Origin of the sequence: Nocardioides sp., from assembly GCF_036493135.1 — a bacterium.
Classification (GTDB): domain Bacteria; phylum Actinomycetota; class Actinomycetes; order Propionibacteriales; family Nocardioidaceae; genus Nocardioides.
In genome coordinates this window covers 1-83,046 of the sequence record NZ_DASXQG010000051.1, presented here as the reverse complement: position 1 = coordinate 83,046, position 83,046 = coordinate 1, and the positions used below count along the sequence as shown (strand labels likewise).

Sequence of the window (83,046 nt, the reverse complement as noted above, 5' to 3'; positions counted from 1 at the left end):
TCACTGTCTCCCCCACTTTGTCCTAGGGAACCACTGATGACAACGGGCTTGGTCGAGACCGTGAACGCCAGCTCGACGACGGCCTCGTCCATGACCTGGAGCCCGTCGAGCAGAAACTGTGGGTTGAAGCCGGTGGTGATGTCCTCGCCCTGGATCGTGGCCTCGATCGACTCACTCGCCTGGGCCTCGTCGCCGGAGCCGGCGTCCAGGGTGAGCGTGCCGTCGGAGAAGGCGAGCTGGACCGCGGTGTTGCGTTCGGCGACGAGAGCCACCCGCTTGAGCGACTCGATCAGGGCGGCCTTGTCGACCGTCGCGGTTGTCTGGTGCTCGTTGGGGAACAGGCTGCGGACCTTGGGGAACTCGCCGTCGAGCAAGCGGGTCGTCGTACGACGCGTGCCGCCGGGCGCCGAGCCCTCGAAGCCGATGATCCCCTCGCCGGTGCCTCCCGCGGCCAACGCGATGGTCACCTCGCTGCCGGCGGTCAGGGAGCGTGCGGTCTCGCCCAGGACCCGCGCCGGGACCAGGGCCGCCAGGGACTCGTCGGGGCTGTTCGGGTGCCACTCCAGCTCCCGGTGGGACAACCGGAACCGGTCGGTGGCCAGCATCGAGATCGTCGAGCCGGAGATCTCGATGCGCACCCCGGTGAGCACCGGCAGCATGTCGTCACGCCCAGCCGCAGTGACCGCCTGCTGCACGGCGTGGGCGAAGACGTCGCTGGACACCGTGCCGGTGGCGGCCGGCATGTCCGGCAGCGCGGGGTAGTCCTCGACCGGCATCGTCTGCAGGCTGAACCTCGCCGAGCCGCAGGTGAGACTGACGCGGGAGCCTTCGAGGACCATCTCGACCGGCTTGGCCGGCAGGCTCCGACAGATGTCGGACAACAGCCGGCCGCTGACCAGCGCCCTGCCCTCGTCGGAGACCTCGGCGGACAAGGTGGCGCGGGCGGATGTCTCGTAGTCGAACGTCGACAGCACCAGGCCGTCGTCGCTGGCCTGGATCAGCAGCCCGGAGAGCACCGGAACGCTCGGGCGAACGGGCAGGCTGCGTGCCGCCCAGGCGACGGCATCCGCGAGTACGTCGCGGTCGACGCGGAACTTCACTTCACGGGGTCCTTCGCAAGGCTGAGGAGCGGGCGGCTCGGAGGAGAACCGCATCCTGATGACGCTGTGGGAATTCTGGACTGTGCATCCTGCCACGCGGCACCCCCACGCGGGAGTGGCGGTCGCGTTTGTCGGATTTGTCCCCAGGAAGGCCGGCGCGCAGTGGTTCTGGATCGTCGACATCCATCTCTAGGTCCGTGGGAGTAGTAGCAACGGTGGAAACTGTGGACGAACGACATCGGCCGAGGTCAGCCCCCGATTTCGTGTGCACAGGGGGTGTGCAACGAGCGGTGTGAACTCCACAGCCGGTTGTGGTGCCGGCCGGTGCGCACGTCCGCGTCGTACGCCGTTCCACAGCACCTGTGGACGACGCGCCGGGGTCTCCCACACCGCAGCCCACATCTTGCAGCCGTGTAGTTCGCTCAGGCAGACCGCGCCTGCAGCTTGACCCTGTTGGTGAGCTCGCTGACCTGGTTGAACACCGCGCGCCGCTCGGCGAGGAGCTGGTTGATCTTGCGATCGGCATACATCACCGTCGTGTGGTCGCGGTTGCCGAACTGCGCGCCGATCTTGGGCAGCGAGAGGTCGGTGAGCTCGCGGCACAGGTACATCGCGATCTGCCGGGCCATCACCAGGTGCCGGCCGCGGCTCGGGCCGGTGAGCTCGTCGATGGAGAGCCCGAAGTACGCCGCGGTCTGGGCGATGATCAGGGCCGCGGTGATCTCCGGCTCGCCGCCCTCCGGGATCAGGTCCTTCAACACGATCTCGGCCAGAGTCATGTCGACCTCCTGGCGATTCAGGTTGGCGAACGCGGTGACCCGGATCAGCGCACCCTCGAGCTCGCGGATGTTGGTCTGGATCTTGCTGGCGATGAACTCGAGCACATCGGCGGGCGCGGAGAGCCGGTCCATCGCGGCCTTCTTGCGCAGGATCGCGATGCGGGTCTCGAGGTCCGGCGGCTGCACGTCGGTGATCAGGCCCCACTCGAACCGGTTGCGCAGCCGATCCTCGAGCGCCTCGAGGCGCTTGGGCGCCCGGTCGGAGGTGAGGACGATCTGCTTGTTGGCGTTGTGGAGCGTGTTGAAGGTGTGGAAGAACTCCTCCTGGGTCTGGGTCTTGCCCTCCAGGAACTGGATGTCGTCGATCAGGAGTACGTCGACGTCGCGGTAGCGGCGCTTGAACCGGTCCTGCCGGTCGTCACGGATCGCGTTGATGAACTCGTTGGTGAACTCCTCGCTCGACACGTAGCGCACCCGGGCGCCGTTGTAGAGGGATCGGACGTAGTGGCCGATGGCGTGGAGCAGATGGGTCTTGCCCAGCCCCGAGTCGCCGTACACGAGGAGCGGGTTGTAGGCCTTGCCCGGCGCCTCGGCGACGGCCACCGCGGCGGCGTGCGGGAACCGGTTGGACGAGCCGATCACGAACGTCTCGAAGGCGTACTTGGGGTTGAGCCGGGTTTCGCCGGGCGCCGTACGGAGGGGCTCGTGCGGCATCGGCGTGGTCGAAGAGACAAGGCGATCTGTCGACATGTCGACGGATGGACTCATCGATTCATCGAGGGAGGGGGTCGGCCGGGGGCCCTCGGTGAGCGCGGGATTCACGGTGACGGCCAGCCGGATCTCGCGGCCGAACCTCATGGTCAAGGCGTCTTCCAGCTGTCCGCGCAGCCGGCCCTCGAGCTGGGTGCGCGTGAAGTCGTCCCCGACGGCGATGATCGCGGTGTTGCCGTGCCATCCGGCCGGCTCGCTGGCCTTGACCCAGGCCTGCTGGTTGGGCTGCAGCTCCTCGATGACGTGCTGCCAGGCCGCAGCCAGGTCGGCGTCGTTCTCCACAGGAAGTCCCGCTCTCTGCTCGTCGCGCATGCCCGATGGCCCGGCCGTTGGAGGGCCACCGGTTCCACAGGTTTGTCCACACCTTGTGAACGTTGTTGCCTCCTTGTGGAAACAACCCGTCGAGACGCTCACAGTTGACCTACAGATGCAGGATCACCGCAGGTCAGAGACCCATTGGGGTCCGCTGCCGACGGTGCCGACGCAGCTGCGGGGAAGGGCCGAACCGAACGCGGGGAAACTCGACGAGGTCCGAACATAACCCTGGTCGCGACCGCCCGGCAAGGCGCTATCCACAGGTTCTGAGGCGTGCTCGAGCGCCTGATTTGACCTCACCGAGACGCCCCGCGTACCGTTTCTCGGTCACCCGGTGTCGACGGGTGCCGCATGTCCATGCCGCCGGCGGTCCCGTACGGGCGAAACCGCTACGTTGCATGGGTGGGCGGTGCTGGCCGAAACCACGGACTCTTGGGTTCCGATCAGCCCCGTCCGACGCATCGGACGGTCTGGCCGAACGAGCCGGCGTGACCGTCCCTGACCCCATCGGAGAGAACCGTGAGCAAGCGTACGTACCAGCCGAACAACCGCCGCCGTCACAAGGTGCACGGATTCCGGCTGCGCATGCGCACCCGCGCCGGGCGCTCCATCCTGTCTGCGCGTCGCCGCAAGGGCCGCAAGAGCCTCGCGGTCTGAGCCCCCGGCTCGACCGACCTCGTGACCTCGCGTCCGTGCTCCCGGCGCCGCACCGCCTCACCCACGGCGATGACCTGCGCCGTGTCTCACGCGACGGGCAACGCAGCGGGAGCGACACCCTGGTGGTGCACCTGCTCACTCGTGTTGCCGAGTCGCCCGGCACCGCGCGCGCCCCGGCGCGGGTCGGTTTCGTGGTCAGCCGCGCCGTGGGGAACTCCGTCCTCCGTCATCGTGTCCAACGTCGGCTCCGGCACCTGTGCCGCGACCGCCTTGACGAGCTTCCGCTCGGGAGCGAGCTCGTCGTGCGCGCCCTCGCGCCGGCCGGGCGCGCGACGTACCAGGAACTCGGCGCCGACCTGGACCGTTGTCTCCAACGGGCCCTCGACCAGCGGCCCGGGACGGTGAGCTGACCAGATGCGCTACCCCCTCATCGGCTTGCTCCGGCTGTACCGCTTCTTCATCAGTCCCCTCTACGGCCAGGTGTGCCGCTACCACCCGTCCTGCTCGGCGTACGCGCTCGAGGCAGTCACGGAGTACGGCGCTCTCCGCGGTTCCTGGCTGGCCGCCCGCCGACTGCTCCGCTGCCACCCGTGGGCGGCCGGCGGCTACGACCCGGTGCCGTCCCGCACCCCCACTCAAGGAGCCTGACCCGTGTCGCTCGGCGAAATCGGCCACTTCCTCCTGACGCCGCTCTACTACGCGATCTCGGCGGTGTTGATCGCCTGGCACTGGCTGTTCAGCCTGGTCCTGCCCTACGACAGCGGTGCGTCGTGGGTCCTGTCGATCATCGGCCTGACCGTGGTCGTGCGCGCTGCGCTGATCCCCCTGTTCGTCAAGCAGATCAACGCCAGCCGGAACATGCAGCTGATCCAGCCCAAGGTCAAGGAGCTGCAGAAGAAGTACGGCCACGACCGGGAGAAGCTGGCCCAGGAGACGATGGCGCTCTACCGCGAGAGCGGTACCAACCCCTTCGCCTCCTGCCTACCGCTCCTGGTGCAGTCCCCGATCTTCATCGCGCTGTTCCGCCTGATCGACCAGGCGGCGAAGCACGACCAGGCGAACGGCCTCCTCACCTCGCAGGCGGCCTTCAGCCTGGGCCACGCCAAGTTGTTCGGGACCATCCCGATCAGTGCGACGTTCCTCAACAACGACGGACTGTGGCAGGTCAAGCTCCTGGCCGCGCTGCTCGTGGTGGCGATGACGGCGACCACGTTCACCACGCAGCGCCAGCTGATGACCAAGAACATGCCGTCGGATGCCATGACCGGCCCGTACGCACAGCAGCAGAAGATGTTGCTCTACGTGCTGCCGGTGGTCTTCGCGGTCGGTGGCATCGCGTTCCCGATCGGCGTGCTCGTCTACTGGACCACCACCAACGTGTGGACGATGGGTCAGCAGTTCTACGTGATCCGTCGCAATCCTGCACCGGGCACCCCGGCGTTCGAGGCGAAGCAGATGCGTGATCGGGCCAAGGGGGTCGTCGTCGTCGACCCGGCGCCGGACGACACACCGGCGGACGAGGCCCCCAAGCAACCGCGTCCGCCGCGGCAGCAGCCGAAGCGGCAGACGAAGCAGCAGCGCAAGCGCTCCAGCGGCCCCAAGCCCAGGGGCGCGGAGAAGGACGACGGCACGAGCGAGGGGAAGACGGCATGAGCGAGACCGAGCAGAGCGACGACACCCAGCTCCAGGAGGAGGTCAGGGTCGCGGAGGGAGCGGAGGAAGCCGCCGCCACGGACGAGGGTGAGACCTCCACGCTCGAGGACCGGCTCGAGCACGAGGGCGACATCGCGGCCGACTACCTCGAGGAGCTGCTCGACATCGCCGACCTCGACGGCGACCTGGACATGGATGTCGAGGGTGAACGTGCGGTGGTCTCGATCGTCGGCGCCGACCTCCAGCAGCTGGTGGGCGAGAACGGCGCGACGCTCGACGCGCTCCAGGAGCTGACCCGGCTGGCGGTCTATCGCGAGACCGGGGAGCGGTCGCGACTCATGCTGGACATCTCGGGCCATCGTGCGGCGCGTCGGCGGGAGCTCGAAGCGCTGGCCGCCGACACCGCCGCACAGGTGAAGGAGTCCGGGGAGCGCGCGGCATTGCGTCCGATGACGCCGTTCGAACGCAAGGTCGTGCACGACGCCGTGGCCGCCGCCGGCCTGTCCTCGGAGTCCGAGGGCGTGGAGCCTCGGCGATACGTGGTGGTCCTGCCTGCCTGATGGCCGATGTTTCACGTGAAACGGTCCCGGCCCCGGATCCGGCGGTCGCCGCGCAGGTCTTCGCACCCGGTCGGCTGGCCCTGCTCGAGCGCTACGCCGGTCTGCTGGCCACCGAGGGCGTCACCCGCGGCCTGATCGGACCGCGGGAGGTGCCGCGTCTGTGGGACCGACACCTGCTCAACTGCGGTCTGCTCGCTCCCCTCATTCCGGACGGCGCGACGGTCGCCGATCTCGGCTCGGGGGCCGGCCTGCCCGGAGTGGTGCTCGCGATCGCACGGCCGGACCTGACGGTGACCCTGGTCGAGCCGATGGCACGACGGGTGGGCTTCCTGGACGAGGTCCGTGCCGCGCTGCAGCTGCCGAACGTCGAGGTCGTCCGTGCCCGGGCCGAGCGCTGGCCTGAGAGCGGGCGCTTCGATGTCGTCACCGCGCGCGCCCTGGCGGCCCTGCCGAAGCTGCTGGCCTGGTGCCTGCCCCTGGTCGCCGAGCACGGGGAGCTGCTGGCCATGAAAGGGTCGTCGGCACAGGACGAGATCGTGGCGGCCGCCCCAGAGCTCCGGCGTTGGCGAGCCCGCGCCGAGGTGGTGACGTCATCGGTCCCGGGGTCCTCGGTGACCACGGTGGTACGGGTGGTACGGCAGCCCGGGACGGCGATAGGTTGACGAGCGGCGAGCGCTCGCCGGGAGCGAAGGGAACACGCGTGACTCAGGACCCGACCGCGGGGGCGGTGAGCGAGGCCGGAACCGACCTCGGATGGCCGGATGAGGGGCCAGAGGTGAATCGGGATTCAAAGTTTTCCACCGGGCTGGGGTGGCCCGCTGAGCGTGCGCATCCACAGGAAGACCCCAGTTTTCCACAGTCCACGGTGACTAGCCCGATCGGCGGCGAGGGCATCGTCGTTTCACGTGAAACCACCGGGGACGCCATCGGTTCGGCGTACTCGGAGGTCCACGAGGAGGCCCCGCCGGACCCCATACCCAAGGCCGACAGCGCGGTCGCCCGGGCCCGAGTGATTCGGACAGCGGGCGACTTCGCCAGGGTGGCGGCCCGGTTGGACGACGGCAACACCCCGCTGGCACGGATGGCGGAGGACACGGTGCGAGCCCGGCAGGAGGCCGCCAACCGGCCACCGATGCCGCGCCCGGAGGCGACCAGGATCGTCGTGGTCGCCAACCAGAAGGGTGGGGTCGGCAAGACCACGACCACCGTGAACGTCGCGGCCGCACTGGCCCAGCTCGGGCAGCGGGTGCTGGTGATCGACCTGGACCCGCAAGGCAACGCGTCGACGGCGCTCGGCGTCGAGCACCAACGCGGCGTGCCCTCGGCGTACGACGCACTGGTCGACGGGGACGAGCTGGCCGGCCTGGTCTCCCCGGTGCCGGACCTCCCGCGGCTCGAGGTCGTCCCGGCGACGATCGACCTGGCCGGCGCCGAGATCGAGCTGGTCAGCCTCGTCGCCCGCGAGAACCGGTTGCGCAAGGCGGTGATCGGCCACCCGCGCGTCGGCTCCGCCGAGGACGTCGGGGAGGACCGCTACGACTACGTGTTCGTCGACTGCCCGCCGTCGCTGGGCCTGTTGACGCTCAACGCACTGGTCGCCGGCGACGAGATGCTGATCCCGATCCAGGCGGAGTACTACGCGCTGGAAGGCCTCGGGCAGCTGCTCGAGACCGTCGAGATGGTCAAGGCGCATCTCAACCCACGCCTGGTCGTCTCCACCATCATCGTCACGATGTACGACGGGCGCACCCGGCTGGCCGCGGGTGTGGCGCAGGAGGTGCGCGAGCACTTCGGCGACGAGGTGCTGAAGACGGCGATCCCGCGGTCGGTGCGGGTCTCGGAGGCGCCGTCGTACGGCCAGACGGTGATGACCTACGATCCCGCGTCACCGGGCGCGCTCTCCTACCTCGAGGCGGCTCGCGAGATCGCCCGGAAGGGGGCACCCCGATGACACAGGACCGGCAGCGCCGAGGCCTGGGCCGTGGTCTGGGCTCGCTGATCCCGACCGGGCCGGCGCACACGGAGGAGCCCGCCCGGGCCGGGGCGGCCACCGACACCGAGCTCCCACCCGTCCCGGCAGGCGCCTACTTCGCCGAGCTTGCGATCTCCGAGGTCTCCCCGAACCAGGTGCAGCCGCGCCAGGTCTTCGAGGAGGAGGCGATGGCCGAGCTGGTCCACTCGATCAACGAGGTCGGCCTGCTGCAGCCGGTGGTGGTCCGGCGCACCGGCGACACGTCGTACGAGCTGGTGATGGGGGAGCGTCGATGGCGGGCGGCGCAAGAGGCGGGCCTCGACACGATCCCCGCGATCGTCCGCCAGACCGACGACGTCGACATGCTGCGCGACGCCCTCCTGGAGAATCTCCACCGGTCGCAGCTGAACCCGCTGGAGGAAGCGGCCGCCTACCAGCAGCTGCTCGAGGACTTCTCCTGCACCCACGACGAGCTGGCCTCGCGGATCGGCCGATCGCGTCCGCAGATCAGCAACACGATCCGGCTGCTCAAGCTGTCTCCGGCCGTCCAGCGCCGGGTCGCCGCCGGCGTCATCTCGGCCGGCCACGCCCGGTCGCTGCTGGCGGTCGAGGACCCCGATCTCCAGGACCGCCTCGCGGCTCGCGTCGTCTCCGAGGGCATCAGCGTGCGTGGTCTGGAGGAGATCGTCGCGGTCGGCGAGACCGCCAGCAAGGACACGCAGGTACGCCGTCGCAAGCCCACCGCACCCGGCCTCCAGGACCTCGCGGACCGGCTGTCCGACCGGCTCGAGACCCGGGTCAAGGTCGACCTCGGCCAGCGCAAGGGGAGGATCACCGTCGAGTTCGCGTCGCTCGACGACCTGCGCCGGATCGTCGACATCATGGACCCGCGCAACCGGACCGACCGCCCGATCTAACCGGTTGATCGATCTAGCGATATGTCGACAAATCGACGTGTCGACTGATCGAGAAGGACACGTTTACGCAGGTCAGCGCGCCTGCGTGGCTCGTCGTTCGGCCCGGCGCAGGCGCTCGTCTGCGTCCAGTCGGGCCGCCTCCTCGAGGGTCGGCGCCGACCCGCCGTACGACGCGGGGAGCCACCAGGCACCGTCCTCGTGCTGGGGATAGGAGCGGATCGCGTCATCCAGGAGGCCTTGCAGCGCGAGCTTGAGCTCAGCCGTCCGGGCGATCGGGTCGGCCCCATCGGGGACCATCGGCGCACCGACGCGGATCGAGATCGCGGTGCCCCGCGAGAGGTCCCGGTCGTGGTCCTTGGTCATCAGTCGCTGGGTGCCCCAGAGCACGAGCGGCACCAGAGGGACGCCGGCGGACGCCGCGATCCGGACGGCTCCGGTCTTCAGCTCCTTGATCTCCATGGCCCTCGAGATCGTGGCTTCAGGGAAGATCCCGACCAGCTCGCCGTCGGCCAAGAGGCGCTCGGCCACGGCCAGGGACGACTCCCCGTCGGCCCGGTCGACCTCGATGTGGCCACAGGCCCGCATCACCGGGCCGCTGACCCGATGGTCGAACAGCTCGCGCTTGGCCATGAAGCGCACCCGTCGTCCGAGCCGGTCCGGGGCGACGCCGCCGTAGATGAAGTCGACGTACCCGACGTGGTTGACCGCGAGCAGCGCGCCCCCGGTGAGCGGCAGGTGCTCGAGCCCGCAGATGTCGATGCGCTGACCGAGTGCCGCGAAGCCGAGCTTCGCGATCCGGATGATCGAGGAGTACACGAGCTCGGCCACGTCAGGCTCCTGCGCGTCGGGTCGCGAGGAAGTCGGCGATCCGGCCGATCGCCTCGGCCAGCACGTCGACGTCGGGCAACGTCACGAGCCGGAAGTGGTCGGGGTCGAACCAGTTGAACCCGGTGCCGTGGGTGACCAGGATCCGCTTGGCGCGGAGCAGGTCGAGTACGAACGACTCGTCGTCGTCGATCGGGTAGACCTGGGGGTCGAGTCGCGGAAAGCAGTACAGGGCGCCCCGCGGGCGCACGGAGGTGACGCCCGGGATCTCGTTGAGCAGGCGGTCGGCCAGCATCGTCTGCTCGTGGAAGCGGCCGCCGGGCACGATCAGGTCGTGGATCGACTGGTAACCCCCGAGAGCGGTCTGGATCGCGTGCTGGGCGGGCACGTTGGCGCACATCCGCATGTTCGCGATCAGGGTGAGGCCCTCGAGGAAGTCGGTCGCCAGCTCCAGGGGGCCGGAGATCATCACCCAGCCGGCCCGGTAGCCGCAGACGCGGTAGGCCTTGGAGAGGCCGCTGAAGGTCAGGCACAGCACGTCGTCACCGGCGTACGACGCGGCGTGGTGATGCACCGCGTCGTCGTACAGGACCTTCTCGTAGATCTCGTCTGCCATCACGACCAGGTCGTGGCGGCGGGCGATGTCGACCAGGCCCCGGACCGTGTCCGCGCTGTAGACGGCGCCCGTGGGGTTGTTGGGGTTGATGATGACGATGGCGTGCGTGTGCTCGGTGATCTTCGACTCGATATCGGCCAGGTCGGGGTCCCAGCCGTTGCTCTCGTCGCACCGGTAGTGCACCGGGGTGCCGCCGGACAGCGTGACCGCGCCGGTCCACAGCGGGTAGTCGGGAGCCGGCACCAAGATCTCGTTCCCGTCGTCGACGAATGCCTGGAGCACCATCGAGATCAGCTCCGAGACGCCGTTGCCGATGAAGACGTCGTCGACCGTGACGTCGCGCAGGCCGCGCTCCTGGTAGTAGTGGGCGACCGCCGTACGGGCGGGGTAGATGCCCTGGCTGTCGCTGTACCCCTGGGCCTCGGGCAGGTGGTGCACGACGTCGGCGACGATCGCGTCCGGCGCCTCGAACCCGAACGGCGCGGGGTTGCCGATGTTCAGCTTCAGGATCCGATGGCCCTCGGCCTCCAGGCGCTGAGCCTCGACCAGGATCGGTCCACGGACGTCGTACCGCACATGCTGCAGCTTCTGGCTCTGGCGGATCCGACGCACGCATCCATCCTCCCAGCCACCGCCACGCGCCTACGATGGTGTCCGCAGCCGTGCACTCGACACGTGTCCGGGAGGAGCCCATGTCGCGCAAGGTCGTCAGGATGACGCTGGACCACCTGGCCGAGCTCGATGCGCCCTGCCGCGAGTGCGTCTTCTGGGAGCTCGACCCGGTACGCCGCGGCCGCGTGGACGAGCCGGCCGCCGAGAAGGAGGCCTGGATGTCGGCGGTCCTGCGCGACTGGGGCTCGTGCGGCCGCGTGGTGCTCGTGGACGACCGCGCTGTGGGCTACGCGCTCTACGCGCCGCCGGCGTACCTCCCCGGTGCCGGCGCCTTCCCGACCGCTCCGGTCTCCTCCGACTCCGTCCTCCTGTCCGCCGTGTACGTCGAGCCCGACGCCCGCGGCGGAGGGCTGGGGCGGATGCTCGTGCAGGGAATGGCCCGCGACCTGATCGAGCGCGGTGGGATCGGTGCGGTCGAGGCCTTCGGCGACACCCGCGGGCCGGGTCGGCCGGGAGCGCGCAGCTGCGTCAACCCCGTGGACTTCCTGACCAGCGTGGGGTTCAAGACCCAGCGAGCGCACGCGACCACCCCGCGGATGCGGATGGACCTCCGCACGACTGTGACGTGGCGCGAGGAGCTGGAGGGGGCGCTGGAGCGATTGCTCGGGGCCGTGCGCCCGGCGCCCAAGACCACGGCCGACCATCCGCGTACGACGACGCGGGGGTGAGGATCGCCGTCGGTGTCACCGCTGAAGCGGTGAATCCGACGGTTCCGGCGGTGCCACGGCCAGGGAGCATCAGGAAGGGCCAGGAACCCCGGTCATCGGCCGAGCCCGGAGACGGCGAAGGGCGGGCGAGCATCTCTGCTCGCCCGCCCGTCGTACGGATCAGTCTGGCTCGCCGATCAGGCGATGAACTCCTCGAGCTCGCGCAGCAGGGCGGCCTTGGGGCGGGCCCCCACGATCGACTTCACGACCTCACCGCCCTGGTAGACGTTGATGGTCGGGATGCCGTTCACGCGGTAGGACGAGGGGACGACGGGGTTCTCGTCGACGTTCATCTTCACGAACGTGATCTTGTCGCCGTGCTCGTTCGCGAGCTCGTCGAGGATCGGGGACACCTGACGACACGGACCGCACCACTCGGCCCAGAAGTCGACCAGGACCGGTTTGTCGGACTTCAGCACCGTCGTCTCGAAGTCGGCGTCGGTGACGGCAGGCAGGTTCGCCACGGGAGTTCCTTCCATCTAGATGTGGTCGGCACCCCTCGTCGGGGGTGTCAACTCGTACAACATCATGCCGCCGACCGTTGTTCCCCCGGCGGAGGCGCGGCTGGTGGTTGGCCGATCACTCAGACCGAGGCGGTGACCGGCTCGGTCGTGGGCTGGCCAGCGGTCGCCTGGTCGAGGTCGGCGAGGTACCGCTCGGCGTCCAGAGCCGCGGCGCAGCCGGTGCCGGCGGCGGTGACCGCCTGGCGGTAGTGGTGGTCGACCAGGTCGCCGCAGGCGAAGACCCCGGCCAGGTTGGTCGCCGTGGCGGGGTGGTTGACCACGACGTACCCGTCGTCGAGGTCGACCTGGCCCTCCAGCAGCTCCGAGCGCGGGTCGTGGCCGATCGCGATGAACAGCCCGGTGACCGGGAGCTCGCTCTTGGTGCCGTCGACGGTGCTGCGCAGGGTGATCGACTCCAGCTTCTCGTTGCCGTGGATCGCGGCGACCTCGGAATCCCAGATGATCTCCAGCTTCGGGTCCGCGAACGCCCGCTCCTGCATGATCTTCGAGGCCCGCAGCTCGCCACGGCGGTGGATCATCGTGACCTTGCTGCCGAAGCGGGTCAGGAACGTCGCCTCCTCCACGGCCGAGTCGCCCCCGCCGACGACGGCGATGTGCTGGTCGCGGAAGAAGAATCCGTCACACGTGGCACACCACGAGACGCCGCGGCCGGAGAGCTCCTCCTCGCGCGGCAGCCCCAGCTTGCGGTACGCCGAGCCCGTAGCCAGGATCACGGCCTGGGCGGAGTAGGTGTCGGTGGCGGTGCTGACGGTCTTGATCTCGCCGGTGAGATCCATCGACACGATGTCGTCGGAGACCAGCTCCGCGCCGAACCGCTCGGCCTGGGCGCGCATCTCGTCCATCAGCGCCGGGCCCATGATCCCGTCGCGGAAGCCCGGGAAGTTCTCGACCTCGGTGGTGTTCATCAGGGCGCCGCCGGCGGTCACCGAGCCCTCGAAGACCAGGGGGTGCAACGACGCACGCGCGGCGTACACCGCAGCGGTGTAACCGGCCGGGCCGGACCCGACGATGATGACGTTGCGGACGTCCTGCGTGGACTGCGTCATGGATGAACTGCTCCCAGCTGCCGGTCAGGGTCTGGTCGGGCCACCGGCGGGACGTCACGACCAAGATGTAGAACGCATCGTAGGCGAGCCGGATTCCCTGGTCAGCCCGCTCGCTCACGGCGCGGGGAGCGTGGTCGAGCGCACGGGTCGTGGGTTGCCGCAGATGTACAGGTCGACGACCTGGGAGCTGCCCTCCACGTGCCGGTACACCAGCGCTGCTGGCGCCAGCTGGTACTCCGCAGGCACCGTGGACGCACTCTGGGGGACAGCGAGGCAGGAGGTGCCACCGGTGGCCATGTTGGTGCTCGTCTCGTTGAGGAGGCGGCGCCCGGCGAGTGCGTCGGCGGAGAAGTGCTGGGGTCGGACGACCAGCCGACCGTTCCGCAGGTGAGCCTTGCCTCCCTGGATGGCCTGGGGCGTGAGGGCTTGCTTGTTGGAGTTGCCGGTGTCACCGAACTCGCTGGAGGCCCCGGAGTTGTCCTCCGCCGCGGTGGCGGCCGAGGAGCCGCTCGAGCCCACATGCACGTGCGGGGCGATCACCACGCCGCCCACGACGATGGCCGCGGCGGCGACCAGCAGCCCGGCGGCCCTACGCCGGCGGTCGGCGGCGATCGGGATCACCTCGGCGGCGGGCGGGTGCGGTCTCGCGGCGGGCGCCGCGTCCGCGGTGTCGCGAAGACCTGCCAGGACGGCGTCCATCCGGGTCGCGACGTCGTCCGGCATCGGGTCGACGTGCCTGGCGTCGGCGAGCAGGCGGCGTACCTCCGCGATCTCGGCCGAGTCCTCGGACTCGGGAGAGTCGGGACGATCGGTCACGGGGCACCTCCTTCGCCGGCGTTGCTGGATGTCGGGGTGGGTTTCGGGGGAACAGGGATCGGACGGGTGGCGGCGGCGTCCGGTTCCGGGTGAGCCGGGTCACCTGGCGGTCCGGTCGCGGCCAACCGATCACGGAGCAACCTCGCCAGGCGTTCGCGCCCGCGCGCGCAGCGAGACTTCACGGTGCCCTCCGCGCAGTCCAGCATCACCGCCACCTCGGCGACGGCGTACCCCTCCATGTCGACCAGGACCAGCGCGGCCCGCTGCTCGGCGGGCAGGGTCGCGAGTGCAGCGAGCAGGGCGCGACGGCGGTCATCGGCGATGGCGGCCTGCTCGGGGTCCTCGCGGTCGCCGGTGGCCGTGCGCACCGAGCCCCGGCCGCCGGGCTCGTCGAGGTCGTCGGGCAGGGCCTCGGTACGGCGTACCTTCGCGGCCCGGATCCGGTCGAGGCAGGCGTTGACCACTACCCGGTGCAGCCACGTGGTGACGGCCGCGTCGCCGCGGAAGCTCTCCGCGCGGCGGTACGCCGAGATCAGCCCGTCCTGCAGGCCGTCGGCGGCGTCGTGCGGGTTCCCCATGGTGCGCAGCGCGACCGCCCACAGGCGGTCGCGGTGGCGGGTGAACAGGCGTGCGAAGGCGTCGGGGTCGCCGGCGACGTGGGCGGCGAGCAGCTCGGCGTCGGTGGGCTCCTCGTCATTCACCCTTGACCACCGCTTCGGCGATACCGCCCTGGAAGCCTCCGCCGGGCACCGCCGGGAGCTTGGTCAGCCAGACCACGACGTAGCGACCGGTGACCGGCTGGTCGAACGAGACGGTGCCCTTGGTACCGGTGACGACGATGCTGCCCGAGACCTTGAGCCCGTCGAGGTTGGCCGGGTTGGTGGGCGAGACGTAGATGCTGACGGAGGTGGGCGAGCCCACGGTGGTCAGGTCGACCTCGCTCACATCGTGGCTCGCCCCGAGGTCGAGGACGAGCCCCACCCCGGTCTTGAGCCCGGCCGGGCCGAACTGCTGGATGTAGCGCAGCGTCGTCCACGCGGTGCCGGCGTCACCGTCGACGGCGAGCGCGGCCTCCTGGGGGTTCTCGCCGTTGCCGCTCTGTGGGTCGAAGTCGCGCGCCGTGACGCCGGTGATGGACGTGGCCGAGGGAGTTCCCGAGGAGCTGGGCGACTTGCTCGGCCCCTGGGTGGTGTCCTCCTTGGTGGTGCCCAGCGGGGTCTTGCCGCGGCCGAGGTTGAAGGCGATCACGCAGGCCACCAGGACCAGCAGGCAGGCCGCGATGATGCCCGCGAGACGCAGCATGCTGGTGCCGGGCGCGGGCCGGCCGTCCTCCTCGTCCTCGTCGACGTACGCCGGGAGGACGCCGCTGCCGGTGCCCACGCCGGTGCCGGTGCTCTCCCACGGCCAGAACCCACCACCGCCGGCGCCGTGGGTGACCGGCGCGGACCGGGGTCGGCGTACCGGCTCGCCGTCCTCGGGGTCGGGAGCGAAGAGCGGGCGCTCGGGCGGCGGGTCGAAGGCCGGAGGCGGTGCCGGCTTCTCGGTGTGGTGGCGTAGCCACTCCACCTCGTCGGTGTCCTCGTGGAAGATCGGCATCCCGGCCTGGGTGGCCAGGGCGTCCTCGGTCGCCGCCTCATCGGCCGCCTCGGCGCCGTCCGGTACGTCGCTGACCTCGCCCTGGTGGGCCCCGCCCGTCTCGGCGGCCGGAGGCTCGGCCTCCCGCGGAGGCGGATCGGGCAGCGGCGGCAGGACGACGGTCCCTTCGCCACGCTTGGCGTGCTCGATGCGGGCGAGCCAGGCCTCGGCAGCCGCCGCGGACGGGCCGAGGAAGTCGCTCAGCGAGTCGGCGAGCATCGCCGCGGTGACCTCGGTCTCGCCGCCGTGGTTGAGCACGTGGTCGCACAGGGAGTCGAGGGTGCGGGGGATGCCCGCGCGCACCTGGCGAGGTCGCAGCACGTGGCCGTGGGATGACGGGGCAGGGTGCACCGCCGACCGGCTGACCCCGGCCCACTTCCCGGTCATCGCGGCGTACAGGAGCCCGACCAGGTCGGCGATGTCGGTGGAGATGCGGCCGGCCGGCAGGCCGTGCAGGGCGGCGTCGACGGCGAAGCCGATCAGCCTGACCGCGCCGTCGGTGTCGATCAGGACGTTCTCGGGCACCAGGCGCCCGTGGGCGACCTGGGCGTCGTGGGCGAGGGCGAGCGTGTCGGCGACCTCCGCGATGATCCACGCCGCCACCGTGGGGGAGAGCGGGCCGACGTCGGCGAGCAGGATGTCGAGGCTGGTGCCCGAGCCCCACTCGTTGACCACGAAGCAGCGCTCGTCCGCCTCGTCGATGTCCAGCACCCGGAGCATCCGGCGGTCGAGCACGGTGGCCGAGGTGCGGGCCGCCGCGCGGAGCATTGGAGCCCTCTCGTCGTCGCAGGCGATGATGTGGACCGCGACGTCGCGCTGGAGCACCGAGTCGAAGGCGCGCCAGAACCGCCCACCCTCGCTCTCGGTGAGCAGGTCGGTCAGTCGGTATCGGTCGGCGAGCACGTCGCCGGGCCGGGTGTGCCCTTGCACCAATCCCCCTCGCGTCGCTCGCTCCCCCATGTTAGGAGGCACGAGCCCCCGGAATCCGGCGCATCACAGTCTCGAGGACACTCGTGACCTCGGTGATCCGCATCAGCCGGGCCAGGACGACGAACAGGCCGAGGTCGATCCCGCCCAGGACCACCACCCGGACGGCCGCCAGGGCATGGGAGAGGTCGTCGGTGTGGCCGGGCAGCACCCGCCCGACGGCCCCCGCCAACGCGGTCGAGACCCCGGCGGCGATCAGGATCCGGGCCAGGAACCGCACCAGGGCGGGCGTCTGGAGCCCACCGAGTCGTCCGCGGAGCATCACGTAGGAGACCGTGGAGCCCAGCAGGTACGACGCGCCGTAGGCGATCACCAGGGCCGGTGACGTCTGGGCGGCGGTCGCCTCGTTCACCAGCAGGATCGCGACGACGACGTTCGTGGCACCGATCGCGCACTGGATGAAGAACACCGTGCGGTTCAGCTCGAGCGCGTAGAAGCCCCGCAGCATCAGGTAGTGCACGGTGAAGAACACGATGCCCGGCCCGAACAGGATCATCGAGGGCACGTAGTGGTCGAACGTGGACGCGGTCGCGCCGTACCCGAACAGCACCTTCGAGGCGTCGTACGCGAGGAGGGGGAGGGCGAAGGCGAACGGGATGACGACCGCGAGGGCGGTGCGCAGGGTGCCGGCGAGGGTGCCCGCCAAGCCGGGCAGGTCGCCGTCGTCGGCCTTCGCCGAGAGGCGGGGGAGGATCGCGGTGGCCAATGAGACGGTGATGATCGCGTGGGGGACCATCACGAACAGGAACGCCGCGGCGTACACGGTGTAGCCGGTGGCATCCGACGCCGCCTCCTGGTGGTGGCGTCCGACGTGCTCGCAGACCGAGCGGGCGGTGCCGCCGGAGGCCAGCCGGACGACCACGGTGTAGGCGACCTGGTTGACGATGACGAAGAGCACGGTCCAGATGCCGAGGCGCAGGGTGTGCCCGAGACCGGTGCTGCGGAAGTCGTAGCGCGGCCGGAAGCGGACGCCGGAAGCGCGCAGGATGGGCAGCAGGATCACTACCTGGGCGACGATGCCGAGGGTCGCCCCCCCGCCGAGGACCAGCTCCTGCGCCGGGGTGAACGCCGTACAGCCGGCGCCGGCGTCGAGCGCCCCGAACCAGAACAGGTAGAGCACCAGCACCAGGATGCCGATGACGTTGTTGGCGATCGGCGCCCACATCATCGGCCCGAAGCGCCCACGGGCATTGAGCACCTGGCCGAGCAGCACGAACATCCCGTAGAAGAAGACCTGTGGCAGGCAGTAGCGGGCGAACGTGATCGCCGAGTCGCGCTGTGCGGCCAGCGCCGGGTCGTTGTACGAGTCGTTGAGGTAGAGCCTCATCAGCAGCGGAGCGGCGATCACCAGGATCACCGTCACGACTCCGAGGAAGAGGATGGCGAGCGTGATCACCCGGTTGGTGTAGGCCTCGCCGCGGTCCGTGTCGTTCTTCTGCGCCCGCACCAGCTGGGGAACGAGCACCGCGTTGAACACACCGCCCGCCAGGAGGATGAAGAGCATGTTCGGGATCGTGTTGCCGATGTTGAACAGATCGGCGTGCAGCTCGTTGCCGATGGCGGCCGCGAGGAGGACGTTGCGGACGTAGCCGCTCGCCCGCGAGACGACCGTGCCCGAGGCCATCACCGCGGACGAGGCGAGGATGCCGCGGGTCTCTTCGGAGTCGCTCACGCGGAGGGTCCACCCGATCGGGCCCGGACGACGCGTCGGACGAGCCGGACGATGATCGTGGCGAACAGGAGCGCGACTCCGGCTCCGATGATCACCCAGATCAGCCGGCTCACCTGCTCGGCCCGCATGGGGAACGGGTCGGCCGCGCCGATCGGGCGACCGTCGGGCGTGGTGAGCTCGAGCCTCACGGTGTGGACGCCGCGCTGGTGGGTCGTCGCGTTGAGCAGCACCGTGGTGCGGCCGTGGGGCGCCAGCGGAACGACCTCGCCACCGGTGATCGTCAGCTGCGGGTCGGAGACGGCCCGGACCGTGACCGTCACCGGAACGTCGAGCTCGTTGCTGACGATCGCCGAGAAGCGGCCCGACGTACCGGCCAGGGTGACCGACTCCGGCGCGGCCAGGTCGATGGCGTCGAGGTTCGCGCCGACCCAGTGGTCGATGCCCTGCATCCGGTACAGCGCCAGCAGCGGCTCGCGCTCAGCGGAGTACGACGCGTTGCCGGTGACCTCGTCGAACAGCTCCTTGGCCAGCGCGCCGTTCTCGGCCAGCACCGACTCGAGCTTGCTGCCGTTCTCCAGGATGTCCTGCGCCGTCAGATAGAGGTCCGGGTCGAACTGCGGGGTGTCGGACGGAGGCTCCAGCAGGCGGGTGGCGTCGAGCGGGGTCGGGGTCCCCGCGGTGGCGCCGTCGAGTGTGGTCAGCCGAAGCCACGGGACGTCGAGCCCGGAGAAGAAGCCGGGACCCAGCGGCCGCCGCGTGTCCGTCGGCAGCTCCACCACGAGTGGCTGCTGGTCGTCGAGGACCCGGAGGGCGGCCTCGGACAGGATCCGCTGACGCAACGCCAGCGAGCTCTGCGGGTCCACCGGACCGGGCCCGCCTTGCGCGGCCGACGGCGAGGCCAGGATCACCCGGTGCCCGTTCACCCGGTTGATCACGTGCGTCTGGTCCTGGACCCCCGTGTCCGGCAGCAGCACGGTCGTGTCGTGCGGAAGACGGGAGATCGTGTCGCCGGTAGTGCGGCCGTCGGGCGGGGCGTCGACGGTGCTCAACGGCAGCCCCCACGGGCGGAGGGAGTGGCCCGTGCGCTTGAACCCGGCCCGCAGCAGTGGCACGTCGTACGCGGCTGCGCTGTCGACGGCGAGGTCGCCGTAGGGAAGACCCAGGATCTCGCCGGTGTCGGCGCCGAGCAGCGCGTGGAACCGCTGGAGCCAGCGCTTGGCCGCGCGGGCGGTCGCGGGGGTCGGGACCGTCTCCGCGGCGCCGGACGAGCTGGCCGAGCTCGAGGCGGTCGGGGACGCGCTCGGCGACTCGTTGCCCTGGCCGGGCTGCTCGGGAGCGGTGAGTGTCCGGGCCGGGTTGCCCTCCGCCAGACGACGTACGACGTCGGGCACGGCCGGGTCGACCAGCCACGTCAGCGGCCGTTCGCTCGCCGCCTTCCCGATCGCGACGGCGTTGTGAAGTGGTCCGGACCGGAGGCTCTGCGCCCAGAGCCCGGGGTCGACGACGGCGCCGTCCGGTCCGCGGGCGACGCCCGCACGGACCGGGACGACGAGCGCCGCGTCCTCGTGCTCGGCGTTGGCGAGCGCGGACTGCGGCACGTAGGGAAGGAAGGTCCGATCGCGCCCGACCGCCACCCGTGTGCCGCCCGTGCCGTTGTCGCCGAGCACGTGGACGCCGAACCAGTAGACGCCCGGTGACGACACCGGCAGCGTGGACTGCGGCAGCTTGACCTTGAAGGTGGTGCTCTGGCCCGGGGCGAGCGAGGCGATGCTGTCGAAGGTGCCGGGCACGGTGATCCGGTGGCCGACGTCGGCGTTGAGCGGGGTGCTCGCTGCGTCGTTCAGCTCGGCGGTCGTGGTGAGCGGTGTCGAGCCCATGAAGCCATGCACGTTGATCGCGGTCCAGGTCTGGCGCGACACGTTGGTGAGGGTTCCGCGGATGATGATCGGCCCTGTGTCGGGCACGTAGTCCGGGCTGATCGACCTGATCCGGGGTACCAGCGGTTGCTCCGGATCGGTGGGCGCGGACGCGCCTCGAGCGCTCGGCGTCGGCCCGACGAGGCCTGCGCCGAGCACCGCCAGGACCGTGGAGACCACCACCGCCGCCACCACTGCCGCCACCACTGCCAGGGCATGCGGCAGCGAGGACGGGCGGAGCACGCCCCGATGCTAGTGGTGCGCGTCCGCATGCCCCGGGCCCCCGCGCACCCCACTACGCTGTGCCTCCGTGTCCGAAGCAGACGATCGCCGACCGCGGGGGAGCGTTCGTCTCGCCGACGCCCAACGCAGCGTCGCCGCGGAGCTCGACCGGATCGGACCGGTCCTCGACGAGCTGGGCGGACTCTTCGACAAGGCCGGGCACGAGCTGGCCCTGGTCGGCGGCCCGGTCCGCGATGCGATGCTCGGCCGCCGCCACAACGACCTCGACTTCACGACGTCCGCACGCCCGGAGCAGATCGAGCTCCTGCTCGCGGGTTGGGCCGACGCCACCTGGGACATCGGGCGGGCGTTCGGCACGATCGGGAGTCGCAAGGGACCGTTCCAGGTCGAGATCACGACGTACCGCTCGGAGGAGTACGACGCGGCCTCACGCAAGCCGTCGGTCGACTTCGGCGACAGCCTCGACGGTGACCTCGGCCGTCGCGACTTCACCGTGAACGCGATGGCGGTACGGGTGCCGTCCCGCGAGTTCGTCGACCCGTACGGCGGCGTGGTCGACCTCGCGCATGGCGTGCTGCGGACGCCGGGGCGACCCGAGGACTCCTTCTCCGACGACCCGCTGCGGATGATGCGGGCCGCCCGGTTCGCCGCCCAGCTCGGCTTCGAGGTCGACCCGGCGGTGGTCGGGGCGATGACCGAGATGGCCGGCCGGATCGAGATCATCTCGGCGGAGCGGGTCCGCGAGGAGCTGGTGAAGCTCGTGCTTGCGGCGTACCCACGGCTCGGGCTGACGCTGCTGGTCGACACCGGGCTGGCCGCGCTCGTGCTGCCTGAGCTGCCCGCCCTGATCCTGGAGAAGGACGAGCACCATCGGCACAAGGACGTCTACCAGCACACGCTCACGGTGCTCGAGCAGTCGATCGACCTCGAGGACCGCCTCGGAGGACCGGACTTCGTCTCGCGCTTCGCCGCGCTGATGCACGATGTGGGCAAGCCGCGCACGCGCCGTTTCCTGGCGGACGGGTCGGTGACCTTCCACCACCACGACGTCGTCGGTGCGAAGCTCACCCGCACGCGGATGCAGGCTTTGAAGTTCTCCGGCGAGACCACCGATGCGGTCTCGAAGCTGGTCGAGCTGCACCTGCGCTTCCACGGGTACGGCGACGGGCAGTGGACCGACTCGGCCGTGCGGCGCTACGTCCGCGACGCCGGGGACCAGCTCGAGCGGCTGCACGTGCTGACCCGTGCCGACTGCACCACTCGCAACGAGCGCAAGGCCGAGCGGCTGCGGCGTACCTACGACGAGCTCGAGGCGCGGATCGCGCGGTTGTCGGCCGAGGAGGAGCTGGCCTCGATCCGGCCCGACCTCGACGGCACGCAGATCATGGAGATCCTCGACATCCCGCAGGGCCGCGACGTCGGCGCGGCGTACCGCTTCCTGCTGGAGCTCCGCCTCGACGAGGGCCCGCACGCGTACGACGACGCCAAGGCAGCGCTGATCGCCTGGTGGGCCGACCGCGAGTGACGACGCCCGGGAGGTCGAGATCCGGACCGCGGCACGTCATGACCGCGGACTCCGCCGTGCGGCTGCTGGGCGCGCTGAGCGAGCACGGGGTCGATGCGTGCGTCGGAGGTGGCTGGGCCGTCGATGCGCTGCTCGGGGAGCAGACGCGGGAGCATTCGGACCTCGACCTCTGGGTTTCGGCCGCGGAGGTCGAGCCGCTCTTCGTGGCACTCGCGGAAGTCGGAGTCGACCGGTTGTTCCCGTGGCCCGGGGACCGGCCGTGGAACTTCGTGCTCCATGACGGCGCTGAGCTGCGGATCGACCTGCACCTCTACGAGTGGGTCGACGACGGGTCGTGGCACTACGGCAGCGTCGTGGGCGGCGAGCGCGTTCCCGCCGAGGCGCTGGGAGGGCACGGCGCCATCTCCCGTGCGCCGGTGCGGTGCGAGGACGCCACGTGGTCGATCCGGTGGCACTCCGGCTATCCGCTGCGACCCGTGGACCGGCACGACGTACCCCTGCTGTGTGAGCGGTTCGGGATCGAGCTGCCCGAGGAGTACCGGGCTTGAGCCTGGATGCTGAGCCCGCGCCGACCTGTGGAGGGCCCGCCCGCCGGGTCGGCGGTCGCTGCTAGACAGGACACATGACCACCACGACCGACGTGCGGGCCGACGCCGAGCGACATCTGCGCGCCCTGGTCGGGCGCGAGGACGCCGTCCTGCGCGACGACCAGTGGGCCGCGATCGAGGCGCTCGTGGTCGACCGACGTCGCGCCCTCGTGGTCCAGCGCACCGGCTGGGGCAAGTCGGCGGTCTACTTCGTGGCCACGCTCCTGCTGCGCGCCCAAGGCGCCGGCCCGACCGTGATCGTCTCGCCGCTGCTGGCATTGATGCGCAACCAGATCGCCGCCGCCGAGCGGGCCGGCATCCGCGCCGTCACGATCAACTCCACGAACGTCGAGCAGTGGGAGGAGATCCAGACCGCGGTCAACGCCGGTGAGGTCGACGTGCTGCTGGTCAGCCCGGAGCGGCTCAACAACCCCGGCTTCCGCGACGAGGTGCTGCCGCGCCTGGCCGCGACCTGCGGCCTGCTGGTCGTCGACGAGGCGCACTGCATCTCCGACTGGGGACACGACTTCCGGCCCGACTACCGCCGCATCCGCACCCTCCTCGCCGACCTGCCCGCCGGCATCCCGGTGCTGGCGACCACCGCCACCGCGAACGCCCGGGTCAGCGCCGACGTCGCCGAGCAGCTCGCCACCGCCGACGCGTCCAGCGACGCGCTCGTGCTGCGCGGCTCGCTCGACCGTGAGTCGCTCCGGCTCGGTGTCGTCCGGATGACCACTCCCGAGCAGCGCCTGGCCTGGCTGGCCGACCACCTCGACGAGCAGCCGGGGTCGGGCATCGTCTACTGCCTGACCGTCGCCGCGACGCAGCAGGTGGCCGACTACCTCCGCGCTCGCGGCCACGACGTCGCGGCGTACTCCGGTCAGACCGAGCCCACCGAGCGCCTCGGGCTCGAGGAGCGGCTCGCGACCGGTCAGGTCAAGGCGCTGGTGGCGACCAGCGCGCTGGGCATGGGCTTCGACGCGACGCTCGGGTTCGTGGTCAACCTCGGGGCGCCGCAGTCTCCGGTCGCCTACTACCAACAGGTCGGTCGCGCCGGACGTGGCACCGACAGCGCCCCGGTGGTCCTGCTCCCGCAGCAGGAGGACAAGGACATCTGGGCCTACTTCGCCTCGCTCGCCTTCCCCCGCGAGGACCAGGTGCGCCACACGCTGCGCGTTCTCGCGGCGGAGGGAGTGGCGAGCACCGCCACCCTGGAGACCTTGGTCGACCTCGGCCGGAGCCGCCTCGAGCAGATGCTGAAGGTACTCGACGTCGACGGCGCCGTACGCCGGGTCCGGGGCGGCTGGGAGTCGACCGGCGAGGAGTGGACGTACGACGTAGACCGTTACGCGCGGGTGGCCGAGGCGCGTGCTCGCGAGCAGCGGGCGATGCTCGACTACCTCGACACCGACCGGTGCCGCATGTGGTTCCTGCGCGACCAGCTCGACGATCCCGACGTCTCCGAGACCACCCGGTGCGGGCGCTGCGACACCTGCGGCGGGCTCGAGCTCTCGACGTCCGTCTCGGCGCCGGCCGTCGAGGAGGCACGCACGCGACTGGCCCGTCCAGGCGTGGTCGTCGAGCCGCGGGTGATGTGGCCGACCGCGCTGGCCAACCTCGGGCTCGACCTCCGCGGGCGCATCGGCGAGGGGGCGGAGCCCGGTCGGGCCGTGGCCCGGCTGACCGACCTCGGCCACGGCCAGGCGCTCCGCGAGCTCTTCGCCGAGCCCGTCTCCGACCAGCGCGTGCCCGAGGGTCTCGTGCACACCGTCCTCGAGGTTCTCCACGATTGGCGGCCACAGGTCGAGGGCATCGTCGTGGTGGAGTCCGCCGGCCGACCCACCCTCACCGCCGACCTGGCCGCCGGGCTGTCTCGCCACCTGTCGAAGCCGATCATCGGCCGTTGGGCGATCGCCGACCCGACCGTCCATCCGGGTCAGGGAGCGATGAACTCCGCCCAGCGGGTGGCCGCGGTGACGCGGAGGTACCGGCTCGAGGCCGACGTCCCGCCCGGGCCGGTCCTGCTCGTCGACGACCAGGTCGTGACCGGCTGGACGCTGACGCTGGCCGCGAGAGCGCTGCGTCAGGCCGGGACGACCGAGGTGCTGCCCCTCGTGCTCGCGGCGCGCTCCTAGGCGCCCTGCCCGGTCACGGGCCGACCGGCAGTCCCTCCAGGCGCCGATAGGTGTAGGCGGCCCCGAACACCACCACCGGCACGGCGACGAGCAGGCCGACGATGAGCACGATGAACCCGATCGCGACGCAGATGGCGGCCAGGATGAGGAACAGCAGGGCGTGGCCGAAGTTGTGCCAGACCATTTTCACGCTCGCCTGGATCGCCTCTGCGGCCTCGAGCTGCTGGTCGACGATGAAGAACAGGGTGTACGACGTGAAGAAGGCGATCAGGACTCCGGGCAGGTAGCACAGGACGGTGGCGATCGCGGTGGCCAGAGCGATGAAGATGGCCGCGAAGACCACCTGCATCTTGTTGTAGCCCTCGAACAGCTCACCCAGACTGAATCCCTCGCCGTCGATGACCCGCAGGGCTCCGCGGTAGATGCCGGCAAGCATGATCTGCGCGACCAACGAGATGAGCCCGGCACCCAGCCCGGCACCCAGCAACTGCCGCCAGAACGACTGACCGCAGTCCACGGTGGCCTGGCCGCCGATGTTCCCCGTCTCGCAGGACTTCGTCCCGAAGAACCCGCCTCCGGCCACGAACGCGAAGATCAGGCCCACGACCACCAGGACGACGAGGACCACGATCATCGGGACCAGCAGCGTGCTGGGACCGGCCTTGAACTTCCGCCAGCCGTAGGAGATCGCCTCGGTCGCTCGGTACGGCGTGCCGTCCACCGGGCCCCCGAAGGCGGCAGGGTCAGTCGGGTCGCTCATGGCAGGCAATCTAGGGGTGCAGGTGTGCACCTGTCACTGGTCACAGGGACCCAGGGTTGGGTCCGTCAGGCGACCACCGGTTCGTTCTGCAGCCGGCGGTAGGTGTAGGCCAGGCCGACCAGCACCACGGGTGCGGCGACGAGGAGACCCACCAGGCACAGGCAGGCGCCGACGACGATGACCACGGCGGCGAGCAGGTAGAACACGATCGTGCTGCCGAGGTTGTCGGTGACCAGCTTGACGCTCGCCTTGATCGCGTCGACGGCACCCATCTGCTTGTCGACGACGAACAGGATGGTGAACATCGTGAGGAACCCGACGATCAGGCCCGGGATGTAGCACAGGAACGAGCCGATCGCGGTGGCGACCGCGATCAACACGGCTGCCAGCGCGACCTGTCCCTTGTCCCACCCGTCGAACATCTGGCCCAGGCTGAACGGCTTGCCGTCGGTGACGTTGGTCGCGCCCTTGTAGAGGCCCGCGGCCGCGACATTGAAGACCACGATGATGACCGCTGAGATCAGCGCCCCGCCGAACAGCTGGGTGACGAAGCTCGGGCTGCACTGCCCCGACACCGACACTCCGCCGACGACCCGGGTGCAGTCGTGGGTGGACAGCAGGGTCCGGTAGACGAGGATCTCGAGCAGGACCGAGATCACCACGAGCACGACCCAGACCACGATCATCGGGACCAGCAGCGTCGTCGGGCTGGCGGTGAACTTCCGCCAGCCGTAGCCGATCGCCTCGGTGGGGCTGTACCCCGCCGGCTGAGGCTGGCCGTAGGGGCCGGGCGGTGGAGGCGCGCCGTACCCCCCGTCGCCGTACCCGCCACCACCCGCGGCGCCGCCGGCGCCGCCGTACGGGTCGCCACCCGATGGTGGCGGCGGAGGCGGTGGCGCCGGTGCGTCGTACCCGCTCGGGGGCGGCGGGGACGGCGCGTCGTCGGATCCTTCGGGCCGCGGGGGCTCGGTCGGGTCGCTCATGCGGGCGAATCTAGGGGTGCCGACGCCCCCTGTCACGGTCCGATCGGGCCGAGAACGAACCGGACCCCGGTCCGCCGAGCGGCGGGACCGGGGTCCGGTTCGGAACGAGTAGTCGTCAGTACGGCGAGCGGGTCACTCCTCGCCGCGGATGAAGGCCTCCACCCGGGCCCGGCCCTCGTCGTCGGGCAGCTGCACCGGCGGGCTCTTCATCAGGTACGACGACGCCGAGATGATCGGGCCACCCTGGCCGCGGTCCATGGCGATCTTCGCGGCGCGGATCGCGTCGATGATGATGCCGGCCGAGTTGGGGGAGTCCCAGACCTCGAGCTTGTACTCCATGTTCAGCGGGACGTCGCCGAACGCGCGACCCTCGAGGCGGACGTAGGCCCACTTGCGGTCGTCGAGCCACGCCACGTAGTCGGACGGGCCGATGTGGACGTTGCGGTCGGCGATCTTGCCGCCCAGCGAGCCGTGCAGGTTCGAGGTCACCGACTGGGTCTTGGAGACCTTCTTGGACTGCAGGCGGTCGCGCTCGAGCATGTTCTTGAAGTCCATGTTGCCGCCGACATTGAGCTGGTAGGTGCGATCCAGGGCGACACCGCGGTCCTCGAACAGCTTGGCGATGACACGGTGGGTGATGGTCGCGCCGACCTGCGACTTGATGTCGTCGCCGACGATCGGCACGCCGGCCGCCTCGAACTTCGCCGCCCACTCGGGGTCGGAGGCGATGAATACCGGGAGCGCGTTGACGAAGGCCACGCCGGCGTCGATCGCGCACTGGGCGTAGAACTTGTCGGCCTCCTCGGAACCCACCGGGAGGTAGGAGACGAGCACGTCGGCCTTCGCGTCCTTGAGGCTCGCCACGATGTCGACCGGCTCGGCGTCGGACTCCTCGATGGTCTCGAGGTAGTACTTGCCGAGGCCGTCGAGGGTGTGGCCGCGCTGCACGGTCACCCCCAGCGGCGGTACGTCGCAGATGCGGATGGTGTTGTTCTCCGACGCCTGCGTCGCCTCGGAAAGGTCGAAGCCGACCTTCTTTGCGTCGACGTCGAACGCGGCGACGAACTCGACGTCGTGGACGTGGTAGTCACCGAACATGACGTGCATGAGACCCGGGACGTTGCCCGCGGGGTCGGCGTCCTTGTAGTACTCGACGCCCTGGATCAGGGACGTCGCACAGTTGCCGACGCCCACGATTGCTACTCGTACCGAACCCATGGGGGTTGTTCCTTCCCTTGCGGTGTTTCAGGTGGTCGCGTCGGCCGCAGGGGCCGCGCTCGTGATGGTGTCCTCTGTTGCGGGAGCCCCAGGCGGCCCGTCGAGGGACCGGTCGGTGGCACGCTCGGCGTTGATGAGGTCAGTCAGCCAGGTGACCTCGCGCTCGACGGACTCGATGGAGTGGCGGCGCAGCTCGGACAGGTAGCGGTCGTCGCCGCTGCCACCCCGGCCTGAGTGGCGGGCGCGGTCGAGCCGTTCCTGCAAACGGGACAGGCGCCCCTCGAGAATGCGCAGCCGGACCTCGGTGTCGGTGCGGGAGAAGAAGGCGAACCTCATGTTGAAGGAGTCGTCCTCCCACGCGGCCGGACCGGTGTCGGTGATCTGCTCGCCGAAGTACTGCTGGCCGGCGGCGGTGATCTGGTAGACGATCCGCTGGCGACGCGAGACGCCCGGTGTCGTCGCGGTGACCTCGTTGATCAGACCGGCCCGCAACAGCCGCTTCAGAGCGTGGTACAGCGAGCCGTAGGAGAGCAGCCGGCCCCAGCCGAGCAGCAGGTTGAGCCGCTTGCGCAGCTCGTAGCCATGCAGTGGAGACTCGTGGAGCAGGCCGAGCACGGCCAGCTCGAGCGATGCCGCCTTGCGTGCCATGGTCGCCTCCCTCCGTCTGTCTCGTGCCGACCCACCCCGTTGAGGACTCGGGACTCGGGGTGGGCGTTATGCCTCGCAACGTTGTGTCGCTGCGTTCTATCGCGCCAACGTATCAGCACGATATATCGCGGATCAAACTCGCGTCGTTTCGGCCCCCTTCGGGCCCGCCCCGTACCCTCGACCCGACGGCGGGGGCTGCTGTGGCACGACCACGGGTCCGCCCGGGCCCCGCGCCGTCGCTGAGCACTGTTTCCCCGACGCACGTGGAGTGATCCGTGACCGCCAAGCGCAGGGCCGAAGGCCCGGCCGTCAAGCGCAAGCCGAAGCCGTCCGGCCCCGGCAGGAGCCCCGCCAAGCGGCGCGCGCTGAAGATTCTGAAGTGGTTCCTGATCGTTGCGCTGGCCGGCACTCTCATGCTGATCGGCGTCTTCGTCTACCTCTACAAGACGACGTCGATCCCCGACCCGAACAAGGACTTCCAGACCCAGTCGTCGTTCGTCTACTACGGCGACGGCAAGACCGCGATCGGTCAGTACGCCACGCAGAACCGGCAGATCATCCAGCTCGGCGACATGCCCAAGCAGCTGCAGAACGCCGTCGTGGCCGCCGAGGACCGGACGTTCTGGACTAACCACGGCATCGACCCCAAGGGCATCATCCGGGCGGCGTTCAACGACGCGCGCGGTGGTGCGACCCAGGGCGCGTCCACGATCACGCAGCAGTACGTGAAGATCCTCTACCTGACCCAGGAGCGGTCGCTGGACCGCAAGGTGCACGAGGCGATCCTGTCGCTGAAGCTCCAGAAGCAGCTGAGCAAGCAGAAGATCCTCGAGGGCTACCTCAACACGATCTACTTCGGCCGAGGGGCCTACGGCGTCCAGGCTGCGGCCCAGGCGTACTTCGGCGTCGACGCCGACCAGCTCTCACTCCGGCAGAGCGCGGTGCTCGCCAGCGTCCTGAACAACCCGTCGCAGTACGACCCGTCGAACGGCAAGTCCAACAAGGAGGCGCTGCTGGCGCGCTACCGCTACGTGCTGGGCGGGATGGGGTCGATGCACACGATCTCGGAGGCCAAGGCCACCAAGGCGGAGAAGCACCTGCCGAAGTTCCCGGTGTTCAAGGAGTCCAGCAGGTACGCCGGACAGAGGGGCCACATGCTGTCCCTGGTGCGGCAGCAGCTGCACGACCTGGACTTCACCGACGACCAGATCGACGGTGGCGGACTGCGGGTCTACACGACGCTGACGAAGAAGGCGATGGACGCAGCGCTCGCGGGGGTCAAGCAGGTCCGGCCGGACATCAGCGACCGCCAGCTGCACGTCGCCGTGGCGACCGTCCAGCCGGGCACGGGGGCGCTGCTCGGCTTCTTCGCCGGGCAGAACTACCTGCGTTCGCAGATCAACTGGGCCGAGGCCGGCGGCATGGTCGGCTCGACGTTCAAGCCGGTCTCGCTGGCCGCGGCGATCACCGACGGGTACTCGCTGAAGAGCACCTGGGAGGGCAACTCGCCGTACACCTTCCCCGACGGTCTCGAGGTCCACAACGAGGGTGAGGGCACCGGAACCAACTACGGCTCGAGCGTCTCGTCCGTGACGGCGATGGAGGACTCGATCAACACCGCGTTCGTCGACATGTCCGCGAGCATGAAGGACGGTCCGCAGAAGATCCTCACGATGGGCAACAGGATGGGGATCCCGCCCAGCGACCCCGACCCCCACTACCCGGGCATCCCCAACTCCACGCGCGACCTCGACGCGGACGCGCTGATCACGTTGGGCAAGGCCCGGATCAGCGCGATCAACATGGCCAACACCTACGCCACGATCGCCAATGGCGGCCAGCGTGCCGACGTCCACGTCATCAACAAGGTCACCGACAGCACCGGCAAGGTGCTCTACCAGTACAAGCCGCACACCACCGAGGCGATCCGGCCCGACATCGACCGCGACGTCAGCTATGCCATGCAGCAGGTGGTCCTGAACGGCACCGGGACCAACGCCCAGGCGATCAACCGCCCGGCCGCCGGGAAGACCGGCACCGCCACCAACGACAACGGCGACGTCTCGTCGTCCTGGTTCGCCGGATTCACCCCACAGATGGCCACGGCGGTGATGTACGTCCGCGGAGACGGCGACAACGCGCTCAACGACTGGCTCCCGCCGTACAACGGTGCGGCCGGCTACTTCGGCGCCGGCTACCCGACGGCCACCTGGGCAGCGGTCATGGAGCGAGACCTCGTAGGTGTGCCGGTGGAGTCGTTCCCACCGGCGGCCAACGTGCCGGCCAAGCAGACCGACCACCAGCCGGCCCCGCCGCCTCCACCCCCGACCACGCACCACACCTCGTCGGCACCGACGACGTCGAGCGCGCCGACCAGCAAGCCGACCTCCTCGGCCCCGACCTCGTCGGCGCCGACGTCGACCGCGCCGACCAGCAGTGGTACGCCATGCCTGCCGGTGAACTGCCCGTCGAGTTCGACGACCCCGACGACAACGCCCGCGAGCGCGCGGCCGGTGGTCATGTCCTCGCGTGAGCCCTGGTGGTGACCGACTTGTGACGGGTGAGGGTGGCGACCGCGGGCCGGCAGTCCGGCCGACGGCCGACGACCCCTTCGTCGCAGCGCTGAGCCCCGGCATCGGCGGCCCGGCGGGCGAGCACGTCGGGCGACATCCCTGGTGGACGCCGGTGCGGGTCATCCTCGTCCTGACCGCGATCTGCTTCTCGCTGGGCATGGTGCAGAAGGCGCCGTGCTACGACGCGCAGTGGACCAACAGCCAGAGCCGCTACTCGGAGATGTGCTACTCCGACCTCCCCTATCTGTACGTCGGGCGCGGCTTCGCCGAGCTGGACTGGCCCTACTCGAACTCCATCCAGGTGCGCGACCGGTACGACGTGATGGAGTACCCGGTGGGGATCTCCTACTACGCCTACGCCACGGCATACGTGACGCATTGGCTCAAGGGCTCGCCCGACCTCGCCGCACGCGGTGCCATGTCGCAGGGCCAGCTGTACGCCGACCACGAGGTGGTCCGCGAGAGCATGCTCTTCACCGCCGTGAGCTCGGTCGGGTTCGGCATCTGCGCGCTGCTCGCCGCGTGGGCGCTCACCGGCGTCAACCGGCGACGACCATGGGACGCCGCGCTGTTCGCGCTCTCGCCGGTCCTGCTGTTCGAGGGCCTGATCAACTGGGATCTCCTGGCCGTGGCCTGCGTGGCCGGTGCGCTCTGGGCGCAGGCGCGCGACCGCCCGGGTCTCACCGGTCTCCTGATCGGCCTGGGCACCGCCTTCAAGCTCTACCCGTTGTTCCTCCTCGGCGGGTTGCTGGTGATCTGGGGGCGGGAGCGCCGATGGCGGGACCTGGCCGTCGCCACCGGGACCGGCGCGGTCACCTGGGCGCTGGTGAACGCGCCGGCGTACCTGTCGGGCCACCACGAGTGGAGCGTCTTCTGGACCTACAACAAGCACCGCGGTGCCGACCTGGGTTCGGGATGGCTGGTGCTCCAGCAGATGGCCGGCACGACGTTCTCGTCGCCCACGATCAACCTCGCGTCGTGGATCATCTTCGGGGTCTGGTGCGTGGGGGTGGCGGCGCTCGGCGTGTGGGCGCCGCAGACGCCACGGCTGGCGCAGCTCGGCTTCCTGGTCGTGGTCGGCTTCCTGCTGGTGAACAAGGTCTACTCACCCCAGTACGCGCTGTGGCTGCTGCCGCTCGCGGTGATGGCGCGGCCGCGTTGGCGCGACCAGCTCATCTGGCAGGCCGGTGAGATCTACTACTTCGCGTCGGTCTGGTGGTACCTCGGCACCTACCTCAACCCGGGCGGCGGAGGCGATCCCGGGTTCTACTGGCTCGCGGTCGGCATCCGGATGGCCGCACAGCTCTACCTCGCCGTGATCGTGGTGCGCGACATCCTGATGCCGGAGTACGACGTGGTCCGCACCCGCCGGCCGGCCTGGGCCCGGCACTCGTTCTGGCCACCGACCGAGCCGGGGCGGTTGACGCTGGGCCGGGCACCCGGCGGAGGCTAGGTCCACCCGGGGAGGGAGCCCGCCACGTTCACGCCGTACTCGCCGTCGCACCTGGTCGTCCTCGCGCTCTTCGTGGCCGGGACGATCGGGCTGCTGGTGGCCGGTCCGCGGCTGCGCGGCACTCCTCGGGAGCGGCAGGTCTCGGTCGTGCTCGCCTGGGGCAACCTGGTCTTCGGGGTGGTCTCGTCGGTGCTCGGCCTGTTCCCGTTCCGCGTTCATCACTCGCTGCCGCTGCAGATCTGCGACATCGCGTGGGTCTTCGTCGCGTGGGCCTTGCTCACCCGACGTCCGCTGGCGACGGCGCTGACCTACTACTGGGGCCTGACCCTGTCGGTGCAGGCGCTGGTGCAGCCGACCCTGACCCAGGCGTTCCCCGACCCGAACTTCTTCGTGTTCTGGGGCAAGCACGTGCTGATCGTGTGGGGCGCCGTCTACCTGTGCCTGGCGCTCCGGCACGGTCCGGACTGGTCGTCGTACCGGCGGGCGGTGGGGTGGACGTTCGTCTGGCTGGTGGTCGTCCTCTGCCTGAACGCCGTGCTCGGCTCCAACTACGGCTACGTCAACGGCAAGCCGTCGGAGGCGACGGTGCTCGACGTCCTCGGCCCGTGGCCGGTGTACGTCGTGGCCGAGATGGCGATCATCCTGGTCGGCTGGGCGCTGATCACCCTGCCGTGGACCGGGCTCCCGCGACGCGGCGGAGTCAGGCGATGACGACCGCGTCGAAGGTGGTGGCGGTGTAGCGCACCCGGACGTCGATCTCGTCGCCGACGGCCGGGACCCGCGGACCGTGCGGGAGGAACAGCATCGAGGCCTGCATGTGGGGCGGCTCGGCGAACAACCGCTGCTTCCCGTCGACGGTGAACGGAGACCGCACGAAGCCGACCGCGTCGAGTCCGCCGCGGGCCAGGGTCGCCGCCCGGGCACGGATCGAGTGGTCACCGGTGGGCGCCTCGAGGCCGATGCCGTGGGCGGTGCCTCCGGAGACGACCAGGATGTGGCCGGCCTTCGGCGCCGTACGCCCGCGGTAGCCGAACACGTCGCCGCGTTCGACCTCGTGGACATCGAGCACGGTGGCGGTGACCGTCAAGGCGCCGCGGTCGCCGAGCCAGAGGTCGGTGCCGATCCGCGGCCGCACCTCGAAGTCGGCGTACGACGTGCGCAGCGACGCGAGCTCGCGCGGGGTCAGGTGGCTCACCCACAGCCGACGCGTCGACAGTCCGGAGGCGACCACGTCGTTGACCAGCCCGACGACCTCGGTGAGGTGGGCGCCGGCGGCGAGGGGGAGGTGGAAGGCGACGCCCTCGACCGTGGCCGGCCGTCGCTCGAGGAGCTGAGCAGCCGAGCGCAGCTCCTCGGTCGACATCCCGTGCCGGAGCATGCTGGTCATCCGCTCGAGCACGACGCGGGCATCGGGGTCGTGGTCGAGGAGCGCGAGCAGGTCCGCGAGCCGGCTCACGGTGTGGATGACGCGCCGACGCGGGAGGTCGTCCGGGACCGGCGAGGCGGTCGGGCGCCACGGGGTGAGGACCAGGAGATCGCCGCCGAAGCGCTGCGCCACGTCGGGCAGCTCCTCGTAGGTGCCGACCGCGAGGGTGTCGGCGCCGAGCCACTCGGCCTTGCGGGCCAGCCGGCCGAGGCCGAAGCCGTAGCCGTTGCCCTTGGCGACCGGGACCAGGCCCGGCGTCTGGTCGGCGACCGTGCGGAGGTGTCGTCGCCAGCGGTCGCCGTCGACGGTGAAGGTGAGGCTCATCTGCGGCCCGGGATCAGGGAGCGTCGGTTCAGGTAGAGCGCGAATCCCTTGTAGAGAGTGCGGTTGAGCGGAAGATCCCACTCGCCGACCGTCTCGACGGCCTCGCCGCCGGTACCGGTCTTGAACTGGATCAACCCGATGTGGGGGTCGTCGGCATCGAGGGTGTCGGTGATGCCGCGCAGGTCGTAGACCTCGGCGCCCTGGGCGATCGCGTCGCGGATCATCGCCCACTGCACGGCGTTCGAGCCGCGGACCTCGCGCTTGTCGGTCGAGGAGGCGCCATAGGAGTACCACGCGTGTCGTCCGACGCGGACCGCGAGGGTGGCCCCGACGAGGTCGCCCTCGTGGTGGGCCAGCCAGAGGGTGATCCGGCCCGGGTCCTCCGCGACGAGTGCGTCGTACATCGTCTCGAAGTAGGTCAGCGGCCGCGGCGTGAAGTGATCACGCTCTGCGGTGTGCACGTAGAGGTCGTGGAACGCCTTCAGGTCCTCGGCGCTCCCGGTCGAGATCACGACACCGGCCTTGTCGGCCTTGCGGATGTTGCGCCGCCAGAGCTGGTTCATGCCGGCGAGCACGTCGTCCTCGGTACGACGCGCGCCGTCGTCGTCGACCAGGGGGATGACGAACGTGTACTGCGGCTGTCCCGCGGCGAACCCGCCCTCGGCGACCTGTCGTCGCCAGCCGAGCGCCTCGAGCTGCTGGACGACGCGGGCCCCGATCGCCGAGCGGACGAGGGGTGCGACCTCGGTCAGGCTACGGACGCTGTCGTCGGCGATGCCGGCCTTGACCTGGTCGGCGCTCCAGCGGCGGGTGACCACCGGCGGGCCCATCCGCACGCCGAAGGCGCCCTGCTTCTTCAGGTGCTCGGTCATCGGGCTCAGCCAGTCGCCGAGGTCCTCGCTCGCCCAGTCGAGCACGGGACCCTCCGGGAGGTACGCGAGGTAGCGCGCCAGCCTGGGCAGCTTGCGGTAGAGCACGAGTCCCGCGCCGACCAGCCGCTCGCCGTCGTACCAGCCCAGCGACTCGCCCCGCCACTCGGACTTGACCGTCGCCCACGCCGGTGTCTGCAGGAAGCTCGCCCATGGCTGCGCAGCGATGAACGCGCGATGCTCGTCGGCGGAGATCGGGCGGACGGTGGGGACCACGGCGACGAGGCTACCGGGGTGTATCAGGGGAGGACGTCGGCGCTCCTAGGGGTTGAACGGCCGCACAACAGCGCGATACCGCCGGCCCCGCCGGCTCCACAGCAAGGACCGCACGACGGTGAACCTCGCACCGATGACCCAGCCTGCGCCCGCCCGACCCATCGGTCGGCATTGTCGGCGACGGACTGCTCCGCCATGCTCCTGCGAGGATCTTGATCGCCCAGCGACGTCCCCAGGAGGCATCCGATGACCGATCCGCACCTCCAGGACGAGCAACTCTTCGCCGAGGTACGCCGCGCGACCGATGCCATCGACCCCGTCCCTGACGGCATGGTCGAGCGGATGGTGGCCGTGACCCGCGACATCGCCGACCACGACCCGGACCTCGAGCTCCAGATGCTGCTCGTCGTCGAGCGCTTCGCCGAGCTGGTCGGCACGCGCGGTGGCGCGCGGTCCTACACGCTGCGCTTCGGCGGCGAAGGCATCGACCTCCTTGTCCGCGTCGGCGTATCCGAGGAGGAGGGCCGCGCGCGGCTCGACGGCTGGGTCGTCCCGGCCGCGAGCGGTCCGGTGCAGATCCACGAGGTCGGCGGCGATGGCCGCACCTTCGAGGGGATGGCCGCCGACACCGGGCGATTCGAGTTCCCCGACCTGCCCACCGGCTTCTACCGTGTCTCCCTCAAGCTCGCCGACGAGCAGACGTTCGGCACCCCCGCGTTCGAGATCTGACCCCACCCAGCAACGCAGCGAGGACCCACCATGCCTGATTCCCGCAACGTCCCCTTGGCACGCGAGCCCCGGATGCCACGAGGCGCACACCTTGACGCTGCGGACGCGCGCATCCTCGACCCCGATCGCGCCCCGGTCGTCGACGGGGTGAAGGGGAGCCCGACGGCGTACGTCGGCACCCGGCTGATGATCGCCAAGGGGGACCGGCTCCAAGAACATGTCGACCTGCTGACAACCGCCGCCGACAGCCTGGACTGGCGGGTCAAGCTGGAGTCCGAGCCGGCGAAGGCCCGCAAGCTCCCGCTCGGGGTACGTACGGTGCGCATCACTGGGCCTTCCACTCCGGTGACGCAGATCCCGGATGCGTGGGTGCTCCTCCAGACGGCTCGCGCGCTGCACGGACGCAAGGCAATGCGGGGTGTGGACCTCGACCACGTGGTGTCGACCACGCCGTTGACGCCAGATCCCTGGGACGTGCCGCACTCGCCCGACCCGTCGGCGTGGATCCAGCCGCAACCGTGGGACGTGCCTCATCCGTGGGACGTGCCCCACCCCGACGGTTCCACGGGGGCGTCGGCAGGGCTCCTGAGCTACGGCGTCCTCGGCAGCGGCGGCCGCCAGCCGATCGCGTACGCCGGCCCCAAGCCCACCCGGTTCCCCAACTCCGCGATCAACGGACGCCGTCCCGTCGTCGCACTGCTCGACACCGGCTGCTACCCGCACTTCTGGTTCGACGGCGGCGTCGTCAAGACCAATGTGAAGCTCTACGGCCACCACATCGGCGACGCCGATCCGGCAACGGACCCCGAGCGCCACGGCGACCTGAACGGTCCGTTCGACGGCTCGATCGACCGGATCGCCGGTCACGGCACGTTCCTGGCCGGTCTCGTCCACCAGGCCTGTCCGGACGCCCAGATCCTGTCCTGGCGCGGCATCCCGGCGGACCGGCCTCTGGTCGAGTCGGAGTGGCTGACCACGCTGGCGCAGATCACCGAGCTGGTCCGTCTCGAGCGCGATGGCCAGCGCGGCGGTCACCCGATCGACGTACTCAGCCTGTCGATGGGCTACTACCACGAGAACAAGGCGGACGAGCTCCTCGACCCCATCCTGCTGACGATCCTCGAGGAGCTCGCCGCCCTCGGTGTCGTCGTCGTCGCTTCGGCCGGCAACGACGCCACCGACCGCCCGTGCTACCCCGCCGCCTTCGCGCCATGGAGCAACCGCAAGGGCCCCGTGCACCGCCACCGTGATCGTGTGCCGGTCGTCTCCGTGGGGGCCTTGAACCCGAACACGTCGGACGCGCTCTTCAGCAACGCGGGCGCCTGGGTACGCAGCTACGCACCGGGCGCGTCGTTGATGAGCACGATGCCGCCGTTCCAAGGGGGCCTGCAGCCCACGGCGAAGACCTGGGTTGACGGGCGGCTCCGGGAATCCGTCGACCCCGACGATTTCCGCTCGGGGCGTCGACGCGACGGCGAACAGCGCGGCGGCTTCGGCGTGTGGAGCGGGACGTCGTTCGCGGCACCCCTGATGGCGGGCGCGCTTGCCGCCGCGATGTCCAAGAGCCTGATGAACCGCAAGAACCCACCGCAGGGCGCGGCGGCGGCTGTCCGTCGCGGTTGGCGGGCGGTGGAGCGCCTCACCGACATCCAACGGCCAGAATAGGCGGGTGCGGAGCGCCCACGAGCTCCATCAAGCGGGCCTGGAGGCCCTCGTCGGTCGGCGGCTGCCTGCTGCCCGCCGGTTGTTGGAGCGCGCCCGCGAGGAGGCTGTCGAGCCTGACGTGCTGGCCAGGATCGAGGCGAGCCGCGCCTTCCTGACCGTCGAGCTCGGCGACCACATAGGGGCGCTCCGGGTCTGCGACGAGGCGCTGGCGATGGCGGGAGTCACCTTCGAAACGCTGGGGGTTCTGCACAGCCAGCGAGCGCTGATCTTGTTGCGGCAGGGCGAGACCGCCGAGGCGCTGGACGCGTTCGGCGTCGGCATCGCGATGCTGACCGACCCCGTCGAGCTCGGGAAGGCGCACATCAATCGGGGCAACGTCCACCTAGCGCGCGGTGCCGGCCGCCACGCGGCCGAGGACTTCGCCACAGCGGTCGCGTTGCTCAAGCCCAGCGGAAACGAGCTCGAAGCCGCCATGGCCGAGCACAACCTCGGGTACGCCGACCTCCTGAGCGGGGACCTGGTCTCGGCGCTGCACCACATGGACGCGGTACGGCCGGTCCTACTGCCGCTGAGCCAGGTCGGAGCCGCGATCTGCAACCAGGACCGGGCCGAGGTGCTGATGGCCGCGGGCCTGACCCGGCGCGGGCTGGCCGCCCTTGACGAGGCTGCGCGGACCTATGGCCAGCACCGGATGCCACATCGCCGTGGCGAGGCCGAGCTCATCATCGCCCGGGCGACGCTGGCCGACGATCCGTCACGTGCGCTGGGGGCGGCTCGCGCTGCCCGGGCCCGCTTCGCTCGGATGGACGCTCCGGCGCTCCGGCTCAAGGCCGAGGCCCTGGTCCACGGCGCCGAGGTGCGGCTCGGACGCACGGGTCCGTCTCTGGTTCGCCGGGCCGAGGCGCTCACCACCGAGCTCGAGGCCCTGGCCCTGCGTTGGTGGGCGCTCGACATCGAGCTCGACGCCGCGTTGGTGTCGATGAGGAGGGGGGAGCTCGACGACGCGCGTCGACGCCTGGCGGCGATCCGGGTCCCGGCGCGCGCCCCGCTCGGCGTACGGCTGCGCGAGCGGGACGTGCGGGCCGCGCTCGCCGAGCGCGCCGGGCGGCGGGCCGACGCCTTGCGTCACTTGCGGCAGGGCCTCGCCGAGCTGCACGAGTGGCAGAGCTCGTTCGGCAGCCTCGACCTCCAGACGATGGTGACCGGGCACGGTCGCCGCCTCGCCGTCCGTGGGATCCGGGTCGCTGTCGCGTCGGGATCGCCGGACGCGCTCTTCGAGTGGTCGGAGCGGGCGCGGATGCTGGCCAGCCGGGTGCAACCGGTGCGGGTGCCGGGCGATGAGCAGTCCCAGACCGACCTCCAGGAGCTGCGCTCGCTGGCGACCGCGGAGGACCAGACCAGGGTCGGCGCGTCGCGCCAGGCCGAGCTCCGGCAGCGGGTGCGGGAGCGGGCGTGGCAGAACCGTGGCTCCGGTGAGTACGACGATCCCGTCACGCTGTCGGACGTCCAGGCTCGACTCGGGCCCGAGCGGGCGCTGGTCGCGCACGTGGTGACCAACCGGGAGGTCGCCGCGCTGGTGGTCACCTCGGCGACGGCCTCCGTCGTCGATCTCGGACCGCGCTCCGCTCTGGACCTCCTCACCGGTGGCCTCCTGCCCGACCTCGACATGGCGGCGGCCGACCTGCCGGGCCCCTTCGCGGATGCGATCAGGTCCGAGCTCCGCAGCCGGCTCGGGCGCCTCGACGACGTGCTGGTCGCGCCGCTGGTCGAGGCGATCGGAGATCGAGAGCTGGTCCTCACGCCCTCGGGTGTCCTGGCCGCCGTCCCGTGGTCGGTCCTGCCGAGCAACCGCGGCCGACCGGTCACCGTGGCGCAGTCGGCGACGTCGTGGCTGTCGCGCAACACGGTCGCTCTGCGATCGGCGTCCGCGGGGTTCGTCGCGGGTCCACGCGTCGCCCAGGCCGAGGCCGAGACCTCGGCGGCCGCATCCACGTGGCCGCTCGCGACCGTCCTGCACGGGGCCGAGGCGACCGCATCGGCGGTGAGCGAGCTGGCCGGGTCCGTCGACGTGCTCCACGTGTCGGCTCACGGGCGGCACTCCTCGGAGAACCCGCTGTTCTCCGGGTTCGAGCTCGCGGACGGCCCGTGGTTCGGTTACGACATCGACCAGCTCACGTCGGTGCCCGACGTGGTCCTGCTGTCGGCGTGCGAGGTCGGCCGCTCCACGTTGCGCGGTGGCGAGGAGCTGATCGGGATGACCGCGGCGTGGCTCCACGCGGGATCCCGGTGCGTGATCGCGTCGGCCGCGGCCATCAACGACGCGGTCGCGCACGACGTACTGGTGTCACTCCACCGCGAGCTGTCCGCCGGCCATGCGCCCGCGGCCGCGCTGGCGCGTGCGCTCAGCGAGGTCGACCCCGACGGGCCGCCCGCGCCGCTGATCTGCTTCGGGTGAATCTCTAGGGGTCGAGGTCGGCCCGATCAGCGGACTTGGCCGACATCACCACCGTTCACAGCCGGGAGCGGACCGCTTCGAAGTCCGCCACGTGTTCGTCGGCCCCACCCGGGGTCTCGAAAACCACCGGCACACCCGCGTCGCGGACGACCGACGTCAGAAGGTCGGGGTCGATCTTCCCGGCGCCGACGTTGGCGTGCCGATCGGCGCCGGAGTCGAACTCGTCGCGGCTGTCGTTGCAGTGCACCAGGTCGATGCGGCCGGTGATCGCGCGGATCTCGTCCACCACCGACTCCAACGGGATGCCGCCGGCGTGGGCGTGGCAGGTGTCGAGACAGAACCCGACGTCGTCCGACCCTGATGCCGCGCCGGCGATCGCGTCGAAGACGCCCTTGATCCGGTCGAGGTAGCGAGCCATGGCGTTGTCGCCGCCGGCGGTGTTCTCGATCAGCAGCGGGATCTTGATGTCGGTGGCCTCGATCGCCTTGCGCCAGTTGTCGAAGCCGACGGCCGGGTCGTCGTCGTTGTTCACGTGGCCGCCGTGGACGATCAGCCCGCGTGCGCCGATCTCGGCCGCGGCGTCCATGTGCTGCTGGAGGAGCTTGCGCGACGGGATGCGGATGCGGTTGTTCGTGGTGGCGACGTTGACGATGTACGGCGCGTGCACGTACAGCCCGACGCCCGCGGCCTCGGCGTCGGCCCGCAGCCCCTCCGCGCCGCCGGCGTATCGGATCTCGGGGCCCTTGTAGCCCTGCGGGTCGCCGAGGAAGAACTGCACGTGCAGCGCATGTCGCGCCTCCGCCTCCGCGATCGGGTCGGTCTGCTCGACATGCGCTCCGAGGGGGATGGTGCTCATGCCTGCCATCGTAGGAAGCCGGACCGACAGCGCGCTCACCGCCGGTCAGTGGCAGGCTGAGCCCATGAACGCCGTGGTCCTGATCGTGTTCACCCTCACCCTGGTCGGCATCGTCGCCGCGGGCGTGATGACCATCGCCGTGGCGCTGAATCGCGAGAAGACGGGCTGACTGTCATAACCGCGCGATCGCGCCATTAGAGCAGTGAATTGCGCCGGTCGGCTGTCATAACCGCGCGATCGCGCCACTAGAGCAACCACCCGACCCGCCTGGAAGACTCAGTGCGCCCAGCGGCTCGCCGCCGCGACCTCCTCGGGCGACGCCCCGTCGAACAGCTCCAGCTCCGACTCGCGTACGGCGCGGATCGCACCCGCCAGCGGCTCACCGAACGCCGAGGCCAGCACACCGTCCGCGACGAACGCGTCCAACGCCTCGCGCATGTTGTCGGGCAGCCGCCTGATCCCGCGGGCCGCCAGCGCTTCGTCGTCGAGCGAAGCCGGGTCGACGTCGACCGGGTCGGGCAGCGTGGCACCACCGTCGAGGCCGGCCGTTCCGGTGGCCAGCAGCCCGGCGAACATCAGGTACGGGTTGGCGTGCAGGTCGAAGCACTTCACCTCGAGGTTGGCCGCCCACTCCTCGCTGCCGTGCGAGCCGGTGACCATGCGCAGGGCCGCCTCACGGTTCTCCAAGCCCCAGCACGCGTAGGCGCCGGCCCAGTGCTGCGGCACCAGCCGGAGGTACGACGCCACCGACGGCGCGCCGATCGCGAGCAGCGCCGGCAGGTGCTCGAGGATCCCGCCCGCGAACGCCGTCGCCTCGTCGGTCAGCCCGAACGGCCCCGAGCCGGACGCCATCAGGTTCCGCTCGTCGCGCCCGAGGCTGAGGTGGACATGGCCACCGTTCCCGACCCCGGCCGCGTCCACCTTCGGCGAGAACGACGTACGCAGGCCGTGCCGCGCGCCGACCGCACGGATCGTGTGGCGGACCAGCACCGAGGTGTCGGCGGCGTGCACCGGGGACTCCGGCGACACCGACAGCTCGAGCTGTCCCGCGGCGTACTCCGGGTGGAACTGCTCGACCGCCACGCCCTGCTCGGCGAGAGCGGTGAGCACGTCGCGTCCGTAGTCCGAGGCGTTCGCCAGCCGGGTCAGGCCGTACGCCGGACCGGCCACCGCGGGCAGGTACTCGTCGCCCTCGTACGACACCACCCACTCGATCTCGATCGCCGACAGCACGCGGATCCCCCGGTCCGCGAGCCCGTCGGTCAAGCGGGTGAGCAACAGCCGCGAATCGATCGGGTAGGGGTCGCCGGTCTGGGCATACCGGTCGCCGGGCGCCCACGCCCAGCCCGGCTGGGCGGCGAGGACGACCAGACGGTCGAGGTCCGGGAGGATCCGCTGGTCGCCGATCGGGGCCCGGCCACCCGGTGGCGCGGCCACCCAGTCGTCGAAGCGGAAGTAGTCGAAGGCGGTCGAAAAACCGACGCCCCACGCGGCCAGCGCCGGCAGCCGGTCGAGCGGCACGGACTTCACGCGCGAGATGCCGGAGTTGTCGACGAAGCTGGTCGCCACCGCGACGACGCCGCGGTCGGCGAGCTCCCGGACCAGCCCCTCGGCGTGGGTCAGGCGACGGTCACGGTCGGCGAGGTCCACGCGACTTCCCTTCGGATCCATGCGTTCCGGCGGGACACGCACACGGATTGGACACCTATGGACAAAGGATAGGGCCGGGATCACACTCCGTGGAGGTCAGTTCTCGACGAGAGGATCCCCCGATGACCGCACCGGTTCGTGAAGGTACGTCGCTTCGCCGCTCACTCTCGGTCTGGCAGGCAGTCGGCCTGTCGGTCGCCCTGATGGCGCCCAGCATGGCCGCGAACATCAATCCCCAAGGCACCGCCGGCCTCGTCGGCCGCGCGACGCCGCTGGCGTTCTTCCTGGCCGCGATCGCGGTGCTGCTGATCGCCTACGTCTTCGTCCGGCTCTGCCAGTACTACCGGCACGCCGGATCGGTGTACGTGTTCGCCGGCTCGACGCTCGGCCCGCAGGCCGGCGCGATCGCGGGGCTCGGCCTGATGGGCACCTACATCTTCTACGCCCTGGTCACCTCGTCGGCCGCCGGCATCTTCGGCGCGTCGTTCCTCGACATCATCGGCGTCTGGAACAACCAGCCCGACTGGGCCGGCTTCCTGGTCGGGTTCGTGGCACTGGCCCTGGCGCTGTTCCTCGCGATCGTCCCGGCCAAGCGCGCGGCCGAAGTGCTGCTCAGCGCCGAAGGCATCACCGTCGCCCTGATTGTGGTCGTCTCGGCGGTCGTGCTCGTGCGGATGCTGGCCGGCAACGCGCCCGGCGACGCGGAGTTCACGATGAAGGTCTTCTCGGTGCCGCCGGGGACCCCGACGTCCGACCTCTTCCTCGGCATCATCTTCGGCCTGCTGTCGTTCGCGGGCTTCGAGGCCGCGTCGACCCTGGGGGAGGAGACCAACGACCCGCAGCGTGACATCCCGCGGGCGATCCTCTGGACCGCGATCTTCGGCGGCGTCTACTTCACCGTCGTCACCGCGATCGAGATGATGGCGTTCGGCCCGGACGACAAGGGGGTCGCGAACTTCATCGCGTCACCCGCGCTCGTCGGCGACCTCGGGACGTCGTACATCGGCTCCTGGGTAGGTGACCTGATCACCCTGGGCGCCTGCGTGTCCGCGTTCGCCTGCTGCCTGGCCTGCGTCGTCGGCGCCTCCCGGCTGTTGTTCGCGATCTCACGCGACTTCTCGCCCGGCCATCCGCTCGGCCGGACCGGCACCAACGACACCCCCGCGGTCGCGGCGATGACGGTGACCGGCGTCGTCCTGGTGATCGGCCTGATCTGCGCGGTGTTCTTCAACGCGAAGCCGTTCGACACGTTCCTGTGGAGCGGCACGATCGGGACCCTGATCCTCCTGGTGGCCTACGTCCTGGCGACGATCGGCTGCATCAAGCTGATCTGGATCGACAAGAAGATGCCGCAGGTGCCGACCTGGGAGATCGTGATCCCCGCAGCGGCACTGGTGGTGATCGGCTACACGATCTACCGCAACGTGATCCCCTACCCGACCTCCGGTCCCGCCCAGTGGTTCCCGGTGGTCGCGTTCGGGTGGGTCCTGCTGGTGGCGCTGGTCGCCTTCCTGGTGCCCGGCTTCGCGCAGCGCCTGTCGAGCGGTTTGCGGGAGCTGGACGAGGAGAGCGAGCCGGAGATCCTGGGTGGCTGACGCCGCGGACCTCACCGCCCACCTGGTCGACCTGGTCGACCACCACTGCCACGGCATCCTCACCGCCGATCTGGACCGTCCCGCGTTCGAGGGGCTGATGAACGAGGCCGTCCGCGCGGCGCCGCTCGGGACCACGTTGTTCGACTCCACGCTGGGCTGGGCGATCCGCCGACATTGCGCGCCGCTGCTCGACCTGGAGCCGTTGGTGCCGGCCGACGCGTACCTGGCCCGGCGTACCGAGCTCGGCGGCGCCGAGGTCAGCCGACGGTTGATGGGGGCCGCGGGCATCGGGACCCTCCTGATCGACACCGGGCTCGGGCCGGACGGGCTGACGCCGATGGATGAGCTGGCGGCGCTGTGCGGTGGTACGGCATACGAGGTGGTCCGGCTCGAGCGGCTCGCCGAGCGGGTGCTGGCGACGGGCAGCCGAAGCTTCCCCGGAGAGGTCGAGGACCGGTTGCGCGCCGCGCGGAAGGCCGGCGCGGTCGGGGCGAAGAGCATCGCGGCGTACCGCGTCGGGCTCGAGCTGCCGGCCACCAAGCCGTCGGATGACGAGCTGCGGCGGGCCTTGTCGAGGGTCGACGGCCGCCGCCTGGCCGACCGGACGGTCAGCAGCTGGCTCGCGCACACCGCGATCGAGGTCGGGCTGCCGTTGCAGTTCCACGTGGGGTACGGCGACAGCGACCTCGACCTGCTCGACTGCGACCCGCTGCGCCTGACGGCGTTCCTGCGCGCCACCGAGGAGCGCGGGGTGCCGGTGCTGCTGCTGCACAACTGGCCCTACCACCGGCAGGCGGCGTACCTCGCCCAGGTCTTCGACCACGTCTTCATGGACCTCGGCCTGACCACCCACAACACGGGGGCTCTGTCGACCGGGGTGCTGCGTGAGACCCTCGAGCTCGTGCCGTTCGGGAAGCTGCTGTTCTCCTCCGACGCCTACGGACTGGCGGAGCTCTACCGGCTGGGCGCCCTGCTTTTCCGCCGCTCGATGTCGACGGTGCTCGGCGAGCTCGTGGCCTCGGGCGATGCGACGTCGGACGACGCGGCGTACGTCGCGGCGCTGGTCGGCCGCGAGAACGCACGGCGGGCCTACGCCCTGTGATGGGCCCGGCGACCGACGAGCTGGCGTCACGGTGGCGGGCCGCCGTGCAGGCCCTGCTCCCGGACGCCGTCGCGCTGCGGCACGAGCTGCACGCCTCTCCGGCGCTGGGTGGGCACGAGACTCCGACCGCGCAGACCGTGGTCGACTGGATCGGCCTCGGTGACGGCTCGGTGGTGGCACAGACCGGGCGGCTGTTGCCACTGCCCGGCAGCACAGGTCTGGCGATCGCGGTGCGGGCCGAGCTCGACGGCCTGCCGGTCGAGGAGACCACCGGCGCGCCGTGGGCGTCGACGAACGGCGCGATGCATGCGTGTGGGCACGACGTCCACCTCTCGGGGCTGGCGGCCGTGGTCCGTGCGGCCGCAACGATCGATCTGCCCCGTCCGCTGGTCGCCGTGCTCCAGCCTCGCGAGGAGGGCGTCGACTCCGGGGCGAAGGACATCGTCGACGAGGGCGGGCTCGACGGGATCGAGGCGGTGGTGGCCGCCCACGTGCAGCCGCGCGTCGACACCGGTGTGATCGCGGTGACGCCGGGGCCGGTGAACGCCGCGATGGACGCGTTCCGGGTCGAGGTCAGCGGGCGCGGCGGCCACTCCGGCTATCCGCACACCGTCGACGACTCCGTTCTCGCCGTGTCGGCGGTCGTCGTGGCGCTGCAGCAGGTGGGCGCACGCAGGATCGACCCGACCGCCGGGGTCGCGTGCATGGTCACCCAGGTGCATGCCGGCACCGCGGACAACGTCGTGCCGTCGCGGGCGGTCTGCTCCGGGACGGTCCGGACGATGCGGTCCGACGATCGCGAGACGGCGCACCGGGCGATCGAGGAGATCGCGACGTCGGTGGCGGCCGGGTACGGGTGTCACGCGTCGGTGACGATCGGCCGGGGCGAGCCGGTGCTGGCCAACGACGTCGGGCTCGCCGTACGCGCCGGCGAGATCCTGAGCGAGCTCGGCCACGCGGTCGACCCGACCTTCCGGTCGTTCGGGTCCGACGACTTCGCGGCGTACTGCGAGCAGGTGCGTGGGTTGATGGTGTTCGTCGGCACCGGCGCCGAACGCGGTGGGCTGCACGACGCGTCGTACCTCCCCGATGACGCGTACGTCGCGACCGTCGCCGACGCGCTGATCGCGGGCTACTGCGCGGCGCTCACGCCCTGAACCCGGACCCGCTCCAGGACGGTCAGTCGTCGCCCCAAGTAAGGGCGTGGGGCAGTGGTGGTGGGCCATCAGTGCACCGTAGGTTGCTCCGTATCTACGGCCCGAGGGCCTTCCTCCTGTGCTGTGGAACCGGCGCTCCGGATCGGCGCGCCGTCAGTCGGAACCGGGAGAATGAGGACACCAATGACTGACCAACACGGGGAGAACCCGTCCGAGCCTTCGGGTGAGGGCTCACCTCCGCCGGACGGCTCGGCCACACCACCGCCGGCAGCTCCGGAGCCCTCGGGTGGATCGCAGTCCGGACTCGGTGCCACCTCGGCACTGCAGGGGGCGCACAAGTTCGACCTGGGCATCATCGCCGCGGGTGTGATCGCGTTCCTGGCCGGCTTCATGCCGTTCTACACCGCGTCGGTGAGCGCCGCCGGTATCTCCGCCTCGACGTCAGGGTCGGCGTACCACGGGTTTTTCGGCTGGTTCGCGGTCTGGGTTGCCCTGGCCGGCGCCGGGGTGGTGGCGGCCGCGCTCTTCGGCATCAGTTTGCCGTTAGCGGTCCACCAGGCAGCGGTCGGGTCGTTCGGCCTCTCGCTGGTGTGCCTGATCCTCGCCCTCTTCATCTTCCCGGGCGGCGACTGCAACAGCGTCAGCGGCCTCGGTGGCCTCACGTGCGACACCGGCCACGGCTTCGGCTACTGGCTCGCGGTGATCGCGGTGCTGGCAGGCCTCGGGCTGTCGGTGATGCGGATGCGGGAGTCGACGACCACGACCAGTCCCGCCTGACCGGTTCAGCACCTACGACGGGCGTCGACCGATTCGGTCGGCGCCCGTCGCGCTGCTAATCTTCTGCAGTTGTCCGGCCCGTCCGGACACGGCGGTGGCCGACCCGCGTCGTACGCCGTGTGTGTTGAACGAGAACGCAAAGCCCTCCTGCCACGGATGGTCCGTGGCCGCTCTAGTCCAGAGGAGGTGGAGACCGCTGTGCGTGCCTATGAAGTGATGGTCATCCTCGACCCGAGTCTCGAGGAGCGGACGGTTGAACCGTCGCTCGACAAATACCTCAACGTCATCCGCAAGGACGGCGGCAGCGTCGAGACCGTCGAGGTCTGGGGCCGGCGCCGCCTGGCCTACGAGATCCGCAAGAACGCCGAAGGCATCTACGCGGTCATCAACCTCACCGCGGAGCCGGCGACGGTCAAGGAGTTCGACCGCCAGCTCGGCCTCAACGAGTCGATCCTGCGCACCAAGGTGATGCGGCCGGACGCTCACTGAGCATCCTGTGGATCGATGGTGGCGCTTGTCGGTGCCACCGGCGAACATGAGCCAGAACGCACTCGCACTTCCCGAGGAGACCTGACATGGCAGGCGACACCCAGATCACCGTGGTCGGCAACCTGGTCGACGACCCCGAGCTCCGCTTCACGCCCTCGGGGGCCGCGGTGGCCAACTTCCGGATCGCCTCGACGCCGCGCACCTTCGACAAGCAGGCGAACGAGTGGAAGGACGGCGAGGCGCTGTTCTTGACCTGCTCGGTGTGGCGACAGGCCGCGGAGAACGTCGCGGAGTCCCTGCAGAAGGGGATGCGCGTCGTGGTGCAGGGCAACCTGCGCTCGCGGCAGTACGAGACGCGTGAGGGTGAGAAGCGCACCGTGTTCGAGATCCAGGTCGACGAGGTCGGTCCGTCGCTGAAGTACGCCACCGCCAAGGTGACGCGGACGCAGCGGTCGGGCGGCTCGTCGTACGGCGGCGGCCAGCAGGGCGGTCAGGGCGGCCAGGGCGCTCCTTCGGACAACGACCCGTGGGCGACGCCGGCGCAGGGCCAGCAGCAGCCCGCGAGTGGCGGCGCCGCTCCGGCGAGCGACCCTTGGGCGACCCCGGGCGTGAGCTCCGACGAGCCGCCGTTCTGATCCACACTCCCGTCGATCGAGTCTTCGAGCGCGCGGGACCCACAACTGAATACCAGTCCAAGCCCACCATTCCGGCTCAGCTCTCGTAGCGGCCGGGCTCGCTGAAAGGGAGCACCACAATGGCCAAGGCAGTCATGCGCAAGCCGAAGAAGAAGGTTTGCCAGTTCTGCAAGGAGAAGGCGACCGGTGTCGACTACAAGGACACCACGCTGCTCCGCAAGTTCATCTCCGACCGCGGCAAGATCCGCGCGCGTCGGGTGACCGGCAACTGCGTCCAGCACCAGCGCGACGTGGCGATCGCGGTGAAGAACGCCCGCGAGCTCGCGCTGCTGCCGTACACCTCGACCGGTCGCTGAGGGGAGCCGAGACGATGAAGATCATCCTGACCCAGGAGGTCACCGGCCTCGGACAGCCCGGCGACGTGGTCGAGGTGAAGGACGGCTACGGCCGCAACTACCTCCTGCCGCGTGGCGTGGCGATCCGCTGGACCCGTGGCGGTGAGAAGACCGTGGAGTCGATCAAGACCGCCCGTTCCTCGCGCGCCGTCCGCGACCAGGAGCACGCCGACCAGTTGAAGGGCAAGCTCGAGTCCGCCCCGGTCGACGTGAAGGTCAAGGCCGGCTCGGCCGGTCGCCTGTTCGGCGCCGTCACGACCACCGAGATCGCGGGCGCCATCGCCGGCGTCGTCGGTGAGGACGTCGACCGTCGCACCATCGCGCTGGCCAACCCGATCAAGACGCTCGGCGCCCACTCGGTGTCGGTACGTCTCCACGACGAGGTCTCGGCGACGGTGTCGCTCAACGTCATCCCCGCCTGACCCATCCACCTCGCCACGGCCCGCCCGGACCCCGGTCCCGGCGGGCCGTGGTGCGTCCGGGTGTTGCGGGAGCGGTGAGCCAGGACCGTTGTGGGGTGCCGAAGCGGTTCCGGCTCACCGCTGCTCGGCGCTAGGGGCGGTGGGTTGGGCCCAGGGGCGGGCGGCGTACCGGAACAGCAGGACGACGAAGAGCAGCAGGGTGATGCTGCCGACGACCCCCAACGCGTCGTCGAGTCCGTGGAGACCGCCGCCGAGCACCACGGGCGGCAGGAGGACCACCACGACGAACAGCGTCACCGCGGTCTGCAGCCACGCGCGGGCGCGCTGGTCGCCCGCCAGCCGGGCCTGCTGGGCGAGCGCGTGGGCCAGCACGATGACCGTGGCCAGCTCGGGGAGCCCGGCCGCCCAGGCCAGGGCGAGGTCGGTGACGTTGAGCGAGTCCCGGACCTCGGGGAACCAGACGACCACCGACACCAGCAGGCTGAGCGTGGCCAGGGCCCGCAGACCGCCGCGCTGCGGAAGCGGCAGCTGGGCCAGGCCGACCAGCACCAACACCCAGCCGAACGGGTCGGGGAGCAGGTCGAAGCCGTGCACGGGTGCCGCCAGCAGCACGATTACCAGGCCCATGGCCACGGCCTGGAGCGGCCTCACGGCGGTCAGGTTAGCCGGGGTTCTTTACCCCTGTGCATGAGCGGTGGATATCCCCCGTTCAGACCAGGGGTGGGGCAATGTGTCGACAAACCAACGTGCGAATCCCAGATGGCGAAAAGATGAACGAGTCATTCGGCGACTTTTCCGCCTGCACACCTGTGGAAGCACATACGTGCAGGTCAAGAGCGTGACAAGACGCGAGTCTCCGACCTTGTCCACACGTTGTCCCCCGGCCCGGCCACAGCCCGGGGCGTGTCGTCCACGTGCGGACCGCGGTTATCCCCAGCCCCTGTGGACAACGTGCTTCCAACGCGCCCTGCCCGGCACCTAGATTCCCCTGTCGACGGGTCGGCGGGAACGGGTGGGCCCTCGGCAGGGACGGTACGTCGTCGCTGTCGGTGGTCGCCCCTAGCGTCACACCCGTCACAACCGCCGGGCGCATGGGGCTCCCGCGGTGCCCCCGGAAGGAGCTGCTACGTGAGCATCACGGAGCAGGGGCCGTGGGACGTCCCGGGCGTTCCTGAGGCACCACGCGACGACTGGGGCGACGGCCCCGCGGCCTACGAGCCGGGTGAGCGGCCGAGCCGTCCCGGAGACCGGACACCCCCTCAGGACAACGCCGCCGAGCAGAGCGTGCTCGGCTCGATGCTGCTGTCGAAGGACTCCATCGCCGACGTCAGCGAGGTGCTCCGGGGTGCGGACTTCTATCGTCCGGTCCACGAGGTCATCTTCGACGCGATCATCGATCTCTACGGCCGGGGCGAGCCGTCCGACCCGATCACCGTCGCGAACGAGCTGCAGCGCCGGGGTGAGCTCGCCCGCATCGGAGGCGCGCCGTACCTCCACACGCTGTCGGCCAACGTCCCGATCGCGGCGAACGCCGGCTACTACGCCGAGATCGTCCGTGAGAAGGCCATCCTGCGGCGGCTGGTCGACGCCGGCACCCGCATCGTGCAGATGGGATACGCCGGCCAGGGCATCGTCGACGACGTCGTCGACGCGGCACAGGCGGAGGTCTACCAGGTCACCGACCGGCGCTCGTCGGAGGACTACGCGCCGCTGAGCGACATCCTGGACGGCGTCCTCGACGAGATCGAGGCGATCGGCAATCGCGACGCGGGGCTGTACGGCGTGCCCACCGGCTTCGCCGACCTCGACGACCTCACCAACGGCCTGCACAACGGCCAGATGGTGATCGTCGCGGCGCGTCCCGCCATGGGCAAGTCCACCCTTGCCCTCGACCTGTGCCGCGCGGCGTCCATCCAGAACAACATGGCCTCGTGCTTCTTCAGCCTGGAGATGACCAAGTCCGAGATCACCATGCGCCTGCTGAGCGCCGAGGCGAAGGTGCCGCTGAACCACATCCGCAACGGCCAGCTGAACGACGACGACTGGCAGAAGCTCGCCCGCAAGATGGCCGAGATCTCCAGCTCTCCGCTGTTCATCGACGACTCGCCGAACATGACGATGATGGAGATCCGGGCCAAGGCCCGCCGGCTCAAGCAGCGCCACGAGCTGCGGCTCATCGTCATCGACTACATGCAGCTGATGACGTCCGGCCGCAAGGTCGAGAGCCGCCAGCTGGAGGTCTCGGAGTTTTCGCGCCAGATCAAGCTGCTGGCCAAGGAGCTCGAGGTGCCGATCATCGCCCTCTCGCAGCTCAACCGTGGCCCCGAGCAGCGCGGCGACAAGCGCCCGATGATGAGCGACCTGCGCGAGTCAGGATGTCTGACGGCCGACACGAGGTTGATGCGCGCCGACACGAACGCCGAGATCACGCTCGGTGAGCTGATGGCGTCCGGTGCGACCGAGGTGCCGGTGTGGTCTCTTGACGACCGGCTGAAGCTGGTGCCCCGCACGCTCACGCATGCCTTTCCCAGCGGCGTCAAGCCGGTCTTCGAGCTGACGCTGTCGTCGGGTCGCCGGATCCGCGCGACGGGCAACCACCAGTTCCTCACCTACGACGGGTGGATGCCGCTGTCAGAGCTGGCTCCCGGCGCGCGGTTGGGCTCGTTGCGTCACGTGCCGCCTCCGCTCGACGTCCGACGCCGCGACGACGACGAGGTGGTGCTGCTCGCTCACCTGCTCGGTGAGGGCTCCTTCGTCAAGCGGCAACCGATCCGCTGCGCCAGCATCGACGGGGCCGACCTCGCGGCCGTGTCGGAGGCCGCTCGGCGGCGGTTCGGGATCACGGCCGAGCCGGACGAGTGTGCCGCGGCCCGCGTGACCACGCAGCGCCTGGCGGCGCCGTACCGAATGACTCATGGGCGACGACACCCGATCGCGGCGGGGCTGGACCAGGACGCGCTGTTCGGACTCCGGAGTCACGAGAGGTTCGTCCCGGACTGGGTCTTCGGGCTTCCCAAGGAACAGGTCGGTCTCTTCCTCCGCCACCTCTGGGCCACCGACGGGTCGATCGGGTACGACGCCGAGCGCCGGCTCGGCCGGATCGACTACGCCTCGACGAGTCGTCGCCTGGTGGACGACGTTGCGAGGCTGTTGCTCCGCTTCAACATCTTCGCCCGGATCAAGCGGGTCAAGAAGGCCGGCGGCCGCGACTCCTGGCACCTCTCCATCGACGGCGTGGAGAACCAGCTGCGCTTCTGCGACGAGATCGGCGTCCATGGGCAACGCGGCGCGCAGGCGACCGCACTCGCCGAGCAGCTGCGCGACCTCCACCCGAACACCGACCTGGACACAGTGCCCCAGGAGGTGTGGGGCCGGGTCCGCGAGGTCCTGGCCGAGAAGCAGGTGACCCACCGGCAGCTCGCCGCCGCGACGGACACCCGGTTCTACGGATCCACGATGTCGAAGCACGCCCCGAGCCGCGAGCGGCTGGCTCGGGTCGCAGCTGTCCTGGACGACGCCGAGCTCGACATTCTCGCGACCAACGACGTCTTCTGGGACTCGATCACCTCGATCGAGCCCGCGGGGACGGAGCCGGTGTACGACGCAACGGTGCTGAAGACCCACAACTTCGTGGTGAACGGACTCGCGGCCCACAACTCTCTCGAGCAGGACGCCGACATGGTCATCCTGCTCCACCGCGACGACGTCTACGAGAAGGAGTCGACCCGCCCCGGCGAGGCCGACCTGATCGTGGCCAAGCACCGCAACGGCCCCACCCGCGACATCGTCGTCGCCTTCCAGGGCCACTACTCCCGCTTCGTCGACATGGCCCACTGATGATGGTCCCGTTGCTGAGCCGGTGGTACGACGTCCGCCTCGACCCCCGGTTGGTCAGCGCCCGCTGACTGGCCCGGCCTTAGGCTGCCCGCTGTGACCGGCTCGTCGAGCAACGCCCCGCAGAAGGACCGGGACGAGCGGATCCTCGACGCCGTCCTCCGCCTGCTCGCGCAGCACGGCATCTCCGGAGTCAGCATCCGCGCGGTGGGCAGGGAGGCCGGGGTCGCCCCCGGGCTCGTCGGCTACTACTTCGAGGACAAGACCGCTCTCATCCGTGCCGCCCTCCGTCGGATCGAGGAGCAGGACATCGCACTGGTGACCGCCGTGCGTGGCTCCTCGCCGCAGGCCCGGCTCCGGACGGCTCTCAGGCGAGTCGCGAAGCCGGAGTTCCTCACCACCGAGTACCTCGCCCTGCGACTCCAGCTGTGGGCGCTCGCCCAGGCGCACGACGACTTCGCCCACATCAACACCACCGCCCAGGAGCGCTACCGCTCCGGCCTCGCCGACCTGATCAAGGCCGCGCGCCCCGAGCTGACCCGCGCGGAGTGCGGCAAGCGCGCCGCCGACGTCGACGTCGTCCAGAACGGACTGTGGTTGACCGCCTTGCTCGGACTGGACCGTGCCTCCCTGAGACGCGCGGTCGCCCGGTGCGAGGAGATCGCCCTGGGACCCTGACCCACACCCGACGTTTGTACGAGCGTCCAAGAAATCATTGAACGAACGTCCAAGGGGGGCCTACGCTCGGCCCATGATGATGCCGGTCACCCAGGACGACGTCCGCGACGTCGCGGCAGGCTTCCACCCGGACCCGTCACGCTCGATGTCGTTGCGATCGCAGGCCTACCTCGAGCAGAAGTGGCTCGACGCCGAGCTGACCGGGGTGTTCGCCCGCACCTGGCAGTGGATCTGTCACGCCGGTCGCCTGTGTACGCCGGGCAGCTACGTCACGGCGACCGTGGCCGGGATGCCGGTCGCGGTGGTCCGCGACCGAGAGGGCGAGCTGCGGGCGTTCTACAACGTCTGCCAACACCGCGCCCACGAGCTCTTGTCGGGTGCCGGCACGACCCGCAACATCGTCTGTCCCTACCACGCCTGGACCTACGACCTCACCGGCGCTCTGAAGGCGGCACGGCGGGCCGACCGCATGGAGACCTTCGACAAGTCGAACATCTGCCTGCGTCGCGTGCAGGTCGAGGAGTTCGGCGGGTTCGTCTACGTCAACCTCGACCCGGACGCACCGGCGCTCGCGGACCAGGCCGGCGACCTGGCCGCCGACATCGCGCTCTGGGCCCCCGACGTCACCACGCTCAGCCACGCCAAGCGGCTGACGTACGACGTGGCCACCAACTGGAAGAACGTCATCGACAACTTCCTGGAGTGCTACCACTGCCACATCGCCCACAAGGAGTTCGTCGACCTGGTCGACATGAACACCTACGAGGTCAGGACGCACGGGATCTGGTCCAGCCACTTCGCGGAGGCGGGCAAGCACCAGAACGCGGCGTACGACGTCTCCGGGGCAACCGTGAACCAGCACGCCGTGTGGTGGCTGTGGCCCAACACCTGTCTCCTGCGCTACCCCGGTCGTGGCAACTTCATGGTCTTCCAGGTCCTTCCCGACGGACCCGAGCGCACCCTCGAGACGTGGGACTTCTACTTCGAGACAGCCGAGCCGGAGGAGGTCGAGGCCCAGTCGGTGCGCTACGTCGACGAGGTCCTCCAGCAGCAGGACATCGCACTCGTGGAAAGCGTCCAACGGGGGATGCGCACGCCGGCGTTCGACCAGGGCCGGATCGTGGTCGACCGGGCTGGGTCCGGTCTGTCCGAGCACGGCGTACACCACTTCCACGGGCTGCTCATCGACGCCTACCGGAACCTGGTCGACCTCACGCCGGAGACCGAGCATGTCGCCCCCTGACGACGCCGTGGCGGTCCTGGGCGGCGGTCTGATCGGTCGCAGCTGGACGGCGTTGTTCCTGGCAGCGGGAAAGTCGGTCGCCGTCTTCGACCCGGACCCCGCCACCGAGTCTCGGGTCCACGCCGCGGTCGAGACCGCCTGGCCGGTGCTTCAGCAGCTGGGTCTGGCTCGGTCGGGAGAGCCCGACAGCGACGTCGTCGTGAGCCGAGACGCCCGCACCGCCGTCGAGGGCGCGCAGTTCGTGCAGGAGAGCATCCCGGAGCGGGTCGATCTCAAGCACGAGCTGTACGCCGTCATCGAGCCGGTGCTGGCTGACGACGCGGTCGTGGCCTCGTCGGCGTCCGGGCTCACCCTGAGCGAGCTGCAGCGCGGCTGGAAGGACCCGAGCCGACTGGTGCTCGGGCACCCGTTCAACCCGCCACACCTGATCCCCCTCGTCGAGGTCATGGGCAACCAGCGCACCGCCCCCGGCGTGGTCGCCGCCGCTCGCGCCTTCTACGAGTCGGTGGGCAAGGTGACCATCGAGCTCCGGCGAGAGGTACCCGGCCACGTCGCCAATCGACTGCAGGCGGCTCTCTGGCGCGAGGCGATCCACCTGGTCAACGAGGGGGTCGCAACGGTGGCGGACATCGACACCGCGGTCGCCTCCGGCCCCGGACAGCGCTGGGCCGTGATGGGCCCGACCCTGCTCTTCCACCTCGGCGCCGACGAGGGCGGCCTTGCGACCTTCTGTGAGAGGTACGCCGAGAGCTTCCACCGCTGGTGGGACGACCTCGGCACACCCCGACTGGACGACGCGACCGTCCACCGGCTGGTCGAGGGGGTCTCGCGGGTCGTGCCCGAATCCGATCTCACCGAGCTGTCGGCTCGGCGTGACGCCATGCTCATCTCCGTGCTCGCGGCGACCCACGGTGGCGAGAAGCCTGGCCAGGACGCTAGGCATGACGCATGAGCCGACACCTGAGCCGACACATTGCAGTCGTGACCGGCGGCAGCCGGGGGATCGGGCGTGCGGTGGTCGAGCGGGTGTCCGCCGACGGCGCCCGCGTGGCCACCTGCGGGCGCGGCGACCGGCCGGCGTACCTCCCCGACGACGTGGTCTGGATCCGGGCGGACGTCGCGAAACCGGAGGACGCCGATCGGCTCGTCGCGCAGGCCACCGAACAGCTCGGACCCGTCTCTCTCCTGGTCAACAACGCGGGTGTCCTGGTCGCGAAGACCGTCGCCGAGTCGACCGACGACGACTGGGACCTGCAGGTGGGAGTGAACTGCCGCGGGGTCTTCAACATGTCCCGAGCCGTCCTGCCGGGGATGACCGGGCACGGCGGGGTCATCGTGAACATCGGCTCCATCTCCGGGGTCGTCGCGGACCTGTCGAGTGCGCTGTACAACGCCTCGAAAGCGTTCGTCCACGCACTGACCCGGTCGATCGCGATCGACCACGGTCCGCAGGTGCGCTGCAACGCAGTGCTCCCCGGATGGGTCGAGACCGACATGGCCGACGAGGGATTCGACCTCGCGGGCGATCCCGCCGCGGCTCGTCGCGACGCGATCGTCCGGCACCCCGCCGGCCGGATGGGTCGCCCGACGGACATCGCGAACATCGTGGCCTGGCTGGCCGGCGACGAGGCGGCGTGGGCCACCGGTCAGTGCTTCACCGTGGACGGGGGTCTGACCGCGGCCTCGCCGTTGCGGCCGGGGTCGTTCTGAGCCAGGCGGGTTCAGAGCACGTCGCTCAGGTCGAGCGTGGTGATGCGCTCGGGGTCGGTGAGGATGTTGATCTCGACGATGCGGTTGCTTCGGATCACCGGGCAGAAGACGGATACCGGCCGCCCGTTGCGCAGCGAGACCAGACCGACCGCACCGTTGACGAGCACCCAGACCTGCTCCGGCTCGTGGCCGGCGCGCCGGAACGCCGAGGCCTGAGACGCGACCTGGAGCGCGCCACGCACGATGCCCGACTCGCCGCGAAGTCCGCCGTCCGCACGCAGGACGACGTCCGGGTCGAGTACTTCGAGCAGGGCGTCGAAGTCTCCGTCGCGAGCAGCGGAGGTGAACGCGTCGAGAACGCGGCGCTGGGTCGCCAGATCCGCGGCGGGGGGTGGCGTGGACCGGACCCGGCGCCGAGCGCGGCTGGCCAGCTGGGTGGCCGTGGCCGCGGTGCTACCCACGATCTCGCCGATCTCGTCGAAGGGCACCCCGAACATGTCGTGCAGGACGAACGCCATCCGCTCGCGCGGGTTCAGCGTGTCGAGCACCACCAGCAGGGCCAAGGTCACCGCGTCGGACTGCTCGGCGGACGCCGCGGGGTCGGCGTCGAGGCGGGTCACGACCGGGTCGGGGAAGTGGAAGTCCAGCGGCTCCTCGCGTCGTGACTTCCGCGACCGGAGGAGGTCCAGGCACACGCGGCTCACCACGGTCGTCAGCCAGCCGCGCAAGTTGACCACGTCGTGGGTGTCGGAACGCGCCAGCCGCAGCCAGCCCTCCTGCACGGCGTCGTCCGCCTCGGTCATCGAGCCGAGCATCCGGTAGGCGACCGAGTGCAGATGAGCGCGGTGCTGCTCGAAGTCCTCGGCCAGCTTCTCCTGAGTAGGCATCTGTCAGGTTCCTCCTTCGCGGTCCGTCACCTCAGTTGACGAACCGAACAGAAAAGACATGACAGGAGAAGCACCATGGAAGCACGGATGCCCCATCCCGTCTTCGTCGTCCCGGCCGCTTTGAAGGCGCTCACGGCGTACAGCCGGGCCGGTGCGGCGCTCGGGGTACCGACCGAGACCATCGAGATGGTGAACCTGCGGGCGAGCCAGATCAACGGCTGTAGCGTGTGCGTCCAGCTCCACTCGACCAGCCTGAAGAAGGAAGGGATGAGCGACGAGCGGCTGTACGCCGTGGCGGCGTGGCGCGACGCGCCGTACTTCACCGATGCCGAGCGCGTCGCTCTCGAGCTCACCGAGGCGCTGACCCGCCTCGCGGACCGCGGCGACCCCGTGTCCGACGAGCTGTGGGACGAGGCCGCACGGCACTACGACGAGCAGGGGCTGTCCGCCCTGCTGATCGCGATCAGCTCGATCAACGTGTGGAACCGGCTGAACGCCGCGACTCGTCAGGTGGCGGGCGCCTGGTCCGCCTGAGCAAGACTCGGGCCATGACCGACATCTCGCCCCAGACGGCCGCCGGCAAGGTGCTCCTCCACTTCGCGATGAGTCTGGACGGCTTCGTGGCCGGACCCGGACACTCGATGGACTTCTTGTCCCGCGCGACGAACCGCCCGGGACTGGTCCAGGAGTACGTCGAGACCACCGGCGCGATCCTCGCGGGACGTGCCGGCTTCGACAGTGCGATCGGTGACTCGCGGCCCTACGGCGGAGCGTGGCAGGGGCCGATCTTCGTCCTCACCCACCACCCCGAGGACGCGATGCCGACCCCCGACATCACCTTCCTGTCGTGCCCGGTCCAGGAAGCGGTGGGGATCGCGCTCGAGGCCGCGGGCGGGAAGAACGTCGAGGTCTTCTCGCCGACGATCGGCCGGCAGCTGTTGCAGCTCGGCCTGGTCGACGAGCTCGACCTGCACGTCGTACCGGTGCTCCTCGGCGACGGGATCCGGTTGTACGACGCGCCTGGTGGCGAGCCCGTGCACCTCCGACGCGACGACGCCGAGCCGACCCGGACGGTCAGCCTCCGGTATCGACCCGACGGCGGCGCACCCGACTGCGCAGGTGGGTGACGCGGTGCTCGAGGCTCTCGATGTCGGGGGTCGTCAGAGTCCGGACCAGGTCGAGCTCGACGTGCCCGGTGGCGGGTCGTCGGGCGCGGCGTGGGTGAGCACGAAGATCGGCACGCCGTCGTGGTGGTCGCCGTCCCAGCCACCGGCGAACTCGAAGGTACGCCGCCCGACGATCACCGCGCCGGTCTGCATCACCTCGTCGAAGACCAACGCGCTCGGGCCGTCGGTGGGTCGGTACGACGCGGCGTCGGGGCCCCCTCTCCCAGCCACGCGTGGAGCCGCTCACCGCCGTCACCGAGCCCGTGCCCGGCCGAGGAACCTCGGTGTCCGCCGCGACCGTCGCGCGGACGAGGATGGGCGAGGTGACCACGCCGCCCGAGCCCCCCTTCGTCGACGAGCACGCACGATCCGTCGCGGCCACGCCCGAGCGCACCTGGGCGGCGCTCCACGACTACGTCGAGGGCCTGACGACCTCGTCCCACGGCGTCCTGTTCCGAGTGCTCGGCACGGTGCCCCGCAGCGGGTTCGAGGTGGTCGAGTCGGCTCCACCCCACGAGATCGTGCTGGCGGGACGCCATCGCTTCTCGACGTACCGGTTGGTCTTCCGCGTCGACCCGGAGGGCGACGCCTCGCGGCTGCGCGCCCTGACCTACGCGGTGTTCCCCGGCCCGCACGGCTGGGCCTACCGCACGTTGCTGATGCTCAGCACCGGCCATGCCCGGGCCACCCGCGGGATGCTGCGCACGGTCGCGAAGCGCGCCGAGGGATGACGCTCACCGCCAGGGCGTCGTCCTGACCAGCTGAAGTGCGCGCTTGGTGACGAACGGCTGGTTCTGCCGGTACAGCCATGGCCGGCCGATCCAGAGGTAGCCGTCGACGTACTTCCTCGCGAGCCGATCGGTGGCGGCGGACAGGCCCCAACGGTGGGCGGCGGAGTGGGCCGTGGGCGGGATGCCGAGCGTCGCGCAGGTTCTCGAGGCGGGGGTGGTCCTGGACCCGCAGACCTTCGGGTTGTCGGGGTCCCTGCCGGTGTAGGCGCCGTACTCATAGGGATGCCCGTTGGTGGAGGTGTTGATGACCGCGGTCCGGCCCGGGAACCCCTTCCGCGCCAGCGCCCGCGCGATCGCGGCGGCGCGTGCGACCTCGGCGGTGGTCGAGTCGAAGTGCGTGCTGTTCAGGGCGAAGCCGTGGGCGTGGCGGATGCCACCATGCACCAGGATCCTCACCGCTGCGTGGACACCGCCCTGAGCTCCCGCATGCGGCCAGTCGGCCGCGCCAGCCTCGACGTACACGCTGGTGTGCGGCTGCGCGGAGAGCACCTTCGCGGCGTACGCGACCAGCTTCGACGGCACCTTCGAGCCGTGGGGTGCGCAGAGTGCGAACGGCCCGTCCGGCTGTAGCACGATCGCGGCGTGGGCGCTGCCGACGGCGCCGGCGAACCGGTCGATCCACGTCTTGTACGACGCGCGCTCGGCCCGGGTGGGAAGCCGGCTGCAGGCGGCCTGCTCCCACGGCACCATCCGGAAGACCGTCATCTGCACGAGCGTCGAGGGATCGCCGGCCTGTGCGTTCGCGACGTACTCCTGGACCCGCTGGGCGATCTGGTTGTTCGGGATCCAGGCGCCGAACCACTTGGCCTTCGGGGCCAGCGCGATGTAGCCGAGCAGCTTCTTGTGCCTGCCAGTCGCGTTGACGTAGGGCGCCCACGCCATCTCCTGCGGGCCTTCGTAGGTGCCCCACGGGCGACCGGCGAGCGGGTTGCGGCCCGACGTCGCCCGGGCGCCCGACGAGGACACCGACGACGACACCGACGACGACACCGGCGACGACACCGGCGACGACACCGGCGACGACGTACTGGCTTTGTGGTGCGTGGAGTGCGGAGAAGTGGACAGGGCGCCGGCGGCAAGGCTGATCAGCACCGCCGCAGGCAGGAGCACGCTGGGCATCGGGGGGTCACCTTCTCGGGGGGACCCCCAGCATCACCCGGAACCGGCGTCGCCGCCAGGGATCGGCGAGGCTCGTGCTGGTCGTGCACCCGGAGGACCCGGACGACAGGAGAGCCGGCCGCGGAGGGTGCGGCCGGCTCTAGGTGGATGGAGCGGTGGTCTGTGTTGTCGAAGGCGGACAGTCGGAGGCGGGCACCTCAGCGGTCGCGCTGGTTGAGCAGGTAGTCCTGGTACGGCTGGGTCCGGAGGAGCGCGCGGTTGGCGGCCACCTGGTCGCCCCACGCGTAGCGCGCGAAGGCGCGGAATCGCTGGATCTTGCTGGTCTTCTGGGTTGTGGTCATGCACCCAATGATCCCGGTACAGACTGTTCAGCACAAGCGAATGTTTCTAACGAACCATGCAGTTGTGCTGTATGATCAGGAGCATGATCGACGTCCAGCGTCTCCGCGTGTTCAGGGCGGTCGTGGCGAGTGGTTCGGTGCAGGCAGCGGCCGACCACCTCGGCTACACCCCGTCCGCAGTCAGCCAACAGATCTCGGCCCTGCAGCGCGAGACCGGGCTCGTGCTCTTCGAGAAGGCGGGGCGCGGGATCACCCCGACCGCGACCGCCAAGGTCCTCGCGGCCGAGAGCGAGGACCTCATGGACAGCCTCAACCGGCTGGGCGGTGTCGTCGACCACCTCCGCGAGGGGCGCACCGGCAGCTTGACGATCGGCGCGTTCTCCTCCGCGGCGCAGTTCTGGCTGCCCGCCGTGGCAAAGGGCCTGCGCCGGGACTTCCCCGAGCTGGTCCTGGACCTGACCCTCAACGAGCTGGGCCCCGAGTCGCCGGCGGCGGGCCGTCGCGACCTCGACATCACCACCGAGGACGCCGATGTGGACGGCGTCGAGCGGCCGGGCCACAGCCGGCACGTGCTGACCGAGGAGGGCTACCGGGTCGCGGCGCCGCGTGGCCACGAGCTCCTCGACGAGTGGGACACCCAGGTCCCGCTCGGGGCCCTGGCCGGCCAGCCGGTGATCGACAACGACTACCACGGGAACACCTGCACCCGGATCATCCGCAACGCCTGCCGGGCCGCCGGGTTCTCGCCGCGCTACGTCGCGCGCTCGGAGGACCATCACACGGCTCTCGCGTTCGTCGCGGCCGGCGTCGGCGTGACCATCCTGCCGGCCCTCGCCGTACCGGAGTCGATGGCCGGAGTCGACAGTCGCGAGCTGGTGAACCCGACTCCTCGGCGGCGGATCGTGGTCCACGTCCGCGACGGTGCGGCGGACGCCCCGCAGGTACGCCGTGCCCTCGAGCTGCTCGACGAGGCCGTGGCGAAGACGGCAGCGCGCCGCTCCGTCCTCACCTGAGCGACGACGCTCACGAGATCGCTTCCCCGACCACGACACCTTGTCGTCGCTGACCAGGGCCTCGATGCACTAGCGTCACCTCATGCTCATCCTCGGCATCATCCTGTTCGGCATGATCGTCGGTGCCGGGGCGCAGCTGATCCTCGGTCGCGAGCGCCGTGGCGTCGACTGGTCGATGGCGATCGTCGCCGGCCTCGTGGGCTCGTTCATCGGCGGTCTCCTGATCAGCCTGCTCGCCGGCGACGGACTCCGCCTCCGCCCCAGCGGCATCATCGGGTCGCTCGCGGGCGCCCTCGTCGTCACCGGAGTGTGGCGGTGGATGCGCAGCCGCAACGCCGGGCCCGGCACCCCGACGTCCCGCTCCGGCAACCCGGCCAAGGCCGCCGCGAAGAAGAAGCCCGGCACCCACTGACGCAGCACCGCACGGGGTCGACGTCGGTCGACACCGTGCGGTGGCGCGAGGGCCTGCTCAGGCCGCCAGCTCCTCGAGCTCGGTGTGCTGACTCTCGACGACCGACGGTGCCGGCGTCTCGCGGGTGGCCCGGGCAGCCAGTACCAGCACCACGCCCATCACCGCGACTCCGACCAGACCGGCGACGTGGAACGCGTCGGTGAAGGAAGTCTTGACCGAGGCGAGCAGGGCAGGGTCGTGCTGTCCCTCGCGGATGCCGTCGATCACGCTCTGCTCGGCGGTGGAGCCGGGCAGACCCAGCCGCGCGCGGTAGACCACCGTGCCGAGCGAGCCGAGGACGGTCAGGCCGAGGGCGATGCCGAGCTCGTTGGACAGCTGGGCCAGCGACGCGCTCGAGGCGGCGCGCTCCGGCGGAGCCGAGCTCATCACGCCGTCCATCAGCATCGGGAAGGCGGCGCCGATCCCGAAGGTGGCCAGGCTGGCGCCGGTCGCGACGACCGGGCGCCCCGCGGCGCTCGCCGGCGCCACGACGTACAGGGCGAACCCGATGGTCATCACCGACATCATCGAGACCACGACGGTGCGCTGGGCAAGACGCCGGTTCAGCCAGGGGCCGAGGTTGGCGGCGGCGATCATCGACACCATCATCGGCAGCATCCACCAGGCGGCGTCGAGCGGCGACAGGCCCTGGACCTCCTGCAGGTACAGGTTGAAGAGCAGTGACGTGCCGCCCATCAGCAGCGCGGTCAGGAACAGCGCGGCGAGGGTACGGCGGACGCGGGGCCGGGCGAGGAGGCCGAGGTCCATCAGCGGGTGCGCGAGTGTGGCCTGCCGACGCAGGAACACGGTGCCCAGGACCACGCCGGCCACGAGCGCGACCAGCACCGAGGAGTCGAAGCCGCTGTTCACGGCGCGCTTGAGGGCGAAGACCAGGCTCAGGACGGCGAAGACCGACAGCGCGGCGCTGGCGAGGTCGAGCGGCGCGGGCACGTCGGCCTTGGACTCCGGGATCAGCCGAGGGACGACCGCGATGGTCACGGCCATCACCGGTACGCCCATCAGGAAGACCGAGCCCCACCAGAAGTGTGCGAGGAGCAGGCCACCGACGAACGGCGCGATCGCCATGCCGCCCAGGAAGACGGTCATCATGGCGCCCATCGCCTGGATCCGGGACTTCTCGTCGGTGAACAGGCCGCCGAGCAGCGCCATCGACGCGGGCAGGATCGCCGAGCCGGCGAGCCCCATCACGCCGCGGGCGGCGATCACCAGCTCCGGAGTGGTCGCGAACGCCCCGATCCCGGACGCGATCGCGAAGATCGCCGCGCACACCAGGATCATCCGACGGCGGCCGATCCGGTCGGCGATCGCGCCGGTGGTGAGCATCGCGCCGGCGACCATGAAGTTGTAGCTGTCGGTCATCCACAGCAGCTCGGTGGCGCTGGCGTGCAGCTCGCGGCCCATCGTCGGCAGGGCCACGGCGAGCACGGAGATGTCGACGGCGACCAGCAGTGTGGGCAGCGCCAGCACCGCCAGCGCGAGGATGCCGCGGGTCCGGCTCGAGTTCGTGGTGTCGGTGGTCATGAGAGCTCCTGGGTGAGGGTCGGTTCACCCGTACATCGAATGAGACGAAGAGCTTTCGACACGGCCCACGCGGAATTTCTCGCGCTGGGCAAAGAATCCCGAAAATCTGATGCGCCGAGGCCCGCGGAGGAGCAGCATGAAGGTGCAACGCGTCCGCCGCCGGCGGCCACTCCTGGCCCGGCCCGTGGTGCGTCGTACGGGGGGTTGAGACCGGACCTCAGCCTTCGAATCACATCGGGTCCGTCCCCTCTCGGGGGCGGGCCCGATGCTCTCTTCTTCCTGGCCGGTCAGCCGGCGAGGACCAGGTCCTCGCGCGCGGTCTCCTGCTCCGGCGCGTGGTGCGCCCGGCGCAGGGCCGCGAACGCCGCGACTCCACCGGCGACGACCAGGGCGGCGGCGAGCAGCAGTCCGGACCGGTAGCCGGTCAGGAACGCGTCGACCGGCGTGTGTCCAGCGGCGATCGAGGCACCCTGACGGCTGGTCAGCACCGCGCCGATCACGGTGATGCCCAGCAGGCCGGCGACCTCGCGGGAGGCGTTGAACACCGCCGAGGCGACTCCCGCCTGGCTGGTCGGCATCACGCCGAGGACCGTCGCCGTCAGCGGGATCGTCATGCCCCCTCCCAGGCCGATCACCGCGAAGCTCGGCATCAGCGAGAGGAACGACGCGTCCTTGCCCAACAGCGAGACCGAGCCGATCGCCAGGCCCATCGCCAGCATCCCGAAGCCGGTCGAGCGGTACGCACCGAACCGCGCGGCGACCCGGTCGGACACCACCGCCGAGCCCGCCATCAGCAGAGCCATCGGGACGAACGCGGCACCGGCCTTGGTCGGCGAGAAGCCGAGCACGCCCTGGAGGTACAGCGAGGTGAAGAAGTAGATGCCGAAGAGGCCGAACGCCCACAGCATCAGGGCGATGATGCCGCCGGTGAACTCCATCCGCCGGAACAGCCTGACGTCGAGCATCGGCTGCTCGACGCGGCTCTCGACGATGGTGAACGCCAGGGCGGAGGCAGCCGCGACGCCGAACGCGCTCAGGATGCCGGCGGAGTCCCAGCCCCGGCCGTGACCCTCGATCAGGGCCCAGGTGAGCGAGAAGAGCATGACCGTCGACAGGCCGAGACCGGCCACGTCCATGCGACGTACCTCGTCCTCGCTCGACTCCGTGATCGCCCAGGCGCCGAGCACCATGGTCGCGATGCCGATCGGCACGTTGATCCAGAAGATCCACTCCCACGAGACGTGCTGGGTCAGGAGTCCGCCCAGCACTGGGCCGACGGCGAGGGCGAGTGCGCCCACTCCGCCCCAGATGCCGACCGCCGCGTTCCGCTCGCGCGGGTCGGTGAACGTCGCGCTGATGATGGCCAGCGTCGTCGGGGTGACGGCCGCGGCACCGATTCCCTGCAGGGCGCGGGCCGCGATCAGGGTGGCGGGTCCGCCTGCGAACCCTGCGAGGAGCGAGGACACCGTGAAGACGGCCAGGCCGACGAGGAAGAGCCGGCGCCGCCCGAAGCGGTCGGCCAGCCGACCACCGGCGAGCAGGAGCCCGGCGAACGTGAGGATGTAGCCGCTCACCACCCACTCGATGCCCGCCGTCGAGAGACCCAGCTCGTGCTGGATGTCGGGGATCGCCACGTTGACGATGTTGTTGTCGAGGTAGGTCATGAAGGTGGCCAGTGCCACCGCCACGAGCGCCCAGCGGCTGCGGTTCATCACGTCTCCTATACGTCGTACATGTATGGCGTACAGGAAACCTTGTACGACGTATAGTTGTCAACCCTTATCGTGTATAGTTCTGCTCATGAGCCCCCGTACCGCCATCGCGACCGCGACCAGGACCGACCTCAGCCGCGCGGCGATCGTCGAGCGCGCGCTGACCGTGATGGACATCGAAGGCCCCGACGCGGTGACGATCCGCCGTATCGCGCAGGAGTTCGGCGTGACGCCGATGGCGCTGTACTGGCACGTCGCGAACAAGGAAGAGCTCCTGGCCGCCATGGGCGACGCCCTGCTCGCCGACGTGACGCCACCGCCCGCGACCGGGTCCTGGTCGAGCCAGCTGCGTGGCGTCGTGGAGACCCTGATCGAGCACCTCTCCCAGCACCCCGCCGCGGCCGGCCTGGTCTTCCCGCGGATCCTGGTCAGCGAGCCGGGACTCCGTCTCACGGAGTTCACGCTGACCCTCCTCGAGGACGCCGGCTTCTCCCGCGAGCAGGCCGCCGACCTCGCGCGGATGGGCCTGCAGACGGCGATGATGCTGGTCACCCAGCTCCCGGGTTCCGAGAGCCAGGCGGCCCAGGAGGAGCGCGACGACCTGCTCGCGCAGAAGCGCTCGCACATCGAGACCCTCCCCGCCGACCTCTACCCGCACATCCGCGCGGCAGCCGAGCCGCTGACCAACTGCGACGACGTGCCGGCGTACTACTCCTTCGGGGTCGACCTCTACATCGAGGGCGCCCTCGCCCTGATGCGAAAGGTCAAGCGGACCTCCGCCTGACCGTCCGGGAATACCCGCGACAAAGGCGCGACCGTCGGGGATGCTGACCCCTCGTGGCCCGTCGACTCGTCCCGACCGTGCTGCGGGAGGAGCCGCAGTACCGGCTGTTGTTCGGCAGTCAGGTGCTCTCCGTGCTCGGCGACCGGGTCACCAGTGTCGCGCTGCCGTTCGCGGTCCTCTCGGTCGGCGGCGGCGTCCGCGACGTCGCGATCACGTCGACCGCGCAGTTCCTGCCGTTCGTGGTGCTCGCGGTCCCGGCCGGGGTCTGGGCGGACCGGTGGGAGCGCAAGCGGATCCTGATCGGCTCCGACGCGGTCCGGCTGGTCACCCAGACCGTCGCCGCGGTCCTGCTGCTCTCCGGGCACGCCGAGGTCACCCACCTCGTCGTACTCGCCGCGATCTTCGGCGCCGCCGACGCGTTCTTCGCACCCGCGTTCAGCGGGCTGCTGCCGACCACCGTCAGTCCGGGCAACCTCCAACCCGCCAATGCCCTGCGCGGGCTCACCTTCTCCCTGGCGAACGTCGCCGGTCCGGTGATCGCGGGGGTGCTGATCGGCTTCGCCGGTGGCCCGGGCTCCGCGCTGGTCTTCGACGCCGCGACGTTCCTGGTCTCGGTGCTGCTCCTGCTGCCGCTACGCCCGGCTGTCGTGGCGCAGGCCGCCGTTGACGACGAGCAGGCCGCGCCCCCGTCGTTCCGCTCGTCGTTGCACGAGGGGTGGCAGGAGGTCCGCTCGCGGAGCTGGGTGGTCGGTTACCTCGGCGGCTTCTCGGTGTACCACGCGATCGTGCTGCCGGCGATCTTCGTGGTCGGACCGGTGCTGATGCAGGACCACTACGACGGCGCCCGGTCGTGGGCGGTGGTGACCGCACTGTTCGGGATCGGGAACATCCTCGGTGACATCCTGCTCCTGCTGTGGCGCCCGGCGTACGCCCTGCGGGTCGGGGCCCTGATGCTGGTGGGCGCGTCCTGCCAGGCGGCGATCATCGGCAGCCACCTGCCGGTGTGGGGGATCGGGCTGCTCGAGTTGCTCACCGGCATCTGCGTGACCGGGATGTTCACGCTCTGGGAGACATCGCTGGGCGAGCACATCCCGCCGACCTCGTTGTCACGGGTCTCCAGCTACGACTACCTGGCGTCCACCGGGATGATCCCGCTCGGCAACGTGGTGGTCGGCGGCATGGCTGCGATCGTCGGCATCTACCCGACACTGATGATGATGACGATCGTCGGGATCACCGCCGCACTGGTCGTGGTCTCCATCCCGTCGGTCCGCCACCTCCCCCGCGCCCCCGCCATCGCCGGGTCGTCCGCCTGACCGGCCACTAGAACCTCCACCCGGGCGGACGACCGAAGGAGCTCGCTGGGTCGTCCGCCTGACCGGCCACTAGAAGGTCCAGTGGGGCGGACGACCGGGGAAGAGCTGTCTGTCGGTGGTGCGACATACGGTCTACGCCATGGACATCATCCTGATCCCGGGCCTGTGGCTGACCGCTCGATCGTGGGACGACGTCGTCCCGCGGCTGGAGGCCGCCGGGCACACGACCCACGCGCTCACCCTTCCCGGCATGGAGGCGGTCGACGCCGACAGATCTCGCGTCACCCGGCAGCACCACGTCGACGCCGTGGTTTCTGCGATCGACGACGTGCCCGGCGATGCGAAGGCCCTGCTCGTCGGGCACTCGATGGGTGGCGTGCTCGCCTGGGCGGCCGCCGCCGCGCGCCTCGACCGCACCGCGGGGGTCGTCTTCATGGCCAGTGAACCCGGCATCCCCGAGCAGTCCGAGTCGATGTTCCCGGTCGACGGTGACGACGTGCCGCTCCCCGCCTGGGACTTCTTCGACGACGAGATGGTCGCTGATCTCGACGACGACCTGCGCGGTCGCATCCGCGAGGGATCCGTGCCGTCGCCGCTCCACGCCGTCATCGACGGGCTGTCGTTCGGGCAGGACGCCCGCTACGACCTGCCGGTCACGATGGTCACCGCGGAGTACGACGCGGCCCAGCTCAAGGAGTGGACCGACGCCGGCGAGTCCGGCACGGAGGAGATCGCCCGGCTTCGCAACGTCGAGTGGGTCGACCTCCACTCCGGCCACTGGCCGCAGTTCAGCCGGGTCGACGACGCCGCGCGGGTGATCCTCGAGGCGGCCGCCCGGATCTGAGTCTCAACTGTGGGCGACGCACCGGGTGGCCCATGGTCGCGCCTCGAGCCTGCCCTCGGGGATCGGCTCGCCGCACACCTCGCAGATCCCGTAACGGCCGTCGGCGACGCAGCGCCGCGCGCGTCGTACCTCGTCGAGCATGGTCAGCAGGTGCTCCTGCGTCGAGACCGCCGCCAGCCGGTCCACCGCCATCGAGGTGCCGTCGCCGATCCGCTTGCCGAACGAGATCGTGCCGACCTCGCCGGTCGGCTTCGTGAGCTCGACCAGCTCGGACTCCAGCTGCGCCTCGCGTTCGGCGAGCAGCCGGTCGGCGTCCTCGTGCACCCCGCCAGCGTAGGACCGCGCTGGTGACGACCATCCTCGCGAACGCATAGCCTGATCGGGTGAGCCGAGATCCCGCGCAGCCCTGTTCGCTCGTCGGGGCCGACGAGCTGACCGCATCCGACCCGACGCCTGGCATGAGCCGGCAGGTGGCGATGCACGCCGACGGGATGTGGACCGGCACGGTCGACACCGAGCCGCACGCCACGTCCGGCTGGCACCACCACGGCGAGTACGAGACGACGCTCTACGTCGTGAGCGGACGGATGCGGATGGAGTCGGGTCCCGGCGGCTCGGACGTCGTCGAGGCCGGACCCGGTGACTTCCTGCGCGTCCCGGCCGGCGCCATCCATCGCGAATCGAACCCGTCCGACGAGCCAGGCCGCGCGGTGATCGTCCGCTGCGGCACGGGCGAGCCGACGTACAACGTCGACGGCCCGGCCTAGGCGATGGACCGCCTGACACTCGGTCCGCTCGACTTCGTGTACTGCCCGAGCCGCGACGCGGCCGCCGACCTCGCGCACTGGACCGAACGCCTCGGCGCCGAGCCGGTCTTCGCGGTGGAGCGTTTCCAGACCCGGGTTGCCTGTGTGGAGCCCGGTCACGGACCGCCCGTGCTGTTCGCGGAGCACCTCCGCGCCGACCGCGGCGACTCGCTGCGCGGCCGCCGCGACTTCTGACCACGAGCCGAAGAGGACCCATGTCCACCATCACCCTGCCCGACCGGGTCCGCGGCGCGCTGGTGATCGCCGGCGTGGCGCCGTACGACGCCGAAGGGCTGGACTTCCCGGCCGGCAGGCGGGGTCATCGACACCTCTCGATCGGTGTCGGCGCAGCCGACCGGATGCTCGACGAGCTTTTCGCGAGCTGACAGGGAGGGCCGTGCGGGTGTCGGAGCCGGTAGCGCGCCGTGGGCCAGGCGTCGTGCTAGACGTCGATGACGAGCTGCGCCTGCGTGCGTTCGCGGGCGACGCGGACGTCGACCTGGCCTGGCCCTGGTACCGCGACCCCGAGACGGTTGCGCTCGTCGATGGGCCGGGGGACCCGCCGTACACACGCGAGCGCGTGGCCGCGATGTATGAGTCCCTGGCGGCGCAGGGCGAGGTCTACCTGATCGAGCGACGCATCCGCGACGCCTGGCAGGCCGTGGGCGATGTGACGCTCGCGCCCGACACCCTGCCGATCGTGGTCGCGCCGGGTGCCCGCGGCCAGGGCATCGGGCGACGCGTGACCCTGCGGCTGGTGGACCGGGCGCGGGTCCTTGGGTGGAGCGAGCTGCGTGTGCGCGAGGTCCTTCCGGGGAACGACGCCTGGCACCGACTCTTCTCCGGCCTCGGGTTCGTGCCGCGCGAGGACCCGCCGCCGGCGTACGTGCTCCGGCTCGCGCCGCTCGGAGGCCGACCCCGACCCTGAGGGGAATGGCCGCGGTCGCGTGACCGTTGGCCCGCCATGGCCCGCCACTGGATCGCCCATCGTCCCGGAGGGCTCGAGGTGTTCGAGCTGGTGGACGTCGACGTGCCGGCTCCCGGGCGCGGCGAGGTGAACGTGGTGGTGCGCGCATCGGGGCTCAACCCGGCCGACGCCAAGCACGTCGCCGAGGGCAACAACCCCGACGACTTCCCTCGGCCGGTGGGCTACGAGGTCGCCGGTGTGGTGACGGCGATCGGTCCGGACACCGAGCTGGCCTCCGGATACGGCGCGGTCGGTGACGAGGTGCTGGCGTTCCGGGTGCGCGGTGGCTGGGCCTCCGAGCTGACCATCCCCGCGCAGGATGTGTTCGCCAAGCCGCCGGGCGTCTCCTTCGAGCAGGCCGCGAACCTGCTGCTGGCCGCCACCACCGCCTCCGAGATGCTGCACGTGACCGGCGTGGGGTCCGGTGAGACCGTCCTCGTGCACGGTGCGTCGGGTGCGGTGGGGGTGATGCTGCTCCAGCAGGCCGCGCTGCTAGGCGCGCGGGTGGTCGGGACGGCGAGTCCGGCCCGCTTCGACGTCGTACGTCGCTACGGCGGCGAGCCGGTCGCGCACGGCGACGGGCTCGGGCAGCGCGTGCGGACCGCGGCCCCTGAAGGTGTGGCCGCGGCTCTGGACTGCATCGGGAGCGACGAGGCGCTTGCGGTGTCCCTTGCGCTCGTTTCCCACCGCAGTCGGATGGTGTCGATCGTGGCGCCCGGCGATCGGGCCGCCGCGGACGGTTACCACCGGATCTGGGGTGGCAGGCCGGCCAGCAAGGCGTACCGCGACTCCGTCCGCGCCGAGCTCATCGAGGCGGCCGGCGCGGGCAAGCTGGAGGTGCCCGTCGCCGCGACGTACCCGCTCGAGGAAGCGCTCACCGCCGCCGAGGTGCTGCAGGGCAAGCACCCCGGCGGCAAGCTCGCGCTGGTGCCCTGAGGGAAGCGCGCTCCGATCCGGCGATCGCCGGCGAGGTGACGTGCGATGCTCCGGACATGCTCTGGCGGGTGGTGATCATCCTGGTGGGTGGCGGGTACGTCGCCTACCGGTTCGCGCTCGCCGCCCAGATCCTCAAGGCCAAGCGGGTCGGGGACGTCGCACGGGAGCAGCAGCTGCGGACCCGCGGGTTCGGGGTCTACCGCTGGGTCGTCCTCTGCCTGCTGGTCTTCATCGTCCTGCTGACCGCCTTGTTCTGGCTCAACTCCCGCTGAGTCGCGCCAAGACCACGGCCAGGTCGCGCGCGAACCGGCGTACCGGGTAGCGCCCCGGGCGTGGGCGACCCGTGCGTCGTGGACGAAGACCAGATGTCGCAGGATGTCGACGACCGACCAGTCGCCCCGACCCGCTCGTGCACTGCGTCCTCGGGAGGCCCTGCGCCTGCGCCGTCGCCATCCGCCCACGGTGGACCCGCTGCGATGGCGCGCCAGACGCTAGGAGCCCGAGGCCGCGTCGGCGATCACGGCCCGCGCCGTGTGGGCACCGCGCAGGCACCGCTCGGGCATGGTGTGCCAGTAGTACGGCTGGCCCATCATCGCCAGCACCAGAGCCCAGCCGCGCGCCAGGCGCCAGCTGACGTCGTCGACCCCGAGCGCGCTGCGGAAGGTCTCGCGAGCGGCCGGGTCCAGCAGCTGCCAGGCCACCGAGAGGTCGTTGGTCGGGTCGCCGACCGAGAGCCCGCCGAAGTCGAGCACGGCGACCAGGCGCCCGTCGCGGACCAGCAGGTTCTCGGCGTTGAGGTCGCCGTGGTACCAGCGCGGATCGACCACGCGGCCCGCCTCGGGCATCCCCGACGTCTCGGCCCACACCCGCTCGGCGGCGGCCAGGTCGAGGCGCAGGTCGGGGAGGTCGCGGCACTCCCGCAGGTACACCCGCATGTCGTCGTCCATGGCCGCCAACGGGTCCCCGCGGTACCAGTGGAGCGCCGGATCGGCGAGCGCCTCCGGTGGGACCTCGAGACCGCCCAGCGCGTTCACGACCGCGGCGAGGTCGCGGGCGAGGTCGTGCCGCGGAGGCTCGCCGTCCTCGGGCAGGGTAGGTACGGCCCCGTCGAGGAACCGGACGACGGACCACTTCTCGGAGTAGCCCGCTACCGGCTCGCCGACGACCTCGACCTCGGGAACCGCGACCGGGATCACGTGCGCGACGTACGGGAGCCAGCGCTGCTCCTTCTCGATCGTCGTCGTCCCGCCGGGCTGACGCGGCACCCGCACGAGGAGGTCCTCGCCGAGCCGGAACAAGGCGTTGGTCGAGCCCGTGGACGCGAAGCGGCGCAGCGAGAGTCCGTCGTACGCCGGTGAGAGTGAGGCGAGGAGCCGGCGGACCAGGTCCTCGTCGACCTCGATCTCGTCCTCGTGCATCCGCGTCATGACCACCACCCCACCGGACCAAGGACCGCGCTGTCGACCGGGTTCCCATGACATCGCGTCCCGGGTACGCCGGCCGGTGATAGACCTGAGCCCATGACCGACTTCGCCGGCTCGATGGTCGACACCCCGCGACTGGGTCAGTACGTCTGGACGAGTGGACCGGCAGACGGCACACCGCTCCTCCTCGTCCACGGGAACATCACCACCGGCGGCTTCTGGAGGTACGTCGCGCAGCGGCTGCCGGCGGACGTGCGGGTGATCGCGCCGGACCTCCGGTCGTTCGGGCGCACCGAGCCGAAGCCGGTCGACGCGACCCGCGGGCTGCGGGACATGTCCGACGACGTGCACGACCTGCTCGAGACGCTGGGTCTCAGCGGCCGCGGCGACGTCCACGCCGCCGGCTGGTCGATGGGGGGCGGGGTGCTCCAGCAATACCTGATCGACCACCCCCGCGACCTCGCCAGCGTGACGCTGATGGCACCGCTCTCGCCGTACGGATTCGGCGGCTGTCGGGGCGCGGACGGTCAGCCGTGCACGCCCGACTGGGCCGGCACCGGCGGCGGCACCGCCGCTCCCGACTTCGTGCGCCGGCTGGCCGAGCGCGACGGCGGCAGCGACGACCCGATCAGCGCGCCCCGTGAGGTCCTGCTGACGTTCTTCGGCCCGGGCGCCAACCGACCGAACGTCGACGAGGACTTCCTGGTGTCCGAGCTGCTCGGCACCACCGTCGGCGACGACCACTATCCCGGCGACGCGCTGTCGTCGGAGCACTGGCCGAACACGGGTCCCGGCACGCGGGGCGTGATGAACACGATGTCCGGCAAGTACTGCGACACGAGCGCGTTCGGCGACCTGCGCGACGGCCCGCCGATCACCTGGCTCCGCGCCACTGCGGACCAGGTGGTCTCGGACCGGTCGATGTTCGACCTGGCCACCCTCGGCGAGCTCGGCGTCGTACCCGGCTGGCCGGGCGCGGACTCGATGCCGCCGCAGCCGATGGAGACCCAGCTGCGCAGCGTGCTGGAGCGGTACGCCGGCAACGGCGGGAGGTGGCGTGAGGTCGTTCTCGACGGGGTCGGTCACGGGATCCCGCTCGAGGTGCCCGACGTCGTGGCCGCCGAGATCGAGCGGACGATGGCCGATGCCTGACCCGCTCGACGTCCCCGTCTCCGGCGGGACACTGCGGGTCGCGGCGTGGTCCGGCACCGGCGCCCCGGTGCTCGCGATCCACGGCATCACCTCGTCGTCGCGGTCGTGGCCCTTCCTGGCCGGAGCGCTCGACCAGGCGGTCTTCGCACCCGACCTCCGTGGCCGCGGTCGCTCCAACCGGCTTCCGGGACCGACCGGGATCGCCCAGCATGCCGAGGACTGTGCCGCTGTCGTCGAGGCGACCGGCGGCGTCCCACTCGTGGTGGTCGGCCACTCGATGGGCGGCTTCGTCGCGACCGTCCTGGCGGCACGCCGTCCCGACCTGGTCCGCGGCCTGGTCCTGGTCGACGGTGGCCTCCCCTTCCCGGCCGCGGACGAGGAGGCGACGCTCGCCGGCCTCCGGCCGATCAAGCAGCGGCTGCTGACGACGTACACCCGCGAGGGCTACCGCGACTGGTTCCGCGGGCACCCGGCGTTCGCGCGGGACTGGACGCCCGAGACCGAGGAGTACGCCGACTACGACCTCCCCGAGGCGCCGGGCCGCCCGTCGGCGGACGCCGACGTCGTCGAGTCAGACCAGATCGACATGGTCCAGGGGACGGCGTTCGCCGATGCCCTGGACGAGCCGATGCCGCCACGGGTCTTCCTCCACGCGTCACGCGGCTTCGCCGACGACCCACCCGGGCTCTACCCGCGGCCGACGGTCGACGAGTACGCCGTGCGTTGGCCCGACCTCGACATCCGCCACGTCCCGGACGTCAACCACTACACGATCGTGCTCAGCCGTCGCGGTGCCGCAGCGGTCGCGCAGGCGGTGCGGGACGTGGGTTGACGGCCCCGCGGGTCGTCCGCCTGAGCGGATGTTCTAGTAGCCGCCCGGGCGGACGACCGTTGAAGTCGAGTCCACGGGCGGGAACTCACCCATCGCGTGGTCGGCGATCCGCTTCATCATCCACACGTCGATGCCGCCGCCGAGGACACCACCGGCGAGGGGGATCCCCCGGCCGAGGCGCGAGAACGCCTTCTCGCCGAAGCCGCGGAGCAAGCGGAAGGCGATGGCCTTGTTCAGGATCAGCAGGGCGGCCGGCGGCAGCTGCTGGCCGACCAGTCCGACCACCTTGCCGGAGCCGCCGGACCCGCCGGTGAGGCCGGCCTTGGCCAGCACGTCGTCCGCCTCGGAGCCGACCAGGGTCAGCAGTACGGCGGTCCGCACCTGCGGGTCGTCCACGTCGTACCCCTTGAGGTTCGCGATCGCGGCCACCATCCGGGTGGCGCCGACGTAGAACTCGATGACGTTCGCCGGCAGCGCGACCGGCATCGTCACGAAGCCGCCGACGCTGGTCACGAACCCTCCGACGCCCCCCTTGACGACGTGCGAGCGCACGATCTTCTTGACCGCACCTTCCGTCGTGCGCGTCTCGAGGCGTGCCACGTCGGCCAGCTCGCGCGCCGACTTGAGCGGGCCCAGCCCGTCGATCCCGGCATCGAGCAGCACCTGCACCAGGCGGCCGACGATCCCGTCGTCGCCGCGCTGGTCCGGCACCGGGAGAGGGTCGGGGTCGGTGCGTTTCAGCGACACGAGGCGGTCACCCGTTGCTCGGCGGTACGTCGGAGGCCGGCGGCTCGCCGGGCGCGTCACCGGGCCGCTGGTCGGCGATCTTCTCGACCCCGCGCTCCAACGATCCGCGCACCTGGCTGATCGTGTCCGCGTGCTTGCCGTCGGTACGGCTGTCGAGGGCACTGGCGGCCTTGTCGAACAGCCGCTCGAGGTCGCCCTTGTGCTCGTGGGCCAGCTCCCCGGCCTTCGCGACACCCTGGCGTACGGCGTGCTCCAGCGAGCTCGCGATCTCGGTGAGGTGGCGTTCGACCTCGTACTCCTCCATCTTCGCCCGGATCGTCTCGTGGAGCGGCGGCCTCTCCGAGGGGTCGTGCGAGGACTGGTCGGGCGGCTGGTCGGACATGGCACCTCCTGGGTGTCTGAAGCCTCCATCCTGCCCGTCCCGCGCGCCTCACCCAACCGGGCAGGTCCCGGAGCCGACCCCGAACCGGGCCTCGGGCCGCTCGGACTCCCCACAGCCCGATCAGGAGCGGACGAGTCGCGCGATCGCGTCGGAAGCCTCGGTCAGCTTCTCGTCGGCGCCCACGCCGGTGGCGACCGCGTCGCGGACGCAGTGCGCGAGGTGGTCGTCGAGGAGGTTCAGCGCGACCGCCTGCAGAGCCTTGGTCATCGCCGAGACCTGCGTGAGGATGTCGATGCAGTACTGCTCCTCCTCGACCATCCGCTGCAGCCCGCGGGCCTGACCCTCGATGCGCCGCAGTCGCTTCAGCACGTCGTCCTTGTCGCTGACGTAGCCGGGGTGCTCCATGGGGCCACTGTACCCGGGAGGGGTATCCCGGCGACGTTCGGTCCGTGAACGCCGCAGCACCGGGACGCCGGGCAGCGGTGACGATGGGAGACATGGTCGAGGAGACGAGTACGCCGAGCCCGTCACCGGACCGAGCGCTGCGCCGCGACATCCGTCGCGTGACGTCGATCCTGGGCGAGACCCTGGCCCGTACCGAGGGCCAGGACCTGCTGGACCTGGTCGAGCGGGTGCGCGGACACGCGAAGGAGGGGCGGCTCGCCGAGCTGCCGGACTTCGACCTGGCGACGGTGACCCGGCTGGTGCGGGCGTTCACGGCGTACTTCCACCTGGCGAACATCACCGAGCAGGTCCACCGCGGCCGCGCGCTGACCCGGGCGCGGGAGGAGGAAGGCGGCTGGATCGAGCAGGCGGTCGCTCGCATCGCCGACGCCGGCATCGCGTCGGAAGAGGTCGGCGAGATTCTGTGCCAGGTCGGCGTCCGGCCGGTGTTCACCGCGCACCCGACCGAGGTCGCGCGGCGTTCGACGATCGACAAGCTGCGGCGGGTCGCCGCGCTGCTCGAGGAGCCGGACACCCCGCGCCGTACCCGCCGTCTCGAGGAGGCCATCGAGCTGCTCTGGCTCACCGACGAGATCCGGGTCGAGCCGCCCGACCCCACCGACGAGGCGCGCAACATCGTCTACTACCTCGAGGGCCTGTCGGGGGCGGCGCTGCCGGACGTGCTCGAGGAGCTGCGCGACCAGCTCGCCACGATCGGCGTCGGCCTCCCGCCCGACGTGCGGCCGCTCCGCTTCGGAAGCTGGGTCGGTGGCGACCGCGACGGGAACCCTCACGTCACCCCGGCGACGACGCGCGAGGTGCTGACCCTCCAGGCCGTGCACGGCATCCGGCTGCTGCGCACGCTGGTGGACCGGGTACGTCGCGATCTCTCGGTGAGCAGCCGGGTCGGCGCCGTCTCCGACGACCTGCTCGACCGGCTCGATCGGCGGCTGCCCGGACTTCCCGAGGTCGAGCCGCGCTACCGGCGGCTGAACGCCGAGGAGCCCTACCGCCTCTTCCTCACCTGCGTCCACGTGCGCCTCGGTCTGACCGAGCAGCGCCTGCTCGGCGGCGGCCGGCACGCCGACGGGCGTGACTACGCCGACGACACCGAGCTGCTCGACGACCTCCTGGTGCTGCGCCGCTCGGTCCTCGAGCACCAGGGACCGGTCGTGGCCGGCGGCGAGGTCGAGCGCCTGGTCCGCACCGTCGCCGCCACCGGGCTCACCCTGGCCACGCTCGACGTCCGCGAGCACGCGGAGAAGCACCACCACGCGGTCGGGCAGCTGCTCGACCGCGTCGGCGAGCTCGGCACGCCGTACCAAGAGCTGGACCGGGCCACCAGGATGAAGGTGCTGAGCGAGGAGCTCGCCAGCCGTCGGCCGCTCGCCCGGAGTCCACTGCCGCTCGACGAGGACGCCTCCGTCACCGCCGAGACGTTCCGCGCGATCCGGTGGGCGCTCGACGAGCTCGGTCCGCGCGCGGTCGAGAGCTACATCGTCTCGATGACCCGCGACGCCGACGACGTGCTGGCAGCCGCCGTGCTGGCCCGCGAGACGGGACTGGTGGACCTCGGCTCCGGCGTCGCCCGGATCGGGTTCGTGCCGTTGCTCGAGACCGTCGACGAGCTCGAGCAGACCGAGTTCATCCTCGACGCGCTGTTCGCCGACGCGTCGTACCGCGAGCTGCTGCGCCTCCGCGGGGACGTGCAGGAGCTGATGCTCGGGTACTCCGACTCCAACAAGGCGGGCGGCATCACGACCTCGCAATGGCAGATCCAGCGCGCCCAGCGGCGGGCCCGCGACGTCGCCCGACGGTACGGCGTACGCCTGCGGTTCTTCCACGGCCGTGGCGGCTCGGTCGGCCGCGGCGGGGGCCCGACGTACGACGCGATCATGGCGCTGCCGTCGGGAACCGTCGACGGCGAGGTCAAGATCACCGAGCAGGGCGAGGTGATCAGCGACAAGTACGCGCTGCCCGCTCTGGCCCGGCAGAACCTCGAGCTCGCGCTGGCGGCCACCGTCGAGGCGAGCGTGCTGCACCGCACCGACCGGCGCACGCCCGGGCAGGCGAGGCGCTGGGATGCGGCGATGGACCGCATCTCCGACGCCGCCCATGCGCGCTACCGCCGCCTCGTCGAGGAGCCCGGCCTCGCGGAGTACTTCCTCACCTCGACCCCGGTGGACCTGCTCGGCGCTCTCCACATCGGGTCGCGACCCTCCCGACGTCCCGGCGCCGACACCGGCATCGACGACCTCCGCGCGATCCCGTGGGTGTTCGGGTGGACGCAGTCCCGCCAGATCGTCCCCGGCTGGTACGGCGTCGGCAGCGGCCTCGCGGCGGCCTCTCACGACGGGGACCTCGATGCGCTGCGGGAGATGTACGCCGACTGGCCGTTCTTCCGCACGTTCCTGGGCAACGTCTCGATGACGCTGGTCAAGACCGATCTCGACCTCGCGGCCCGGTATGCCGCGCTGGCGCCCGAGCCGCTGCGCCCGCTGCTGGACCGGATCCGGGCGGAGTTCGACCTCACCGTCGAGCGCGTCCTGGCCGTCACCGGCGACGAGGCGCTGCTCGACCGGGAGCCGACGCTGCGCACCACCCTGGAGATCCGCGAGAACTACCTCGAACCGCTTCACCACCTGCAGATCGAGCTGCTCGGTCGCTACCGACGGGGCGAGGACGACGCGGCCCTGGAACGCGCCCTGCTGCTGACCATCAACGGCATCGCCGCCGGCATGCGCAACACCGGCTGATCCTGGTCAGGGGATCGGCTGGTCGTCGTCCCGAGGTCCGAAGATGCTGAACCCGTCGAGCGTTCCCTGGTCGAGCCCCGTGCCCCACGCGGCGGTCTGCGACCGGGACCGACGGGAGAAGAACATCCGGAACTTCTCGTAGTCCGAGACCCCGGCCAGGGCGTCGACGTGCTCGCCGAGGGATGGCGTCATCGCCTCGACCACCGGCCGCCACATCTGCTGCGGTGGCGCACCCTTGGCCAGGGCCTCGTGGAGGTCCGCGTGGTGCACGGCGGCGTTCCAGACCAGGGCCGGCCGGTCGTTGCCGTCAAGACTCGCGACGACGGCGTCGACGCTCCCGCGCACCTCGGCGACGAGGCCGGCTGTGGTGTGTGCAGCGCGCTCGCCGACGTGCCGCTCGGTCCAGTCCGGCCCGGGGGCGCCGTCCATCCGGCCGCTCAACGCGTCGGCAGGAGAGCCCGCGAGGTGCGCGAGCAGGTCGTGCACCGTCCAGTCGGGTGTCGCCGGCACCCGGGTCGACAGCTGCTCGGTCGACAGGCCCTCCGCGAGGGCCGTGACGGCGTCGATGTTGGCCCGGTACACCTCACCCCAGTCGGTCATGGCGCCAACCTAGGGCCGAGATCGCAACGGGTCGAGAAGGCCCTTGTCTGACGCGTCAAGCTCGCGTACTGTCGCGATATATCGCGAGCGTTCGGCGATACGTTCACCGAACGTTTCGCTCCTGACATTCAACACCGGAGGGACACCGCATGGGACGCGACTGGGGACGCGAGTTCGAGACGCTCTTCCAGCAGCACTGGAACGCCGGCCACGGTGGCGGCCGTGGCGGACGGGGTGCACGTGGCGGTGAGTGGGGCGGCTGGCAGTGGGGACCTCCCAACCGGCGCTCGGGACCGCCCCCCTGGCTGACCGGGCTGTTCGGCCTGGCCCAGCAGGAGCACACCCGAGGTCCGCGGGTACGCCGCGGCGACGTCCGTGTCGCGATCCTCGCGGTGCTCGCCGACGGGCCGCGGAACGGCTACCAGGTGATCCAGGAGATCTCCGAGCGCACCCAGGGAGCGTGGCGCCCGAGCCCCGGGTCGGTGTACCCGACCATCTCGCAGCTCGAGGACGAGGGCCTGCTCGAGGGCGACGACGAGCGGGGTCGACGTACCGTCCAGCTCACCGCGTCCGGCCGCGCCTACCTCACCGAGCACGAGGACGAGATCGAGGAGGTCTGGGCGCCATTCACCCGTCAGCGCGAGGCGCGTGAGGGGCGCGAGGGGCGTGAGGCCCGCGACGACGAGGCCGGTGCCGACTTCGCCAGCCTCAAGCCGGAGCTCGGGCGGGTCATGAACGCGGTCTGGCAGATCATCACGACCGGTACCGACGAGCAGCGCCGGGCGGCCATCGGCGTCCTGCTCGAAGCGCGGCGAGGGCTCTACCAGATCCTGGCCGACCACCCGGGTGACGAGGTCGACGAGGTCGACGAGGTCGACGACCTCGGCGACCGTGAGGAGGAGTGGTGAACGACCGACTGCGCATCGGTGACGCCGACCGCGAGGCGGCGGCGCGCGAGCTGGGCGAGCACTTCGCGATGGGGCGGATCACCGTCGACGAGCACACCGAGCGGCTGGAGCAGATCTGGTCGGCTCGCACCGCAGCCGACCTGGCGCCGGCCTTCCGGGACCTGCCACGACCGCGCGTGGGAGCACAGGCACCGCCGCGCTCGAGCACCCAGCCGACCGTCCGACGCGGGGCGGACTGGCGGCCGGCGCTGCCGCACATCCCGTTCCCGTTCAAGGTGCTGGTGGCGATCGTGCTGATCTGGTGGGGCTTCCACCACCCGCTGTTCCTGCTGATCGCCGCGATCGTGTACGTCGTGTTCATCCGGCCGCTCATCCGCCGACGCCGCCGCCACGGGCGCTCGGGCCACTCGGGCCATTGGGGCCGTAACCGCTACCAGACCGGCTGGCACTGAGTCATGCTGTTGACCTGGCGTTTCCGCCCAAGGGGCACTTCTCCGCTGCCGAAGTGGGACTTGTCCGCCGGTGAGGTGGGAGTTCTCCGGGAGAACTCACACCTCGACCCCGGAGGGGCCACACCTCGGGCCAGTCAGACGCCGATGGCCCGGTTCACCCAGATGTCGCCGACCTCCATGCCGACCTTCTGATAGAGGCCGAGCGCGCCGGTGCGGGAGTCGGTCGACAGGCTGGATCGCAGCGCGCCGTGTTCCCGGCCTCGGGCGAACGCGTCGACGAGCAGCGCCTGGGCCAGGCCCCGATGCCGCTGGTCCTTGCGTACGGCGAGCGCCTGCACGTAGGCCTCCATCACCGGGTCCGGTGACATGATCACCCAGGCGGTGCCGACGATCTCGCCGCCGGCGTCCGTCACGACGCGCAGGCACCAAGGCTCGAAGCCGGGCCTGCCGATCACGGACGCCTCGAAGTCGGCGTACGACTGACGGTCGCGCTCGGACCACTCGAGGAACGCGTCCTCGATGACGTCGTGGAACTTCGGGTACTCCTCGGGCTCGGCCGCGCGGATGGCGTAGCCCTCGGGGAGCTGGCGGTCCTGGATCTTCTTGCCCTCCGGCAGGTCGAGCACCCAGCTGTGCCAGCGGACGCGATAGCCGAGCTTCTCGAGCAGTCGGTCGCCGGGCGACCCCTCCGGCACCGGGCTGCCGTAGCCCGTGCCCCCGAGGTCCCGCACGGTCTGCTGCATCCAGCCGGCGATCGCGGTGCCGATCCCGCGGCGACGAAAGTCGGGGTGCACGGCTGCGTCGCCGCGGTCGTGGCCGGTGATCTCGCCGTACCCGACCATCCGTGCGCCGTCGAAGACGCCGATCGTGTGGGTGGCGATGTCCCAGCTGGGTCGCCCCCAGTCGCTGATGATGTCGGCCAGCTCGATCTCGGTCTTGCCGATGTCCGACTGCTCCTGCGCGGCCGCCACGTCGTACACCGCCTGCGCGTCGTTCTGGGTCAGGACCCGGGAGGTCAGCCCCTCGGGCAGGTTCAGGTGGCTCATGGCGCCGTATCAGATCATCGACCGGCCTCGGACGCACGTCAGTTAACGCCGACCCGTCACAAGTGGGCGTCGAAATGACATCGACCCGGCAGAAGTGTTCTTCACACTTCTGCCGGGTCGGGCGCTCTCAGATGTTCACTTCTGCCAGGTCAGCGCTGTACGGCGCGCGCTTGTGCCGGGTGAGCGTTCACTTCTGGATGGCGGAGATGTCGAACTCGAGCTTGATCTTGTCCGACACCAGGAAGCCGCCGGTCTCGAGCGCGGCGTTCCAGGTCAGGCCCCACTCCTTGCGGGACAGGGTGGTGCTGCCCTCGAAGCCGATGCGCAGGTTGCCGAACGGGTCGCGCGCGGAGCCGGTGGACTCGAACTCGATGCTGATCGGCTTGGTGGTGCCGGTGATGGTCAGGTCCCCGGTGATCGTCCAGTCGTCGCCGTCACGTTCGACGTTCGTCGAGGTGAAGGTGATCTCGGGGTGGGACTCGATCTCGAAGAAGTCGGCGCTGCGCAGGTGCGCGTCGCGGTCTGCGACTCCGGTGTCGATGCTGTCGGCCTTGATGGTGAGCTCGACCTTGCTGTTGGCCGGGTTCGCGGTGTCGACGCGGGCCGTGCCTTCGAACTCCGTGAAGGCGCCGCGCACGGTGGTGACCATCGCGTGTCGCGCGCTGAAGCCGAGGCGGGTGTGAGCGACGTCGAGGGTGTAATCACCCGCAATGTCCTCGATGACGGTGGTGGCGGGGTCGAACGGGCTGTTGGTCATGATCTGGGGTTCCTCCTGGGATTGAAGTTTCAACCACTTGCCGAGTTCAACGTTCAACCACCTCAGGTATTCCCCGGCCGAGGTGATCCGGGTCACGCCTGGCCGGAGTCGACTCCTGCATGCCAGGCTGAGCCATGCCCGACTCCCGCCACCAGATCCATCTCTCCGAGAACGACCAGCCGACGCGCTGGTACAACATCCTCCACGACCTCCCGACGCCACCGCCGGCCGTGCTGCACCCGGGCACCGGACAGCCGGTGGGCCCCGACGACCTGACCCCGCTGTTCCCGATGGACCTGATCCTGCAGGAGGTCTCCGG

Annotated in this window: 84 protein-coding genes and 2 pseudogenes; 52 read left to right on the top strand and 34 right to left on the bottom strand. The window is 70.6% G+C overall.

From position 1 onward, the window contains the following. Positions 1-1,100, bottom strand: a 1,100-nt coding sequence (gene dnaN, locus VGJ24_RS09465; protein ID WP_331500300.1) for a DNA polymerase III subunit beta, incomplete at its 3' end; no start/stop codon positions are given. Between the two features lie 422 nt (positions 1,101-1,522). Next, the gene (dnaA, locus tag VGJ24_RS09460; RefSeq protein ID WP_331500299.1) at positions 1,523-2,962 is read right to left on the bottom strand and encodes a chromosomal replication initiator protein DnaA; all 1,440 of its coding nucleotides are present in this window, start codon (positions 2,960-2,962) and stop codon (positions 1,523-1,525) included. A gap of 522 nt (positions 2,963-3,484) precedes the next feature. Here dnaA and rpmH point away from each other — a divergent pair. The 8 genes from rpmH to VGJ24_RS09420 all read left to right on the top strand — a co-directional run bounded on the left by rpmH (position 3,485) and on the right by VGJ24_RS09420 (position 8,724). Beyond that, entirely contained in the window at positions 3,485-3,622 is a 138-nt protein-coding gene (rpmH, locus tag VGJ24_RS09455) for a 50S ribosomal protein L34 (RefSeq protein ID WP_135267396.1), read from the top strand. A gap of 35 nt (positions 3,623-3,657) precedes the next feature. Beyond that, positions 3,658-4,032, top strand: a complete 375-nt coding sequence (rnpA, locus tag VGJ24_RS09450) for a ribonuclease P protein component (RefSeq protein WP_331500298.1) — start codon at positions 3,658-3,660, stop codon at positions 4,030-4,032. Between the two features lie 4 nt (positions 4,033-4,036). Further along, positions 4,037-4,270, top strand: coding sequence for a membrane protein insertion efficiency factor YidD (gene yidD, locus VGJ24_RS09445; protein ID WP_331500297.1), 234 nt, complete (start codon positions 4,037-4,039; stop codon positions 4,268-4,270). 3 nt (positions 4,271-4,273) lie between these two features. Next, entirely contained in the window at positions 4,274-5,275 is a 1,002-nt protein-coding gene (gene yidC / locus VGJ24_RS09440; RefSeq protein WP_331500296.1) for a membrane protein insertase YidC, read from the top strand. Continuing rightward, positions 5,272-5,835 carry a protein jag gene (locus tag VGJ24_RS09435; RefSeq protein WP_331500295.1) on the top strand — a complete coding sequence of 188 codons (564 nt, stop codon included), beginning with the start codon at positions 5,272-5,274 and terminating at the stop codon, positions 5,833-5,835. The genes yidC and VGJ24_RS09435 overlap by 4 nt, the downstream gene beginning before the upstream one ends. Beyond that, positions 5,835-6,497, top strand: a complete 663-nt coding sequence (rsmG, locus tag VGJ24_RS09430; RefSeq protein WP_331500294.1) for a 16S rRNA (guanine(527)-N(7))-methyltransferase RsmG — start codon at positions 5,835-5,837, stop codon at positions 6,495-6,497. The genes VGJ24_RS09435 and rsmG overlap by 1 nt, the downstream gene beginning before the upstream one ends. Before the next feature lie 203 nt (positions 6,498-6,700). Next, positions 6,701-7,786 (top strand): ParA family protein, encoded by a 1,086-nt coding sequence (locus VGJ24_RS09425; RefSeq protein WP_331500293.1) that lies wholly within the window; start codon positions 6,701-6,703, stop codon positions 7,784-7,786. Next, positions 7,783-8,724, top strand: coding sequence for a ParB/RepB/Spo0J family partition protein (locus VGJ24_RS09420; protein WP_331500292.1), 942 nt, complete (start codon positions 7,783-7,785; stop codon positions 8,722-8,724). The genes VGJ24_RS09425 and VGJ24_RS09420 overlap by 4 nt, the downstream gene beginning before the upstream one ends. 72 nt (positions 8,725-8,796) lie before the next feature. Here VGJ24_RS09420 and VGJ24_RS09415 read toward each other — a convergent pair whose 3' ends face one another. Next, positions 8,797-9,552: a lysophospholipid acyltransferase family protein gene (locus VGJ24_RS09415; RefSeq protein WP_331500291.1), complete on the bottom strand. Its 756-nt coding sequence runs from the start codon at positions 9,550-9,552 to the stop codon at positions 8,797-8,799. Position 9,553: 1 nt separating this feature from the next. Further along, positions 9,554-10,777 (bottom strand): pyridoxal phosphate-dependent aminotransferase, encoded by a 1,224-nt coding sequence (locus VGJ24_RS09410; RefSeq protein ID WP_331500290.1) that lies wholly within the window; start codon positions 10,775-10,777, stop codon positions 9,554-9,556. Positions 10,778-10,857: 80 nt separating this feature from the next. On the opposite strand from VGJ24_RS09410, the gene VGJ24_RS09405 reads away from it, so the two are divergent. Further along, on the top strand, positions 10,858-11,505 hold the full coding sequence (locus tag VGJ24_RS09405; RefSeq protein WP_331500288.1) for a GNAT family N-acetyltransferase: 648 nt from the start codon (positions 10,858-10,860) through the stop codon (positions 11,503-11,505). Positions 11,506-11,681: 176 nt separating this feature from the next. On the opposite strand, the gene trxA is transcribed toward VGJ24_RS09405, so the two are convergent. The 7 genes from trxA to VGJ24_RS09370 form a co-directional block, all read right to left on the bottom strand. Further along, on the bottom strand, positions 11,682-12,023 hold the full coding sequence (gene trxA / locus VGJ24_RS09400) for a thioredoxin (RefSeq protein ID WP_331500287.1): 342 nt from the start codon (positions 12,021-12,023) through the stop codon (positions 11,682-11,684). A 104-nt stretch (positions 12,024-12,127) separates the two neighbouring features. Further along, positions 12,128-13,114, bottom strand: a complete 987-nt coding sequence (gene trxB / locus VGJ24_RS09395; RefSeq protein ID WP_331500286.1) for a thioredoxin-disulfide reductase — start codon at positions 13,112-13,114, stop codon at positions 12,128-12,130. 114 nt (positions 13,115-13,228) lie between these two features. Further along, complete coding sequence (locus VGJ24_RS09390; RefSeq protein ID WP_331500285.1) at positions 13,229-13,930, bottom strand: hypothetical protein; 702 nt, start codon at positions 13,928-13,930, stop codon at positions 13,229-13,231. Beyond that, entirely contained in the window at positions 13,927-14,631 is a 705-nt protein-coding gene (gene sigM, locus VGJ24_RS09385; protein ID WP_331500284.1) for an RNA polymerase sigma factor SigM, read from the bottom strand. The genes VGJ24_RS09390 and sigM overlap by 4 nt, the downstream gene beginning before the upstream one ends. Continuing rightward, positions 14,624-16,495 (bottom strand): protein kinase family protein, encoded by a 1,872-nt coding sequence (locus VGJ24_RS09380; protein WP_331500283.1) that lies wholly within the window; start codon positions 16,493-16,495, stop codon positions 14,624-14,626. The genes sigM and VGJ24_RS09380 overlap by 8 nt, the downstream gene beginning before the upstream one ends. Positions 16,496-16,526: 31 nt before the next feature. After that, positions 16,527-18,224, bottom strand: coding sequence for a murein biosynthesis integral membrane protein MurJ (gene murJ / locus VGJ24_RS09375; protein WP_331500282.1), 1,698 nt, complete (start codon positions 18,222-18,224; stop codon positions 16,527-16,529). Then, complete coding sequence (locus tag VGJ24_RS09370; protein ID WP_331500281.1) at positions 18,221-20,383, bottom strand: DUF6049 family protein; 2,163 nt, start codon at positions 20,381-20,383, stop codon at positions 18,221-18,223. The genes murJ and VGJ24_RS09370 overlap by 4 nt, the downstream gene beginning before the upstream one ends. Positions 20,384-20,450: 67 nt before the next feature. Between VGJ24_RS09370 and VGJ24_RS09365 the strand changes: the two genes are divergently transcribed. The 3 genes from VGJ24_RS09365 to VGJ24_RS09355 all read left to right on the top strand — a co-directional run bounded on the left by VGJ24_RS09365 (position 20,451) and on the right by VGJ24_RS09355 (position 24,630). Further along, positions 20,451-21,908 (top strand): CCA tRNA nucleotidyltransferase, encoded by a 1,458-nt coding sequence (locus VGJ24_RS09365; protein ID WP_331500280.1) that lies wholly within the window; start codon positions 20,451-20,453, stop codon positions 21,906-21,908. 38 nt (positions 21,909-21,946) lie between these two features. Then, positions 21,947-22,456, top strand: a complete 510-nt coding sequence (locus VGJ24_RS09360; RefSeq protein ID WP_331500279.1) for a nucleotidyltransferase domain-containing protein — start codon at positions 21,947-21,949, stop codon at positions 22,454-22,456. Positions 22,457-22,530: 74 nt separating this feature from the next. Then, positions 22,531-24,630, top strand: a complete 2,100-nt coding sequence (locus tag VGJ24_RS09355) for a RecQ family ATP-dependent DNA helicase (RefSeq protein WP_331500278.1) — start codon at positions 22,531-22,533, stop codon at positions 24,628-24,630. 13 nt (positions 24,631-24,643) lie between these two features. On the opposite strand, the gene VGJ24_RS09350 is transcribed toward VGJ24_RS09355, so the two are convergent. From VGJ24_RS09350 to VGJ24_RS09335, 4 genes are all read right to left on the bottom strand, one after another. Beyond that, positions 24,644-25,390 (bottom strand): hypothetical protein, encoded by a 747-nt coding sequence (locus VGJ24_RS09350; RefSeq protein ID WP_331500277.1) that lies wholly within the window; start codon positions 25,388-25,390, stop codon positions 24,644-24,646. 65 nt (positions 25,391-25,455) lie between these two features. Further along, positions 25,456-26,373 (bottom strand): hypothetical protein, encoded by a 918-nt coding sequence (locus tag VGJ24_RS09345; RefSeq protein WP_331500275.1) that lies wholly within the window; start codon positions 26,371-26,373, stop codon positions 25,456-25,458. 132 nt (positions 26,374-26,505) lie between these two features. Continuing rightward, positions 26,506-27,591 carry an inositol-3-phosphate synthase gene (locus VGJ24_RS09340; RefSeq protein WP_331500274.1) on the bottom strand — a complete coding sequence of 362 codons (1,086 nt, stop codon included), beginning with the start codon at positions 27,589-27,591 and terminating at the stop codon, positions 26,506-26,508. A 27-nt stretch (positions 27,592-27,618) separates the two neighbouring features. Further along, positions 27,619-28,239: a PadR family transcriptional regulator gene (locus VGJ24_RS09335; RefSeq protein WP_331500273.1), complete on the bottom strand. Its 621-nt coding sequence runs from the start codon at positions 28,237-28,239 to the stop codon at positions 27,619-27,621. Between the two features lie 275 nt (positions 28,240-28,514). Between VGJ24_RS09335 and VGJ24_RS09330 the strand changes: the two genes are divergently transcribed. From VGJ24_RS09330 to VGJ24_RS09320, 3 genes and pseudogenes are all read left to right on the top strand, one after another. Then, the gene (locus VGJ24_RS09330) at positions 28,515-30,785 is read left to right on the top strand and encodes a transglycosylase domain-containing protein (RefSeq protein ID WP_331500272.1); all 2,271 of its coding nucleotides are present in this window, start codon (positions 28,515-28,517) and stop codon (positions 30,783-30,785) included. A gap of 7 nt (positions 30,786-30,792) precedes the next feature. Beyond that, complete coding sequence (locus tag VGJ24_RS09325) at positions 30,793-32,265, top strand: glycosyltransferase family 87 protein (RefSeq protein ID WP_331500271.1); 1,473 nt, start codon at positions 30,793-30,795, stop codon at positions 32,263-32,265. A 36-nt stretch (positions 32,266-32,301) separates the two neighbouring features. Next, positions 32,302-32,976, top strand: a pseudogene (locus VGJ24_RS09320) (TIGR02206 family membrane protein); the annotation flags it as partial. On the opposite strand, the gene VGJ24_RS09315 reads toward VGJ24_RS09320, so the two are convergent. Further along, on the bottom strand, positions 32,966-34,015 hold the full coding sequence (locus tag VGJ24_RS09315; protein ID WP_331500270.1) for an alanine racemase: 1,050 nt from the start codon (positions 34,013-34,015) through the stop codon (positions 32,966-32,968). The pseudogene VGJ24_RS09320 and the gene VGJ24_RS09315 overlap by 11 nt on opposite strands. Continuing rightward, positions 34,012-35,160, bottom strand: coding sequence for a lipid II:glycine glycyltransferase FemX (locus VGJ24_RS09310; RefSeq protein WP_331500269.1), 1,149 nt, complete (start codon positions 35,158-35,160; stop codon positions 34,012-34,014). The genes VGJ24_RS09315 and VGJ24_RS09310 overlap by 4 nt, the downstream gene beginning before the upstream one ends. 246 nt (positions 35,161-35,406) lie before the next feature. Between VGJ24_RS09310 and VGJ24_RS09305 the strand changes: the two genes are divergently transcribed. Genes VGJ24_RS09305 through VGJ24_RS09295 form a run of 3 tightly spaced genes read left to right on the top strand, consistent with a single transcriptional unit; the run spans position 35,407 to position 40,009 of the window. Continuing rightward, positions 35,407-35,889: a hypothetical protein gene (locus VGJ24_RS09305; protein WP_331500268.1), complete on the top strand. Its 483-nt coding sequence runs from the start codon at positions 35,407-35,409 to the stop codon at positions 35,887-35,889. A 30-nt stretch (positions 35,890-35,919) separates the two neighbouring features. Then, a complete protein-coding gene (locus VGJ24_RS09300; RefSeq protein WP_331500267.1) occupies positions 35,920-37,554 on the top strand; it encodes a S8/S53 family peptidase in 1,635 nt (544 codons plus the stop codon). A 4-nt stretch (positions 37,555-37,558) separates the two neighbouring features. Further along, positions 37,559-40,009, top strand: coding sequence for a CHAT domain-containing protein (locus VGJ24_RS09295; RefSeq protein ID WP_331500266.1), 2,451 nt, complete (start codon positions 37,559-37,561; stop codon positions 40,007-40,009). Between the two features lie 55 nt (positions 40,010-40,064). On the opposite strand, the gene VGJ24_RS09290 is transcribed toward VGJ24_RS09295, so the two are convergent. Next, complete coding sequence (locus VGJ24_RS09290) at positions 40,065-40,865, bottom strand: deoxyribonuclease IV (RefSeq protein ID WP_331500265.1); 801 nt, start codon at positions 40,863-40,865, stop codon at positions 40,065-40,067. On the opposite strand from VGJ24_RS09290, the gene VGJ24_RS09285 reads away from it, so the two are divergent. Continuing rightward, entirely contained in the window at positions 40,864-41,034 is a 171-nt protein-coding gene (locus VGJ24_RS09285; RefSeq protein WP_331500264.1) for a hypothetical protein, read from the top strand. The genes VGJ24_RS09290 and VGJ24_RS09285 overlap by 2 nt on opposite strands. A gap of 107 nt (positions 41,035-41,141) precedes the next feature. Here the strand turns inward: VGJ24_RS09285 and VGJ24_RS09280 are convergent, their stop codons facing one another. Continuing rightward, complete coding sequence (locus tag VGJ24_RS09280; RefSeq protein WP_331500263.1) at positions 41,142-42,515, bottom strand: glutamine synthetase family protein; 1,374 nt, start codon at positions 42,513-42,515, stop codon at positions 41,142-41,144. 122 nt (positions 42,516-42,637) lie between these two features. Between VGJ24_RS09280 and VGJ24_RS09275 the strand changes: the two genes are divergently transcribed. The 8 genes from VGJ24_RS09275 to rplI all read left to right on the top strand — a co-directional run bounded on the left by VGJ24_RS09275 (position 42,638) and on the right by rplI (position 49,087). Further along, positions 42,638-44,110: an APC family permease gene (locus VGJ24_RS09275; RefSeq protein WP_331500262.1), complete on the top strand. Its 1,473-nt coding sequence runs from the start codon at positions 42,638-42,640 to the stop codon at positions 44,108-44,110. Then, complete coding sequence (locus VGJ24_RS09270) at positions 44,103-45,212, top strand: amidohydrolase family protein (protein WP_331500261.1); 1,110 nt, start codon at positions 44,103-44,105, stop codon at positions 45,210-45,212. The genes VGJ24_RS09275 and VGJ24_RS09270 overlap by 8 nt, the downstream gene beginning before the upstream one ends. Beyond that, the gene (locus VGJ24_RS09265) at positions 45,212-46,369 is read left to right on the top strand and encodes a M20 family metallopeptidase (RefSeq protein WP_331500260.1); all 1,158 of its coding nucleotides are present in this window, start codon (positions 45,212-45,214) and stop codon (positions 46,367-46,369) included. Before VGJ24_RS09270 ends, VGJ24_RS09265 begins: the two co-directional genes overlap by 1 nt. A 183-nt stretch (positions 46,370-46,552) precedes the next feature. Beyond that, entirely contained in the window at positions 46,553-47,146 is a 594-nt protein-coding gene (locus tag VGJ24_RS09260; protein ID WP_331500259.1) for a hypothetical protein, read from the top strand. Between the two features lie 198 nt (positions 47,147-47,344). Then, a complete protein-coding gene (gene rpsF / locus VGJ24_RS09255; protein ID WP_331500301.1) occupies positions 47,345-47,635 on the top strand; it encodes a 30S ribosomal protein S6 in 291 nt (96 codons plus the stop codon). Between the two features lie 86 nt (positions 47,636-47,721). Continuing rightward, the gene (locus VGJ24_RS09250; RefSeq protein WP_331500258.1) at positions 47,722-48,270 is read left to right on the top strand and encodes a single-stranded DNA-binding protein; all 549 of its coding nucleotides are present in this window, start codon (positions 47,722-47,724) and stop codon (positions 48,268-48,270) included. A 119-nt stretch (positions 48,271-48,389) separates the two neighbouring features. Continuing rightward, on the top strand, positions 48,390-48,626 hold the full coding sequence (gene rpsR, locus VGJ24_RS09245; protein ID WP_331500257.1) for a 30S ribosomal protein S18: 237 nt from the start codon (positions 48,390-48,392) through the stop codon (positions 48,624-48,626). Positions 48,627-48,640: 14 nt separating this feature from the next. Then, positions 48,641-49,087: a 50S ribosomal protein L9 gene (rplI, locus tag VGJ24_RS09240; RefSeq protein WP_331500256.1), complete on the top strand. Its 447-nt coding sequence runs from the start codon at positions 48,641-48,643 to the stop codon at positions 49,085-49,087. A gap of 114 nt (positions 49,088-49,201) precedes the next feature. Here rplI and VGJ24_RS09235 read toward each other — a convergent pair whose 3' ends face one another. After that, positions 49,202-49,738, bottom strand: coding sequence for a hypothetical protein (locus VGJ24_RS09235; protein WP_331500255.1), 537 nt, complete (start codon positions 49,736-49,738; stop codon positions 49,202-49,204). A gap of 300 nt (positions 49,739-50,038) precedes the next feature. On the opposite strand from VGJ24_RS09235, the gene VGJ24_RS09230 reads away from it, so the two are divergent. The 5 genes from VGJ24_RS09230 to VGJ24_RS09210 all read left to right on the top strand — a co-directional run bounded on the left by VGJ24_RS09230 (position 50,039) and on the right by VGJ24_RS09210 (position 56,552). Continuing rightward, a complete protein-coding gene (locus tag VGJ24_RS09230) occupies positions 50,039-52,924 on the top strand; it encodes a replicative DNA helicase (protein ID WP_414691053.1) in 2,886 nt (961 codons plus the stop codon). Between the two features lie 93 nt (positions 52,925-53,017). Beyond that, the gene (locus VGJ24_RS09225; RefSeq protein ID WP_331500253.1) at positions 53,018-53,599 is read left to right on the top strand and encodes a TetR/AcrR family transcriptional regulator; all 582 of its coding nucleotides are present in this window, start codon (positions 53,018-53,020) and stop codon (positions 53,597-53,599) included. 73 nt (positions 53,600-53,672) lie between these two features. Continuing rightward, a complete protein-coding gene (locus VGJ24_RS09220) occupies positions 53,673-54,842 on the top strand; it encodes a ring-hydroxylating oxygenase subunit alpha (protein ID WP_331500251.1) in 1,170 nt (389 codons plus the stop codon). Continuing rightward, positions 54,829-55,794 carry a 3-hydroxyacyl-CoA dehydrogenase NAD-binding domain-containing protein gene (locus VGJ24_RS09215; RefSeq protein ID WP_331500249.1) on the top strand — a complete coding sequence of 322 codons (966 nt, stop codon included), beginning with the start codon at positions 54,829-54,831 and terminating at the stop codon, positions 55,792-55,794. The genes VGJ24_RS09220 and VGJ24_RS09215 overlap by 14 nt, the downstream gene beginning before the upstream one ends. Beyond that, positions 55,791-56,552, top strand: coding sequence for an SDR family oxidoreductase (locus tag VGJ24_RS09210; protein ID WP_331500248.1), 762 nt, complete (start codon positions 55,791-55,793; stop codon positions 56,550-56,552). The genes VGJ24_RS09215 and VGJ24_RS09210 overlap by 4 nt, the downstream gene beginning before the upstream one ends. Before the next feature lie 11 nt (positions 56,553-56,563). On the opposite strand, the gene VGJ24_RS09205 is transcribed toward VGJ24_RS09210, so the two are convergent. Next, on the bottom strand, positions 56,564-57,439 hold the full coding sequence (locus VGJ24_RS09205) for a sigma-70 family RNA polymerase sigma factor (protein WP_331500247.1): 876 nt from the start codon (positions 57,437-57,439) through the stop codon (positions 56,564-56,566). A gap of 75 nt (positions 57,440-57,514) precedes the next feature. Here VGJ24_RS09205 and VGJ24_RS09200 point away from each other — a divergent pair, with 75 nt between their 5' ends. Continuing rightward, on the top strand, positions 57,515-57,973 hold the full coding sequence (locus tag VGJ24_RS09200; protein ID WP_331500246.1) for a carboxymuconolactone decarboxylase family protein: 459 nt from the start codon (positions 57,515-57,517) through the stop codon (positions 57,971-57,973). A 14-nt stretch (positions 57,974-57,987) separates the two neighbouring features. Next, a complete protein-coding gene (locus tag VGJ24_RS09195) occupies positions 57,988-58,566 on the top strand; it encodes a dihydrofolate reductase family protein (RefSeq protein ID WP_331500245.1) in 579 nt (192 codons plus the stop codon). Between the two features lie 33 nt (positions 58,567-58,599). On the opposite strand, the gene VGJ24_RS09190 is transcribed toward VGJ24_RS09195, so the two are convergent. Continuing rightward, positions 58,600-58,836 (bottom strand): hypothetical protein, encoded by a 237-nt coding sequence (locus VGJ24_RS09190; protein ID WP_331500244.1) that lies wholly within the window; start codon positions 58,834-58,836, stop codon positions 58,600-58,602. Between the two features lie 53 nt (positions 58,837-58,889). Between VGJ24_RS09190 and VGJ24_RS09185 the strand changes: the two genes are divergently transcribed. Beyond that, positions 58,890-59,336, top strand: a complete 447-nt coding sequence (locus tag VGJ24_RS09185) for a hypothetical protein (RefSeq protein ID WP_331500243.1) — start codon at positions 58,890-58,892, stop codon at positions 59,334-59,336. A gap of 3 nt (positions 59,337-59,339) precedes the next feature. Here the strand turns inward: VGJ24_RS09185 and VGJ24_RS09180 are convergent, their stop codons facing one another. Further along, positions 59,340-60,515 (bottom strand): glycoside hydrolase family 6 protein, encoded by a 1,176-nt coding sequence (locus VGJ24_RS09180; RefSeq protein ID WP_331500242.1) that lies wholly within the window; start codon positions 60,513-60,515, stop codon positions 59,340-59,342. Positions 60,516-60,712: 197 nt separating this feature from the next. Then, the gene (locus VGJ24_RS09175) at positions 60,713-60,856 is read right to left on the bottom strand and encodes a hypothetical protein (RefSeq protein ID WP_331500241.1); all 144 of its coding nucleotides are present in this window, start codon (positions 60,854-60,856) and stop codon (positions 60,713-60,715) included. A gap of 83 nt (positions 60,857-60,939) precedes the next feature. Here VGJ24_RS09175 and VGJ24_RS09170 point away from each other — a divergent pair, with 83 nt between their 5' ends. Further along, entirely contained in the window at positions 60,940-61,869 is a 930-nt protein-coding gene (locus VGJ24_RS09170; protein ID WP_331500239.1) for a LysR family transcriptional regulator, read from the top strand. Positions 61,870-61,951: 82 nt separating this feature from the next. Next, a complete protein-coding gene (locus tag VGJ24_RS09165) occupies positions 61,952-62,281 on the top strand; it encodes a GlsB/YeaQ/YmgE family stress response membrane protein (RefSeq protein WP_331500238.1) in 330 nt (109 codons plus the stop codon). Between the two features lie 57 nt (positions 62,282-62,338). Here VGJ24_RS09165 and VGJ24_RS09160 read toward each other — a convergent pair whose 3' ends face one another. Both VGJ24_RS09160 and VGJ24_RS09155 read right to left on the bottom strand, forming a co-directional pair. Beyond that, positions 62,339-63,862 carry an MFS transporter gene (locus VGJ24_RS09160; protein WP_331500237.1) on the bottom strand — a complete coding sequence of 508 codons (1,524 nt, stop codon included), beginning with the start codon at positions 63,860-63,862 and terminating at the stop codon, positions 62,339-62,341. A gap of 287 nt (positions 63,863-64,149) precedes the next feature. Continuing rightward, positions 64,150-65,574, bottom strand: coding sequence for an MFS transporter (locus VGJ24_RS09155; RefSeq protein ID WP_331500236.1), 1,425 nt, complete (start codon positions 65,572-65,574; stop codon positions 64,150-64,152). 88 nt (positions 65,575-65,662) lie between these two features. Here VGJ24_RS09155 and VGJ24_RS09150 point away from each other — a divergent pair, with 88 nt between their 5' ends. From VGJ24_RS09150 to VGJ24_RS09140, 3 genes are all read left to right on the top strand, one after another. Then, positions 65,663-66,358 carry a TetR/AcrR family transcriptional regulator C-terminal domain-containing protein gene (locus tag VGJ24_RS09150; protein ID WP_331500235.1) on the top strand — a complete coding sequence of 232 codons (696 nt, stop codon included), beginning with the start codon at positions 65,663-65,665 and terminating at the stop codon, positions 66,356-66,358. Positions 66,359-66,411: 53 nt separating this feature from the next. Next, positions 66,412-67,674 (top strand): MFS transporter, encoded by a 1,263-nt coding sequence (locus VGJ24_RS09145; protein ID WP_331500234.1) that lies wholly within the window; start codon positions 66,412-66,414, stop codon positions 67,672-67,674. A gap of 139 nt (positions 67,675-67,813) precedes the next feature. Beyond that, a complete protein-coding gene (locus VGJ24_RS09140) occupies positions 67,814-68,518 on the top strand; it encodes an alpha/beta hydrolase (RefSeq protein WP_331500233.1) in 705 nt (234 codons plus the stop codon). Positions 68,519-68,521: 3 nt separating this feature from the next. On the opposite strand, the gene VGJ24_RS09135 is transcribed toward VGJ24_RS09140, so the two are convergent. Beyond that, positions 68,522-68,842 (bottom strand): TraR/DksA family transcriptional regulator, encoded by a 321-nt coding sequence (locus VGJ24_RS09135; protein WP_331500232.1) that lies wholly within the window; start codon positions 68,840-68,842, stop codon positions 68,522-68,524. Positions 68,843-68,901: 59 nt separating this feature from the next. On the opposite strand from VGJ24_RS09135, the gene VGJ24_RS09130 reads away from it, so the two are divergent. Genes VGJ24_RS09130 through VGJ24_RS09105 form a run of 6 tightly spaced genes read left to right on the top strand, consistent with a single transcriptional unit; the run spans position 68,902 to position 71,499 of the window. Next, positions 68,902-69,285 (top strand): cupin domain-containing protein, encoded by a 384-nt coding sequence (locus VGJ24_RS09130; protein ID WP_331500231.1) that lies wholly within the window; start codon positions 68,902-68,904, stop codon positions 69,283-69,285. A 3-nt stretch (positions 69,286-69,288) separates the two neighbouring features. Continuing rightward, the gene (locus VGJ24_RS09125; RefSeq protein WP_331500230.1) at positions 69,289-69,519 is read left to right on the top strand and encodes a hypothetical protein; all 231 of its coding nucleotides are present in this window, start codon (positions 69,289-69,291) and stop codon (positions 69,517-69,519) included. Positions 69,520-69,539: 20 nt separating this feature from the next. After that, a complete protein-coding gene (locus VGJ24_RS09120; RefSeq protein ID WP_331500229.1) occupies positions 69,540-69,710 on the top strand; it encodes a hypothetical protein in 171 nt (56 codons plus the stop codon). A gap of 53 nt (positions 69,711-69,763) precedes the next feature. Beyond that, entirely contained in the window at positions 69,764-70,252 is a 489-nt protein-coding gene (locus VGJ24_RS09115; protein WP_331500228.1) for a GNAT family N-acetyltransferase, read from the top strand. A 36-nt stretch (positions 70,253-70,288) separates the two neighbouring features. Next, complete coding sequence (locus VGJ24_RS09110) at positions 70,289-71,227, top strand: NADP-dependent oxidoreductase (RefSeq protein WP_331500227.1); 939 nt, start codon at positions 70,289-70,291, stop codon at positions 71,225-71,227. 56 nt (positions 71,228-71,283) lie between these two features. After that, the gene (locus tag VGJ24_RS09105) at positions 71,284-71,499 is read left to right on the top strand and encodes a hypothetical protein (protein ID WP_331500225.1); all 216 of its coding nucleotides are present in this window, start codon (positions 71,284-71,286) and stop codon (positions 71,497-71,499) included. A 219-nt stretch (positions 71,500-71,718) separates the two neighbouring features. Here the strand turns inward: VGJ24_RS09105 and VGJ24_RS09100 are convergent, their stop codons facing one another. Next, entirely contained in the window at positions 71,719-72,654 is a 936-nt protein-coding gene (locus VGJ24_RS09100) for a phosphotransferase (RefSeq protein WP_331500224.1), read from the bottom strand. A 93-nt stretch (positions 72,655-72,747) separates the two neighbouring features. Here VGJ24_RS09100 and VGJ24_RS09095 point away from each other — a divergent pair, with 93 nt between their 5' ends. Beyond that, positions 72,748-73,803, top strand: a complete 1,056-nt coding sequence (locus VGJ24_RS09095; RefSeq protein WP_331500223.1) for an alpha/beta hydrolase — start codon at positions 72,748-72,750, stop codon at positions 73,801-73,803. Further along, on the top strand, positions 73,796-74,635 hold the full coding sequence (locus VGJ24_RS09090) for an alpha/beta hydrolase (RefSeq protein ID WP_331500222.1): 840 nt from the start codon (positions 73,796-73,798) through the stop codon (positions 74,633-74,635). Before VGJ24_RS09095 ends, VGJ24_RS09090 begins: the two co-directional genes overlap by 8 nt. A gap of 33 nt (positions 74,636-74,668) precedes the next feature. Here VGJ24_RS09090 and VGJ24_RS09085 read toward each other — a convergent pair whose 3' ends face one another. The 3 genes from VGJ24_RS09085 to VGJ24_RS09075 form a co-directional block, all read right to left on the bottom strand. After that, on the bottom strand, positions 74,669-75,346 hold the full coding sequence (locus VGJ24_RS09085; RefSeq protein WP_331500221.1) for an EcsC family protein: 678 nt from the start codon (positions 75,344-75,346) through the stop codon (positions 74,669-74,671). A gap of 43 nt (positions 75,347-75,389) precedes the next feature. Continuing rightward, positions 75,390-75,764: an antitoxin gene (locus tag VGJ24_RS09080; protein WP_331500220.1), complete on the bottom strand. Its 375-nt coding sequence runs from the start codon at positions 75,762-75,764 to the stop codon at positions 75,390-75,392. A gap of 120 nt (positions 75,765-75,884) precedes the next feature. After that, positions 75,885-76,169 carry a metal-sensitive transcriptional regulator gene (locus tag VGJ24_RS09075; protein ID WP_331500219.1) on the bottom strand — a complete coding sequence of 95 codons (285 nt, stop codon included), beginning with the start codon at positions 76,167-76,169 and terminating at the stop codon, positions 75,885-75,887. Positions 76,170-76,213: 44 nt separating this feature from the next. Between VGJ24_RS09075 and ppc the strand changes: the two genes are divergently transcribed. Beyond that, a complete protein-coding gene (ppc, locus tag VGJ24_RS09070) occupies positions 76,214-78,964 on the top strand; it encodes a phosphoenolpyruvate carboxylase (RefSeq protein ID WP_331500218.1) in 2,751 nt (916 codons plus the stop codon). Between the two features lie 6 nt (positions 78,965-78,970). Here ppc and VGJ24_RS09065 read toward each other — a convergent pair whose 3' ends face one another. Then, positions 78,971-79,564, bottom strand: coding sequence for a maleylpyruvate isomerase N-terminal domain-containing protein (locus VGJ24_RS09065; RefSeq protein WP_331500217.1), 594 nt, complete (start codon positions 79,562-79,564; stop codon positions 78,971-78,973). Positions 79,565-79,713: 149 nt separating this feature from the next. On the opposite strand from VGJ24_RS09065, the gene VGJ24_RS09060 reads away from it, so the two are divergent. After that, complete coding sequence (locus VGJ24_RS09060; RefSeq protein WP_331500216.1) at positions 79,714-80,472, top strand: PadR family transcriptional regulator; 759 nt, start codon at positions 79,714-79,716, stop codon at positions 80,470-80,472. After that, on the top strand, positions 80,469-80,924 hold the full coding sequence (locus VGJ24_RS09055; RefSeq protein ID WP_331500215.1) for a DUF1707 domain-containing protein: 456 nt from the start codon (positions 80,469-80,471) through the stop codon (positions 80,922-80,924). The genes VGJ24_RS09060 and VGJ24_RS09055 overlap by 4 nt, the downstream gene beginning before the upstream one ends. A gap of 134 nt (positions 80,925-81,058) precedes the next feature. On the opposite strand, the gene VGJ24_RS09050 is transcribed toward VGJ24_RS09055, so the two are convergent. Then, complete coding sequence (locus VGJ24_RS09050; protein WP_331500214.1) at positions 81,059-81,970, bottom strand: GNAT family N-acetyltransferase; 912 nt, start codon at positions 81,968-81,970, stop codon at positions 81,059-81,061. 187 nt (positions 81,971-82,157) lie between these two features. Further along, a complete protein-coding gene (locus tag VGJ24_RS09045) occupies positions 82,158-82,727 on the bottom strand; it encodes a YceI family protein (RefSeq protein ID WP_331500213.1) in 570 nt (189 codons plus the stop codon). Between the two features lie 134 nt (positions 82,728-82,861). Between VGJ24_RS09045 and VGJ24_RS09040 the strand changes: the two are divergent. Next, positions 82,862-83,046: pseudogene (locus VGJ24_RS09040) on the top strand (TrpB-like pyridoxal-phosphate dependent enzyme); the annotation flags it as partial.

Coding starts and splice junctions, on each gene's coding strand:
- dnaA (WP_331500299.1), bottom strand. CDS start 2,962: ATGCGCGACGAGCAGAGAGCGGGACTTCCTGTGGAGAACGACGCCGAC.
- yidD (WP_331500297.1), top strand. CDS start 4,037: ATGCGCTACCCCCTCATCGGCTTGCTCCGGCTGTACCGCTTCTTCATC.
- VGJ24_RS09435 (WP_331500295.1), top strand. CDS start 5,272: ATGAGCGAGACCGAGCAGAGCGACGACACCCAGCTCCAGGAGGAGGTC.
- rsmG (WP_331500294.1), top strand. CDS start 5,835: ATGGCCGATGTTTCACGTGAAACGGTCCCGGCCCCGGATCCGGCGGTC.
- VGJ24_RS09420 (WP_331500292.1), top strand. CDS start 7,783: ATGACACAGGACCGGCAGCGCCGAGGCCTGGGCCGTGGTCTGGGCTCG.
- VGJ24_RS09405 (WP_331500288.1), top strand. CDS start 10,858: ATGTCGCGCAAGGTCGTCAGGATGACGCTGGACCACCTGGCCGAGCTC.
- trxA (WP_331500287.1), bottom strand. CDS start 12,023: ATGGAAGGAACTCCCGTGGCGAACCTGCCTGCCGTCACCGACGCCGAC.
- trxB (WP_331500286.1), bottom strand. CDS start 13,114: ATGACGCAGTCCACGCAGGACGTCCGCAACGTCATCATCGTCGGGTCC.
- VGJ24_RS09360 (WP_331500279.1), top strand. CDS start 21,947: ATGACCGCGGACTCCGCCGTGCGGCTGCTGGGCGCGCTGAGCGAGCAC.
- VGJ24_RS09355 (WP_331500278.1), top strand. CDS start 22,531: ATGACCACCACGACCGACGTGCGGGCCGACGCCGAGCGACATCTGCGC.
- VGJ24_RS09350 (WP_331500277.1), bottom strand. CDS start 25,390: ATGAGCGACCCGACTGACCCTGCCGCCTTCGGGGGCCCGGTGGACGGC.
- VGJ24_RS09345 (WP_331500275.1), bottom strand. CDS start 26,373: ATGAGCGACCCGACCGAGCCCCCGCGGCCCGAAGGATCCGACGACGCG.
- VGJ24_RS09340 (WP_331500274.1), bottom strand. CDS start 27,591: ATGGGTTCGGTACGAGTAGCAATCGTGGGCGTCGGCAACTGTGCGACG.
- VGJ24_RS09335 (WP_331500273.1), bottom strand. CDS start 28,239: ATGGCACGCAAGGCGGCATCGCTCGAGCTGGCCGTGCTCGGCCTGCTC.
- VGJ24_RS09315 (WP_331500270.1), bottom strand. CDS start 34,015: ATGAGCCTCACCTTCACCGTCGACGGCGACCGCTGGCGACGACACCTC.
- VGJ24_RS09305 (WP_331500268.1), top strand. CDS start 35,407: ATGACCGATCCGCACCTCCAGGACGAGCAACTCTTCGCCGAGGTACGC.
- VGJ24_RS09300 (WP_331500267.1), top strand. CDS start 35,920: ATGCCTGATTCCCGCAACGTCCCCTTGGCACGCGAGCCCCGGATGCCA.
- VGJ24_RS09285 (WP_331500264.1), top strand. CDS start 40,864: ATGCCTGCCATCGTAGGAAGCCGGACCGACAGCGCGCTCACCGCCGGT.
- VGJ24_RS09290 (WP_331500265.1), bottom strand. CDS start 40,865: ATGAGCACCATCCCCCTCGGAGCGCATGTCGAGCAGACCGACCCGATC.
- VGJ24_RS09275 (WP_331500262.1), top strand. CDS start 42,638: ATGACCGCACCGGTTCGTGAAGGTACGTCGCTTCGCCGCTCACTCTCG.
- VGJ24_RS09265 (WP_331500260.1), top strand. CDS start 45,212: ATGGGCCCGGCGACCGACGAGCTGGCGTCACGGTGGCGGGCCGCCGTG.
- VGJ24_RS09260 (WP_331500259.1), top strand. CDS start 46,553: ATGACTGACCAACACGGGGAGAACCCGTCCGAGCCTTCGGGTGAGGGC.
- VGJ24_RS09250 (WP_331500258.1), top strand. CDS start 47,722: ATGGCAGGCGACACCCAGATCACCGTGGTCGGCAACCTGGTCGACGAC.
- rpsR (WP_331500257.1), top strand. CDS start 48,390: ATGGCCAAGGCAGTCATGCGCAAGCCGAAGAAGAAGGTTTGCCAGTTC.
- rplI (WP_331500256.1), top strand. CDS start 48,641: ATGAAGATCATCCTGACCCAGGAGGTCACCGGCCTCGGACAGCCCGGC.
- VGJ24_RS09220 (WP_331500251.1), top strand. CDS start 53,673: ATGATGATGCCGGTCACCCAGGACGACGTCCGCGACGTCGCGGCAGGC.
- VGJ24_RS09215 (WP_331500249.1), top strand. CDS start 54,829: ATGTCGCCCCCTGACGACGCCGTGGCGGTCCTGGGCGGCGGTCTGATC.
- VGJ24_RS09210 (WP_331500248.1), top strand. CDS start 55,791: ATGAGCCGACACCTGAGCCGACACATTGCAGTCGTGACCGGCGGCAGC.
- VGJ24_RS09205 (WP_331500247.1), bottom strand. CDS start 57,439: ATGCCTACTCAGGAGAAGCTGGCCGAGGACTTCGAGCAGCACCGCGCT.
- VGJ24_RS09200 (WP_331500246.1), top strand. CDS start 57,515: ATGGAAGCACGGATGCCCCATCCCGTCTTCGTCGTCCCGGCCGCTTTG.
- VGJ24_RS09195 (WP_331500245.1), top strand. CDS start 57,988: ATGACCGACATCTCGCCCCAGACGGCCGCCGGCAAGGTGCTCCTCCAC.
- VGJ24_RS09180 (WP_331500242.1), bottom strand. CDS start 60,515: ATGCCCAGCGTGCTCCTGCCTGCGGCGGTGCTGATCAGCCTTGCCGCC.
- VGJ24_RS09175 (WP_331500241.1), bottom strand. CDS start 60,856: ATGACCACAACCCAGAAGACCAGCAAGATCCAGCGATTCCGCGCCTTC.
- VGJ24_RS09170 (WP_331500239.1), top strand. CDS start 60,940: ATGATCGACGTCCAGCGTCTCCGCGTGTTCAGGGCGGTCGTGGCGAGT.
- VGJ24_RS09165 (WP_331500238.1), top strand. CDS start 61,952: ATGCTCATCCTCGGCATCATCCTGTTCGGCATGATCGTCGGTGCCGGG.
- VGJ24_RS09160 (WP_331500237.1), bottom strand. CDS start 63,862: ATGACCACCGACACCACGAACTCGAGCCGGACCCGCGGCATCCTCGCG.
- VGJ24_RS09155 (WP_331500236.1), bottom strand. CDS start 65,574: ATGAACCGCAGCCGCTGGGCGCTCGTGGCGGTGGCACTGGCCACCTTC.
- VGJ24_RS09150 (WP_331500235.1), top strand. CDS start 65,663: ATGAGCCCCCGTACCGCCATCGCGACCGCGACCAGGACCGACCTCAGC.
- VGJ24_RS09140 (WP_331500233.1), top strand. CDS start 67,814: ATGGACATCATCCTGATCCCGGGCCTGTGGCTGACCGCTCGATCGTGG.
- VGJ24_RS09125 (WP_331500230.1), top strand. CDS start 69,289: ATGGACCGCCTGACACTCGGTCCGCTCGACTTCGTGTACTGCCCGAGC.
- VGJ24_RS09120 (WP_331500229.1), top strand. CDS start 69,540: ATGTCCACCATCACCCTGCCCGACCGGGTCCGCGGCGCGCTGGTGATC.
- VGJ24_RS09110 (WP_331500227.1), top strand. CDS start 70,289: ATGGCCCGCCACTGGATCGCCCATCGTCCCGGAGGGCTCGAGGTGTTC.
- VGJ24_RS09105 (WP_331500225.1), top strand. CDS start 71,284: ATGCTCTGGCGGGTGGTGATCATCCTGGTGGGTGGCGGGTACGTCGCC.
- VGJ24_RS09100 (WP_331500224.1), bottom strand. CDS start 72,654: ATGACGCGGATGCACGAGGACGAGATCGAGGTCGACGAGGACCTGGTC.
- VGJ24_RS09095 (WP_331500223.1), top strand. CDS start 72,748: ATGACCGACTTCGCCGGCTCGATGGTCGACACCCCGCGACTGGGTCAG.
- VGJ24_RS09090 (WP_331500222.1), top strand. CDS start 73,796: ATGCCTGACCCGCTCGACGTCCCCGTCTCCGGCGGGACACTGCGGGTC.
- VGJ24_RS09080 (WP_331500220.1), bottom strand. CDS start 75,764: ATGTCCGACCAGCCGCCCGACCAGTCCTCGCACGACCCCTCGGAGAGG.
- VGJ24_RS09075 (WP_331500219.1), bottom strand. CDS start 76,169: ATGGAGCACCCCGGCTACGTCAGCGACAAGGACGACGTGCTGAAGCGA.
- VGJ24_RS09065 (WP_331500217.1), bottom strand. CDS start 79,564: ATGACCGACTGGGGTGAGGTGTACCGGGCCAACATCGACGCCGTCACG.
- VGJ24_RS09060 (WP_331500216.1), top strand. CDS start 79,714: ATGGGACGCGACTGGGGACGCGAGTTCGAGACGCTCTTCCAGCAGCAC.
- VGJ24_RS09050 (WP_331500214.1), bottom strand. CDS start 81,970: ATGAGCCACCTGAACCTGCCCGAGGGGCTGACCTCCCGGGTCCTGACC.
- VGJ24_RS09045 (WP_331500213.1), bottom strand. CDS start 82,727: ATGACCAACAGCCCGTTCGACCCCGCCACCACCGTCATCGAGGACATT.